99 protein-coding genes and 3 pseudogenes (1 of these 102 running past the window's edge) are annotated in these 115,343 nt (G+C 59.6%); 39 read left to right on the top strand and 63 right to left on the bottom strand.

The annotated features are described in order from the left end of the window. A protein-coding gene (locus GYN08_RS18630) for an ATP-binding protein (RefSeq protein WP_166277437.1) crosses the window boundary here: on the top strand, positions 1-705 show its 3' end. The gene continues 888 nt to the left of window position 1, outside the view; only the last 705 of its 1,593 coding nucleotides appear in the window; the start codon falls outside the window, past its left edge; its stop codon occupies positions 703-705. A gap of 95 nt (positions 706-800) precedes the next feature. Here GYN08_RS18630 and GYN08_RS18625 read toward each other — a convergent pair whose 3' ends face one another. Then, entirely contained in the window at positions 801-1,010 is a 210-nt protein-coding gene (locus GYN08_RS18625; protein ID WP_268952894.1) for an SRPBCC domain-containing protein, read from the bottom strand. 67 nt (positions 1,011-1,077) lie between these two features. Between GYN08_RS18625 and GYN08_RS18620 the strand changes: the two genes are divergently transcribed. Beyond that, positions 1,078-2,430 carry a glucoamylase family protein gene (locus tag GYN08_RS18620; RefSeq protein WP_166277436.1) on the top strand — a complete coding sequence of 451 codons (1,353 nt, stop codon included), beginning with the start codon at positions 1,078-1,080 and terminating at the stop codon, positions 2,428-2,430. Positions 2,431-2,724: 294 nt separating this feature from the next. On the opposite strand, the gene GYN08_RS18615 is transcribed toward GYN08_RS18620, so the two are convergent. Further along, positions 2,725-2,982, bottom strand: coding sequence for a DUF6953 family protein (locus GYN08_RS18615; RefSeq protein WP_166277435.1), 258 nt, complete (start codon positions 2,980-2,982; stop codon positions 2,725-2,727). A gap of 84 nt (positions 2,983-3,066) precedes the next feature. Next, entirely contained in the window at positions 3,067-3,402 is a 336-nt protein-coding gene (locus GYN08_RS18610; protein WP_166277434.1) for a DUF4870 domain-containing protein, read from the bottom strand. A 228-nt stretch (positions 3,403-3,630) separates the two neighbouring features. On the opposite strand from GYN08_RS18610, the gene GYN08_RS18605 reads away from it, so the two are divergent. From GYN08_RS18605 to GYN08_RS18595, 3 genes are read left to right on the top strand one after another with little or no spacing between them, the layout of a single operon-like run. Beyond that, positions 3,631-4,056 (top strand): MarR family winged helix-turn-helix transcriptional regulator, encoded by a 426-nt coding sequence (locus GYN08_RS18605; protein ID WP_166277433.1) that lies wholly within the window; start codon positions 3,631-3,633, stop codon positions 4,054-4,056. A 27-nt stretch (positions 4,057-4,083) separates the two neighbouring features. Then, the gene (locus GYN08_RS18600) at positions 4,084-4,722 is read left to right on the top strand and encodes a nitroreductase family protein (RefSeq protein WP_166277432.1); all 639 of its coding nucleotides are present in this window, start codon (positions 4,084-4,086) and stop codon (positions 4,720-4,722) included. 40 nt (positions 4,723-4,762) lie between these two features. Continuing rightward, the gene (locus GYN08_RS18595) at positions 4,763-5,062 is read left to right on the top strand and encodes a putative quinol monooxygenase (RefSeq protein WP_166277431.1); all 300 of its coding nucleotides are present in this window, start codon (positions 4,763-4,765) and stop codon (positions 5,060-5,062) included. Positions 5,063-5,204: 142 nt separating this feature from the next. Here the strand turns inward: GYN08_RS18595 and GYN08_RS18590 are convergent, their stop codons facing one another. From GYN08_RS18590 to melA, 3 genes are all read right to left on the bottom strand, one after another. Beyond that, the gene (locus GYN08_RS18590) at positions 5,205-5,534 is read right to left on the bottom strand and encodes a hypothetical protein (protein ID WP_166277430.1); all 330 of its coding nucleotides are present in this window, start codon (positions 5,532-5,534) and stop codon (positions 5,205-5,207) included. Positions 5,535-5,677: 143 nt separating this feature from the next. Further along, a complete protein-coding gene (locus GYN08_RS18585) occupies positions 5,678-6,715 on the bottom strand; it encodes a C40 family peptidase (protein ID WP_166277429.1) in 1,038 nt (345 codons plus the stop codon). A gap of 161 nt (positions 6,716-6,876) precedes the next feature. Next, the gene (gene melA, locus GYN08_RS18580; RefSeq protein ID WP_166277428.1) at positions 6,877-8,205 is read right to left on the bottom strand and encodes an alpha-glucosidase/alpha-galactosidase; all 1,329 of its coding nucleotides are present in this window, start codon (positions 8,203-8,205) and stop codon (positions 6,877-6,879) included. 130 nt (positions 8,206-8,335) lie between these two features. Between melA and GYN08_RS18575 the strand changes: the two genes are divergently transcribed. Beyond that, a complete protein-coding gene (locus GYN08_RS18575; RefSeq protein ID WP_166277425.1) occupies positions 8,336-9,175 on the top strand; it encodes an AraC family transcriptional regulator in 840 nt (279 codons plus the stop codon). 142 nt (positions 9,176-9,317) lie between these two features. Here GYN08_RS18575 and GYN08_RS18570 read toward each other — a convergent pair whose 3' ends face one another. Continuing rightward, complete coding sequence (locus tag GYN08_RS18570; RefSeq protein WP_166277422.1) at positions 9,318-10,103, bottom strand: helix-turn-helix domain-containing protein; 786 nt, start codon at positions 10,101-10,103, stop codon at positions 9,318-9,320. Between the two features lie 251 nt (positions 10,104-10,354). Here GYN08_RS18570 and pyk point away from each other — a divergent pair, with 251 nt between their 5' ends. Further along, positions 10,355-11,770 (top strand): pyruvate kinase, encoded by a 1,416-nt coding sequence (pyk, locus tag GYN08_RS18565; protein WP_166277419.1) that lies wholly within the window; start codon positions 10,355-10,357, stop codon positions 11,768-11,770. 193 nt (positions 11,771-11,963) lie between these two features. On the opposite strand, the gene GYN08_RS18560 is transcribed toward pyk, so the two are convergent. Next, the gene (locus tag GYN08_RS18560; protein WP_166277416.1) at positions 11,964-12,290 is read right to left on the bottom strand and encodes a hypothetical protein; all 327 of its coding nucleotides are present in this window, start codon (positions 12,288-12,290) and stop codon (positions 11,964-11,966) included. A 475-nt stretch (positions 12,291-12,765) separates the two neighbouring features. Between GYN08_RS18560 and GYN08_RS18555 the strand changes: the two genes are divergently transcribed. Beyond that, positions 12,766-14,061 (top strand): N-acetylmuramoyl-L-alanine amidase, encoded by a 1,296-nt coding sequence (locus tag GYN08_RS18555; protein WP_166277413.1) that lies wholly within the window; start codon positions 12,766-12,768, stop codon positions 14,059-14,061. A 44-nt stretch (positions 14,062-14,105) separates the two neighbouring features. Here the strand turns inward: GYN08_RS18555 and GYN08_RS18550 are convergent, their stop codons facing one another. Then, positions 14,106-15,770, bottom strand: coding sequence for an ATP-binding response regulator (locus GYN08_RS18550; RefSeq protein ID WP_166277410.1), 1,665 nt, complete (start codon positions 15,768-15,770; stop codon positions 14,106-14,108). Positions 15,771-16,464: 694 nt separating this feature from the next. Between GYN08_RS18550 and GYN08_RS18545 the strand changes: the two genes are divergently transcribed. Continuing rightward, positions 16,465-18,165: a DEAD/DEAH box helicase gene (locus GYN08_RS18545; protein WP_166277407.1), complete on the top strand. Its 1,701-nt coding sequence runs from the start codon at positions 16,465-16,467 to the stop codon at positions 18,163-18,165. Between the two features lie 181 nt (positions 18,166-18,346). On the opposite strand, the gene GYN08_RS18540 is transcribed toward GYN08_RS18545, so the two are convergent. The 8 genes from GYN08_RS18540 to nirB all read right to left on the bottom strand — a co-directional run bounded on the left by GYN08_RS18540 (position 18,347) and on the right by nirB (position 25,761). Beyond that, positions 18,347-19,327, bottom strand: a complete 981-nt coding sequence (locus tag GYN08_RS18540; RefSeq protein ID WP_166277404.1) for an SDR family NAD(P)-dependent oxidoreductase — start codon at positions 19,325-19,327, stop codon at positions 18,347-18,349. Between the two features lie 68 nt (positions 19,328-19,395). Continuing rightward, on the bottom strand, positions 19,396-19,923 hold the full coding sequence (locus GYN08_RS18535) for a TetR/AcrR family transcriptional regulator (protein WP_166277401.1): 528 nt from the start codon (positions 19,921-19,923) through the stop codon (positions 19,396-19,398). 288 nt (positions 19,924-20,211) lie between these two features. Next, a complete protein-coding gene (locus tag GYN08_RS18530; RefSeq protein WP_166277398.1) occupies positions 20,212-20,706 on the bottom strand; it encodes a DinB family protein in 495 nt (164 codons plus the stop codon). Next, a complete protein-coding gene (locus tag GYN08_RS18525) occupies positions 20,703-21,632 on the bottom strand; it encodes an ABC transporter substrate-binding protein (protein WP_166277395.1) in 930 nt (309 codons plus the stop codon). Before GYN08_RS18525 ends, GYN08_RS18530 begins: the two co-directional genes overlap by 4 nt. 238 nt (positions 21,633-21,870) lie before the next feature. After that, the gene (gene cobA, locus GYN08_RS18520; RefSeq protein WP_166277393.1) at positions 21,871-22,635 is read right to left on the bottom strand and encodes a uroporphyrinogen-III C-methyltransferase; all 765 of its coding nucleotides are present in this window, start codon (positions 22,633-22,635) and stop codon (positions 21,871-21,873) included. Continuing rightward, complete coding sequence (locus GYN08_RS18515) at positions 22,632-22,847, bottom strand: hypothetical protein (protein ID WP_166277390.1); 216 nt, start codon at positions 22,845-22,847, stop codon at positions 22,632-22,634. Before GYN08_RS18515 ends, cobA begins: the two co-directional genes overlap by 4 nt. Before the next feature lie 62 nt (positions 22,848-22,909). After that, the gene (gene nirD, locus GYN08_RS18510; RefSeq protein WP_166277387.1) at positions 22,910-23,278 is read right to left on the bottom strand and encodes a nitrite reductase small subunit NirD; all 369 of its coding nucleotides are present in this window, start codon (positions 23,276-23,278) and stop codon (positions 22,910-22,912) included. Further along, positions 23,275-25,761 carry a nitrite reductase large subunit NirB gene (nirB, locus tag GYN08_RS18505; protein WP_166277384.1) on the bottom strand — a complete coding sequence of 829 codons (2,487 nt, stop codon included), beginning with the start codon at positions 25,759-25,761 and terminating at the stop codon, positions 23,275-23,277. Before nirB ends, nirD begins: the two co-directional genes overlap by 4 nt. 326 nt (positions 25,762-26,087) lie before the next feature. On the opposite strand from nirB, the gene GYN08_RS18500 reads away from it, so the two are divergent. Together GYN08_RS18500 and GYN08_RS18495 are read left to right on the top strand one after the other, a co-directional pair. Continuing rightward, positions 26,088-26,684 carry an ANTAR domain-containing response regulator gene (locus tag GYN08_RS18500; RefSeq protein WP_166277381.1) on the top strand — a complete coding sequence of 199 codons (597 nt, stop codon included), beginning with the start codon at positions 26,088-26,090 and terminating at the stop codon, positions 26,682-26,684. A gap of 13 nt (positions 26,685-26,697) precedes the next feature. Further along, positions 26,698-27,819 (top strand): anthranilate phosphoribosyltransferase, encoded by a 1,122-nt coding sequence (locus GYN08_RS18495; RefSeq protein WP_166277378.1) that lies wholly within the window; start codon positions 26,698-26,700, stop codon positions 27,817-27,819. A gap of 628 nt (positions 27,820-28,447) precedes the next feature. On the opposite strand, the gene GYN08_RS18490 is transcribed toward GYN08_RS18495, so the two are convergent. Beyond that, positions 28,448-29,182, bottom strand: coding sequence for an SMI1/KNR4 family protein (locus GYN08_RS18490; protein WP_166277375.1), 735 nt, complete (start codon positions 29,180-29,182; stop codon positions 28,448-28,450). A 361-nt stretch (positions 29,183-29,543) separates the two neighbouring features. Between GYN08_RS18490 and GYN08_RS18485 the strand changes: the two genes are divergently transcribed. From GYN08_RS18485 to GYN08_RS18470, 4 genes are read left to right on the top strand one after another with little or no spacing between them, the layout of a single operon-like run. Next, entirely contained in the window at positions 29,544-30,614 is a 1,071-nt protein-coding gene (locus tag GYN08_RS18485) for a D-alanine--D-alanine ligase family protein (protein ID WP_166277372.1), read from the top strand. After that, positions 30,611-31,888: an alanine racemase gene (gene alr / locus GYN08_RS18480; protein WP_166277369.1), complete on the top strand. Its 1,278-nt coding sequence runs from the start codon at positions 30,611-30,613 to the stop codon at positions 31,886-31,888. The genes GYN08_RS18485 and alr overlap by 4 nt, the downstream gene beginning before the upstream one ends. Beyond that, entirely contained in the window at positions 31,855-32,700 is an 846-nt protein-coding gene (locus tag GYN08_RS18475; protein WP_166277366.1) for a D-alanyl-D-alanine carboxypeptidase family protein, read from the top strand. The genes alr and GYN08_RS18475 overlap by 34 nt, the downstream gene beginning before the upstream one ends. After that, positions 32,690-34,057, top strand: coding sequence for an acyltransferase family protein (locus tag GYN08_RS18470; protein ID WP_166277363.1), 1,368 nt, complete (start codon positions 32,690-32,692; stop codon positions 34,055-34,057). The genes GYN08_RS18475 and GYN08_RS18470 overlap by 11 nt, the downstream gene beginning before the upstream one ends. Positions 34,058-34,136: 79 nt before the next feature. On the opposite strand, the gene GYN08_RS18465 is transcribed toward GYN08_RS18470, so the two are convergent. From GYN08_RS18465 to GYN08_RS18450, 4 genes are all read right to left on the bottom strand, one after another. Continuing rightward, entirely contained in the window at positions 34,137-35,312 is a 1,176-nt protein-coding gene (locus GYN08_RS18465) for an AbrB family transcriptional regulator (protein WP_235946378.1), read from the bottom strand. 177 nt (positions 35,313-35,489) lie between these two features. Continuing rightward, on the bottom strand, positions 35,490-35,912 hold the full coding sequence (locus GYN08_RS18460) for a MerR family transcriptional regulator (protein ID WP_166277360.1): 423 nt from the start codon (positions 35,910-35,912) through the stop codon (positions 35,490-35,492). Between the two features lie 62 nt (positions 35,913-35,974). Next, on the bottom strand, positions 35,975-36,697 hold the full coding sequence (locus GYN08_RS18455; RefSeq protein WP_166277358.1) for an SDR family NAD(P)-dependent oxidoreductase: 723 nt from the start codon (positions 36,695-36,697) through the stop codon (positions 35,975-35,977). 132 nt (positions 36,698-36,829) lie between these two features. Further along, positions 36,830-37,279, bottom strand: coding sequence for an SRPBCC family protein (locus GYN08_RS18450; protein WP_166277355.1), 450 nt, complete (start codon positions 37,277-37,279; stop codon positions 36,830-36,832). A gap of 187 nt (positions 37,280-37,466) precedes the next feature. Here GYN08_RS18450 and GYN08_RS18445 point away from each other — a divergent pair, with 187 nt between their 5' ends. After that, positions 37,467-38,357 (top strand): AraC family transcriptional regulator, encoded by an 891-nt coding sequence (locus tag GYN08_RS18445; protein ID WP_166277351.1) that lies wholly within the window; start codon positions 37,467-37,469, stop codon positions 38,355-38,357. An 88-nt stretch (positions 38,358-38,445) separates the two neighbouring features. Here GYN08_RS18445 and GYN08_RS18440 read toward each other — a convergent pair whose 3' ends face one another. Together GYN08_RS18440 and GYN08_RS18435 are read right to left on the bottom strand one after the other, a co-directional pair. Further along, a complete protein-coding gene (locus GYN08_RS18440) occupies positions 38,446-39,159 on the bottom strand; it encodes a hypothetical protein (protein WP_166277348.1) in 714 nt (237 codons plus the stop codon). Positions 39,160-39,627: 468 nt separating this feature from the next. After that, the gene (locus GYN08_RS18435) at positions 39,628-40,341 is read right to left on the bottom strand and encodes a hypothetical protein (RefSeq protein ID WP_166277345.1); all 714 of its coding nucleotides are present in this window, start codon (positions 40,339-40,341) and stop codon (positions 39,628-39,630) included. A 254-nt stretch (positions 40,342-40,595) separates the two neighbouring features. Here GYN08_RS18435 and GYN08_RS18430 point away from each other — a divergent pair, with 254 nt between their 5' ends. Next, on the top strand, positions 40,596-41,195 hold the full coding sequence (locus GYN08_RS18430) for a matrixin family metalloprotease (protein ID WP_166277342.1): 600 nt from the start codon (positions 40,596-40,598) through the stop codon (positions 41,193-41,195). Then, complete coding sequence (locus GYN08_RS18425; RefSeq protein WP_166277339.1) at positions 41,192-41,842, top strand: hypothetical protein; 651 nt, start codon at positions 41,192-41,194, stop codon at positions 41,840-41,842. The genes GYN08_RS18430 and GYN08_RS18425 overlap by 4 nt, the downstream gene beginning before the upstream one ends. A gap of 338 nt (positions 41,843-42,180) precedes the next feature. Here GYN08_RS18425 and GYN08_RS18420 read toward each other — a convergent pair whose 3' ends face one another. Beyond that, positions 42,181-43,173, bottom strand: coding sequence for a two pore domain potassium channel family protein (locus tag GYN08_RS18420; RefSeq protein ID WP_166277336.1), 993 nt, complete (start codon positions 43,171-43,173; stop codon positions 42,181-42,183). A 56-nt stretch (positions 43,174-43,229) separates the two neighbouring features. Beyond that, positions 43,230-43,415 (bottom strand): annotated as a pseudogene (locus tag GYN08_RS18415) (hypothetical protein); the annotation flags it as partial. Between the two features lie 152 nt (positions 43,416-43,567). Between GYN08_RS18415 and GYN08_RS18410 the strand changes: the two are divergent. Further along, entirely contained in the window at positions 43,568-44,056 is a 489-nt protein-coding gene (locus GYN08_RS18410) for a hypothetical protein (protein WP_166277330.1), read from the top strand. Between the two features lie 62 nt (positions 44,057-44,118). Here GYN08_RS18410 and GYN08_RS18405 read toward each other — a convergent pair whose 3' ends face one another. The 4 genes from GYN08_RS18405 to GYN08_RS18390 form a co-directional block, all read right to left on the bottom strand. Further along, a complete protein-coding gene (locus GYN08_RS18405) occupies positions 44,119-46,608 on the bottom strand; it encodes an MMPL family transporter (RefSeq protein ID WP_166277327.1) in 2,490 nt (829 codons plus the stop codon). A gap of 41 nt (positions 46,609-46,649) precedes the next feature. Beyond that, positions 46,650-47,279 (bottom strand): TetR/AcrR family transcriptional regulator, encoded by a 630-nt coding sequence (locus GYN08_RS18400; protein WP_166277325.1) that lies wholly within the window; start codon positions 47,277-47,279, stop codon positions 46,650-46,652. A gap of 241 nt (positions 47,280-47,520) precedes the next feature. Further along, the gene (gene brnQ, locus GYN08_RS18395) at positions 47,521-48,924 is read right to left on the bottom strand and encodes a branched-chain amino acid transport system II carrier protein (protein ID WP_166277322.1); all 1,404 of its coding nucleotides are present in this window, start codon (positions 48,922-48,924) and stop codon (positions 47,521-47,523) included. Positions 48,925-48,996: 72 nt separating this feature from the next. Next, entirely contained in the window at positions 48,997-49,668 is a 672-nt protein-coding gene (locus tag GYN08_RS18390; protein ID WP_166277319.1) for a GntR family transcriptional regulator, read from the bottom strand. A gap of 264 nt (positions 49,669-49,932) precedes the next feature. Here GYN08_RS18390 and GYN08_RS18385 point away from each other — a divergent pair, with 264 nt between their 5' ends. The 3 genes from GYN08_RS18385 (at position 49,933) to GYN08_RS18375 (ending at position 55,651) form a co-directional block, all read left to right on the top strand. Beyond that, a complete protein-coding gene (locus tag GYN08_RS18385) occupies positions 49,933-51,711 on the top strand; it encodes a hypothetical protein (RefSeq protein WP_166277316.1) in 1,779 nt (592 codons plus the stop codon). After that, positions 51,708-54,986: a DEAD/DEAH box helicase gene (locus GYN08_RS18380; RefSeq protein ID WP_166277313.1), complete on the top strand. Its 3,279-nt coding sequence runs from the start codon at positions 51,708-51,710 to the stop codon at positions 54,984-54,986. Before GYN08_RS18385 ends, GYN08_RS18380 begins: the two co-directional genes overlap by 4 nt. A 239-nt stretch (positions 54,987-55,225) precedes the next feature. Next, on the top strand, positions 55,226-55,651 hold the full coding sequence (locus tag GYN08_RS18375) for a GNAT family N-acetyltransferase (protein ID WP_166277310.1): 426 nt from the start codon (positions 55,226-55,228) through the stop codon (positions 55,649-55,651). A 156-nt stretch (positions 55,652-55,807) separates the two neighbouring features. On the opposite strand, the gene GYN08_RS18370 is transcribed toward GYN08_RS18375, so the two are convergent. The 4 genes from GYN08_RS18370 to GYN08_RS18355 form a co-directional block, all read right to left on the bottom strand. Beyond that, positions 55,808-56,653 (bottom strand): endonuclease/exonuclease/phosphatase family protein, encoded by an 846-nt coding sequence (locus tag GYN08_RS18370; RefSeq protein ID WP_166277307.1) that lies wholly within the window; start codon positions 56,651-56,653, stop codon positions 55,808-55,810. A 271-nt stretch (positions 56,654-56,924) separates the two neighbouring features. Continuing rightward, entirely contained in the window at positions 56,925-57,374 is a 450-nt protein-coding gene (locus GYN08_RS18365) for an Lrp/AsnC family transcriptional regulator (protein WP_166277304.1), read from the bottom strand. A 59-nt stretch (positions 57,375-57,433) separates the two neighbouring features. Continuing rightward, a complete protein-coding gene (locus GYN08_RS18360; RefSeq protein WP_166277301.1) occupies positions 57,434-58,138 on the bottom strand; it encodes a response regulator in 705 nt (234 codons plus the stop codon). Then, complete coding sequence (locus GYN08_RS18355) at positions 58,128-60,824, bottom strand: DUF4118 domain-containing protein (RefSeq protein ID WP_166277298.1); 2,697 nt, start codon at positions 60,822-60,824, stop codon at positions 58,128-58,130. The genes GYN08_RS18360 and GYN08_RS18355 overlap by 11 nt, the downstream gene beginning before the upstream one ends. A gap of 574 nt (positions 60,825-61,398) precedes the next feature. Here GYN08_RS18355 and GYN08_RS18350 point away from each other — a divergent pair. The 7 genes from GYN08_RS18350 to GYN08_RS18320 all read left to right on the top strand — a co-directional run bounded on the left by GYN08_RS18350 (position 61,399) and on the right by GYN08_RS18320 (position 69,703). After that, positions 61,399-61,857 carry a hypothetical protein gene (locus GYN08_RS18350; RefSeq protein WP_166277295.1) on the top strand — a complete coding sequence of 153 codons (459 nt, stop codon included), beginning with the start codon at positions 61,399-61,401 and terminating at the stop codon, positions 61,855-61,857. A gap of 109 nt (positions 61,858-61,966) precedes the next feature. Further along, positions 61,967-62,047, top strand: a complete 81-nt coding sequence (gene kdpF / locus GYN08_RS24145) for a K(+)-transporting ATPase subunit F (RefSeq protein WP_166277489.1) — start codon at positions 61,967-61,969, stop codon at positions 62,045-62,047. A 27-nt stretch (positions 62,048-62,074) separates the two neighbouring features. Continuing rightward, positions 62,075-63,736, top strand: coding sequence for a potassium-transporting ATPase subunit KdpA (gene kdpA / locus GYN08_RS18340; RefSeq protein WP_166277486.1), 1,662 nt, complete (start codon positions 62,075-62,077; stop codon positions 63,734-63,736). 29 nt (positions 63,737-63,765) lie between these two features. Next, positions 63,766-65,796: a potassium-transporting ATPase subunit KdpB gene (gene kdpB / locus GYN08_RS18335; protein WP_166277292.1), complete on the top strand. Its 2,031-nt coding sequence runs from the start codon at positions 63,766-63,768 to the stop codon at positions 65,794-65,796. 129 nt (positions 65,797-65,925) lie between these two features. After that, positions 65,926-66,492 carry a potassium-transporting ATPase subunit KdpC gene (kdpC, locus tag GYN08_RS18330; protein WP_166277289.1) on the top strand — a complete coding sequence of 189 codons (567 nt, stop codon included), beginning with the start codon at positions 65,926-65,928 and terminating at the stop codon, positions 66,490-66,492. An 86-nt stretch (positions 66,493-66,578) separates the two neighbouring features. Next, on the top strand, positions 66,579-68,924 hold the full coding sequence (locus GYN08_RS18325; protein WP_166277286.1) for a universal stress protein: 2,346 nt from the start codon (positions 66,579-66,581) through the stop codon (positions 68,922-68,924). A 65-nt stretch (positions 68,925-68,989) separates the two neighbouring features. After that, positions 68,990-69,703, top strand: coding sequence for a hypothetical protein (locus GYN08_RS18320; RefSeq protein WP_166277283.1), 714 nt, complete (start codon positions 68,990-68,992; stop codon positions 69,701-69,703). A 194-nt stretch (positions 69,704-69,897) separates the two neighbouring features. Here GYN08_RS18320 and GYN08_RS18315 read toward each other — a convergent pair whose 3' ends face one another. The 3 genes from GYN08_RS18315 to GYN08_RS18305 all read right to left on the bottom strand — a co-directional run bounded on the left by GYN08_RS18315 (position 69,898) and on the right by GYN08_RS18305 (position 73,611). Next, positions 69,898-71,163: an outer membrane protein assembly factor BamB family protein gene (locus GYN08_RS18315; RefSeq protein ID WP_166277280.1), complete on the bottom strand. Its 1,266-nt coding sequence runs from the start codon at positions 71,161-71,163 to the stop codon at positions 69,898-69,900. Positions 71,164-71,300: 137 nt separating this feature from the next. Continuing rightward, positions 71,301-72,566 carry a hypothetical protein gene (locus tag GYN08_RS18310; RefSeq protein WP_166277277.1) on the bottom strand — a complete coding sequence of 422 codons (1,266 nt, stop codon included), beginning with the start codon at positions 72,564-72,566 and terminating at the stop codon, positions 71,301-71,303. A 202-nt stretch (positions 72,567-72,768) separates the two neighbouring features. Continuing rightward, the gene (locus tag GYN08_RS18305) at positions 72,769-73,611 is read right to left on the bottom strand and encodes an AraC family transcriptional regulator (RefSeq protein ID WP_166277274.1); all 843 of its coding nucleotides are present in this window, start codon (positions 73,609-73,611) and stop codon (positions 72,769-72,771) included. 161 nt (positions 73,612-73,772) lie between these two features. Between GYN08_RS18305 and GYN08_RS18300 the strand changes: the two genes are divergently transcribed. Further along, positions 73,773-74,432: a ThuA domain-containing protein gene (locus GYN08_RS18300; protein ID WP_166277272.1), complete on the top strand. Its 660-nt coding sequence runs from the start codon at positions 73,773-73,775 to the stop codon at positions 74,430-74,432. Positions 74,433-74,460: 28 nt separating this feature from the next. Continuing rightward, positions 74,461-75,564 carry a Gfo/Idh/MocA family protein gene (locus tag GYN08_RS18295; protein ID WP_166277269.1) on the top strand — a complete coding sequence of 368 codons (1,104 nt, stop codon included), beginning with the start codon at positions 74,461-74,463 and terminating at the stop codon, positions 75,562-75,564. A gap of 95 nt (positions 75,565-75,659) precedes the next feature. Here GYN08_RS18295 and GYN08_RS18290 read toward each other — a convergent pair whose 3' ends face one another. From GYN08_RS18290 to msrA, 3 genes are all read right to left on the bottom strand, one after another. After that, on the bottom strand, positions 75,660-76,160 hold the full coding sequence (locus GYN08_RS18290; protein WP_235946377.1) for a GNAT family N-acetyltransferase: 501 nt from the start codon (positions 76,158-76,160) through the stop codon (positions 75,660-75,662). Between the two features lie 69 nt (positions 76,161-76,229). Further along, positions 76,230-76,991: a tetratricopeptide repeat protein gene (locus GYN08_RS18285; RefSeq protein ID WP_166277266.1), complete on the bottom strand. Its 762-nt coding sequence runs from the start codon at positions 76,989-76,991 to the stop codon at positions 76,230-76,232. A 56-nt stretch (positions 76,992-77,047) separates the two neighbouring features. Beyond that, positions 77,048-77,530: a peptide-methionine (S)-S-oxide reductase MsrA gene (msrA, locus tag GYN08_RS18280; RefSeq protein ID WP_166277263.1), complete on the bottom strand. Its 483-nt coding sequence runs from the start codon at positions 77,528-77,530 to the stop codon at positions 77,048-77,050. Between the two features lie 189 nt (positions 77,531-77,719). On the opposite strand from msrA, the gene GYN08_RS18275 reads away from it, so the two are divergent. Beyond that, complete coding sequence (locus GYN08_RS18275) at positions 77,720-78,595, top strand: aldose 1-epimerase family protein (protein WP_166277260.1); 876 nt, start codon at positions 77,720-77,722, stop codon at positions 78,593-78,595. Positions 78,596-78,691: 96 nt separating this feature from the next. On the opposite strand, the gene GYN08_RS24095 is transcribed toward GYN08_RS18275, so the two are convergent. Further along, entirely contained in the window at positions 78,692-79,546 is an 855-nt protein-coding gene (locus GYN08_RS24095) for a CPBP family intramembrane glutamic endopeptidase (RefSeq protein ID WP_166277257.1), read from the bottom strand. 133 nt (positions 79,547-79,679) lie between these two features. Then, on the bottom strand, positions 79,680-80,771 hold the full coding sequence (locus tag GYN08_RS18265; protein WP_166277254.1) for a threonine aldolase family protein: 1,092 nt from the start codon (positions 80,769-80,771) through the stop codon (positions 79,680-79,682). Positions 80,772-80,939: 168 nt separating this feature from the next. Here GYN08_RS18265 and nudC point away from each other — a divergent pair, with 168 nt between their 5' ends. The 3 genes from nudC (at position 80,940) to GYN08_RS18250 (ending at position 84,961) form a co-directional block, all read left to right on the top strand. Next, a complete protein-coding gene (nudC, locus tag GYN08_RS18260) occupies positions 80,940-81,830 on the top strand; it encodes an NAD(+) diphosphatase (RefSeq protein ID WP_166277252.1) in 891 nt (296 codons plus the stop codon). A gap of 127 nt (positions 81,831-81,957) precedes the next feature. Then, complete coding sequence (locus tag GYN08_RS18255; RefSeq protein ID WP_166277250.1) at positions 81,958-82,977, top strand: cation diffusion facilitator family transporter; 1,020 nt, start codon at positions 81,958-81,960, stop codon at positions 82,975-82,977. Positions 82,978-83,209: 232 nt separating this feature from the next. Next, the gene (locus GYN08_RS18250; RefSeq protein WP_166277247.1) at positions 83,210-84,961 is read left to right on the top strand and encodes an S-layer homology domain-containing protein; all 1,752 of its coding nucleotides are present in this window, start codon (positions 83,210-83,212) and stop codon (positions 84,959-84,961) included. A 141-nt stretch (positions 84,962-85,102) separates the two neighbouring features. Here the strand turns inward: GYN08_RS18250 and ribD are convergent, their stop codons facing one another. The 3 genes from ribD to GYN08_RS18235 all read right to left on the bottom strand — a co-directional run bounded on the left by ribD (position 85,103) and on the right by GYN08_RS18235 (position 88,346). Continuing rightward, the gene (gene ribD / locus GYN08_RS18245; protein WP_206023820.1) at positions 85,103-86,203 is read right to left on the bottom strand and encodes a bifunctional diaminohydroxyphosphoribosylaminopyrimidine deaminase/5-amino-6-(5-phosphoribosylamino)uracil reductase RibD; all 1,101 of its coding nucleotides are present in this window, start codon (positions 86,201-86,203) and stop codon (positions 85,103-85,105) included. Positions 86,204-86,209: 6 nt separating this feature from the next. Further along, entirely contained in the window at positions 86,210-86,998 is a 789-nt protein-coding gene (locus GYN08_RS18240; protein WP_166277244.1) for a GTP cyclohydrolase II, read from the bottom strand. 253 nt (positions 86,999-87,251) lie between these two features. Then, complete coding sequence (locus GYN08_RS18235; RefSeq protein ID WP_166277241.1) at positions 87,252-88,346, bottom strand: FAD-dependent monooxygenase; 1,095 nt, start codon at positions 88,344-88,346, stop codon at positions 87,252-87,254. A gap of 326 nt (positions 88,347-88,672) precedes the next feature. Between GYN08_RS18235 and GYN08_RS18230 the strand changes: the two genes are divergently transcribed. Then, positions 88,673-89,011, top strand: a complete 339-nt coding sequence (locus GYN08_RS18230; protein ID WP_206023819.1) for a winged helix-turn-helix transcriptional regulator — start codon at positions 88,673-88,675, stop codon at positions 89,009-89,011. A 108-nt stretch (positions 89,012-89,119) separates the two neighbouring features. Here the strand turns inward: GYN08_RS18230 and GYN08_RS18225 are convergent, their stop codons facing one another. Continuing rightward, positions 89,120-89,803 carry a thermonuclease family protein gene (locus tag GYN08_RS18225; RefSeq protein ID WP_166277238.1) on the bottom strand — a complete coding sequence of 228 codons (684 nt, stop codon included), beginning with the start codon at positions 89,801-89,803 and terminating at the stop codon, positions 89,120-89,122. A gap of 242 nt (positions 89,804-90,045) precedes the next feature. On the opposite strand from GYN08_RS18225, the gene GYN08_RS18220 reads away from it, so the two are divergent. Next, the gene (locus GYN08_RS18220; protein ID WP_166277234.1) at positions 90,046-90,618 is read left to right on the top strand and encodes a 5' nucleotidase, NT5C type; all 573 of its coding nucleotides are present in this window, start codon (positions 90,046-90,048) and stop codon (positions 90,616-90,618) included. A 193-nt stretch (positions 90,619-90,811) separates the two neighbouring features. Here the strand turns inward: GYN08_RS18220 and GYN08_RS18215 are convergent, their stop codons facing one another. From GYN08_RS18215 to GYN08_RS18160, 12 genes and pseudogenes are all read right to left on the bottom strand, one after another. Beyond that, positions 90,812-91,633 carry a methyl-accepting chemotaxis protein gene (locus GYN08_RS18215; RefSeq protein ID WP_166277231.1) on the bottom strand — a complete coding sequence of 274 codons (822 nt, stop codon included), beginning with the start codon at positions 91,631-91,633 and terminating at the stop codon, positions 90,812-90,814. A gap of 822 nt (positions 91,634-92,455) precedes the next feature. Continuing rightward, the gene (locus tag GYN08_RS18210; protein ID WP_166277228.1) at positions 92,456-94,396 is read right to left on the bottom strand and encodes a sensor histidine kinase; all 1,941 of its coding nucleotides are present in this window, start codon (positions 94,394-94,396) and stop codon (positions 92,456-92,458) included. 256 nt (positions 94,397-94,652) lie between these two features. Continuing rightward, positions 94,653-95,654, bottom strand: a complete 1,002-nt coding sequence (locus GYN08_RS18205; RefSeq protein WP_166277225.1) for a 5-oxoprolinase subunit C family protein — start codon at positions 95,652-95,654, stop codon at positions 94,653-94,655. After that, positions 95,651-96,427 (bottom strand): 5-oxoprolinase subunit PxpB, encoded by a 777-nt coding sequence (pxpB, locus tag GYN08_RS18200; protein ID WP_166277222.1) that lies wholly within the window; start codon positions 96,425-96,427, stop codon positions 95,651-95,653. The genes GYN08_RS18205 and pxpB overlap by 4 nt, the downstream gene beginning before the upstream one ends. A gap of 43 nt (positions 96,428-96,470) precedes the next feature. Beyond that, a pseudogene (locus GYN08_RS18195) lies at positions 96,471-97,699 on the bottom strand (NRAMP family divalent metal transporter). Between the two features lie 42 nt (positions 97,700-97,741). Further along, positions 97,742-98,590 carry a LamB/YcsF family protein gene (locus tag GYN08_RS18190; RefSeq protein WP_166277219.1) on the bottom strand — a complete coding sequence of 283 codons (849 nt, stop codon included), beginning with the start codon at positions 98,588-98,590 and terminating at the stop codon, positions 97,742-97,744. 314 nt (positions 98,591-98,904) lie between these two features. Then, complete coding sequence (locus tag GYN08_RS18185) at positions 98,905-100,551, bottom strand: type 2 periplasmic-binding domain-containing protein (protein WP_166277216.1); 1,647 nt, start codon at positions 100,549-100,551, stop codon at positions 98,905-98,907. 146 nt (positions 100,552-100,697) lie between these two features. Then, complete coding sequence (locus GYN08_RS18180; RefSeq protein WP_166277213.1) at positions 100,698-101,594, bottom strand: carbohydrate ABC transporter permease; 897 nt, start codon at positions 101,592-101,594, stop codon at positions 100,698-100,700. 15 nt (positions 101,595-101,609) lie between these two features. Continuing rightward, positions 101,610-102,494: an ABC transporter permease gene (locus tag GYN08_RS18175; RefSeq protein WP_206023818.1), complete on the bottom strand. Its 885-nt coding sequence runs from the start codon at positions 102,492-102,494 to the stop codon at positions 101,610-101,612. An 85-nt stretch (positions 102,495-102,579) separates the two neighbouring features. After that, on the bottom strand, positions 102,580-102,732 hold the full coding sequence (locus GYN08_RS18170) for a hypothetical protein (protein WP_166277208.1): 153 nt from the start codon (positions 102,730-102,732) through the stop codon (positions 102,580-102,582). Between the two features lie 76 nt (positions 102,733-102,808). After that, positions 102,809-105,076, bottom strand: a complete 2,268-nt coding sequence (locus GYN08_RS18165) for a helix-turn-helix domain-containing protein (RefSeq protein ID WP_166277205.1) — start codon at positions 105,074-105,076, stop codon at positions 102,809-102,811. Between the two features lie 310 nt (positions 105,077-105,386). Continuing rightward, positions 105,387-106,886 carry a potassium/proton antiporter gene (locus GYN08_RS18160; protein ID WP_166277202.1) on the bottom strand — a complete coding sequence of 500 codons (1,500 nt, stop codon included), beginning with the start codon at positions 106,884-106,886 and terminating at the stop codon, positions 105,387-105,389. A 218-nt stretch (positions 106,887-107,104) separates the two neighbouring features. Here GYN08_RS18160 and GYN08_RS18155 point away from each other — a divergent pair, with 218 nt between their 5' ends. After that, positions 107,105-107,935 (top strand): hypothetical protein, encoded by an 831-nt coding sequence (locus tag GYN08_RS18155; RefSeq protein WP_166277199.1) that lies wholly within the window; start codon positions 107,105-107,107, stop codon positions 107,933-107,935. Between the two features lie 70 nt (positions 107,936-108,005). Here GYN08_RS18155 and GYN08_RS18150 read toward each other — a convergent pair whose 3' ends face one another. After that, positions 108,006-108,326 (bottom strand): iron-sulfur cluster biosynthesis family protein, encoded by a 321-nt coding sequence (locus GYN08_RS18150; protein ID WP_166277196.1) that lies wholly within the window; start codon positions 108,324-108,326, stop codon positions 108,006-108,008. An 18-nt stretch (positions 108,327-108,344) separates the two neighbouring features. Further along, positions 108,345-109,235 (bottom strand): AraC family transcriptional regulator, encoded by an 891-nt coding sequence (locus tag GYN08_RS18145; RefSeq protein WP_166277193.1) that lies wholly within the window; start codon positions 109,233-109,235, stop codon positions 108,345-108,347. Positions 109,236-109,425: 190 nt separating this feature from the next. Between GYN08_RS18145 and GYN08_RS18140 the strand changes: the two are divergent. Continuing rightward, a pseudogene (locus tag GYN08_RS18140) lies at positions 109,426-110,451 on the top strand (glycoside hydrolase family 88/105 protein); the annotation flags it as partial. 380 nt (positions 110,452-110,831) lie between these two features. On the opposite strand, the gene GYN08_RS18135 reads toward GYN08_RS18140, so the two are convergent. The 3 genes from GYN08_RS18135 to GYN08_RS18125 form a co-directional block, all read right to left on the bottom strand. After that, entirely contained in the window at positions 110,832-113,006 is a 2,175-nt protein-coding gene (locus GYN08_RS18135) for an MMPL family transporter (protein WP_166277190.1), read from the bottom strand. A gap of 222 nt (positions 113,007-113,228) precedes the next feature. Beyond that, positions 113,229-113,873, bottom strand: coding sequence for a response regulator (locus GYN08_RS18130; RefSeq protein ID WP_166277187.1), 645 nt, complete (start codon positions 113,871-113,873; stop codon positions 113,229-113,231). After that, a complete protein-coding gene (locus GYN08_RS18125; protein ID WP_166277185.1) occupies positions 113,866-115,101 on the bottom strand; it encodes a sensor histidine kinase in 1,236 nt (411 codons plus the stop codon). The genes GYN08_RS18130 and GYN08_RS18125 overlap by 8 nt, the downstream gene beginning before the upstream one ends. Positions 115,102-115,343: the final 242 nt, after the last annotated feature.

Raw genomic sequence — 115,343 nt, 5'->3', positions numbered from 1 at the left:
ACGATGATCAGCGACCTGACCGAGCATAAGCAGTACGAACACGAACTGCAGCGCCTGTCCCAGCTTCATCTGGTCGGCGAAGTGGCGGCCGGGATCGGGCATGAAGTCCGCAATCCGATGACGACCGTGCGCGGCTTCCTGCAGTTGATGCTGATGCAGGGCAAGAACACGCTCGAGCCCGCTTATCTGCAGGTCATGATCGAGGAGCTGGACCGCGCCAACCAGATCATCACGGAGTTTCTCTCGCTCGCCAAAGACCATATGGTGCAGCTCAAGCGGGAAAATCTGAACGACCTGATCCGCAAAATCATGCCGCTGATCGAAGCCGACGCTTCCGTGACGGGCAAGATGATCACCACCCATCTGACCCCGATCGAACCGATCGAAATGGACAGCAAGCAGATCACGCAGCTGATCCTGAACTTCGTCCGCAACGCTCTGGAGGCGACCGGCGAAAGCGGCTGGATCCAGTTGAAAACGTATATGCAGGACGATCGGGCCGTGCTGGTGATCGAAGACAACGGCCCGGGCATCGCGACGGACGTCGTCGAGCAGATCTGGAAGCCGTTCTACACCACCAAGGAAAACGGCTCCGGCCTCGGCCTCGCCATCTGCTTCAGCATCGCCAACAAACACGGCGCCTCCATCGACCTGTCGACCGGCAAGGAAGGCACCGCGTTTTATGTCCGCTTCCGGACGAATTGATTCGATTCCCGCCCGTTCACAGCTTCCGGCCGACGCAAAAAAGCGCTCGGACGGAAGCTTTTTCCGTTCGAACGCTTGCATGCAAAAGAAAGGCCTTACCGCAGCGCTTGTTCGAATTTCCCGAACCAGCCGCTCCATCCGTATCTCGCTCCCTCGAGCCCGTGCACATTCGTGAAGCCCGTCTGATCGAGATGCAGGTTTACCGTCCCGTCGCCTTGATCCTCCAAGGTCCACGTCACCGTATGCCTCTCGTCTCCCGCCGCCCAGGAATAAGACACGCGATTCGGCAGAGTTTTGATTTCCAAATAGGAGGGTACTTATGGTATCATCAGTAGCGAAACGTTTCGAATCCATTTTGGAAGGAGAAAAGCCATGAAAAAAAGTTCGATGTTCAGCTTTGTTCTCGCTTTTTGCCTGCTCGCCCATTTGGCGCTGCCGCCTGCCGCTTCCGCACAGTCTTCGAACAAACCCGCCGGATTCAGCTCTGAATTGAAAGCGCTCTCCAAAAAGACTTATAAGTACTTCAAAGACTTCACCGATGCCGAAACGGGCTTGACGTCCGACGAGGTCAGAATGACCGATAAGGGTGCGGAGGAAGCCAAACGCACCTCGCCTACCAACATTGCCATGTATATGATGAGTACCGTTTCCGCCGAGCAGATGCGCCTTATTCCGAAAAAAGAGGCCGTCTCGCGCTTGAAAACGACGTTGAATTCGCTGGAGAAGATGGATAAATGGAACGGCCTGTTCTACAACTGGTACAACACGGAAGACGCTTCCGTCAAAAAAGATTGGGGGCAGTTCATCTCCCAGGTCGACAACGGTTGGTTGTCCGCCGGTCTGATCGTGGTCGGCCAAGCGTATCCGGAACTGAACGGGCAGACGGGCAAGCTTGTCGAAGAGATGGATTACGCGAAGCTGTACGATTCCGAAGTCGGCCAATTCCGCGGCGGTTACGACGTCGCCAAAGGCGCGCTGACGGATCATCATTACGGGACGTTCTATACCGAACCCCGAGTCGCCAGCTACATTGCCATCGGCAAAGGCGACGTTCCCCGGGAACACTGGTGGAAAATGTATCGCACGATGCCCCGGGAATGGGATTGGCAGTCGCAAATTCCCGAGGGCCAAACCGTCAATTACGACGGCGTGGACGTCTTCGAAGGAAGCTACGCCTATAAAGGCCGAAAATTCGTCCCGAGCTGGGGCGGCAGCATGCTCGAAGCCCTGATGCCGGGTATGGTGATCAAAGAAAAAGATTTGGGCACCCGGGCTCTGGGATTGAACAACCAGCGTCATGCCGAGCTGCAGATCGCTTACGCCAAAGAAAAAGGCTACCCGGCCTGGGGATTCTCGCCTTCCGCCACGCCGACCGGATACAGCGAGTTCGCCGCGACGCCGCTCGGCATCTCGGGTTATAAAGACAGCTCGACGGTGACGGCGCATGCCACTTTCCTGGCCTTGGATTATGTGCCGAAAGAGGCCCGCGAGAACATCAAAGCGTTAAAAAAATTAAAGATGATGGGCAAATACGGCTTATACGATTCCGTCAACCTGGAGACGAAAGAAGTCGCCAAAGCTTACCTGGCCCTGGATCAAGGCATGATCATGGTCTCCGTCGCCAATTATGTGAAAGACGGCGTGATCCGGGATTATTTCCACAACGACCCCATCGGCCAGAAGCCCGAAGAGTTATTGAAAAAAGAAGTGTTCTCGATTCAATGATCCAGCGGCTCGTCTACTCTTGTCCTTCCCTCTTCAAAAAGCAACAGAAAGCCGCCGGGGATCCCGGCGGCTTTTTTGTTGAAGGGACCTATACTTTAGGGCATGAGGCAGAGGAATGATTTTAGTGCAGGAGCGATAGCGTTCGCCTTTGCAATGGGAAAGCCTCTTCTTGAGTCTAATCAAGCTTCCCCATTGCAACACGCGACCGAAACAAAATCATTCCGAGCCCCCTGCCCTTCTTCACGTATAGGACTTTGCAGCAAAAAAGCCGCCGGAAACCCCGGCGGCCTTCTTTTACCCGATCCATCCCCACATAAATCCGTCCCGATCCCAGGCGATCCGCCCTTTGTTGAGCTTGCGGAACTCCTTCTTCACTTCCTTTTCGAGCGACGCGTTGCCGTTCTCGTTGACGAAAATGAACGCCTCGCCGAAATGCTCGCGAACGTGGGCGATCGCTTCTTCCTGCCTCAGAATGCCGCGGAACCGAATCTCCTCGACCATCCATTCCGCGACCTGCTTGGCGGTCTTCCCCGCCGATTGTTCTTCGCTCATGTGAATCCTCCCGCTTCCGTCCGACATCCCGTCATGCCGCGGAACGCGGACGGCCTTTTCCCCTACTATACCCGATCTCCGCGATTATTTCAGGATTTCGATGGCCGGCATGAACGGCAGAGGCTGCATTTTGCCGTTGACCGCGTTCATGATGCCGATGACCAGGTACACCAGGCCCGCCACGTAAAACAGCGGGAACAGCATCCAGCCGATGAAAGGAATGAAGCCTAACACAAGATTGCCGGCGATCAGCACGAGCAGCAGAAGCAGTCCCTGATTGGCGTGGTACATCGCGAAACGCGAGCTGCGCGCAGCCAGCAGCGGCAGGAAGAACAGAATGTAGGCCAGCGCGGCGATGGTCTTGTTGTCTTCCACGTCCCTCGATTCGCGGCTCGGGTCGTACGGGTTTTGATTTTGCATGGTTTGAACTCCTCTCTTTTTTTGAAATACTCGGATCTGCGGAAGGCCCGGACGCATTTTTCAATCGTCGCCTGTTGTCTAAGCGGATATACGCCGGGAAAAAGGCGCGGTTTCATTTTCTTTTCATAAATTTTTTATTAGGTACTTGCTTTTTCTCAGCGTTCGTTTTATATTATTTGATGTGTCAATCATTGAGGGATCAAACATAAAGGAAAGGGGCGGCTGCATATGTGCCCGGTCACGCCAGAATCGTGCATTCTCGAAAAGCTTCAACTGCTTAACAACCGTGTAGGGACCGCGTTTTCCGGCTGTGTCGGTACCAGCGCTTCCCGCTTCCGGCTCCTTCAGGAGCTGTTCGCCGCCGAAGAAATCGGCCAGACCGCGCTGCAGAAGTCGCTGGGGATCGACGGCGCCGCCGTTACCCGCCACTTGAAGCAGCTCGAGACGCAGGGCCTCGTCAGCAGACGCAGCTGTCCGAACGACAACCGGATTACGCTCGTCCGTCTCACCGATCTCGGCCGAAGCCATATCGAAGGTTTCGTGCAGGAGAAGGCGCGCCTGATCGCAGGCCTGCTGGACGGATTCGACGCGGAAGAACGCCGGACGCTGGCGAGCATGCTCGACCGGATGCACCGAAACGCCGATTCCCTTTAAAAATAACTATCCAAAGGAGCTGTCCCTATGAGCAGTGTACAAAAAGTTCAAGATTTCATGGAAGTCATCAAAAGCCGCCGGTCCGTGCGTTATTACGACCCGTCCGTCAAGATCAGCCGCGAGGAAATGACGCAAATGCTCGAAGAGTCCGTGCTGGCACCTTCGTCGGTCAATATGCAGCCTTGGCGTTTTGTCGTGATCGAAAGCGAAGAAGCCAAAGCGAAACTGCTGCCGCTGGCGAAATTCAACGGACACCAAGTCGAAACTTCTTCGGCCGTCGTAGCCGTGTTCGGCGATCTGAAGTTCACGGACTTCGCCGAAGAAATTTTCGGCAAAGCCGTCGAATTGGGCTACATGCCGCAGGACGTCAAAGAGCAGCAGCTTGCCGCCTACCTGCCGCTGTTCGACGCGATGCCGGTCGAAATGAAGCGGGATTCCGTTCTGATCGACGCCGGTCTCGTCTCGATGCAGTTTATGCTGGTGGCTCGCGCTCACGGATACGACACGAACCCGATCGGCGGTTACGAAAAAGACAAAGTCGCCGAAGCGTTCGGCATCGACCCGGAACGTCACGTGCCGGTTATGCTGATCTCGATCGGCAAAGCCGCGAAGCCGGGCCATTCTTCCGCTCGTCTCGACATCGCCCGCACGACGGAATGGCGTTAAGCCGTATCCGCATTCGACCCATTACGAGGAGGCATTCAAAATGATTATCATTCATGCGACTTTCCAAGTTAACCCGGCCAAGGAAGAGACTTTCCTGAACGCGATGAAACCGCTCGTCGAGGCTTCGCAGGCCGAAGAAGGCAACATCGCGTACGATCTGCACAAAGCCGTAGGACGCGACAACGTGTATACGATGGTCGAAGTATGGCGCGATCAGGAAGCGACCGCGATCCATAACAAGAGCGAACACTTCACGAAGTTCGCCGCTTCTGCATCCGAATACCTGACGGCTCCGCTGGAGATCAAAGCGTTCGCCGGCGAAGAACTGCCGCTGTCTTAAGAAGGCCAGGGGGCGCGTGTTTGCAAAGCCCCTTTCGTCCTTAGCTCTAAACTTATGAAAAAAGCCCCGCTGCCGGATCTTCCGGAGCGGGGCTTTTTTCATTCGGTTGCGTGACGACGTTCTGTCCGCGCTTACCCGGCGCTTAATAGTAGCGGCGCTGCTCGTCCGCGCGGCGCGCCGCCGCGCTCGGTCCGTGCAAAGCGTTGACCGCCAGAGCGATGCCGCTCACCATGTGAAGCGCCCAGCCGAGGAACGGAATCCAAGCCAGCGCCGACGTGATCAAGCCGAGGACCGGGCCGTAGAACGGAACGCGGTCGCGTGCCGCGAATACCAGCGTGACCAAATGCAGAAGGAACATGAATCCGAGCGCCGTATATCCCGTGCCCAGCACGAACCATCCTCCCAAAATCGGGATCGCGAGCAGCAGCTCGCACGCGGCGGCCACCAGCAGCAAAACTCTCGATGTTCTCATTTTATTCTCTCCTATTCGATATGGAATGAACGAAATTATCCGTCGTTGTCATGCTTTCCATTACGGGAGGACGAGAGGAAAGTTTCTTTTTTCGCCAATATTTTAAAGAGACGGCGTTCTCGGCCGTATCGCTGCCGCCGCGCTTAATCGTTCAAGTAACGTCTCGCGCCGGCAAACTCGTTGGCGTAGCCGGGCGTGGAAATCGGAAGGATCTCCACCGTCTTGCCCGCTTTCGGCGAATGCATCATCTTCCCGTCCCCGATATACATCGCAACGTGGTGAACGCTGCCCCTGCCGTTATTGTGGGCGAAAAACATAAGGTCTCCCGGCTTCAGGTTCGCCTTTGCTACGGCTTTACCCGCTCGCGCCTGTTCCGACGCGTCGCGCGGCAGCAAAATGCCGGAATAGCGGTAGATCGCCCCCGTGAAGCCGGAGCAGTCGAAGCCGTACGCGGACGTGCCCGCCCACAGATAAGGAAGCCCGAGGAAAGCTTTGCCGGTCTCGACCAGCTGCGCGCCGCTCGGCTGCCGCTCCGGGCTGCCGGCTTCGACGATCTTGACGTCCTCGGCCCGCAGCAGCGAATTCCCGTATTGAGCCGTCCGCACTTCCACCCATTTGCCCTTCTCGGCCACCACCGGCAGCCGGGTGCCGAAGCTCAGCTCCAGCCGCTTCGTCCTGCCGTCCGTTTTATACAGGTTCGCGGTCTTCGCGCTGACGACCGCCGCGGAACCCGACTGCGCCGTCCAATCTTCGGCGGGTACCGTTCTCAGCTGCACCGTAGGCAGCCAGCCGGGATACCCTTGAACGTTCTTCGCCGTCGCCTGGTCCGTCACGGCGACCCGCGACCAATTCCCTTTGGTCTGCAGAACTTTCACTTCCTGGCCGTACAGCGCCTGCGTCTCGGTTCTGCCGGTCAGCCATCTGCGCTTTTCCGTCGTATTCATCGCTTTCGTCCAGGAAGCCATATCGACCGGCGAAGTCAGCGACGGAGCGTCGATGGCGCGGGTCTGCCCGGGCAGCTTCCAGAGCGTGGCGACGGATACCCCGATCACCGTTTTGGCGTTGTCGCCGTTTCCGGCGGACGAAGCGGCTTCCGCGCCGCGGAAGCCGGAGAAAGAAAGCATCGGCAGCAGCAGAAGCAGCGCGAGCAGAGACAGCGATAACTTTTTACCGACATTCATGAATGCAAAACCCTCGTTTCTGCGATGATTTGGACACTGACCGTCTAGTTTTCCACCAGTTTACCAGAAGAACGGCTCGAAATCAGCGAAAACGGCAAATAAGCCCGCAGAGAAATTCCGCGAGCTTACCGGCATGCCCCTGGTTACCGAAAGGCCCTTCGTTACGACACCGGCTGTCCCGCCCTGCGCCGGCCGCCAAACTGCGGCAGCCAGTCCCCGTGCGCTTCGATCAGGTCGTCGCACAGCGATACGATATCGTCGATCGACAGTTCGGCCGCCGTATGCGGATCGAGCATCGCCGCATGGTAGACATGCTCCCTTTTTCCCGTCAAGGCCGCTTCGATCGTCAGCCGCTGCGTATTGATATTGGTCTGATTGAGCGCCGCGAGCTGCGGAGGCAGATCGCCGACGTGCGTCGGACTGACGCCCGAAGCGTCGACCAGGCACGGCACCTCGACGCACGCATCCTGCGGCAGATTCGTAATCAGGCCCGTGTTCATCACGTTGCCCGCGATCTTGAACGGTACGTCCGTCTCCATGGCCTCGAGAATGCGCGACGCGTATTCCAAGCTGCGCGTATGCTCCAGCGCCTCGCCGGTCATCAGGCCGTCGCGCATCTCTTCCCATTCCCGGATCTGGTTCACGCAGCGCCGCGGATACTCGTCGAGCGGAATATTGAAGCGTTCGATCAGCTCCGGGTAGCTCTTTTTGATAAAGTAAGGATGGTACTCCGCGTTGTGCTCCGACGACTCCGTCACGTAATAGCCGAACCGGTGCATCAGTTCGAAGCGCACCATGTCGTGATGCTTCTCCTTCTGCTTCTCGGCCGCGCGGCGCTTGATCTCCGGATAAAGATCTTCCCCGTCCCGCGTCACTTCGAGCAGCCAGGCCATATGGTTGATGCCCGCGATGTTCGCCCGCACGCCCGCGGTATCCATGCCCAGATTGGCGAACAGGTCCGGAATGCAGTGCTGCACGCTGTGGCACAGGCCGACCGTCTTGATGCCGCCCGCCGTGTTCATCACATTCGTCAGCACCGCCATCGGATTCGTATAGTTCAGGAACCAGGCGTCCGGGCAAAGCTCCCCCATATCGGCGGCGATGTCCAGCATGACCGGAACGGTGCGCAGGTTGCGGAAAATGCCTCCGATCCCCAGCGTGTCCGCGATCGTCTGGCGCAGTCCGTATTTCTTCGGCACTTCGAAGTCCGTGATCGTGCACGGATCGTAGCCACCGACCTGGATCGCGTTGATGACGTACTTCGCTCCCCGAAGCGCTTCCTTTCGATCCGTGTAGGACTTGATCCGGCAGCGGCTGCCCACCGTCTTTTTCATGGCATGAAGCAAGGTCTCCGATTCGTTCAATCGCTTCGGGTCGATGTCGAACAGCGCCAGCTCGAAGTCCTGCAGCGCCGGCGTCAGCATAATGTCTCCCAAAACGTTGCGTACAAAAACGGTGCTTCCTGCGCCGATAAACGTGATTTTGTGCATGCCTGTCAGCCTCCCTGTTTGTTATTCGTCTCTGGTTACACTATAGCGAGAACGCTTACAGGAAGACATGGAGTAATGGCAGATGTTTTTGTTATAATGTATGAATTAGGATCGAGAGGAGAACGACGTTTTGCCAGACGAATACTTCACTCATGCCCGCGATGACTCCCGCATGCCGGACGACGTCTCGCTGCTCTTTTACGGCCGCGAGGAATGCTCGCCGGACCATTTTTGGGGGCCCGGGCTGCGGGACGCCTTCATCCTGCATTATATCCGCGGCGGCCGGGGCACCTTCCGTTCGGAAGGCCGGGAATACCGGCTCGAAGCCGGGCAAGGCTTTCTGATCATGCCCGATACGCTCGTGCATTACGAAGCCGACCCCGGCGACCCGTGGGACTATGCCTGGATCGGACTGCGCGGTCTCCGTGTCCGCGCGCTGCTGGAGCGGGCCGGACTGTCGGCCGGCTCGCCCGTCTACACGGCGGCGGACCGGCCGCCGTTCGAGCGCTTCTACGCCGGGCTGCTCGAGGCGCGCGAGCGGCCCGGCGGCGACCTGCTGGCGCAGGCGGAAGTGTACCGCCTGCTGGCCGCGCTGGTCGCGGGCGCGCCGCAGCCTTCGGCGCGCGCGAATACGCCTCCCCGCGCAAGGGAGGCGCATCTGTCCAGGGCTGCGGCCGTCATCGAGAACGGCTACAGCCGCAAGCTGGGCGCGGAAGATATCGCCCGCGCCGTGGGGCTCGACCGGACGTATCTGTCGAGCCTGTTCAAAGACGCCTACGGCGTCCCGCTGCAGACGTTCCTGCTGCAGTACCGCATGCGGCGCGCGCGGGATCTGCTGCGCAATCCGTCGCTCTCGGTCAGCGACGTGGCCCGGTCGGTCGGCTACCCGGACCCGTTCCTGTTCTCCAAAATGTTCAAGCGCGTCTGCGGCGTCTCGCCGAGCGCCTACCGCGAGCAGCCGGAGCCTTGACCCGCCCGGGAGCTTCGGCTGCAGGAAGGCCGCGGGCTTCCGCCTCCGGGGAACGCGGCAGGCGCGAGGAACCGGTTCGTGCCGGCTCTTCCCGTCAGCTGCGCTGCACGCCTTTTCTCTGAGCGCTCCGCCGTTTGCGGGGTCAGCCTTCCGTCCGCCGCCCCTTCAGCAGCTCCGAAGGCGAGCCGCCGGTAATCTTTTTGAATATCCGGTAGAAATACGACACATCTTTGTATCCGAGAAACTCCGCGATTTCCGCCGCATTCAATCGCGACTCGTTCAGCATGTACACGGCCCGCTTCATCCGCTGCCGGTGCACGCATTCGCTGATCGTCCTTCCGCTCACTTCCTTGAACAGCGAAGCGGCGTAGTTCGGGGTACGGCCGATTACCTCGCCCAACACTTCCTTGGTAATCTTCTCCCGGTAATTGCGCTCGATGTACCGCTTCATATGTTCCACGTGCCGCTGCTTCTCGCTCTGGATCATTCCCCGGTCGAATTCCCGGCTGATGTCGATCAGCAGCTCCGTCAGAATGGACTGCGCCATCAGCTCGTAATACGAGGGACGCTCCGTCCACTGCTCGCGCAGCACGCGGATACGGTCGTGAATCGACTCGTACCGGCCCAGGCGCCGCTTGTACGGACGTCCGTGCCGAAGCAGCGGCAGGGCGCTCGCATCCTCGGAAGACACCGTAAATCCGACGACCGTTTTCGTATGGGTCAAAGTCGGCACGCTTTTTCCGTAATAAGGCGTATGGGCCGGGATCAGCAGCACGTCGCCGCGCTCCATAATATTCCGCTGCCCGTCCACCCAATAGATGCATTTCCCGTAAGTTTCCAGCGCCAGCACGTAACAATCCCGCCCCGCTTCGGCTTGTTCGTACCATTCCGCTCCGTTATCCTGATGCACGTCTTCCACCTTCGGCATAAGCGCTTCCTTTCTTTCGTTTCTTTTAGCGTACTATATTTCCTACATTGTACTATATGTCATTTCATCCTGCTTGCCGCAGCGTTACAATAAATGCGAAAGGTTGTTGAAAGCGCCAATCAATTTGCCCGCAGCGGGTATAAGATAAAGAATGGACCGTAATCTTCCCGACGCCGAACCGGTGACTATTCCACGCTTCGGGAGGAACAACAACCCCCAAGCTGAAGAAAACGAGGAGGCTTTTACCGAACATGAAAACCAAGATTGTATGTACGATGGGACCTGCCTGCGACTCCGTTGAAATGCTGAAAGAAATGATCCAATCCGGCATGACCGTGGCCCGCCTGAACATGGCGCACGGCGAACCGGCCGACCACAGCGAGCGCATCCGCAAAGTTCGCCAGGCGGCGTCCGAATTGAATACGTTCGTGCCGATCATGATGGACATCAAGGGACCGGAAGTGCGCATCGGCAAGCTGCAGGAAGAATACGTTCAGCTCGAAGCCGGCAGCGAACTGATCCTGACGACCGAGCCGGAAGTGCTGGGCACGGCGGAGCGTATCGGCGTCAACTATCCGGGCCTGAACCAGGACGTCAAGGCGGGCGACCGCATCCTGATCGACGACGGCCTGATCGCCCTCGACGTATTGAGCGTGGAAGGCACGGAAATCTACTGCAAAATTCTGAACGGCGGCCGCCTCAAACCCCGCAAGGGCGTCAACCTGCCGGGCGTCAAGACGAGCCTGCCGGGCGTAACCGAGCGCGACGTCATGCATATCAACTACGGACTTAGCGAAAATGTCGAGATCATCGCCGCTTCCTTCGTGCGCAAAGGCGAAGACATTCAAGAAATCCGCCGCATCCTGAACGAAAAAGGCGCGGAACACGTGCAGATTATCTCCAAGATCGAAAACCAGGAAGGCATGGACAATCTCGACGCCATCATCGAAGCTTCCGACGGCATCATGGTCGCCCGCGGCGACCTGGGCGTCGAAGTGCCGGTGCAGGACGTTCCGGCCGCGCAGAAGCTCATGATCGACAAGTGCAACCTGGCCGGCAAGCCGGTCATCGTGGCGACGCACATGCTGGAGTCGATGCAGGTCAACCCGCGTCCGACCCGTTCCGAAGTCAGCGACGTGGCCAATGCCGTCCTGCAGGGCGCGGACTGCGTCATGCTGTCCGGCGAATCCGCGGCGGGCAAATACCCGCTGGAGTCCGTCCGTACGATGGCGGCCGTAGCGGCCAAAGCCGAAACGATGATCGATTACGACGCGCAGTTCAACAACAAACGCGCGCTGCACCTGAACGATATCACCGAAGTCGTCAGCCAGAGCTCGGTTAACGCATCGCTGGTGCTCGACGCTGCCGCGCTGATCATTTCGACGGAATCCGGCTTCACGGCCCGGATGATTTCCAAATACCGTCCGAAAGCTCCGATCATCGCCGTATCGCAGCACGAGACGACGCTGCCGAAGATGAGCCTGCTGTACGGCGTCGTGCCGGTCAAAGGCGAATCGGTCAGCAGCACGGACGCCATGTTCGAAGACGCGACGAAAAACGCGCTCGAAGCCGGCTACATCAAATCCGGCGACACGGTCGTACTCTGCGCGGGCATCCCGATCGGTCAAACCGGCAATACGAACGTGATGAAAGTTCAACAGGTCTAATCCCGCATACCCTTCCTCACTTTCATAAGTGAGCACACAAAATACCCCGCTATCCGTGAACACGGATAGCGGGGTATTTTTCGGCGCCGGGAGAAGGGTTCGGCCGACCGGACAGCGGCGGCGCCGAAGTTCCGGTCAAGCGCTTCGTTTAAGGCTGAGGCCGAAGCCGACTCCCGTCGTTATCGAAAATCGGTCAGGCTTTCTTGGCGGCCTTTTTCCGGGCAGGCTTTTTGGCAGCGGCTTTCTCTTCGGCCAGCCGCACTTCCTCGTCCACGCGCTTTTGCTCTTCCACGCGCTTCTCCTCGGCCACGGTAATTTTTTTCTGCCGAACTTCTTCGCCGATGTTCTGCTGCTTCTTCGGGTCCTGCAGCTTTAAATGCTGATCGAACGCTTCGGGATATAAGAAAGCTTTCTCGCCGACTCCGTCGGCAAAACGCACGCTGATTCTTCCTTCGCCGGCACCAATCACTTTACCCGCCCCAAAGCTGGCGTGCTCTACCTGTTCATCGATCAAGTTCATCGGATTCCATCTCCTTTTGGCTTGCCCTTTTCGCAAAACGTCTCGGCCTCGTCACGCTCTTCTTTTACAAAAACAAGCTCTCTCGCTTGTCATGTGCCGTTTATCGGGGGTTCTGCCAAATGGCTACAAGAAGTCTCTTAACCTTAACCCATTGCAAGGGGATTTGAAACAGCAGAACAGCCGAAATCAAAAATATGACCCTCTATTAAAGTGAAGATTTTTCAATTAGAATGAAGTCAAGACGCTTAAGATTTAATTTTCAAGAAATTTTGCAAACTTGTTTTTGAGCATAAAGAACCTTTTTTCGCTGTAACCGCATCTTTCCGCATAGAAACGGGTACTATGAAATGAAATTGCGGGCATTTTCAATACTCTTATTCGCATATTTTTGTTTTTGAAATCAAAGACCTCTTGCGAATGACAACTTGCTGCCTTACGTCGGCACAAAGAAAAAGAACAAAGTGGAGGTACATATATGAACCAATTGAAGCGATCGGCGGACGAACAAAAAGGAAGCCGCGCAGCCGGCGAACCGATTCGGGCTTTTCGCCGCCAAGGACTCGCTTCGCTGACGCTGGCTGCCGGGATCGGCGCGGCCGTCCTGGCTGCGGCACCCGGCGAAGCGCACGCGGACAATTCTTATACAGCCAAAGTCTATACCGATTCGCTTAAAGTGCGGAGCCAAGCGGGCCCCGACACGCCGGTCGTCGGATCGCTCCGAAGCGGAGACGTCGTGACGGTTACGGACGAACTGCTCGGCTGGCTGAAAGTCGAGAACGCGTCGGCTTCCGGTTGGGTAGCGGGCTACTACTTGAAACGCCAGGACGGAAGCGCCGCTTCGGCGGTCGTGACGACTTCTTCAAGCGCGCCGGGACGTTCTTCCAAAACGGCGTCCTCCGCGCCTTCCGGCGGAGGCGCGGTCTCGACCGGCGGCAACGCGCTGGTAACGGCCAACTCCGTCATCATTCGCGGCGGCCCCGGCAGAAACCACGAGCTGCTCGGCTCGGCCAACCGCAACGATGCCGTCACCGTGCTGGATAAGCAGGACGGCTGGGCCCGGATTCAGACTTCGTACGGGGCTTACGGCTGGATCTCGACGAAATATTTGCAGGGCGGCGGACAAGCGACGGTCAAAGCCGCCGTTCAACAGCAAAAGGCGGTCCACGTCAGCACGGCGGCGGCCCAAAGTCCGAAGGCCAGCACGAGCAGCATCCAATCGGGCAGCCTGCAGGGCAAGCTGATCGTGCTCGATCCGGGTCACGGCGGCAACGATCCCGGAACGATCGGCACGACTTACGGGCTGGTCGAGCAGGAGCTGAATTTGAAGACGGCGCTCTATGTCCGGGACTACCTCGTCTCTCGCGGCGCCCGGGTCGAGATGACCCGCACCGACAACGGGCAGCGCCCTTCCCTGGCTGCGCGCGCGCAGCTGGCTCCTTCGCTGGGGGCCGACGCCTTCGTCAGCATCCATTACAATTCGGCGCTGAACGGCTCCGCCAACGGAACGCTCGTCTGCTTCTATTCCGAATCGAAGGATTTGGGGCTGGCGCGCGCTATCGAGGCGCCTTTGAAAGGCGGCACCGGTATCCGCAACAACGGATTGGCGTTCGGCAATTTCAAGGTCATCCGCGAAAACAGCGTTCCGGCCGTCCTGTTGGAAATGGGCTTCCTGTCCAATGCCGCGGACGAGGCGACGATCTCGAGCAGCGATTATCAGCGCAGCGCAGCCAAAGCGATCGCCGACGGCCTTCAGCTGTATTTCTCGAACTGACCCGAATTTCGGCAAAAAGCCCGGCTCCGAGAGGAGCCGGGCTTTTACTTGATTCCCGTGACCGCCGAAAGCGCGCTGTACAGCTGAAGCTTTCTGAGCGGCTTGAACACGGTAAAGCGTATGCCGTCCAGGCCGGGAAGATCCGGCACGGTGCCGAGAGGCGCGAGCAGGACCACCGGCGGCGCTTCCGGCAGAGCCGCGATCCGGCCGGCCAAGTCCAGAAAGTGCATATCGAGCAGAACGAGATCGAAGACGTCGGCATCCAGCAGCTCCAGCGCTTTCTCCGCCGTCGGAACGCTCGACGGACGGGCTTCCCATTCGGACAGCAGGCGGGCGAGCACTTCAAGCGCCGAGACGTTGTCGTCCACGATCAGCACGCGCATGCCGTCCAGCCGCAGCGGCGCTGCCGTCCCCCCATCGAACTCCGCATAAGGGACAAAGGGCAGTTCGACGACGAACTCCGTTCCGGCGCCCCGCTCGCTGTCCACTCCGATGTTTCCTCCCATCAACTCGATCAAGTTCCGGGTAATGGCGAGTCCGAGTCCAGTTCCGCCGTAATGCACTTTGCCGTCCGAACCGTGAACCTGATGATACGTCTGGAACAAACCGTCCAGCTTTTCGGCCGCGATTCCGATCCCGGTGTCGCGCACCTTGATTTCCAACCGGACCTGATTCTCCTCCTGCGGCGGAACCTGGCGAACCGTCACCAAAATCTGGCCCTTATGCGTGAATTTCACCGCATTGCTGAGCAAATTCAGCAGGATCTGCCGCAGCTTGACCGCGTCGCCCTGCACGAACATCGGCAGGCCGTCCTCGATGTCGAGGATCAGCTCCACCCTTTTTTCAATCGCTCTCGGCGCCATCAGCGAAGCGACATCCTCGATCGTCGAAGCGGGGTCGAACAGCGAGATGTCGATCCCCTGCTTGCCGGCCTCCAGCTTACTGAAATCCAAAATATTGTTCGCCAGCGTAAGCAGAAAGCCGTTGCTCGAACAGATCATGTCCAGATAACGCTGCTGTTCCTCCGTAAGCTCGGTCAGCGCGAGCAGTTCGGACATCGCGATGCTGCCGTTGAGCGAATTGCGAATCTCATGAGTCATAAAAGCCAGGAAGTCGGCCTTCTGCTGCGTGGACTGCCGGGCCGCCTGCGCTTCTCCGCGGTACGCTTCCGCCAGCGCTTCGACGCTCTGCTTGTCTTCGTCCAGTCGGCGCAGACGCTCGCGGTCTTCCTCGAGACGCCGTTCCAGCTCGACGATATAAGACAGAAACAGCGCCATCGAGGTGACAAGTTCCAGGTCTTCCGGCGAAAAGCGTTCCTTGGAGCCGAGCGCCGCCAGACCGCCGAACTTGCGCCCGTCGGGATACGAAATCGGGAAGCCGATCAGCGAATATTCTCCTCCGAGGCCCGCAGCCGCGCGCGCGCGATAAGCGTCGCGGGTCAGCGGATGCTGCGAAGTTCGGGAGATGACCAGCGGGAGATCCCAGTGCGAACTGCTCCAACCCGCGAAATATTCCGGATCGAACCGAATTTCCTGTCCTTCGCGAACCAGTTCCCTGCCGCGATTGAACACTTTGACAACCGTACTTACCGCTCCCTCGCTGGATACGACCATAATGGATTCGGCCGCAATCCGCCTGCTGAGCACATCCACGACATGTTCGGCCGCCTGGGCGAAGTTCTCAAAAAATATGCGCTTATCGCGAGTCAACGCCACACCTCCCAAGGACCAATATAGGACAAGCTCATTCATTCGCCCGTATCGCTTGCAGTCAATCGAAAATTCGGCGGAAAACCTGTCTGAGTCTGTTGAAACGGAGGCTTCTGCTGCGGAGCGGGGCGGCACGCCTTCTGTCCGCGTGCCAGAAATCGCTATTTTCCTTCACTATAACTGAAAAAAGCGGCAAAAAAAACGCCCCGGGACGTCTTCACGAAATTATTTCGGGCTCCTGCGCCGGCTTCGGCGAAGCCGCTCGGCGGGTTCCGCCCGAATCAAAGCCTCTAACGATAAAACGCTCCCACATATCGGTTAACGCATTGATCCGGTAAAGCGATCGAACCCGGGCGTCCCGTGCGCATCCGACAGCGTTCCGTGAGGCGGCGCCTGTCGAAAAGATTTGTTACAACCCCGCGATTCGACTAAACTTATAGAAGAAAAAAACTCTCAACCGGCGAAAAGGACATCGGCGGAACGCGGCATACCGCCTGTCCCATCCCGGCTGTCCGTTAAACTGATGCGCCTTTTCCTCAATTTGACGGAAACGACTCTGTTTAAATCCGCGGTTCTATGTTAGACTTATACGTTGCATCATCTGCAATTCAATCGCAAATCTTACCGGCAATCCCGACTGCAACCGGCGGGCAGCCGAAATCCATAGATTTTTTTCATATACAAAGGAGCCATCATGACATTTAACGATTTGAACCTGATCCCTTCGATTCTCAAAGCGCTGCAAAAAGAAAACTACACGTCTCCGACTCCGATTCAGCAGCAGGCCATTCCCGTCGCCCTGGAAGGACGGGACGTGCTGGGCTGCGCCCAGACCGGCACCGGCAAAACGGCCGCCTTCTCGCTGCCGATCATCCAGCGCCTGTCCGCCGCGCCGGCTGCGGGCGGCAAGCGTCCGATCCGCTCGCTCATTCTGACGCCGACTCGCGAGCTCGCCATCCAGATTTACGATAACATTCGCGCGTACAGCCGCTATACCGAACTGCGCAGCGTCGTGATTGTCGGCGGCGTGTCGCAAACGCCTCAAGAGCGCGAACTTCAGCGGGGCACCGATATTCTGATCGCCACGCCGGGCCGTCTGCTCGACCTGATCAACCAGAAGCACGTCAGCTTGGACGTGGTCGAAGTTCTCGTTCTGGACGAAGCCGACCGCATGCTGGACATGGGCTTCATTCGCGACGTGCAGAAGATCATCGCCAGAACGCCGGCCAAAAAGCAGACGCTGTTCTTCTCGGCCACCATGCCGCCGGAAATCGCGGATCTTGTCGATTCGCTGCTCGTCGATCCCGCCAAAGTGGAAATCACGCCGGTCTCGTCGACGGTCGATCGAATCGTCCAATCGGTGTATCTCGTCGATAAACCGAACAAGCAGAAGCTGCTGAACGATATTCTTCAGGATGCCTCGATCGAGTCCGCGCTCGTATTCACGCGCACGAAGCACGGCGCGAACCGCGTCGCGCGCCTGCTCGACCGCGCCGGCATTTCGGCGCAGGCGATTCACGGCGACAAGTCGCAGAACGCCCGCCAGGCGGCGCTGAACAACTTCAAGAGCGGCACGACTCGCGTACTGGTCGCGACCGACATCGCCGCGCGCGGCATCGATATCGACGAACTGTCCCATGTCATTAACTTCAACCTGCCGAACATTCCGGAAACGTATGTGCACCGCATCGGCCGCACCGGCCGAGCCGGACGGGACGGCATCTCCATTTCGTTCTGCGAAACCGAAGAGCTGCCTTATCTGAAAGATATTCAGAAGCTGATCGGCAAGACGATCCCGGAAGTCAAAGACCATGCTTATCCGATGACAGGCGCCGTACCGGCCGTCTTGGAATCCGCACAGCAGGGCGGCCAGGGCAAATCGGGACGCGGGCGCAAAAACGGAGCGAAGAGCGAAGCCGGAACTCCTCAAGGCGGCTCTCAGGCTCAAGGCAAAGGCGGCGCGCCGAAAAACAAAGCGCAAGCCCAAGCCAAAGGCGGCTCGCAGCAAAGCGCCGCTAAGAGCGAAGCCAAAGGCGGCTCGCAGCAAAACGGCCGCGCGCGTAAGCCTGCCGCGGACGCAGCCGCGGCGCAGAGCGCCCAGCCGGCCGCAGGCGCAGGCTCGGCCAAAGGCCGCCCGGCCGGCCAACAGAGCCGGCCGAACGGCAAAGCCGCCGGCGCTCAGGCCGGCGGCGAAGCGGGCAAAGGCCGTGCCGTGCAGAAGCCGCACGGCGGCGCCCGCCCGGGCGCGGACGGCAAGCGCGTCCGCGGCGGCCGGCCGCAGGCAGGCACGGCAGCGTCCGCCCGCGCCAATGCGAACCGTCAATGGAAAGACGGTCAATGGGCTGCCGACACGCTGTACCGGGCCAGCCACGGTCTGTCCGGCGACAAAGCTTAAAACAGGCGGATCGCCCGCCGAGCCTTTCGGCAAAAGCTTGCACGGACAGCGCGCGTTATCGGCTCTGTAGGCGTTAGCGCCGCCGGCTTTCCGTGATCACATAAGCATCCAAAAAAGCGCGGCATCCTGCCGCGCTTTTCGGTATGCCCGAATATCGGAGTCCGCCGCTTTCGCCGACTGATCAGCCGCGCGATACCTTCTCCGCCGTTCGCTTTTTCATCGCCAGAATCGTATCCCGCACTCCCGTCTCGTAAGGCGTCGCCGGGATCGGACCGATCAGCGCCTCGTATTTCGCGCCGCTGAGCAGCAGCGGTTCTTGCGTCAGATACAGCATCTCCACGATCTCTTTCATGACCGGAGCGAACCGTCCCAGCATCGTCAGAGGCAGCCGGCCGAGCGGAAGCACCGGTTTGCTGCCGCCTGCCGCTTCCCGGGCAAGCTCCACCAGGCGTCTTCCCGCAACGGGACCGGCGGAAGGAATATGCCAACTTCCCCCGTAAGCTTCTTCCCGCAGCGCCAGCTCCACGATCATGACCGCAGCATCGGGCAGGTATACGAACTCCCGCGGAATCCGCATGCTGCCGATAAAGACCGTCGGCCGGCCGGCCGCGATGTCTTCGAAGGTCTGTCCCAGGTAAGAAGCTCGGTTCATCGACGGACCGTAATAGTCGGGCAGTCTCACGATCAGCTTCGGCGTTCCGTCGTACCGGGAATCGAACAGCAGCCGCTCGAACGCCAATTTGGTGCGTCCCTTCCGCGTATGCGGATTTTTCGGGAAATCTTCGCCGATCGGCTCGGCCGACGTTCTTTTTCCGTAAGGATAAATGCCGTCGACCGCGACCACCTTGGCTCCGGCGAGGGCCGCTCCTTCCATGACGGAACGTCCCATGGGCAGCAGCTTGTCCTCCATTTCGTGATACGGAATCGAAGCCGCATGGAAAACGACGTCGGTTCCTTCCGCCGCGGCCGCCACGTCTTCGGACTTGAACACGTCGCCGGTGCGCAGCTCCAGCCGTTCCGAACCGCCCAGTTCGCGCTTCAAGCGATCCAACTTCTCCGCCGATCGCCCGAACAGCACGGCCGGAATCTCCCGCTTCACCAGTTCCTGCGCGATCGCCATGCCCGTTCCGCCCGTTGCTCCGAGTACCAATGCTTTTTTCATGTTTTTCATCTCCCTTTAATTAATTAGTGATTGATCAATTACAAGTCAAGAAAAAAAGAGTCCGCCCTTCAGACGTTCTCTTCTTCCATCAATTCCGGCAGGTCGAGCGACATGGAGATATTGCAGAGCATCCCGCGCGCCAAAAACAGCAGCGTTCTCCGCTTCGGGTCCGCGATTCCCGCGCGCCCGAAAGCTTCTTCAACCATCGTCCTTACCTCGCGGAAGCCGCTTCGCATCGTTTCGACGATTCTCGGTTCCCCGATCGTCTGGGCCTGCATCTGCAGCAGTATTTCGCTTCTATGCTTCTCCATGATGCCGACGTAAGCTTCGACCAACTCTTCTTCCAGCGTATCCGCCCCCGCCCGATCGATCACCGCGCGAAAGGCTTCCGTCATGCGCTGCCAGGATACGCTCAGCGCTTCCGTCAGCAGATCCTCCTTCGTCGCAAAAAAGCGGAATACGTAAGGCTGCGAAATGCCCGCCCTCTCGGCTACCTTCGCCGTCGTGGCCCGGTAATATCCGATTTCCGCGAAAACGTCTACCGCCGCGGACACGAGTTCTTCCTTTCGATTGACCGAAGCCGCTTTTCTGGCCATATCCCTGCTCCTCTCTATTTTTATTGATTGATCAATTACAAATCATTATATCCGCTTTTCCTCAGAACGCAACCCCTTTTAACGAAAAAACTCCGCTTCGTCATCAGAGCCGCATCGCCGGGAAAGTCCCGTTCTCCGGCACAGCTCGGAAGCGGACAAGACACGCCAAACCAATCCGGCGCTCCGCTGTGGAACGCCGGGTCTTCGGCAATCCGGGCCGCATTCGCGAAACGGAGCTTTCGATGCTTCCGTCGGTCGTCCGGGCATCGGCTTCGCGGCCGCTTGCCCTTACATGTACAGCATCGAAAAGTGAAGCTCGTGCCCCAGCTGCTTCAAATAGTTGTACAGCTGCGAGCGATGATGGAACAGATGCGTCAGCGTCTCGATCTGCCACTGGATCTGCGTATGTTCCTGTCCCGGCTCCGCGTAGAAAGCTTTGGTGGCGCGGTTCATCAGATCGTCCGGGTCGAGCGAAAGGATGTAAGCTTTATACCGATCGAAGCTCTCGCGCAGAGCGGCGGCCAGGCGCTCGGGGTCCGACTCTTCGTTCAGGCTTCCTTCGATCCCGCCTACTTCTTCGGCTCCCGCTTCCTGCATAATCGCCAGGTCGCTTCGAGGCACGAGCGCGAAATGACGCACCAGTTCCGGCAGCGAACGCATATTGCCTTGAGGCCGGTAATCCCAGTCTTCGGGCCGGATGCGGCGGATCAGCGCTTCCCCGGTGCGGACTCCCGTTTCCAATTCGTGCAGCAGATGATCGCGGATTCGCAGAACTTCGTTCATTTTTCCATCTCCTCCTTAAGGCGTTCCAGCATGGTGATGCGGCTGTAAGACTGCGTTCCGGTGAACGTGCCGTCGGCCAGCGGCTTTTCGAAGCCGTAGAGGCGCCCTTCCCGAACGGCCGACATCTCTTTCCAACCGGGCTCGTTCTTCAGCTTCTCCAGCTCCTCCCGCATATCCACCGCGTACTCCGTCCAGTAGCCGTCCATGAAAATATAATCCGGATCGAGCTCGGACAGCGCGGCTTCATCGAGCATGATTACCTGGCCCATGGCCTCCTCTTCGACCGGAAAGCGAAAGCCGAGATCTTCGTAAAGAACGGGGAGCGCGGAAGGAATCAGCGTAAGGTCATCGCGATCTTTTGCGAGATACACGTAAAGCGCCGTTTTCCCGCCGTCCGGATTCCATTTTTTCTTGAACGCCTTAATGTCCTTTTCGTACTGCCCGATCAACTTTTCTCCGTTGGCTTTCTGTCCGCTTAAGTTCGCCAACATGCGCAAGTTTTCCTTCCAGTCGGCATCGGCTTCCGACAAAATGACCGGCGCGACGGCCGACAGCTCGGCGATATGCTCGGCCTCGGAGCCTCCCGCAGCGATAATGGCATCCGGCGCGAATGCCTGAAGCGCTTCGGGACTGCCGGTGTCGACTTTTTCCAGGTTGGCGATGTACGAGTTAAGGCCGCCGAACAAGGAGAACTTAATCCCCTCGGATATGCCGGCCAGCTTCAAGTCCAGAGCCATGGCGTCTTCGATCGGATACTCCGTCCCGTCGAGCAGAATCTTCTCCGCCTTCTTCGGCACTTCGACCGCTTTTCCGCCGTAAGTCAATTCATGCGTACCGCTTAAGTCTTCGCCGCCGCAGCCGGACGCCAGCAGCCCCAGTCCCAGAACGAGCGGCAGCGCCGCGCGAGCAGCAAACCCTTTTCTCAAGCTTATGCACCCTTTCCCCGTTTGCCGGAGTCGTCACTTCCAAGATAGCCGCAGGACCGAACCGACGGCAAGACTCGGAACGAATATCCCGGCGATAACGGCAAAAAAGCGACTTTTGAAAGGGGGAGTCTTCAAAACCCCGCAGCGAATAAGGGGCCAAAGTTCCGCCCCTTTTGTCCCATCCCGTCTTCCGCGGCAGGCAGGCATGCCGGCCGCGCCTTCCATCGTAAACCCGGGCTTAAACGGCGCCGTACCGTTCCGAAACAACCGGCTGCAGCTTCTCCCTGATCCCGACCGTATCGCCGACCAGCAGCATCGCCGGGCTGCCGACCTTCATCGCGGCGGCCAGCCGGGCGATATTCCCGAGCGTGCCCGTCACGACCCGTTCCGCTTCGGTCGTCGCGTTCTCGACCAGCGCGGCCGGAGTATCGGCGCCGCGCCCGTAGCGGATCAATTCCCCGCAGATCTCCTCCAAGCGGGCCACGCCCATATAGACCGCCAGCGTGTCGGCCCCCTGCGCAAGCAAATCCCAACGCACCGGCGCGCCGTCGTCTCCGCAGCGGCTGCCGGTCACGACGGCGAACGATGCGGCCGTGCCCCGATGAGTCAGCGGGATGCCGGCCGAAGCGGATGCGCCCGCAGCCGAGGTCACCCCCGGCACCACTTCGAACGGGATGCCCGCTTTGGACGCGGCCAGCGCCTCTTCGCCTCCCCGGCCGAATACGAACGGATCGCCGCCCTTCAGCCGCACCACATGATGGCCGACCCTGGCGTAATCGACGATCAGCCGGTCGATCTCCTCCTGCGTCAGGGCGTGGCGGCCGGGCGCTTTTCCGCAGTAAATCTTGAGCGTGCCCGGCGGGCAGTGCTCCAACAGCTCGTCGCTGACGAGGCGGTCGTACAGCACCACGTCCGCTTGCTCCAGCCGTCTCAACGCCTTGACGGTAATCAGCTCCGGGTCGCCGGGTCCCGCGCCGACAATCGAAATGCGCCCCCGGCTCATACGCCGTTCTCCCGCCCGGACGGACGGCGTTCTCCGGTAGCCGCGGACGGCAGAGCGGCCCGAACCTCGCGAACGCGAATTCGGACAGCGCGGCCGGAAGCGGCATTCGCCGGCCTTACGCGGACCGACAGCCGCGCCCTCGGCTGTCCCGTCCTTCCGCCGTCTCCATCGATCATTGCCTGCGCGATTTTGCCGCATCTGACGTCAACCATGAAATCCCCTCGCTTTCGAATATGAACGCCGACCCGGCGCGCGCCCGGCGCATGGTCGCGCCTTAGGCGCTATGGCTGTCCGGCCCGGCGGCCGAACTTTGAGCGCTTCCGTCCAGCGTCAAGAAAATCGTGCCGTCCGCGGCAACTTCCGTCTCGAACGTCTCGATGCAGCCTTTGTCCGGGGCAAGCGCCTCTCCGCTGCGAAGATCGATCCGCCAATCGTGCAGCGGGCAGTGGACCACCGGTCCGCATACCATCCCTTCGGACAGAACGCCGCCTTTGTGCGGGCAGCGGTTCTCCACGGCCAGAATCTCGTCGTCCGACAAACGGAACAGCGCGATCTCCAGCCCGTTCACATTCAAGCGCCGGGATCCCTGCGGATCGATATCGTTCAAGCTTCCTACGCGCACTTTGCCCGTCAACGGTCTCATGCCGATTCCTCCTCTGTCCGCTCGCCGGATTCTTTTGCCGCCGGGACGGCCTGAGCCGCCGGCAGCTTTTCGAAATTTTTGCGCAGCTCCGGCTCGTTCACGATCTGCTTCCACGGATCGACCGTCCGGTCCAGCGTATCGCGCAGTCTGGCGTGCAGCGCTTTGCGCTCTTCCTCGTCGTCCAGCACCGATTTGATATGCGTCAGGCCGACCCGCTCCACCCATGGCGCGGTACGCTCGTTCCAGGTCGCGTTTTCCCGGTAATACTGCAGGAACGCGCTTGCCCACTCTTCCACTTCGTCGTCCGTCTTGACGACGCCCAGCAGCTCGGTCGCCCGGACGTGAACGCCGGCATTGCCGCCGACATGCAGCTCCCAGCCGCCGTCGATCGCCACGACGCCGAAGTCTTTGACCGTGGCTTCGGCGCAGTTGCGCGGGCAGCCGGAGACGGCGAGCTTGACCTTCGCCGGCGCGTTCATCCGCTCGAACGCCTTTTCCAGTCTGACCCCCATGCCCATCGCGTCCTGGGTGCCGAAGCGGCAGAAGGTGGAGCCGACGCACGTCTTGACCGTGCGGAGCGCTTTGCCGTAACCGTGCCCCGAAGGCATGTCCAGCGCCTCCCAGACGCCGGGCAGATCTTCCTTCTTCACGCCGAGCAGATCGAGCCGCTGCCCGCCGGTAAACTTGACCAGAGGCACGGCGAACTTCTCCGCGACCTCGGCGATCCGCTTCAGCTCGGTCGGCGAAGTGACGCCTCCGTAGATGCGCGGGATGACCGAATACGTGCCGTCCTTCTGAATATTCGCGTGATAGCGTTCGTTCGTGAAGCGGGATTCTTTCTCGTCCTTGTACTCCGCCGGGAACAGCATGCCCAGATAGTAGTTGAGCGACGGGCGGCATTTGGAGCAGCCTTCCTCGTTGTTCCAATCCAGCACGTTCATGACTTCTTTGACCGTCTTGAGGCCCATGCGCTTGATCTCGGCGACGATCTCGTCGCGGCTGAGGCTCGTGCATCCGCAGATGCCTTCCTTGACCGTCACGACGTCGTCTCCGGCATAGATCTGCAGCAGTCCTTCCACCAGCGGTTTGCAGCCGCCGCAGGAAGCGGAAGCCTTCGTGCAGCCTTTGACCTGTCCGAGGCTGGTGCAGCCGCCTTCGATGGCCGATACGATATCGCCTTTGGATACTCCGTTGCAGCCGCAGACGATCTCGTCTGCCGGCATGGCCTCGAGCCGCGCCGACGCGCCGCCTCCTCCGCCGCCTGACGACAAGGCATCCGCGGGCAGGCCGAGCAGCAGTTCTTTTTCCCGTCCCGCGATGCTCTCCCCGCTCTTGATCAGCGAGAACAGCGAAGCGCCTTCGCCCGTCTCCCCGAACAGCACGGCGCCGATCAGACGATCGTCCAGCACGACCAGCTTCTTGTATACGCCTTCGATCTCGTCCTGATAGCGGAGCGACCTCGCGCCTTCCGGTTCGACGAATATACCTCCGGAGAACACGTCGACGCCGGAGACTTTGAGCTTGGTCGAGGTGACGGAACCCTCGTAACCGCCGGTCTCGATGCCCGCCAGACGTTTCGCCAGCACCGCTCCTTGTTCGTACAGCGGAGCGACCAGCCCGTACGCGATGCCGCGGTGCTGCGCGCATTCGCCGACCGCGTGAATGCCGGGCAGGTTCGTCCGCATATAATCGTCGACGACGATCCCTCGTTCGACCGTAATGCCGCTGCGCTGCGCGAGAGCGGTATTCGGACGAATGCCTACCGCCATGACGACCAGGTCAGCTTCGAGCATGCTGCCGTCCTTGAACAGCAGTCCTTTGGCCCGCTGCTTGCCGAGCACGGATTCCGTTTGTTTTTTGAGCAGGAATTTCATGCCCTGAGCTTCCAGCTCCTTCTGCAGCATAATGGAGGCGGGGCGATCCAGCTGGCGTTCCATCAAATATTCGTTGATATGAATGACGGTGACGTCCATGCCCAAATTCAGCAGGCCGCGGGCCGCTTCCAACCCGAGCAGGCCGCCGCCGATAACCGCCGCTTTCTTGTGTTGGCGGGAAGCTTCCTGCATCGCCTGACAGTCTTTGATATCGCGGAAGCCGATCACGCCTTCCTTTTCCGCGCCTGGAATCGGCAGAATAAAGGCATTGGAGCCGGTAGCCATGATCAGCTCGTCATACGCCGCTTCGATCCCGCCCTCGGCATAAACTTTGCGGTTCCCGGGATCGATCTCCGTGACCGTCCGACCCAAATGCAGCGTGATGCCGTTGTCCCTGTACCAGCCCAGATCGTTGATCACGATCTCTTCCATGCTCGCGCCGCCGGCCAGCACCGACGACAGCATGATCCGATTGTAATTCGGATGCGGCTCCGCCCCGAATACGGTAATCTCGTACAGGTCCGGCGCCAGCTTGAGCAGATGTTCGATCGTGCGGACGCCGGCCATGCCGTTGCCGACCAGCACCAGTTTTTTGCGCTTGGTTGTCATATGAAGTCGCTCCTTCCAGAGGGAGAATCGGAATTTGGACAGACGGAGAAAACGCAAACAGCCCGCTTCACCCGCCGCGGAAAACGCAATCGTTTCCCGTTGCCGTATCAGGTGAAAGCAGGCGCCATTGCCGCTTCAGTCGGACACATCTTTGTATCCGCATCAATTCTTGAAACCGACTATACCGGATTTCGATTATCGCGTCAACAATTTTGACATTTAATTTTTGTGATTTTAAAATAATCGACAAATTAACGATTTTCGTGTTATATAAATTAACACATTATAAAGACGAGAAAGGATTCTGAATACAAGGAGCGTCGTTCATGCACAGTGTATTGATCGTGCACCACTCTTCCGATCCGCCGTATGATCCCGATTCGGACAATAGAGGACCGACCCGATTGCTCGGCGGCTGCGGCTATATTGCCCGGTCGGCTAGAAGCCGGGATGAAGCGTTCGACCTTGTCGGCGAGACCGACGCCGCCGTGCTCGCCCTGCCGATTACCGAAATGAACGGTTGGGCCGACCTGCTGCTGTCCCGAAAGACCGTCCCCGTCCTCTGGTGGTGTACGTCGGAGACGGCTACGCTGTCCGTATCGGCCTGCGAAGACGACGTAAGGATCGACGGCGTGCTGTCTCCGTTCATGCAGCCGGCCGAGATCCATTGGATTTTGCACTTCAGCGCCAGACGATGCTACGAACGCGCGCAGTGGGCCAAGGAACGGGAGAAACTGCTAGCCCGGCTCGAAGAACGCAAGTGGATCGACATGGCGAAAGGCATCTTGTCGAAGACGAAAAACATTTCCGAATCCGAAGCCTATGACCTGCTGCGCAAACAGGCGATGAACGAGCGAAAACGAATGGTCGACGTCGCCACCTCCATCGTCAAAGTCTATCAGCTGCTGCATGAACAATCCTGAGGAGGCCGCCCATATGATCGATTTGTTAAAAGAAGTCGCCCGCGGCAAACGCGGAGCGCGCGACTTGGATTACGGGGAATCGCTGGAAGCCGCGGAAAGCATTCTCGGCGGCCGCTCCACCCCCGCGCAGACCGGCGCGTTCCTGATCGCCCAGCGGCTGAAGCTGGAAAGCGTGGAAGAACTGGAAGCGTTCGTGTCCGTCTGTCGAAGACACGCTTACCGGGAATGCCGGAAGCCCGGCATCGACTTCGCCGGTCCCTACGACGGCCGGCAGAAGACATTTTGGGCGTCGCTGCCGACCGCATTCGTCGTCGCGGCTGCAGGCGTGCCGGTCACGCTGCACGGCTCGGCGCCTCTGCCGCCGAAATACGGCGTGGTCCTGCACGACATGCTCCGGGCGTCCGGCATCGACCCGTCGCGCCTCGGCCGCGCGGACGCGATCGCGGCGGCGGACGCAAGCGCGGCGGCGAACCCTGCGGCGGACGGGCGCGACGCGGCGGGCGGAGGCGTGCTGTTCGCCGACTCCGCCAAATGGTGTCCTCCGCTCGAGCGGCTGCACGGCATCCGCGAGGAACTCGGCATGCGCACGCTGCTGAACACGGCGGAGAAGCTCGTCGATTACGCCTGCTCGCCGTATCTCGTACTGAGCGTGTTCCACAATACGGTCATCGACCGGCTGGCCCGGCTCGTAAACCGGCTCGGCTACCGCAAAACGCTGATCGTCCAGGGCGTCGAAGGCTCGGAAGACGTGTTCATCCACCGGCCGACCCGGATTCACACGGCGGAAGACGGCCGCTGCGAGTTGGACCTGCTCGATCCGGAAATGTACGGGTTGGACACGGAGATGCCGGAGGAAGGACACTGGACCGCCCGCCGCCAGCTCGATACGCTCGAAGCCGTGCTTCAGGGCGGCGGGCATATGGCGTACTACAATCAGACGCTGCTGAACGCGGCGGTAAGGCTGCATCTGACCGGAGCCGTCGGCTCGGTCGAAGAAGGGATCTACACCGCCAAGCCGCTGCTGGACGACGGCTCGGCGTGGAAAATCTACGAAGCGTGGAGCGGCGCGCTGCGGGACGCCGCTCCCGCAGGCGGCGCTTCCGCCCCGGTCGGAGCCGAGGCGCGCCAAGGCTGACGGCGGCGGACGGAGGCCCGGGTTACTGCGGTGAGGCCGGCGGTTGGCGCAGCGGCGGCAGACAGCTAAGGGCAACGAGGGTTCCGCCGCCCCGGCTGGCCGCGAGGCGGCGATTAGCGGAGCACGGCAGACGGCGAAGAACGCTGCGGATTCCGCTGTCCCGACTGGCCGCGAGGCTGCGATTAGCGAGGCTGCGACGGCGAAAAAAAGCCGCAGCCTCGCCTTTGTCCTGCCTTTCCCCGCTAACGGAACGGGATGACTCTTAAAGCGGCTTTTTCGCTTTTTGAACATTCTAACGGAACCGAGTGACGCTTAGATCGCGAAAAATCCGATTTCAACAAGCATCGAAGCTGATTTTGAGCGCTAACGGATATACGATCCGTTAACGTTCAAAAAACGCGCCAAAAAGACGGCTAACGGACATACGATCCGTTAGCCGTCTTTTTGGCGTCGGGCAGCGCCGATTCTCACGTCAAGCAGCGCCGGATATGCGCCGAGCCGAGCCGCGCTTAAAACGGTGCTCGCGCCGCTCTCGGCATTCCCGTGCAGTCCCGCTCAGCATAAGCAAATATTCGCATATTCGCCTACTTGCGTACTCGCGCACCCCCGCACTCGCCTATTCGCCGCGTCATTCCTGTTCTTTTTCCCCGCCGAACAGCACCGCCTTCATCTCGCCGAACGAATCGGCCAGCTGCCGCATATGCGGCTCCACGTTCGCTCGGACGCCCGCGCCCTCGGGACCCAGATCGACCAGGTAATCGTGCAGCATCCAGACGACGGGGCAGTCGCCGTCTTCGCGCCGCCGCTCCAGATCGAAGCAGATCGGGCCCTGGCCGTCTTCGCCGATCGCGAACGGCAGATAGCCCGCGGCGATCAAATGTCCCCAGTCTTCCGCGGCATTCCGCTCCAGTTCGGACAGCCGCAGCTCCGTCGTCAGCGCCGGAAGCGTAAACGACATGCAGCCGCCCACGTAGCCGCCGCGTCCGTCTTCCACCCCCGCCGACGTCCAGCTCACCAAGTGATAAGCCTGAAGCGCTGCCCGGAAAGACGGCGGAAATTCCGCGCCCAGCCTCGACTCCGATTCCCCGATTTCCCGGTCCGTAATCGTCGAGGGGACGGGCTTCCAGAACTTCCACTCGCCGTCGTCCTCGTCCGCCAGCTCTTCCGGCACTTCGCGTTCCCCGTCCAGCATGTCGGCCGGAATGTTGCCCGCCACATCGTAAAACAGCATGCGAAAACGTTCGTTTCCGCAGCGTTCGTCGATTCTCCGGCGAATGTCTTCGATCTCCGCGTCCAGCCTTGCCGATTCGCGCCCCGCCGTCCCTTCGGTTCCGCCTGCGTTTTCCGCTTCACGCTCGTTCATCCCTCTTTATCCCCTTTCCTGTCCAGGCGCCCGTTCGGAGAGCTCCGCAATCCGTTCGCCTTCCGTCTTCTTTTCCAACTTTATCAGACGGGCCGCCTCAGGAAAAGGCGAACTGCAGCCTCCTTTCTCGGTCCGCGAAGAATGCGATTTTCCGCCGGCGAAGCGAGATCCCGATTTTTCGAAAAAAAATCTTATGCCACCTTATATCCGGTACGACCATCTAAATAGGCGCTTCAATTCCCCCGTACTTTCAAATTTCGCAAGGTCGAAATTCCGAAAACGCGCGATAAATTTCGACGATGCTGCGTCTTTCGTGTACTGCTGCGCAGGAATCGACCCATAAAAAAGGAGCTGAATGCCCATGATCGTTTATGTTCTGTACGGAGGCCAATCGCCGGAACACGAAGTGTCGCTGAAAACGGCGGCCACGGTGCTGAAGGCGCTGGACACGCGAAAACACGAGGTATATCCCATTTATATTTCCCGCGACGGGCGGTGGACCGGGCTTGGCCGGATGCCCGAAGAAGGTCTGACCGCGGATAAGCTGACGCCGGCTTCCCGCCATGCCGACGCGGCGTCTTCGCTCGGCGAAGTCTTGAAAAACGAATTCTCCCGTCCCGGCGAAAAAGTCGCGCTGCCGCTGCTGCACGGCGCGAACGGCGAAGACGGCACGGTGCAGGGACTGCTGGAGCTGCTCGACATCCCGTATGTCGGCAACGGCGTCCTCTCCGCGGCCATGACGCTGGACAAAGACGTGACCCACCGGCTCGCCGGTCTCGCCGGCATCCGCCAAACGGCGTACGAAGTCGTCACGCGGCGCCAATGGAACGAAGACCGTCCGGGCGTGCTGCGCCGCCTGGAGGAGCGCGACCTGCTGCCGGGCTACGTCAAGCCGGCGACGCTCGGCTCCTCGATCGGCATCAGCCGCTGCGAAGATCGCGCCGCGCTGGAAGCCGGCATCGAAGAAGCGCTGCGGTACGACGTCAAGCTCGTCGTCGAGCGCGAGGTTCCCGGCCGCGAGATCCAGGTCGCGGTCATGGGCAACGACCGCCCGCAAGCTTCGCTGCCGGGCGAATTCCTGCACGGCGTGAAGTTCTTCGACTTCCGCGCCAAATACGCCGACCCGACGCTCCGCATGTCGATTCCGGCGGAGATCCCGCCCGCGGCCGCCGAGGAGATCCGCGAATCGGCGATCCGCGCCTATGAAGCGCTCTGCTGCTCCGGGCTGGCGCGGGTCGACTTCTTCCTCGGCGAAGACGGCCTGATCTACCTGAACGAGATCAACGCGCTGCCCGGCTTCACCGGCACCAGCATGTACCCCGTCATGTGGGAGCGGACGGACGGCACGAGCTACGCGTCCCTGATCGAAAAGCTGATGGACTACGCGCTGGAGCGCAGCCGCGCTCAAGCGTCCGTCGGCGGCGTCCGATGAGCGGCGCCGTGTACCGGGACACCCGGGCGGACGTCGACACGGCGGCGATTCGGCGCAATCTGTCGAAGATCCGCCGCCGTTTCCCGGCTTCGGTCCGGCTGATGGCGGTCGTCAAAGCGGACGGCTACGGGCACGGCGCGATCGAGAGCGCCGAAGCGGCCCTGGAAGCCGGCGCCGACATGCTCGGCGTCGCGCTGCTCGAAGAAGCCGTCGAGCTGCGCGAGCACGGTATCCGGCTGCCGATTCTCGTGCTGGCGCCGGTCCCGCCGCAGTACGCGGAGCTCGCGGCCGCGCTGGATATCCGGCTGACCGTCACGGAAGCCGATTGGTTCAGGCAGCGCGAAGAGCTGCGGCGGCCGAGAGACGGAAGCGGCGAAAGGGAGGCCTCGAACCGAAGGGACGGCTGCGTCGGCACGATCGGGACGGCGGGCGGCGGGAATGCCGCAGGCGGCGCCCTTCCGCTTCGCGTGCACGTCAAGTTCGATACCGGTCTCGGCCGGATCGGGCTGCGAAGCCGGGAAGAATGGGACCGGCTCGTGCCCTGGCTCAAACGGGACGATATCGTCGCGGAAGGGCTGTTCACGCACTTCGCCACGGCGGGCTGGGCGGACACTTCGTTCGTGCGGCTGCAGTACGAGCGCTTCCTGTCCATGACGGAATGGGCGAGTGCGTCGGGGATTCGCTCGCCCCTTTTACACTGCTGCGGGAGCGCGTCGGCGCTGCGATTTCCGGAAATGACACTCGATATGATCCGGATCGGCGCGGCCGCTTACGGCTTCTATCCTTCGGCGCTGGCTCCCCAATGGGAGCTGGAGCCGGCGCTGACGCTGCGCAGCGCGCTGATCCAGGCCAAGCGGGTATCCGCCGGCGACACGATCGGCTATGACCGCGCCTATACGGCCCGGGGCGAGGAATGGATCGGCACCGTGCCGATCGGCTACGCCGACGGCTGGTCGCAGATCATGCAGGGCGGCGAAGTGCTGGTCGGCGGCAGACGCGCCAAGGTCGTCGGCCGGATCGGCATGGACCAGCTGACGGTCCGGCTGCCCGGCCCCTGCCGGGCGGGCGATGCGGTAGTTCTGATCGGCAGTCAGGACGGCGAAAGCATCTCCTGCGCGGAAGCCGCTTCGCGCGCGGGCATCGTCCCGCAGGAGATCACCGCTTCGCTGACGCGGCGGGTCCCGAGAAACTACGAAAAAGAACGGCCGGCGAACGAAGATTCGACGAAGGAGGGATACGCATGGAGACCCGTACACCATACGTTTCGAGGATAAACGGAGATCGTAAAAACACAGCCGATCAGGCAAATCCGCTTGATCGAGCGGATCAAGCAGATCAAACGAATCAAGCGGATCAAGCAATCGGGGCGGATCGGACGGATCATACGGACGGGGCAGCCCGAACGCATCTGCCGCACCCGCCGCATTCGTCTCGTTCGGGGAACGCGCCGCTCGGCCCGGACGCCGAACATGTACCGGTCCTGGTCAACCGCGACCACCCCGCGGCCGAAAGTCCAGCGGATACGGAACAGCGGCTCGCCCCGGTCGGCTCCCGTCCGGGCATCCGGGCGCTGGACGACGGCATCCGGCTCGATCGAACCTGCCTGAACCGGCTGGACGCGCTGCTGGATGCCGTGAGCGGCAAAGACGGCATCGTCGTCGTCAGCGGCTACCGCGATCTGGCCGAGCAGACGGAGATCTACTCTTCTTCGCTGCGGGAAAACGGTCCGGCCTACACGGCCAAATTCGTCGCTCTGCCCGGCTGCAGCGAACACCATACGGGGCTTGCCGTCGACGTCGGCTCGGCCGCCGGCGGACTGGACTTTATCGCGCCGGAATTCCCGGACGACGGCGTCTGCGGAGCATTCAAAGCGAGAGCCGCCGAATTCGGCTTCGTCCAGCGCTACAAAGCGCACAAAGAGCACCTGACCGGCATCTCCTGCGAACCGTGGCATTTCCGCTATGTCGGCGCGGCCCATGCCGCGATCATGGAAGAGCGCGATCTGTGCCTCGAAGAGTACGTCGAATGGCTGCGGCGGCAGGCGGACGGGAAGCACGGAAACGGAGAAGATCCTCATGGGCACTAAAACGGCATCGAGCCTCGGCGGCGGACAGGAACGCCCGCCCGGTGCCGACAGCGCCTACAGCGCCGGCGGCGACCGTATCGGCAGCACGGGCGGCGGCGGAAGCACCGTCAGTTCTGGCAGCGGCGGCGGTGCCGGCGGTACCGCAATCGGCCCGTCCCGGAACATCGGCGGCACGGACTGGCTCAAGTTCATCGCCGCGCTGCTCGTCATCGCCAACCACACGTCTCCGCTGGCCAGCGTCAGCCCGCAGGCCGACTTTTGGATTGCCGGGCTGATCTCTAGGGTCGCCGTGCCGATCTTCTTTATCGGAGCGGGATTTTTCCTCTTCCGCAAATTTTCGGACGACGTCTCCGCTGGCCGGTCCGCCGTCGTCCGCTATACGAACAAGATCGCGCTGCTGTACGGCTTGTCGATCCTGATCTATCTGCCGCTCAACGTTTACAAAGGCGATTTCAAGGGAGGCTTCGATCTTTTTGCCGTACTGCGCGATATCGTGCTGGACGGCACCTTTTATCACCTCTGGTTTTTCCCGGCGCTCTGGATCGGCATCTGGCTGATTTATGCCCTGAGCCGCCTGCCTTCGCTGTTTTGGAGCTGGGCGGCCGCCGCTATTCTGTACGCGATCGGACTGCTGGGCGACAGCTACTACGGTTTCGCCGCGGGCTCGCTGCATCTGAAACCGGCGTACGACGCGCTGTATCAATGGATGGATTACACGCGCAACGGCCTGTTCTTCGCGCCGCTGCCTATTCTGGCAGGCGCGGCGCTGGCCCGCCGGACAGGCGGAGTCGGACGCGCAGCGTTCAAGGCAGGCGGAGCGGCGGACCGGGAGCCGGCAGTCTCCGCTCCTGTCCGAGCCTCTTCCACGCCGCCTGAGCCACGCCGGAAGCGGACGCCGTCCGGGTCCGCCCGCTCCGCGAATGCCCGGATCGGCGCCGCGGCGCTTCTCGCCCTCGCGCTGCTGGTCGCCGAAGGCGAATGGGTCCGCGGCCTGGACCTGCCCCGGCACGACAGCATGTATCTGTTCTCGCTTCCGGCCGCGTTCCTGCTGTTCCTGTGGTCGACGACCTGGAACGTGCCCGGTTCCAAGCGGCTGCGCGCGTGGAGAACGTGGGTCTATATTTTGCACCCCCTGGCGATCGTCCTCGTGCGCGGCGCCGCCAAAGCCGTAAACGGCGAGCGGCTGCTGATCGAGAGCAGCCCGGTGCATTACGCCGCCGTCTGCCTGCTCTCGGTCGTCCTCGCCGCGTTCGCGGCCGCCGCCATGAACCGGTTCGGCACATGGCGCCGAGGCGCGCGCACCAAAAAGCGCGGGGAAAATTCTTCTTCCTCCGCGCCTTTGCGCCGCTTTTTCTAGGGCATGTCTTCAAATTCGCCCATGCTTCACGCCCGGCAAGAAATGCGTCTCCGGTTTTTGGTCGCATATCGAATTTGTTCTAATAACGCCGCCCTGTGCCTTCATCGACTTCGCGAACCGGGGCCTCCGTCCCTTCCGCTTCGGGAAAGACTTTCGCCGTATTCCCGGCTCTCCGGTCCGTATACCGAAACAGCAGCCGCAGCAGCGGCGGAATCGCGAAGAAGATGAAGAACGTGCGGAACAGCTGATACCCCGACACGATCGACAGATCGGCGCCGATCGAGTGGGCGATGATTCCCATCTGGTCCATGCCGCCCGGCGCCAGGCTGAGCAGCGAGGTCGCGGACGATACGGGCTCCAGACGGGTCAGCAGCGCGCTCAAGCCGATCGAACCGGCCAGCAGCAGCACGCCGCTGAGCAGCGCCAGCGAGAACGTGCGGATTTTATGTTCGATCTGCGCCGGCTTCAGCAGCATGCCGACGTACGTCCCGATCGCCAGCTGCGCGGCGTCGGTCAACCCGAGCGGCAGCGACGGCGCGTGAAAGCCGGTCGCCTGCAGCAGCGCCGTGCCGAACGCCGGACCGAGTAGGAAGGCGGTCGGAAACCGAATCTTTTTCCCCAGCACGGCCAGCCCCACGCACAGCGGCGCATACACCAGAATATTCGGAAACAGCCCGCGCCACGGCACTTTCGCCGAGACCGCGGTCTGCGCCGCCTCGCTCGCATGCTGCCCGAACAGCGGACTGTAGATCAGAAGCGGGATGCAGACGATGATCAGCAGCAGCCGCAGCACCTGGTTAACCGTCACCAGCGTCAGATCGGCACCCTTGGTCTCTTCCGCCAGAATCAGCACCTGCGACAGTCCTCCCGGCACGCTGCCGAGCAGCGACGTCTTGAAGTCGGCGCCGGACAAACGGCCGATCACGTACGCGATGCCGGCGCACAGCAGCAGAAGCAGGAACGTCATCAAGATCATATACGGCACTTGAGAACCCATGCGCCGCAGCGCTTCTCCCGTCATGGCGAGCCCGATCGTATAACCGACGACGATCATCCCTCCGTTGCGGATCTGCGAAGGCCAGGCATAGCGCCCTTTCAGCAGATTGGACCTGATCAGCGCCGCCGTCATGGGACCGAGCAGCCACGGAACGGGCAGACCCAGCAGCTTGAACAGGCCTGCGCCCGCAAGGGAGATCAGCAGGGCCAGTCCGGTTCGCGCCCATAGGTTTCCTTTTGCGGCTTGTCGATCGCTCATTGCGCATTCCTTCTTTCCGTAAAACCTGGATATTCGCCGAAAAAGCTTATCTTTTCATTATACCCCTTCCTTTCCCGCGGAGCGAAAACGCCAAAAAGCGGCAGCGCCGAGTTACCGGTCCTGCCGCTTTTTCGTTTATTCTTTTCGATGTCCGCATACGCTGTCCGTCTCTGCCGCTTACTCGTAACTCGACAGGTCGCATCCCCTATCGTCCACCGAAGGATTCAACCTCAATTCGTCGTAATGGCTCATTTTGTAGTCCAGCACTTTCCGCACGCTCCGCAGCCGTTCGATCTCTTCGTCGACTCTCCGGCGGCAGGATTCCAGAATGCTTTTCCGAATCTCGATCGTCCCGTCTCCTTGATCGACCAGCATGCGAAACTGCTTCATTTCCTCCAACGTCATCCCGATCGATTTGAGCTTCATCAGAAAAATGATGCTCTGCACCTGATTCGACGTGTAGAAACGATGCCCGTTCGGCTTGCGCTCGGCGGGCGGCAGCAGGTCGATGCGCTCGTAATACCTCAGCGTATCCTCGGTCAGGCCCGTAAGCTCCGACGTTTCGCGGATCGTCATCGGTTTGTCGGGAATCTCGATCATGGCATTCACGCTCCTTCCTGCATGCGCGCCCTTCGGCGAATCATGCGAATGTCAGCCGTATCTTACCAGGGAATCTCGCCGTTTTCGTCGAAGAATCGTCCCGACGGACCGTCCTCGCCGATCAAGGCAAGCTTCGCTACGGTGCCGGCGGAATGCGAGACGGTGCGCGTCCCGCTGTGCCCGTTCAGGTCGGTCGCGGTATAACCGGGGTCGACGGCGTTGATCTTGAGCGGGGTTCCGGCGAATTCTTTGGCGAACAGGACGGTCACGGCGTTCAGCGCCGTCTTGGAACTGTTGTAATCCAGCGGATTGGCTCCGTAATGCTCGTGGTTCGGATCGCTGTTGAACGTCAGGGAACCCAGCCCGCTGGACACGTTCACGATGCGGCCGAGCGGCGCTTTTTTCAATAAAGGCAGCAGCGCTTGAATGATCTGGATGGGACCGAACACGTTGACTTCGTATACGCGGCGGACGTCCTCGATGTTCTGCTCGCTCGGAACGTTGCCTCCCGCGCCTATTCCGGCATTGTTGATCAGCACGTCCAGCGAAGGCGTAAGGGACGCGATCTGTTCGGCCGCAGCCGCGATAGCGGACGGACTCGCGACATCGATCCGGATATGCTCGGCTTCGACGCCTTCTTCGCGCAGCCGTTCAACCGCTTCCCGGCCGCTGTCTTCGCCGCGCGCTCCCAACAAGACGAAGTAACCCTGTTTGCCGAGCTGCCTTGCCGTTTCGTAACCGATCCCTTTATTGGCACCCGTAATGAAAACCGTCTGCTTCTGCATCGTTGCTCATCTCCTCGGAATCGTATTCAGCGGCCGCTTGAGCCCAGACTACTACCTGGAGCATACTCCAAGTCAAGCGAATTCCCGAAAATAAGCAAAAAGATTTTGGAGAGAGCCGCGCCGTTTCGCTTCCTACCAGCCGAAATCCAGCGTTTTGCCCGTTTCGCACCACGTCTTGATCGAGCTGATCACCATCGGCCAGGCGCCGCTCGCATTGCCGAAGCCCGGGTGGTTCTCGGTCCATTCGTCGTTGATCAGCGTCAATTTGGTACAGCTCCCCGACGGTTCCAATTCGAAAGTCACCCGCGTGCGCAGCTCGGCGTGATTGTCGTAATACGACGGCCCCGGATGTTCGGAATAGCTGAGCCGGCGGCCCGGTTCGAACGCCAGGACGCCCCCGTAGACATGTACCGTTTCCCCGCCGTCGCTGCCGGGGCCCACATACTCGAACGGCGCGCCCACCTCGAACGAAGACTTCAGCCGCGATCCGAAAAAGACGGCTCTCGTCCCTTCCGGCGACACCAGCGCTTCCCATACTTTTTCCGGCGATGCGTCGACATAAATCACGTATTCCAGCTTCATTGCATATTCCTCCCGTTGGATCGATTCGGAAAACGTCCGCGCCGCTTTTGCGTCTCGCGCGGCCGCGCCTTCCGTGTTACAATCAGCTTAACTTGAAGAACGTACATTCGCATAGTAAAAACGCGACAGACCGGGCGGCGGGAATCCGACGCGTTACCCGGAAGCGCGCCGCAGGAGGACAATGACGATGCAAAGCCGATTATCGGTTCCGAACCGTCTGCCGCCGGGCGGCCCGGCCGCTCCGAGAACTCCCTTTTTCGACTCGTCCGAGCCGGGGCTCGGCGTGCTTCGCCCCCGCGAAGGCCGCGAGAAATTTCGGCTGCTCCGCTATGACCCGTCTCCCAAGTTGGCCGGATTCGTCCGCCATTATTGGACGGTCGAATGGGATTTGACCGACGCCGAACCATACCGCCAGGATGTCGTGCCCAATCCGTGCGTGAATCTGGTCATCGAGCCGGGCCGGACATTCGGCTTCCCGCCTTCGCCGTCGAGATTTTCGAAGCCCCTTTCCGGCCAAGGCCGCGTGTTCGGCGTCAAGTTCCGGCCCGGCGGCTTCTATCCTTTTTACCGCGAATCGCTGGCCGAACTGGACGGGCGGCCGATTCCCGTCGACCGGATCATCGCCGCTTCCGGCGCGGAACTGGAGCGGGCGCTGGCCGAGTCGGACGATTCCGGCATGGTCGCCCTGCTCGATCGGCTGCTGCTGGACGCATCGCCGGTTATGGACGCGGAAACGGCTCTGCTGCACGACATGACCCGCCGAATCGCGGAAGACCGCGAATTGACGAAGGTGGACGGACTGTGCGCCGCTTTCGACATCGAAAAAAGGACGCTGCAGCGCCTGTTCAGCCGCCGGATCGGACTCGCTCCCAAATGGGTCATCCGGCTGCACCGGCTCCAGGAAGCGGCCGACGCGCTGGAACGCGGCGGTCCGAACGGTTCGCGGCCGATTCTGCTCGACCTGTCGCACGAGCTCGGCTATCACGATCAAGCGCATTTTATCAAAGATTTCAAAGCGGTCGTCGGCGTGACGCCGGAGGCTTACGCGCAGAGAGCGAGGCTCGGAGCCGAACGATAGGAACCGAGCGTTCGGGCGCAGAAGCGGAAACGACGAAAAACCCGACCGGGTCTGCAAGCAGACCGGACCGGGCTTTCGGCATATCTGGTTATCGGGCGACCAGCTTGAGTTCGCCGTCTCTGGCATACACGTAAAATCCCTGCGAGCCGCCGGATGTCAAACGGAATAGAATCAGATAGGCTTTGAGATGCCGCGAATCGACGGCTTGGTCCGCCTTCAATTCCGCTTCGGCCTCTTCGAGCAGCGAAGCCGCCGGCCGAACGCCGAGCACCCGGCGATCCTTCCAATCGAAGATCGCATAGGTGTCGCCGTTGATCAAATAGACGACCTGCGCCTTGGTACGATCGCCGTCGACCTGCTCCGGTCCGCTGCCTTCGCCGATTCCCCCCTCAATGGTGTTCGCGCGGACGCCGGCGTCTTCGAGCGCACGAATAACCGTGACGTAATTATGTTCCGCACGCATGTAGGCGGGAAACCGCAGCAGCGTGTCGGCCTGAAACCTTTCGTAATAATGGCCCAGCACGTCCCGATACAGCGGATTGGCGGCGACCGGCCTGCTGATCGCGATGAAAAGCACCAAGGCCAGCCCGATCGACGCCAGCGTGAACGGAAGAGAGGCCTTCATCCCCCACCGATTCAATACAAACAGCACGGCTGCGATCAGCAGCACTCCTCCGGCATAATACAGAGGAACGATCTGCCGCGCGTACAGATCCCGAGAACCCAGGACGAACCAGATCGCCGTAACGATCAGCAGTGCCGCAGCGTTGATCGCGATCCTCCCTGTCATCTCGCCGCTCATTCGCCCCATCCCTTTCGCCGCATTTTGACTTCCCGCCGATCGAAGTAAAGTTGAAGATGAGGCGATTCATATTCATCCCCCCTCTTTTCAAACCTTTTGAACCATAAATTAGGCATCATCCTTTAAATAGTATCATTGCTTGATAAATAAGTAATAAGCCTTCCGTCCTTATTGCGAAAAATTATAATTTCACTTTGAAAATTGAAAACGCGTGCACAGCAGATTAACAAAAAACGAAACGCTGGCTGTCCCCGTTCTCCGCGACGGCGCACTCCTTCTTTCCGGCTTAGCATAAAACGGTACCTCTCGCGTTAAAGTTCGGAAGCATGCGCTTCAGTCATTCGGGCAGCATCCAAACCAGTGATGAAGATGGGGACGAACAGCCGTAAAAGACAGAACAAAAAAAGCTCAATTGGATCTGGTCCCAGATCCGGTTGAGCTTTTTGCGCAGACGCCTATGATTCGCTTTTAATTCATGTACTTCTCCAACACGCTTTTCCGCAGCGCCAGATACTGTTCGTCGCCGTCTCCGGCTTGTCCGGACGCCGCGCGGATTTCGCTGCTGTCGAGCGGATGCTCTCCCTGCTCCAGCGCGTTGACCCAGTACGCCTGATGCGTCTCGTCCCACACCAGGAATAAGATGTATTCTTTTCCTTCGCGCATCGGCACATACTCTTCATAATAGTACTGTACCGGATCGTTGTTGTCGTCTTTCGCTGCGTAATAAGGCTCCATAACGGCAATTTCACCGCCGATCGCCTGCTTGTCCGAGTCTTTGTAGATTTTCGACACTTTCGCTCGGGTGATGGTGCTCCCGATCGTTTCCCCCGCGTCTTCTTCCACGACCGTTTCCCGGTCTGCGGTGGCCGTGACGCGCACTACCGCATCGGACTGCTCTTCGGCGTCGTCCGCGGTCAGGAACACGGCGTGGCCTACTTCGATTTTTTCTTCGCGCAGGCTCTCCGTCTTCCCGGCAGCCCCTTCGGTCGGCTCCGCCGATTCGGCCGGCTGCGCAGGCGCGGCCGGTTTATTCGCTTCTTCCTTCGCCTGACCGCCAGAAGCGGCGGGCGTTTCCGAAGCGGCTTCCGGTGCGCCGCCGCTGTCGGGATTCGCGCAGCCGCCGAGTCCCAAACTCAGTGTCAGTACGCCGGATAAAGCCAAAATCATCGATTTTTTTTGCATGTTCGATACCTCCGTTTTGTTCGCGGACCTTCTCCGATCGGTGCGAACGGAACCCGATAATTCCGGTCCTCGCCCCGGATCGGCCGTACCGCCTGGTGCATAGACGAGGTATCTCTCCGAAAAGTATGCTTTTTAGCACATAGGAAAGCGCTATTCTAACTGCGCTTATTTTCCTTTTTTAAAAAAATTCAAAAAAAGAAACTTTCTCAAAAAATATAGGCCTATGTTGGTAAGAACTATTTTAGAAGGTCCATATGAAGAAAATTATCAAAAAAGCTTTAGTTACTATCGCCGCCGCTACGCTACTCTTCTCTGCTTCCTCTAGTACTTATGCTTACACACTGTTCGGTGGACGTTGGGTCACTAGCCTCTCCGGAAGTACAGCACCAGATCTCCACGTCTATCTTGATCCTACGGTGTCATCTTACGGGTATAGTGGTGTTTCGAAGACCGGCTACTTATCATGGAATGGAATTTCCAGCCATATGAAAACAGCCGGAACTACTACTGCTAGTGCTGCAGATGTCAAAGTATATGCTGGCGATTTGCACACTACAGACTGGGCAGATACTTATAACTACACTCACATCTCCGGAAAAAACCAGAGCTGGACAGGAGTATACGCTTACTCAAGAGTAAGAATTAACAACCCGGAACTGAAAACAGAAAACCCTGTGCTTAGAGAAAAAGTCATGATTCACGAGTTCGGTCATGTAATGGGACTTGCCCGTGTCACTGATGAATCAACAAAGGCAATAATGAGACAGGGCGATAACAAATACTATACGCTCCAAACAGACGATAAGAATGGATTAAAAGCTTATACGGAAATTAAAGGAGTGTTGTCAATATGAATAGAAAAGCGCTAAAAACAATTCTTATTCCTTCAGGCGCCTTAATTTTATCTGCTTCTCTTTTTTTCGCATTAAGTAATGAAAAAATCCCACAAAGCACGAGTCCTTCAAACCCTGCACAAGCGGGATCGGCTACTGCTGATAGCCAGAAGAAAAATGACATGAAAATCATTAAAACAAGCAGCGAAACCCAAATCTATGAAGCATCAAGCGAACTTGAAGCAGAGGCAGACCTCGTTGTTCTGGCAACAGCTTCCCCTGAAATAAAATATGTTAATGAAGAACCTGATGAGAACGGAGTGCCATTATGGTATTGGGCAGAAACCAAAGTAGAGATTAAAAATCTTCAAAAATCAAAAGAAGATTTGGGTATCGGCGAAGATATTATGATCTACGAGCCTTATACTATCTTTACAGATAGTTTAGGCCAGCAGGTTAAGATCATTAACGAGAACTATAATGAAATCAAGCCAAATGAAGAATATCTTTTATTCTTAAAAAAACATCCTGATGGTGGCTATATGCCGTTAGGTACTTATCAAGGGAAAGTCAATATTTCCGATCCCGTTGACGAATCAAACAAAGAACTCAGCAATGAAGCCAAAGCGGAACTCCAAAGCTTTATCGAAGAGACCCCAGTTGAATAATTCAACTGAAATAACTCTAGTATTAACCGCAGCAATCGTAAAAAGATGCGCCCCTTCAGGGGACGCATCTTTTTACTAGAAAACGTAAGATATATTTCCGCTTGAGAAACCGAGTTGACCAGAGAGCAGATTGTCGTATGCTCCAGCTTCCAGCTGCGCCGTGATCGGCCGTTGGGCAGCGCAGCCGACTTCCTGTAGCCGCCGCCGTGATCAAACATAATCTGCCTTTGGATTACCGGCGTTTTGCCAAGCGCTAAAGATTACCTTTCCCGCTTTAGACACCGGAACCGGCTCCGCTGTAAGAGCGATCCTCGTGTTATAAAAGAGTGCGCGACCTTTTAATTTCTTGGCCATCTCCAACTGCTCGCCCGCAAAATATTCGACAGCTTTCTTCGATGTTCGGCAGCCTGTTTCTGCTTTTCTTCGAAATCCGCTTCCGATCGCACCGGAATGCCGCGCTCCCGGAGGGCGGACAAACTCGGCGGCTCGGGCATTTCAGCCTTTTCATGCAAGCGGCGGACGTGAAGCGTACTGACGTAACTGTCGATACTGGAGCGCATTTCTTTCAAGACCAGCGTATTGACGAGATCGGCAGGCCGCATGCCGAACTGCAGCAGCGAAAGCGCGTCTTCAAGCACGGCGACGGCAGCGACCGCAGACTGCTCCGTTTTTTTGCTGCGGTAGTAATAGAGAATCGGATAGGCGTGATGCTGGGCCGTAAGCATGCTTAATTGGGAAGCGCAATCGTGCAGCAGAAGATCAATCTGATGAAAATCCTTTCCGTTCCAAGCGGACAGCACGATTTCTTCCCCGCTGCGGCCCATGCCGAATACGTTTTGGGCAAAAGCTCGCTTCTGGGCAGTCGCGCTCAGCACCGAGATCAGGTAAGTAGCCGCCAGAGTGATGGACAGCATTCCGGTTCCGGTCGCGGCCACGGTCGCCATCTCCCAGCGTGTACCGTTCGGAACAAGGCTGCCGTTACCCAATGTAAAGAGCACATAGCCGGAAAAGTAAAGCCGCTCCGCCCATGAAGCTTCCGTATTCGTTTGCGGATTGAACAGCGCGGACGGGTCCGAAGCGAAAACGAGCGTCCAACCCACCCAAAGCATGACGACCCAGGTCAATACCGTAAGCGATAGAATGACCGGTCCCGCTAAACTCAAGGCCTGAGGCCGCCTGCCGAACAACTTGTGAAAGACCTTCCATAAGCCGGTCGACAGACGCCGGGTCACCGGCCCCGCGCCGCCTTCCACCCACAGCGTGCTCCAAACGAAATCAATCAATGCGATCCCGATCAAAATCAATCCTGCCGCCCCATACCATTCGTTCATGCTAGTCCTCCGTTCGCAAATCGGGCAGATTCGAATGCCCGCTTTTCTTCGGCTTTTTACCCTTCGCGCAAAACAAAGACGCAGCTTGCGCGGTGCGCATCCGCGAAAATGCACATGCTCTCGATCCGGCACTCGCGCTCGGCAAACGGCTTATGCTCGACTCCTTTCGGCACGACGAACAGACCTCCTTGAGCAAGCTTGACTCGGACGTCGCGGAAGTCGATGAACATCTCGCTTTGCATTTCATTCTTGTGACTTTTAAAAAAATCTTTTTTTGTTTATACGGGTTTAAATGCATTTATTAAAGAATTAGATCTGCGCCACAAATCTTTCCAACATAAAGTTGTAAAATCATTCATTACGTTTAATTTCAGCAAAGGAGGAAGAAGCCGATTTGAACATAAAAAGTCTTTTCGTTATCTTGATTTTTCTGCTGGCAGGATGCTCCCGCGCGGGCGGAGAGTATGCAAACGAGTTCAAGCTGGGTAACATGTCCACCTCGACGTTTGAAAACGATAAGAACTATTTCATCGTAACGACATTTGAATGGATGGGGAAAAATCCGGCAACGATCGAATCCATGGAGTTGGTCAAAAAAGACGGGACCCCGATTACCGTAGAAAGCGATCGAATCCGTTATGCTTTTCACGGGGCCGACCCGAAAAAAGCGGTAGGCGTCTATCAACGGGAAAATCTGGGCAATCTCGAAGAGATCCAAGGCTTCGAAGTCGAAGGCGAAAGCCGGTTGGTGTTGGAAGTTTCGCTGAATCACGTGCAGCCCGCCTCTGACCGCCGAATCAAAATCACGTACACAAGCGGCGGGAAAAAGCGCGAGCAGCTGCTTGAATCGACTACGATCGAGCAATTAACAACGGAAGAATAACGGGAAGTGAATCTTTTTTCTATCAAAAAAGGACCCGGCTGTAGGCCGGGTCCTCAACTCTCTTAACGCCCTCTCGCACCCTCCGCCGCTTCCTGCGCCTTCAGTTCTTCCAGCAGCTTGTCGCCTTCCACGTCCAGGTTCGGCAGAATGCGGTCGAGCCATTTCGGCAGCGCCCAGGCTTTGTCGCCGAACAGCGACATGACGGCCGGAACGAGCGTCATGCGGATGACGAACGCGTCGATCAGGATGCCGATCGCCAGCGCGAAGCCGATCTGCTTGATCATGATGTCGTGCGTGAAGATGAAGCCCGCGAATACGGCGACCATGATGACCGCCGCCGCCACGACGACGCGGCTCGCTTGGCCGTAGCCGTGGATGACGCTCTCCGTCCCGCGATGCCCGTGCACGTAGGATTCGCGCATGGACGAGACGAGGAACACCTGATAGTCCATCGCCAGACCGTACAGGATGCCCGTGACCATGATCGGCATAAAGCTCAGGATCGGACCCGCCGTATCGAACGCGAACAGGTCATGCGCCCAGCCCCATTGGAACACGGCGGTCGTGATGCCGAACGTGGCCAGGATGCTGAGCAGGAACCCGACGGTCGCCTTGATCGGCACGACGATCGAGCGGAAGACGAGCAGCAGGATAATAAGCGACAGGACGACGATGATGCCCACATAGATCGGGAACACTTCCGCGAGCTTCGCCGACATGTCGATGTTGACCGCCGTCACGCCCGTCACGCCAAGCGTGACGCCGGTGGCGGTGGCGATTGCCAAATTTTCGTCGCGCAGCGTCGTGACCAACTTCGACGTTGCTTCGTCGTTCGGTCCGGTCTTCGGAATGACGCTGAACATCGCCAGCTTGCCGTTCTCGCTGATGCCGAGCGGCGAGACGACGGAGACATTATCGAGCAGCTGCATTCCCTGCGTCAGCGCGCCGAGCGTCTGCGGCGTGATATTTTCGCCGTTGGCGGATTCCGCGACGATCAGCAGCGTGCCGTTGAAGCCTTCGCCGAAGCTTTCCGAGATCGCGTCGTAGCTCTGGCGTTTGGCCGTATCCAGATCGGCCGAAGCCGCAGACGGAATCGCCAGGTTCATCTGCGCGGCCGGAACCGCGGCGATGCCGAGAATGACCACGATCAGCAGAATAACCGGCCAGCGGAATTTGATCACGCCGTGAATCCAGCGGGCCTTCGCCTGCTTCTGCGCGCGGGAAGCCTGCACGGCGGCGTTTTTCTCGCGCGCTTTGCGGGAGCAGATGCGCTCGCCGATCAGGCCGAGCAGCGCCGGCAGCAGCGTGAGCGCGATCAGTACATTGAGCAGCACCGTCGCCGAAGCGACCAGCGCCATCGTGCTCAGGAAGCCGATGCCGATGACCAGCAGGCCGCACAAGGCGATGATGACCGTCAGGCCCGCGAAAAAGACGGCGCTGCCCGCGGTGCCGATCGAGCGGCTGGCCGCTTCTTTCGCGCCGAGTCCCTGGTCGAAAATGAGGCGGCGCTGACGGTTGATAATGAACAGCGCGTAGTCGATACCGACCGCAAGGCCCACCATCAGGGCCAGTACCGGCGTGATGGAACTCATGTTCAGATACGTCGAGAAGGCGTACGCGCCGCCGACCCCGATACCGACGCCGAACAGCGCGACGACCAACGGCAGTCCGGCCGCGATGACGGAGCCGAGCGTCATGATCAGCACGATCGCCGCCACGACGAGGCCGTATACCTCGTTGCTTCCGATCGGAATGTCCAGCGGCAGCAGCGATTCGCTCGGCAGCGCCTCGAGACCTGTCTCGCTGGCCGCGGATTCGACCGTGTCCACGACCGAGGCTTTGATCTCGTCGGACACGGCCGACTGCTGGACCGTGAATTGGAACTGGAACAGCGCCGCGCGGCCGTCGTTTGCGATCGTCACGCCGATTACCGGCGCGCCGTCCACGATCAGCTGCGTATACGGCGGCTGATCGGCCGAGCCGGCTGCGCCCTGCCGAGCCGCGGCATCCGCGCCCGCGTCTGCTCCCTGCTGCGCGGCGCCCGCACCTTCCTGCTGCGCCATGCCCGCGCCCTGCTGGGCGTCGGCTTCTCCGCTCTGCCCCGCTCCGGCGCCCTGGCCGGCCGCGCCCGCGGCGGCATCGCCGGCTCCGGCTTCGCCGCCTGCCGCACCTTGTGCGGCCTGCGCTTGGGCCTGAGCCTGCGCCATGGCCTGCGCGGCCAGTTCCGGCGCGTTCAGCACCTGGTCGAGTCCGTACACTTCGTCGACCGCTTCCTTGATCGCCGCCAGCCTCTCCGGCGTATTCAGGCTTTCGCCTTCGGGCGCGACGAATACGACGCTGCCCTGTCCGCCGGATGCTTCCGGCTGGACTTCCGCCAGCTGATCGAGCACTTTTTGCGACTCCGTGCCTTCAAGCTTCATCTCCGAGCTGACGCTCACGCCGTTCACGCTCAGCATCGCGATCACGATCGCCAGCACGACGACCCAGCCCCCGATGAACAGCCAAGGCCTGCTGTATGCCGACTTGCCTAATTTGTATAGAAATTTGGACACCCTTTTTCGCTCCTTTTAAGTCGGCCCGTCTTAAGCGGACCTCAAAATCCTTTTTTTAAATACCCGAACGTCATTTCCAAAAAATCGTCAAACGCCATCGTACCCGCGCCTTCTCTCGGAGCTTCCCCCGGAATCTGCACGTCGATGTCCCCGTCCAGGATCGACATGACGGCTCCGAACACCGCGCCCGCCAAAATATGCGTATACCCCTGCGGACAGCGGCCGCCGCAGAGCCGGTCCAATTCGGTCTGGGCCGCGGCCTGAAGCCGGTGCAGCACGTTCAGGACGTACGGCTCCAGCGTCGGATACGCTTTGGAGAGGACGACCAATTCCCTCAGCTCCCGCAGCAGATTGGCCGTGAATTTCATTTTCATCCATTGACGGAGCGCTTCGACCGGAGACTCGTGCGGCGCGGATTCGACTTCCCGCAGGATATCTTCCCGGTGCAAATCCCCGCTTGCTCCGCTCAAAGACAAGATCCCCATCGACACCGCTTCTTCCTTGCAGGAAAAATGGTTGGCGAACGTCCGCCGCGAATAACGCGCGCGCTGCACCACGTCTTCGATCGTGAAGCCGTCCAAGCCTTTTTCCAGCGCCAGTTCGAACGAGGTTCGGGCCAGCACATGCCAGGTTTCTTCTTTTTTCATGTCGCGCAGGCTTTGTTTGACCATGTTCCTTCTCCTCTCCACCCTGCTTCCTTTTCAAGCCTGTATCCAAACACCCGAAACCGACTATATCATTTCGTTGCACAATGTGCAACTTTGCTCAACGGGAATGAATTCGACCGTACCGAAATAAGCGCACAACAAAAAACCGGGCATGCGGCGAAGGCCGATCCCGGTTTGGGCGCGATGCGGTTTTGCTTTTTTCGCGAGCGGTTGATCTCGGTCGATCACCTTCGGCCGATCTTCCTCAGTCGCCCGCCGACGTGCCTTGATCCGCTTTGGAAGAAGCTTGGGCGGAGCGCCCGGTCAGCGTTTCTCCCGCAGCCGAATTCCCTTTTCCGCCGGTAAGCGCCGCGACGATCAAGCCGCCGAGACCTCCGACGACCGCCGGCAGCAGCCAGCCCAAGCCCACGCCGTATAGCGGCAAAATCTGGGCGAACAGATTGTCTATCGACGCGATTTTGATGCCTGCCGCCTTGAATCCGTCGAACAGGCTCACGAGGAAGGTCAGCAGCATCGTGCCCTGGTAGACCGAAGCTCTGCCTTTGAACAGCGGATGCAGGAACGTCAGGATGACCAGCGCGATCACCATCGGATACAGGACCATCAGGACCGGAACCGAAACTTTGATGAGACCGCTCAGTCCGATGTTCGCGACGAGCGCGCTGAATACGGACAGCGCCACGGTGATCGTTTTATACGACATTTTCGGAAAAAGTCCGTGGAAGAACGAAGCGCAGGACGTAATCAGGCCGACGCTCGTCGTGATGCAGGCCATCGTGACGATCAGCGCCAGCAGCACGGAGCCGTAAGCGCCGAAGTAATGGGACGAGACGGCGGCGAGCACGGCGGCACCGTTGTCCTTGAGGCCCAGCCCGCCGACGCTCGAAGCGCCGATATAGGCCAGCGCCGTGTAGATGATCGCCAGCAGAACCGCCGCGATCACGGCCGCTTTGATGCAGGCCGAGACCAACTCGCCGCGCTTCTTCACGCCGCTGTCCTTCAGGGCGTTCACGACGATGATGCCGAAAATGACCGCGGCCAGCGCGTCCAGCGTCAGATAGCCTTCCTGGAAGCCTTTGAAGACGGCGTGCGCCGCATAGCTCTCGTCGGGCGCCGCGAAGTCGGCGATCGGATAGAAAGCCGCCGCCGCGATCAGCACGGCGATGAAGATAAGCATGAGCGGCGTCAGCACTTTACCGACGATATCGATGATCTTCGAAGGATTCAGCGACAGCAGGCAGGACGCCGCGAAGAATACGACGGTGAAGACGGCCAGGCCGACCGTATGCGATCCTTCCGGCAGCAGAGGCTTGACCCCGATCTCGAACGATACCGTACCCGTACGGGGCATGGCGAAGAACGGCCCGATCGCCAGGTACAGCGCCGCGGCAAAAACGAGACCGAACAGCGGATGCACGCGGCTCGACAGAGAGCGCAGATCGCGTTCGCCCGAGAAGACGAAAGCGGCGACGGCCAGCAGCGGCAGCCCTACTCCCGTCATCAGGAAGCCCGCGTTGGCGGACCAAACATGCTCTCCGGCCATCTGGCCGAGCATCGGCGGAAAGATCAGGTTGCCCGCTCCGAAGAACAGGGCGAAGAGCATGGAGCCGAGCACGATGATAAAGGATACATTGACTTTTTTCTGCATAATGATACTCCCCCAAGCAGCGAAACCTTTAAAGGTAAGGCGTTTGTATTTGATGTCTACGGATAATGAATGTCAAAGCTGACGATTCTCCCGCTTGGCCTGGTAGGCGTCGATCGCCCGAAGCCAATTGCGGCGGACCAAGCGGTTCAACTCTTCCCGGTTCCCCTGCTCGAAAGCCTGGACGATAAGCTCATGCTCCTCGACCGAACCCTCGTCCAGAATAATCGAATTGTGGAAAAACAGCCTTCGGACATGCGCCTGAAACGTGGAGATCGTATTCGCGATATACGGATTCTCCGTCAGTTCGACGACGATGCCGTGAAACTCTTCGTCAAGCTTCAGCGCGTAATGGTAATCGTCTTTGGCCAGCGCCTCGCCGAATTCGGCGTTGACGTGCCGGAGCGACTCGATCGTCCGAGCGGTCATGAGCGGCAGCGCGGTCTCGGCGGCCAGCGACTGCAGCGCGGCCAGCGGCGGCAGAATCTTGGCGATGTCTTCGCCGTTCAGCTGCGTCACCTGCGTGGACACGCCCGGATTCATCTCGACCAGCCCTTCGACGCTCAGCAGCTGCAGCGCTTCGCGTACCGGCGTCCGGCTTACGCCGAGCGCGTTGGCGAGTTCGCCGTCGTTCAGCTTCTCCCCCGGTTGAAGCGTACCGTCGATAATCCACTCCTGAAGCTGCTGGAAGGCGCGCTGCTTGGCCGACAGTCGGTTCGGCGTGGTAAAACCTGTTGGAATCGGCATAACGCCCTCCTTATATAACTGACATGGCCTTGATAGGATTGGTTCATTATATCCGTTCAATTTCCGTCATGCAATATATTGCATACGTTTTCGGAAAATTTTTTTTAATTCTTGAACGCGCTGAAGCATTTAACGGAAAAGGCCGAAGCCTCGAAGGCCGCTCTTTCCCTTATCGGAATCGGCCTCGCGGGGTACAGACGTTCGCCACTCCGTGTTATAATAGGCGGACGAAACGAACCTTACGGGATGGAGACGATAAACAGCATGAATGCGAACACGGCGTTCACCGACGAACAATGGAATACGCTCGTGCAGGGCGTGGCGGAAGCTTATGACGACCTGACGCTGAAAAGAGGCTTTCAATACGAGCGGATGGGAAGCGTGCAGCAGCTCTCGCTGTCGGAAGATCGGCGGCTGGAAGCCGAAGTCAAGGAAGGCGATACGCTGTGCCGGGTCGAGCTGGCGCTCGATCTGCCGGCCGGAGGCAGCTGCGGCTGCAAAGATCGCAAGCCGTGCCGACATCAGGCGGCGGCGCTGATGAAGCTGGCCCGGCTGCGCGGACGGCCGGTATCGGCCCTAGCGAATGCCAGCGCTTCGGGTCCGGCCGCGCGAACTTCGCGCGCGGGCGGACCCGATGCCGAGAAAGGCCCGGCCCGTGACGCCTCGCTTGAAGGCGGAAGCGCCGCGGCTCAAGGCGGGCATGCCGAAAGCGGCAGTCCGCAGGCCGCCCGAATGTCGGCGCGGACCGGAGCGGACGGAGCCGGGCATGCCGAAGGCAGCCGGCCGGACTTTCTCGCCGCCGAAGAGGCGGACGGGGACGGTACGCGCAAAGCGCCCGGCGTCGAGCAGGCCGCCCTGCTTGCCGCGTCCGGCATCTCGGCCTGGCATCGGCGCTTCGAGGAAGCCGCCGCTTCGCTGACGGGACGGACCCGCAATCCGAAGTTCGCCGAGCTGACGCTGAGCCGCATTTTCGAAGACCTGCCTCCTTTCGGGGCGGGCATCGAAGCGCTGTACCGGCTGAACGCGCATCTCTTCGTGCTGAAGACGATGATCTCGTCTTCGACCGGCTACTATGCGCATCTTGCCGTGTCCGATACGGCGGCGGGCATGGAAGCCTGCCTCGCCGCTCCCCTTCCGGAGCCCGGCGATCCGCTCGTCCGGGAACGGCTGGACGAAACGCTCGGATTCCTGCGCAGGCTGATGCTGACCGAAGACCGCGAGCAGGATGCTTTTTCCCGCGGCTATTACCGGCTGCTGACCGAATGGGCCGCTCCGGAAAGCGGCATGCCGGCCGGCGAACATTCCGACCGTTACGAATCCGAACTCCAGTATTTGATGGACGGAGAACGCGAGCTGGGACGGTCTTTGAACCGGCAGGCCTGGCTGGGCGCGAATGCCTGGAGCCGATTCTGCCTGGGACAGGACGACAGAGCGAAAGCTCTGCTGGCCGAAGCCGCGGACAAACCTTATTTTTCGCCGAAAAAACTGCCGGACTTCCTCTCCCCCGCCGCCCGAAGCGGTCAGTGGGAGCGGCTGGCCGGATGGCTCGAAACGTTCGGTCCGCTGCTGGAGCGGGCGCGGGCGAATCTGGACGATTACGGGCGGATGTGGGACGAGACGCTGGAGCATCTGCCGGACGCCGAGCCGAGAATGTGGGCGGCGCTGAGCGGGATGCTGCCGTACGCGTCGACTTTTTACGAGACCAAGCTGCTGGAGCGCGAACGCTGGGACGAGTGGATGGATTATCAGCTGTCGACGGGAGCCGAGCCTTCCCGCTTCAAAGTGACGGAACTTGCGCCGATCGAAAAAAACGCGCCGGAGCAGCTGCTCCCCTTCTATCACCAGGCGGTCGAACGGATGGTCGAGCAGCGCAGCCGCGACGGATACAAGGCCGCGGTGAAGCTGCTCAAGCGTTTGGAGAAGCTGTACAGGAAAATGAAGCGCGAGGAGCGCTGGGACTTCTTCATGGAGTCGTTCAACGCCCGGTACGGGCGGCTGCGCGCGCTGCAGGAAGAATTGAAGAAAGGAAAGCTGATGCTATGAACGCAGTGATGGAAACCGTTACGGTGCACGCCGTGCTGAGCGAATTCGGCGACGTGCTGCTCTATGGAACAAAGCCGACGTACGGCGCGGTTCCGGGTCTGTATTTCAAGCAGCTGCTGTTCGCGCGGCACGAGGAATCGTTCTACGGAACCGCTCTGGAAATGCAGAGCACGGGCGAAATGGAGCTGGTGCTGCTGCCGGCGGAGATGGTGCTGGACTTCTTCGCGGAACGGCCGCTGCTTCGGCATATCGACTGGAACTTCGAGGGAGACGCCGAACTGCTGACGCGCAGCGCGCCGGCGCTGGCGGCGAGCATCGACAAGCGGGCTTACAAGCCCGACTTCGGCGCCTACCGCTCCGGCAAGCTGCAGTGGAAATGGGACCGGCATGCGCTCAAGGAGCGTCAGCACGCTTCGGTGCTGGCCGCGCTGGACCGGGGCAGGCTTCGGGGCGCGAACGCGGCGGCCGCCGAAACGCGCGGCAGCTCGGCAAAACTCAGCGACGAGGAAGCTTACGAAGAAGCGATGTTCGGCGGCCGCAGCGAGGAAGACGACCTCGAAGAGACATTCGCGGCCGGACTGAGGGCCGCTTACTCGGCGGCCGTCTTCCAACGGCGCTACGGCACGGAGCAGGCCGCGCTGGATCTCCGACGCGAGCATCCGCTTCTGTTCGATCGCGGGGCGTCGGCGGCGGGGCTCGACGAGGATGCCTGGCTCGTCGCGGTCGGCTGGCGCGAAGACGCCGCGCCGTTCCGTCCCGTCGTCCGGTTCCTGGAGCCGGACGAGGACAGCGCGGACTGGAGGCTGCAGCTGGCCCTCCAGGACAAGAAGGACGAAGCGACGCTCGTCCCGATTACGCTGTCGGACGTCGGCATCGCGGCCGGAGACTGGCCTTCGGCCTGGGAGAAGCCTGTGCGCGAGCGGAGCGCCGAATGGCTCAAGAGCCTGCGGACCGGCCTGCCGACGCCCCGCGTGGCGCCGGGACACGACATTTTGGCCCGCGGCATGGGCGGGCCGGACGCCTGGCAGTTCCTGACGAAGGACAGCCCTCGGCTGCTGAACGCCGGATGGCGGGTGCTGCTGCCGGCCTGGTGGCAGGCGGCGAGCAAGAAGAAGCCGAAGCTGAAGGCGCGGGTCAAGGAAGAAGAAGGCGAAGGCAAGAAAGGCGGCCGTTCCGTGTTCGGCCTCGATTCCGTGCTGAACTTCGACTGGAGGATCGCCATCGGCGACGCCGAGTTCAGCGAAGAGGAATATCTCGAGCTGGCCGCGCGCAACGAGCGGCTCGTGCAGTTCCGCGGCGAGTGGGTCGCGCTCGATCCCGCCCTGCTGACGCAGATCAGCCGGGCGATGAACGGGCTCGACAAGCGAAGCGGCCTGTCGTTCCAGGATATCCTTCAGCTTCAGCTGCTGAAGAAAGAAGAAGAAAACAGCGAGGCGGAAGAACGGTCCCGGGCCGAAGAGGACGCCCGGCTGGAGATCGAAGTCCAGCTGAGCGGCCATCTGGCGGCGCTGATCGACCAGCTCGGCCAGAAGGAAGCCTGGCCGGAAATCGGGATCCCGAAGGGACTGCGCGCCGAGCTGCGCAATTACCAGCGCGAAGGCTTCGGCTGGCTCGCCTTCCTGCGCCGCCTGGGCCTCGGCGCCTGCCTGGCCGACGACATGGGCCTCGGCAAGACCGTGCAGCTGATCTCGTATCTGCTGCACGTCAAGGAGAGCCGCGCCGAAGCGGAAGCCGGCCGGGCGCCGGGCGGCGGGTACGACGCGGGCGGATCGGAAGCGTACGCCGACGCGCGCCCGCAGGCGGGCCGGCGCGCCCGTCCGGCTCGCGGCGGGGATTCGGCTTCCGCGAACGCGGAAGCTTCCGCGGCGGTACAGGCGCGCGCCGACGCGAGCGGCAGCGGCGGACCTCCCGCCTGGCTGCCGCCGGACGACGGCATCATCCGGCCGGGTTCCTATCCGCTGGAAGCTTCGCTGATCATCTGCCCGACGTCCCTGCTGGGCAACTGGCAGAAGGAGATCGCCCGCTTCGCGCCGGATTTGCGCGTCATGCTGCATTACGGTCCGAACCGGCGAACCGGCGAAGCGTTCGCCGCGGCCGCGTCGGACGCCGACGTCGTGCTGACGTCGTACGCGACCTCCGCGCTCGATCAGGAGCTGCTGCGCGGCTTCGACTGGCTGACGATCTGCCTGGACGAAGCGCAGACGATCAAGAACGCGCAGACCAAGCAGTCCACCGCGATCCGCAGCTTCAAAGCGCTGCATAAGATCGCGCTGACCGGCACGCCGATCGAGAACCGGCTGGCCGAGCTGTGGTCGATCTACGACTTCATGGTGCCCGGCTATCTCGGCGGGCCGAAGTCGTTCCAGGAGCGCTTCGCCAATCCGATCGAGAAGGAACAGGACGAAGACAAGATCGCCGAGCTGCAGAAGCTGGTCAAGCCGTTCATGCTCCGCCGCAAGAAGAAGGACCCGAACATCCAGCTCGATCTGCCGGAGAAGAACGAGATGAAGACGTACATCCATCTCACGCCGGAGCAGAGCGTGCTGTACGAGCAGGTCGTCAAGCAGCTGCTCAAGGAGATGCCGCAGCTGGAAGGCATGAAGCGCAAAGGCGCCATTCTGTCCGCGCTGACGCAGCTCAAGCGGCTGTGCGACCATCCGGCGCTGACGGCGGGCGATTCGGCGGGCACGGACCCCGAAGAAGCGCCGGATCTCGATACGCTGATCGAGCAGTCCGCCAAGCTCTCGCGCCTCGTGGCCATGGTCAAGGAGCTGCGGGCCGAAGGCGAGCGCTGCCTGATCTTTACCCAATACATCGGCATGGGCGAGATGATGCAGCGGGTGCTGAGCGAAGAGCTCGGCGAGAACGTGCTCTATCTGAACGGCAGCACGCCGAGAACGGCGCGCGAGCGCATGATCGAGAAGTTTCAGGCCAAGGAGCAGCCTCCGGGCGAGACGACGGCCGTGTTCATCCTGTCGCTCAAAGCGGGCGGCGTCGGCCTCAACCTGACGGCGGCCAACCATGTCTTCCACGTGGACCGCTGGTGGAATCCGGCCGTCGAGAACCAGGCGACCGACCGGGCGTACCGGATGGGCCAGACCAAGGATGTCCAGGTGCACAAGTTCATCTCGATCGGCACGCTGGAAGAGCGGATCGACGACATGCTGGAGAGCAAGCAGCAGCTCAGCGACAGCGTCATCGCCGGCTCGGAAGGCTGGATCACCGAATTGTCCGACAGCGCGCTGCGGGATCTGTTCACGCTGCGGAAAGGCTGAGGTCCTTCTCTCCTCCCCTTGCCGAGACGGATCGCATTTTCGTCATAAAAACGTTCATCATCGTTCGTACCGGGAAGAAAAAACCAGCTTTTTGGGGCGAAAAAGCTTTTGAAAAGCTTTTTCCCGGGAGTAAACGTTCATTTATCGGGAACAAACATTCACCGTGCAGGAGAGAACGTTCATCGCTTCCCGACGCTTCTATTTTATGGGACCAAATTCGCGAACAAGGAGATACCCGCATGGAAAACCAGGACATTCAGGTCCTTTACGAACCGCCGGGCCCGGAAGAATATATCGAACTGCGGATTGCCGCCGGCATGAGCGCCCGGACGCCCGCAGCGGCGCGCGCCGGACTGCCGAACTCGCTGTTCGTCGTGACGCTGCGCGAGCACGGAAAGCTCGTCGGCATGGGCCGCGTGATCGGCGACGGAGGCTGCGCCTACATCGTCTCCGACATCGTCGTGCATCCGTCCGTACAGCGGCGCGGACTCGGCCGCCTCATCATGGCGGACATCGAACGCTATCTCGATGCCCACGTAGAGCCCGGCTCGTTCGTCAGCCTGATCGCCGATACGCCGGCGGACGCGCTGTACCGGCATTTCGGCTTTATCGAGACGGCTCCCGCTTCGATCGGGATGTACCGGCCGAGCCGGCCGAAGAACTGATTCCGCCGACGCTCCTTCGGCCCTGTCGAACGACCGCGCTCCACGACCGAAAAGACCTCTGCAAAGCGGAAACTTCTCCGCCGCGGAGGTCTTTTTTTATGCGAAAGAGGATGAGCCTCTTCCTCTTCGTTCACCTATTCGGAGCAAACGGTCGGCTTATATTTCCGCCGCCACGCCGAAATGATCCGACACGACCGGGCCGTTGTTCCCGTCCAGCACCACTTCCGACTTCTTCGCTTCGACCGGGAGGCCGGAAAGAATATAGTCGATGCGCAGCGGGCTTTCGTTGTCCGACCAGCCGGCAATCGCCTTGAGCACCGTCGAGCCTTCGTCTTTTTCGGCAGCCGCCGTGTACAGGTCGCACCAGCCATGATCCATGACATAGTCGTAGCCTTCGCCGCGGATCTGCGCCACGTTGTTCAGATCGCCGAGCAGGAAGATCCGCTCTCCGGCATCCCGCAGCGGCTTCATCAGCGCCTCCGCCCGATCCCACTGCCCTCGGAACGGTTCCGCTTCGTCGTTCCACCAGCCGCAGTGCGCGCTGAACAGCCACAGCGGCTCCGCTTCCGAACTTCCCTCCGCGCGGCTCGACGTTTTAACCCCCAGCAGGCGGCGGGTCTTGGGATTCATATAATCCCGGATGCCCGATATGTAGTCGTATACGGCGTCTTCGATCGGCTCCCGCGTCAGCACGGCCACCCCTTCGTCGTACCGTCCCTGATAAGCGCTGTGCGTCGGCAGCCACGACCAGTAATACGGCGCGTCCAGCTGCTCCAGCAGCACCAGCGCATAATTGTCGATCCGGATCTTCACGCCCGGCTCCGCTTCGAAGTAACGCGACAAGCGGTCGGCTCCGGCCTCTTCCGCCTTCGGCGACTGATTGATCTCCTGCAGCGCGATCAGGTCAAAGCCCCGCTCGTTGATAAAATCGGCCAGCCGCGAAATTTTCTGTTCCTGTTCCTCTTCATGCCATGCGTGCGCGTTCAGCGTCAGCAGTTTCATGTCATCACCCGCATTCTTGAATTTTCGGCGTCCGTTCCCCCTCGGGCATCCGCCTCGGCCTTCCCAGTGTAACACACCCGGCAGGGCGGCGCGGACAGCGGGAGAGCAGCGCAAAAAGAACGGTCCGAGCCGCGCCGGAAGGCGCAGAACTCCAACCGCTCTCCTCGTTTAAGCCGATCCCGCGCCGCAGGCAAGACGGCAAGCATGAACAGCGCTCGAAACGCTAACCGGAGCATCTCTCCCGCGCCGAGCGAAACCGGCGGCGCCTTCCTCAGTCCGCCGGAGCGTCCGGCGGCAGAATCGAGCGGTTCGATACCGGCGAAGCCAGCACGACCGAGGTCTGCACGCTGCCGAAGTCCATCAGCCGATCGACCAGCTCGCGCAGTCCCGGCGTGCCGGCGACGGCCGCCTGAATAAAGTAACTCGCCTGGCCGGTGACCCGGTGGCATTCAATGATGTCCGTCTCGCCCTGCGCCCACTGCTCGAAATGCTGCGGCGAGACCCGAAGATCCGCGATCTGAATCACGAGCCGCGTATCCCTTCCGACCGCCTGCGGGGAGACCCGCGCGGTATACCCTTCGATCACGCCGCGCTCCTCGAGCCGGTGCAGCCGTTCGGCCACGCTCGGCCGGCTCAGCGACAGTTCGTTCGACAAACTGGTCACGTTCATGCGTCCGTTTTGCTGCAGCAACTTGAGAATCTTGATATCCAAAACGTCCAAGCCCTATCACCCTATTCCGCATTGCATTTTTAACCATCGAAACGATTGTCTTCAGTATATCATTCCTGGGTCAGGAAGCGGTATCCGACTCCCGGTTCGGTTACGATCAATCGGGGCTGCGAAGGGTCCTCCTCCAGCTTCTTGCGCAGATGCCCGATATAGATTCGCAGATAATGACTGTCTCCCTCGTCGTGCTGGCTGCCCCATACCCGCTGCAGCAGCTGGCGCTGGGTCACGACTTTGCCCGCGTTCGAGGCGAGCGCCTTCAGCAGATCGTATTCGGTGGGCGTCAGCTTCACCCGTTCTCCGCCCGATTCGACGATCCGCTGCGCCAGGTCGATCGTCAGCGCGCCGCTGCGGATCACCGGTTCTTCCACGGACTTTGCCGTATGGCGAAGCGCGACCCGGATGCGCGCGACCAGTTCGCCCATGCCGAAAGGCTTGGTCACATAGTCGTCCGCCCCGGCGTCCAGCGCGGCGATCTTGTCTTCTTCCCGGTCTTTTGCCGTTAACACGATCACGGGGACGCCCGACCATTCGCGAATGCGTTCCAACACTTCCATGCCCGTCAGATCCGGCAGTCCCAGATCCAGCACGATCAGATCGGGATGACACAGCGGAGCCTGCAGCACGCCTTCTTCGCCGGTAGCCGCCTCGTGCACGGCGTAACCGTGCGCGGCGAGCGTCACCTTGAGCAGCTTGCGGATCTGCGGCTCGTCGTCCACGATCAGGATACGCGCGCCGGCAGCCGTTTCATTCGCCATCGTTCATTCCCCTTTCTTCGTTCACCCGCTTCTCCGGCGGTTCGGGCGCGTCCGGCAGCGGCAGTCCGATCTTCACGAGCGTGCCGGTTCGCCCGTCCGTCCTCGATTCCGCCGATATGACGCCCCCGTGCAGATCGACGATCCCTTTGCAGATCGCCAGCCCCAGGCCCGTACCCGATACGTGACGGGTCGCGCCCGAACGGTAAAACTTTTCGAAAATATGCCGCTCTTCGCCTGCCGCGATACCCGGTCCTTCGTCCGAAATATGCAGCATCAGCATTCCGTTCCGCGCCTTCGCCGAAATGCCGATCTCGCTGCCGTCGGGGCTGTATTTGATCGCGTTGCCGAGCACGTTGCCGAGCACCTGCTCCAGCAGCACCTCGTCTCCCCGGATGATCGGCAGGTCGCCCGGGATGTCGACGTTCAGCCTGCGGCTGCCGCGAATGTCCCGGATCTGCGCCAACGACACGCCGACCAGATCCTGAACGTCGCACCATTCGCGGCGCAATCTCAGCATGCCGCTCTCCAGTCGAACCATGCCGAGCAGATTCTGCACCAGCCGGTTCATCCTCATCGCGCCGCTGCGAATCGTCTCCAACAGCTCCATCCGGTCTTGAGGAGAAAACAGATCGTCGTTCTCGATCAATCCCGTCGCCGAACCGACGATGGTCGCCAGCGGCGTCCGCAGTTCATGCGAGACCGAATCCAGAATCGCGGTCCGCAGGCGTTCCGATTCCGCCGTCAAATGCGCCAGTTTGGCCTCTTCGGCCAGCTTGAAGCGGGCGATCGCGGCAGCGGCCAGCCCGCACAGCGCTTCCAGCAGCCGCTGCTGTTCGGCGCTCAGCGGCGCATCGCGGCCGTCCGGGCCCAGACGCGGACGAACGGCCAGAACGCCGTAAGTCCGCTCTTCCGTGCGAAGCGGCAGATAACGCCCGGGCAGCTCCCGCAGCGTTTTCGACCCGTGACCGGCCTCTTCTCCTTCATCATATACCATCCGCACGACCACTTCCTCTTCGCGCGCGCGTTCTCCGCCCTCCCTGGCTTCCGCCGACGAGGCATGCACAAGGCGAAGCACGCCGGACTCGTCCGGCAGGTAGACCGCCGTCTCGGTTCCGATCGTCCGCGCCAGCTGGTGCGTGACCCCGTCCAGCAGCGAAGATACGTCCGAGACCGCCCCGATCTGCCGGCTGAACGCGTACAGCGAAGCGGTGTGCGCCTCGCGCTGCCTCGCCTGCCGCACCTGCTGCTTGAGCCGTTCGGCAAGGCTGGCCGTCAAGGCGGCGACCGATACGTATACGCCAAACGAGATCAGATAGCGAAGATCGGCGACCGTAAAGCTCAGCTGAGGTTCGATAAAGAAAAAGTCGAACGCCAGCATGCTTGCCCCCGCGGAAAACAGCGCCGGGCCCAGCCCTCCGTACACCGCGCTCAGCAGAACGGGAAACAGATAGATCAGCGCGATATTCACGGTCTGCAGCATTTCCGTGTATTCCCGCAGCACAACGGTCATGATCGTCGTAATCAAGGCAATCAGCGCGTATTCCGCCCAGCGCGGTATGGGTCCTTCCCGCGCCCGCGCCGCGCCGGCTCGTCTTCGGCTGAAGCTTTCCGGCGGCGGTCCCGCCGGCCCCGTATCGCCGGGTACGACCCGAATATGGATGCCCCGGCTGCCGCGAACCAACTTTTCCGCCAGCGTGCCGCGCATTCGTATGCCGAAGCGCGAACGCAGCGTCTCGCCGACGACGATCTGCCGAATATTATGCTGCTCCGCAAAATGAAGCAGTTCCCACGCGACATGCCCGCCGTCCACCACAAACACTTCCGCGCCCAGCTCTTCCGCCAGCCGCAGATTCGGTTCCGGATCGCCCTGCCGCTTCACGCCCGTAAAGGGCGCTCCTTCCGGCGTTCGGACATAGACGGCGACCCAACCCGTCTTCAGCGCCGCGGCCGTGCGGCGGCCGATGCGCAGCAGCTCGGCGGTCGAAGGTCCCGGTCCGATCGCGACCATGACCTTCTCCGCGACAGGCCAGGGTCCGCGCCTTCCGGCCGCTTCCCCGCCCTGCAGATAGTCGTCGAGCCGGCTGTCCATCCGCTCGGCCGCAAAGCGAAACAGCATTTCGCGCAGCGCGGACAGTTCCTCTTCTCCGGCGGACGAGGTCCCGCTGCGCCGCATAATCTCTTCGGGCGGCGCGTCCGCGATCCGCAGCGTGTCCGCCTGCTCGACGAACGCGTCGGGCACCGTTTCCGGCAGCGGAACGCCGAGAATGCGGCCGGCCAGCGCGTTCAGACTCTCCACATGGCCGATATTAAGCGCCGCATATACGTCGATCCCGTTCAGCAGCAGCGACTCGACGTCCATATACCGCTTGCTCCGCACGGCCCTCGGCGAATTTCGCGCTTCCAGCCGATCGACCACGACCAGTTTCGGTTTCGTTTCCAGCAGGCGCTCCACGTCCAGTTCCCCGCCCTGCTCCGGCGCGGCCGGCAGCGCCGCATCCCGCAGCAGCGCCAGCGTATCGGGATAGCGGGCTTCCGCCCCGGATACCGCGCAGCGGACGGACATGCCCGCCGCCGCTTCCCTTACGGCCGCCCGAAGCATGGCCTGCGTCTTGCCCGAACCGGGCGCCGCGCCCATGAATAAAGTCAGTTTTCCCCTGCGCAGTCCATTTTTGTCCAAGTCGCTCACTTCCGCTCTCCTGTCGGCCGAAGGCCCGCATTTCTTTCTCCTTCCAGTATAAGACACCCGATGAAACAATGGCGAAAACGGATGAAAAAAACGCATAAAAAAGGCATAAAGATCTTGCTTAAAGCCGTAAAAAAAGCGTAAAAATAAGCGAAAAAGCGAGAAAACGGGCGAAAATAGAAGTAGAAACGACCAACGTTCCTTTTTAACCGCAAGAAAGAAACCAGGCGTCATCCCAAGCCGTTTTATCGCCCATGAAGAGTTTTACAGTTCGGGCGATCGGGACTAAGATACGTGACATGAATCGCGAGTTCAACACAAGGAACGGGCGGCCTCCGGCGTGAGAGCGGAAGCCGCAAATCCTTTGTCCGCCGCGCGCAGCTCTCACCGCGCGGACACGGCAAGCCGGGAAGCCGCACGATCTCCGGCACGCCGATTCAGACCGTTTTGCACGCAGCAGAGTCAACGCCTTGCCGAAGAGCAAGAGTCGGGCCGCGCCGTACGTGAGCGGTTCCGGCCGAGAGGGCCGGGCCGCGACAGCCGTACGGGCCGCCTTTAATCCGATCGGGAGCCCGAGATGAACGCCGACAGAAACGAATCGCTTGACGACTATGCCCTGCTTACGGTGCCGGATGCCGCGGCCGAACGTTTCCGACTGGCGCTTGAGCGCAGAGGAATCCACGCCGCGGTGCTGACCGACGATCCGGCCGAACGGGAAAAATGGGAAGCGCGGGGCGTTCGCGCGATGTTCTGCCCGGCAGCGGGAGACGCCGGCTCCGCGCTGCCGGAATTTCCGGTGTGCGCCGTGTATCTGTTCGAGGATACGCTGCGCCATACCTGCGGGTATCTGCAGTATGCCGCCGACCATACCTGCGCGCCGGTCTACGTGATTACCCACAGCGCCGCTTCTTCCCGGCTTTACAGAAAACTCGGCGCTTCGTATGTCGTCTGCACGCATGCGAGCGACGTAAGCTTTCTCCTCCCGTCCGCAGACGGACTGCGCGCGCACCATCCATTCGAACCGAAAGAAGGTTGACCCTTATGACCGACATTTTGATGACCGCTATGCTCGCACTCATGACGCTGCTGATGCTGGGCCTCTCCCTATGGTCCGACAGATCCGTCCGGGAAGGACGTGACGATCGATGATTTGGCTGCTCGCGGGCGTCGTCGCCCTTCTTTTTCTCTATCTGTGCTACGCCTTGATCAATCCGGAAAAATTTTAGTTTTATGGAGGGAATCTCGTGACCACAATCGACATCCTTGCAATCGTCGTAACGCTGCTGATCGTCGTCCTGCTGGCCAAGCCGGTCGGCCTGTATCTGGCGGCGGCGTTCGATTACGGCCCGAATCGGCTGAACCGGATCTACGGGCCGTTCGAACGGCTTATTTATAAAATCGGCGGCATCCGCGAAGAGAACCAGAGCTGGAAAGCTTATGCCGCTTCCCTGGTCGTCAGCAACGCCGTCATGATCTTCGTCGTGTATCTGGTGTTCCGCTTCCAGGGCATGCTGCCGCTGAATCCGTCGGGCATCGCCGGCATGGAGCCTTCGCTGGCGTTCAACACCGCGATCAGCTTCATGACCAACACCAACCTGCAGCACTACAGCGGCGAAAGCGGCTTGTCCTACTTCTCGCAGGCCACGGGAATCCTGTTCATGATGTTCGTGTCGCCGGCAACCGGCATTGCGCTGGTCATGGCTTTTATCCGCGGACTTACGGGCAGAGCCCCTGGCAGCTTTTTCGCCGATCTGATCCGCGCCGTCACGCGGGTGCTGCTGCCCGTCGCCTTCGTCTCCGCCCTGCTGTTCGTCTTCATGGGCGTTCCGCAGACGTTCGAACCGGCCGCGACCGCGACCACGCTCGAAGGCGCCCAGCAGACGATCGCCCGGGGTCCGGTCGCTTCGTTCCTGGCCATCAAAGAACTCGGCAACAACGGAGGCGGCTTCTTCGGCGTCAACTCGGCGCATCCGTTCGAAAACCCGAACGGACTCAGCAATCTGCTCCAGCTTCTCCTGATGCTGCTGGTCACGACGTCGCTTCCGTACGCTTACGGCAAAATGGCGGGACGCATCAAACAGGGACGCATCCTTTTCGTCTCCATGCTCGTGATGTTCATCGTGATGACGGGCATCTCGCTGTCGGTCGAACAAGCCGGCAATCCGGCCTTGAACGCGCTGGGCGTCGAGCACGGCCAAGGTTCGATGGAAGGCAAGGAAGATCGCTTCGGAACGGCTCAGTCCGCTTTCTATTCCGTCGTGACGACCGCTTCCGAAACGGGCGCCGTCAATACGATGCACGATACATTGACTCCGCTCGGCGGCCTTATCCCGCTGGCCAATATGATGCTGAATACCGTGTTCGGAGGAGCGGGCGTCGGATTCCTTAATGTACTGATGTACGCGATCATTGCCGTCTTCCTGTCCGGGCTGATGGTCGGACGCACGCCGGAGTTCCTCGGACGCAAGATCGAAGGCAAAGAAATGAAACTCATCGCCGTGACGCTGCTGGTGCAGCCGTTCCTGATTCTGGTGCCGACGGCGATCGCCCTGGCGACGAATCCCGAGACGATCTCCAACCCCGGCTTTCACGGACTGACCCAGGCGCTGTACGAATTCACTTCGTCGGCGGCCAACAACGGCTCGGGCTTCGAAGGCCTCGGCGATGCCACGACGTTCTGGAACGTCTCGACCGGCATCGTCATGTTCCTCGGCCGCTACATCTCGATGGTGACGCTGCTCGCGGTGGCGGGTTCGCTGGCCGCCAAAAAGACGGTACCGGAATCGTCCGGCACGTTCCGTACCGATACGGCCATGTTCGGCGCTGTATTCGTCGGCGTCGTGCTGATCGTCGGCGCGCTGACGTTCTTCCCGGCCGTCGTGCTGGGTCCGGTCGCCGAATATTTGACGCTGTAGACCTTATATACGAATGGAGACGCTGATTTATGGATAAGAAAAAGACCATGCTGAGCGGCGAGATCGTGAGCGGCGCCCTGAAAGAATCGTTCGTCAAGCTCGATCCGCGCATCATGCTGCGCAACCCGGTCATGTTCGTCGTCGAGATCGGCTTTCTCGTCACGCTGCTGCTCTGCTTCGCGCCGAACGCGTTCGGCGGCACGGTGCCCCGCTGGTTCAATGTCGTGACCGCGCTGATCCTGCTGCTGACGCTGCTGTTCGCCAATTTCGCCGAAGCGCTGGCCGAAGGCCGCGGCAAGGCGCAGGCCGATTCGCTCAAAAAGACCAAACAGGACATTACCGCGAATAAAATATCCGGCAGCGGCGCAGTCAAAAGCGTGCCCGCTTCCGATCTGCGCAAAGGCGATTTCGTCGTCATCGCGGCCGGGGAATTGATCCCGGGCGACGGCGAAGTCGTCGAAGGACTCGCTTCCGTCGACGAGTCGGCAATCACCGGCGAATCCGCTCCGGTCATCAAGGAAGCCGGCGGCGATTTCAGTTCCGTCACCGGCGGCACCAAAGTAGTCAGCGACCGGATCAAAGTACGGATCACCGCCGATCCCGGCGAATCGTTCCTCGACCGGATGATCTCGCTCGTCGAGGGCGCCAAGCGCCAGAAGACGCCGAACGAAATCGCGCTCAACACCGTATTGGTCAGCCTGACGCTGATCTTCCTGATCGTCGTCGTCACGCTGCCGTTCCTGTCCGACTTCCTGGGCATTCAAATGGAAATTCCGATTCTGATCGCCCTGCTCGTCTGCCTGATCCCGACCACGATCGGCGGCCTGCTGTCCGCGATCGGCATCGCGGGGATGGACCGGGTCACGCAGTTCAACGTGCTGGCCATGTCCGGCAAAGCGGTCGAAGCGTCGGGCGACATCAATACGATCATTCTCGACAAGACCGGCACCATCACCTTCGGCAACCGGATGGCAAGCCAATTCGTGCCCGTTCAAGGCAGCCGGGAAGACGAGGCCGCCTACTGGGCTTCGGTCAGCTCGCTGCAGGATGAGACGCCGGAAGGCCGATCGGTGCTGGAGCTCATGAAGAAAAACGGACATACGTACGATCAGGAACTCGCCCAGGGCGGCGAATTCATCGAGTTCAAAGCCGAAACGCGCATGAGCGGCGTGGATCTGAAAGACGGCCGCAAAGTGCGCAAAGGCGCCGTCGACGCCGTCAAGCAGTGGGTGCTTTCGCAGGGCGGTTCCGTCCCTTCCGACCTCGACTCGAACAGCGCCGCGATCGCGACTGCGGGCGGAACGCCTCTGGCCGTCGCCGTCGACAGCCGGATCTACGGCTTGATCTATCTGAAAGACACCGTCAAGCCCGGCATGCGCGAGCGGTTCGAACAGATGCGCCGCATGGGCATCAAGACGATCATGTGTACCGGCGACAATCCGCTGACCGCGGCCACCATCGCACGGGAAGCGGGCGTGGACGACTTTATCGCCGAGAGCAAACCGGAAGACAAGATCGCCGTCATCCGCCGCGAACAGGCCGAAGGCAAGCTCGTCGCCATGACCGGCGACGGAACGAACGACGCGCCCGCTTTGGCTCAGGCCGACGTCGGCATCGCCATGAACAGTGGCACGGTCGCGGCGAAGGAAGCGGCCAACATGGTCGACCTCGATTCCGATCCGTCGAAGATCATCGAAGTGGTCGCGATCGGCAAGCAGCTGCTCATGACCCGCGGCGCGCTGACCACGTTCAGCATCGCCAACGACGTCGCCAAATATTTCGCCATCATTCCGGCGATGTTCATGATCGCGATTCCGCAGATGCAGACGCTGAACGTCATGCGGCTCGATTCGCCGCTGTCGGCCATCCTGTCCGCGCTGATCTTCAACGCGGTCATTATCCCGCTGCTGATTCCGCTCGCCATGAAAGGCGTCGCCTACAAGCCGATGAGTTCCGGACGGCTGCTCGGCAAAAACCTGCTGATCTACGGCTTCGGCGGCGTAATCGTGCCGTTCATCGGCATCAAGCTGATCGACATGGTCGTGCAGCTGTTCGTCTGATCCCCCAGCATACGCACCGGAAGGAATCCCTGGCGAACGGCAGTCTTCAAACCAAAATCGGCGGTCCCCGGGCTTCGGGTCTCCACTCGGAATCCGGCGGACCGCTCCTATTAAACGGAGGATAATCTTATGCGAATCATATGGGTGTCGCTGCGCACCATCTTTGCCGTGGCGATCGTCTGCTGCGTTGTCTACAATGTTGCCGTCTGGGCCGTGGCTCAAGCCGCCGCGCCGGACAAAGCAAACGGCAGCCTGATCGAAAATGCCGAAGGACAAGTCGTCGGCTCCCGCCTGATCGGTCAGGAATTTACCGAACCCGGCTACTTCCGCGGCCGCGTGTCCAGCATCGGATACGACGCCAACGGTTCCGGCTCGCCGAACTATGCGCCTTCCAATCCCGACCTGCTGTCGCGCGCCGAAGAATCGGTCGCGGCCTGGCAGGCCGAAAATCCCGACGTTCCGGTGTCCGAACTGCCGATCGACCTGATCACCAACTCCGGCTCGGGCCTCGATCCGCATATCAGCCCGGCGGCGGCCGAAGCCCAGATTCCCCGCGTGAGCGCGGCGACCGGCATCGCGGCTGACAAACTGCAAAAAATGATCGAAGCGAATACGCAGGGACGCTCCCTCGGACTGTTCGGCGCGCCGGTCGTCAACGTGCTGGAACTGAATCTGGAGGTGCAGGCGGCTCGGTAACGCTTGGACGGCCGGCTTTCATTTGCCGCACGGCAGGTCGCCCTCGGCCGCTTCATAACCGCTTCGTATCGGAAGGAAGAATCCTTATGCCGGACTTCAAACGAAAATCGCCGGAGGAAATATTGGAGTCGATCAACGCGCTCTATACCGGCCGGCTGAAGATCATCATCGGGGCCATCTCCGGCTCCGGCAAGACTTATCATATGCTGCGGGACGGCCAGACGCTGAAAAATCAAGGCGTCGACGTCGTCCTCTGCGCGGTCTCGACCATGCGCCGTCCCGAAACGATCGAGCAGCTTCAAGGGCTGGAACGCATCCCGAGCATCCATTGGAGGCACGCGGACGGCGGCGAGCGCAAAGACCTGGATCTCGACGCGATTCTGGCGCGCAATCCCGAGGTACTGCTGACCGACGGACTCGCCCATCGCAACCGTCCCGGCGCGCCGAACGCGACAAGGTTGGACGATATCCGCTTTTTGCTGGAAAAGGGCATCAGCGTCATCGCCACCGTCAACGTGTACGAGCTTCAAGGCGTAACGGAGATGGCGCGCAAGCTGATCGGCATCGAAGTCCGAGAGACGGTACCGGCCGATACCCTCGAACTCGCGGATGAAGTCCGGCTGATCGACGTCACGCCGGAGGCGCTGCTGGCGCGGATCGAAGACGGCCTGCTCAAAAACATGCCGGACAAAAACCTGTTCAGCCGCGGCAATATCGGCGTGCTGAGAGAGCTTACGCTGCGGCTGGTCGCCGAAGGCGTCAACGGAACGCTGCTCAAATACCGCGACGAACAGGGCTACGTGGGCGCTTCCGGCACCGCCGAGCATATTCTCGTGTCCGCGCAGTACCATTGGAACGGCTCGATCCATATCCGCCGCGGCCAGCAGATCGCGCAGCGGCTCGGCGGCGAGCTGTCGGTGGTCACGTTCGTCAATCCGGGCGAAAAGCTCGGACCGGAACGCGAAGAATTCCGGCGCTCGATCCGCAAGCTGTGCGAAAAAATCGGCGCGGTGCTGCACGAGATCACGATCCGTTCAAGGCGCGATATTCCGCCTACCCTGGTCCGCCTGGCGCTGGAGCAGAACGTGTCGCGCATCGTGATCGGGCATTCGAACCAGACCCGGTCGCAGGAGTTTTTCAAAGGCTCGATCGTCGCGGAAATGGTCAAATGCATGCGCAACGTGGATATGTTCGTCGTCGCGGACCGAACGTCGGGCGGCGGCGAGCGCATCCTGCCGACCAAACGCAAAGAATCGCTGCAAGATCCGGCAGGCCCGTATCGGCGGCTAAGCGAGGAGCAGGCAGGCCGCCGGATCGAGGAGATCAAACGCGGGCGTTTCAAAGTGTACATCGGAGCCGCTCCCGGCGTCGGCAAAACGTACACGATGCTGCGGGAAGGCAATATTTTGCGCAAAAAGAAGATCGACGTCGTCATCGGGCTGCTGGAAACGCACGGCCGCCAAGAAACGCAGGGGCAGGTCGGCGAGCTGGAGCTGGTGCCGCGCGCGGTGATTCCCTACAAAGGCGCGCAGCTCGAAGAAATGGATACCGACGCCATTATCGCCCGCGATCCCGAAGTGGTGCTGGTCGACGAGCTGGCACATACGAACGTGCCCGGAAGCCTGAACAAAAAGCGGTACAAGGACGTGATCCGCCTGCTAAACGCCGGCATTTCCGTAATCTCGACGCTCAACGTGCAGCATTTGGAAAGCCTGAACGACAACGTCGAGCAGCTGACCGGCGTGCGGGTGCGGGAAACGGTGCCGGATTCGCTGCTGAGCCTCGCCGACGAGGTGGAGTTGATCGACGTCACGCCCAAAGCTTTGCAGGAGCGGATGCGCGAAGGACGGATCTATGCGCGGGAAAAAGTGGATCAGGCACTCGGCAATTTTTTCAAAACGGGCAATCTGATCGCGCTCCGCGAGCTGGCGCTGCGCGAAATCGCGGACGACGTGGACGAACGGCTGGAATCGTGGGAGCGCAAAAGCTCTCTTCGGGGTCCGTGGCGGCGCGAGGAAGTCATCTTCGTCGCCATTACGCTGAGCGATAACGCGGAGCGGCTCATCCGGCGCGGCTTCCGCATCGCCTACCGGCTCAAGGCCGCCTGGTATGTCTGCTATATTCCGGACAACAGCTGCCCGGAAGCCGAAGCGCGGGAGCGGATCGAGCAGCTTCGGCGGCTGACGCGAAGACTCGGCGGCAGCTTCGATCTCGGCGAACGCGTCCCCGCACGGCGGCTGCACGAAGAGCTGCTGACGCGCGCCGACGCAAGGCGCTGCACGCAGCTGATCCTCGGCCAGACGCGGCGCTCGAAGCTGTACCGGCTGCTGTTCGGATCGCTGACCCGGCGGCTGCTGCGGACGGCTCGGCATATGGATCTGCTGGTCGTGGCGAGATTCGACCATGCGGCGCAGGTGAAGCGGGACGATTAAGCCGGCGGCAGATACCGACACGACAGGCAAAGGGAAAAGCCGAATCAAGGAGGAGAACAAGCAGGATGAGCGAAGGAAGGTTATCCGGGATTGAACTGTTTGCGTTTGACGCCGTGACCGAAGCGCGGGAACATGAACCGCGCCGCGCCGTTCGCCGATACGGCCTGCTGAAGCTGTCGTGCGGGACCGCCGCCGGATTCGGCGTCTGCCTGATCTCCGAAGGCTTCGCCCCGGTCGATCCGGTACGCTGGAGCGTCTGCTTCGGCCGGCTGCGCGGCCTGACGCCGGAAGAAGCGTCGGCCGCCGTCTCGGCCGACCGCTGGGGCGCGCGCGAGCGGCACCCGGCGCAGTACGCGCTGCTTCGCGGCGCGCTGGCCGACCTGCTGGCCGCGCTGGAAGCGCGCCGGGCCGGCGCGCGGCTGCTGCTCGGCCTCGGCGCGGCCGGCCTGCTGGGCGGCATCGTCGCCCGGGCGTCGGGGCGCCGCCCGGCTGCCCGCTCCGGCCCGGCATCCGCGGGCCGGGACGCTTCCGGCGGCTGTGCGCCGCACCGGCCGGTCCGCTGCGCGCCGGAGGCGGTGCTGCGCGCGGCGCGCGGCGCGGCGGCGATGGTCGCCGAACGCAAAAAAGCGCCGGCCTCGTCCGTCGGCGCGGGCAGCGGGTCCGGCGGCTCGTCGCGGCCGGACGACATGCTGCGGCAGCTCGGCATCGCCGCCGCGATCGAATGCCCTTCGTCGGACGCGCTCATGGACCTGGCGGATTCGTACTACGCTATTTTTTAATCGTTCACAAGCTCCGAGTAAATGCCCGCTCGTGTTCGCCGCCGGCCTGCTTCTACGGAAAAAACGCTTCGGCTTAAGCCGAAGCGTTTTTTTGGCAGCCATCCGTTTTGCATTCCGGTAATGTTTAACCTTGCGAAGCGGTATCGCAAGAACGATTCCGCGGCATGAATCCGACGCCTTCCCTATCCGATCCGTTATTTCAGCGTATACGCGGACACGCTGCTGCCGTCGGCTTCCGCATCGTGGATGTACAGCTTTCCTTCTCCCGCGTACAGGAATCCGTATTTCTTTTTCCCGTCGGCCGAAGGTTCCAGCGAGATATGATGGTTTACGCTCAGGTCTTTGGCGTTCAGCGCGTAAAAGTCGCCGCCTGCCTCGGCGGACATCACGATTTCCCCGTTCGGAGCTTTGTTCAGGAGGAAGTCTTTGGCTTCGAACGTTTTGCTCTTTTTGAGCTTATTGTCCGGGCCGTAAAGTTCCAGCTTCAGGCCGTTTTTGACCAACAGGTTTTCGCCTGCCGGAATCGCCACGGCGCCTTTCGGAAGCTTGCGTTCCCACCCTTTTTTGCCTTTACTGTCGAAAAAGACGAACGTGGTCGATCTCTTGACGTCGGCCGGGTCGAGCTCCTTGGCGCCGGGGCCTTGCTCTTTGACTTGCTCGTTCCACTCCAACCCGACGAGTTTGCCTCCGTTGAACGAATAAATGGCAGGTCTCGAAGCTTTGTCCCAAGATCTGAACTCGGTCGCCACGGTCGTTTGCTTCGGCAGCGAATACGAGAAAGCCGGCTTGCTCAGGTCGTTGATGCTCGGATACAGTTCCAACTTTTGGCCTATCGTATTCGCGACTTGACCGTTCGGCAGAACCGCCAGGTTTTTGCTTCCGCTCACCGTGCTTTTTTTCTTCAACTTGCCGTCTTTGGAGAAGTTGTATACGGTCGTCGTTTTGTAATCCAGCGACCCTGTGGTCAGCATGATATCTTCGTTAGGCTGGATTTGCAGCGCGCCGATGAATTCGACGTCGACCGGTTTGCTCCATTTCAGTTTGCCCTGCGCGCTTACCGCATACAGCTTATACGATTTTTCGTTGTCTTTTTTGGCTGCGTAATACACGTCTCCGCTGACGGGAGAAATCATCGGCTGCCCGAACATGCTGATGCTTTGCGCTTCGCCTTTGATGTTGTGGATCCAATTCTTGCTGCCGTCTTTGCGGTCGAACGATTGAACCTGCGTGCTGCCGCCTTCCGGCGTAAACAGCGTGAAGTACAAGCAGTCTTTGGTCGCATTGCCGGAGTCGAAGACCCATCCCAGGTCGTTGCCGGCCGGAACGTCGTACGTCCAGTCGGCGGTCGGCAGCTTATCCGCCTGTACCGAAGCCGCGACCGCGCTGCCCCCGTTCAAGCTTGCGCCTACGCCTACCGCCATCGCCATACCGAGCATCAAAGGTTTGAATCGAAATTTCATTTGTCACTCCTCCCGAAAGTGTAGGTTATACGCGGTTCGGAAGCGGCGCCGCACGCCGCGTTCCTTCCGCGCATTCTGTAAAAGGGACGATCAAGCTTCGAAAGGAGTTCGCAAAAAAGGGAATTAATCTCAAAATTTTATTTCAGCGTGTATTTCGACACCGTTTTTTCCCCGGCCTCCAGCGTGTAGAGTTCGCCTTTTCCGGCATAATAGAAGGAATAGCCTTTGTCGCGTTCCGCGCCGGCGTTCATGTCGACTTCGTAGTTCGCTTTAAGCGTTTTGGCGTCGAGCGCGTAGAATTTACCGTCTTTTTTGCTGCTTACGGTGACTTCTCCGCTCGGCGCGGCCATCACCCGCAGATTTTCTCCCTCGAGCGTCGCCGCTCCCGTACGTTTGTTGTTGAGATCGTACGCTTCCAACGTTTGGCCTTTTTGCAGGACGAATCCGCTGCCTACCGCCAAAGCCTTTTCGTCTTTCGCCAGGGAGCGCTCGAACGTTTGTTTACCTTTTGCGTCGAACCCGACCAGGGTACGTTTCATGTCGAGGGTAGACGGATCGTTTTCGACCACGCCGCCGCCTTTCACTTCCTCGATTTTTTGTTCATAAAATTCCAGCAGCGTTCCTCCGCCGCTCAGCGGGTATACGGCGTAAGCCGAATTCATGGTGCTAAAGTCGATGGAAAGGAAACCGTATTCGGGTAATTTGTAGGTCAGGATCGGCTTCGACAACGCATTGACGCCCGAGTACACCTGTACCTTATCTCCGCCGTTTCTCAGCACTTTGCCGTTGTCCAGCATTTTGAAAATTCCGGAATTCGTTGTTTTTTTCTCGCTTTTCAGCTTGCCGTCGTTACTGAATGTCTGGAAAGTCGTATAGCCTTTGGCTTTCTTCGTCGCCTCTACGGAGTTGGTCAGCACGATATCGCCGTTCGGCAGCACGCTCAAATCTCCGCCTACGTCAACTTTGACCGGGACGGTCCATTTCAACTTGCCCTGCGCGTTCACGGCACGGATCGTATAGCTTTTGTCTTCCGCTTTTTTGCTCAGGAAGTAGACGTCGCCGTTCGGCGCATACACCAAAGAACCGCTGATGAAGTTCTGCACATTGCCTCTGAGATCGTACGTCCAATTCTTTCGGTCTCCGTTTTTCCGATCGAAGGCTTGTACCACGAACGAACTTGCGCCCTTTTCCGTCCGGAAGTAGACATTGCTCCCGCTCGGCGTCGCCCGGTTGAACAGGCTTTCGATATCCTGTCCGGCCGGCACCTCGTAGGTCCAATCCGGATCGGCCAACGCGTTCGTCGGAGCCGCGGCTGCCGCGACTCCCGCGCTTGCCGTGCTTGCTCCGGTAATTCCCAGCGCGATCGCCATGCCGAGCATTGCGGGTTTAATAGACTTTTTCATGCTGTATTCCTCCCTGAGTTTAGGATTCCTTTTGTCCGCGGCCGTTTTTTGCGGCACGGATCAAGGGTTCTTAGATAAAGACGATTTTCGTCGCACAACTGTTCTAAAAAAATGAATATTTCTTTAAATTTTTTATGAACGCCAAAAAGAACGCCTCTTCCCGGCGGAAGCGGCGTTCTTTTGCCGAAGCTTATCCCTCTCTCTACCGCAGCTCCGACGGCGTGCATCCCCGCAGCTGACGGAATACCCGGTTGAATGTGCGCACGTTGCCGAAACCGCAGTCCAGCGCGATGTCCAGCAGCCTGTTATCCGTGCCGACGATCAGCTCTTCCGCGCGCCGTACCCGCAGTTCGTTGAGGTAGGTATTGTAGTTCATGCCCGTGACGTTTTTGAAAAATCGCGAAAAATGAAATACGCTCATACGTGCCCGATTCGCCCCGTCCTGCAGCGTCAGCGGCAGCGCGCAGTGCTGTTCGAGATACTCCAGCAGTTCCTGCATCGTTTTCAAATGGGACACGGAACGCATGCTGCGCCTCGGCTCCGCTTCTGCCGGAGAGGCGCAGCGAAGCGCCAATCCGCACAGCATGTGCAGCAGCCCGATCATGACGGTCTCCGACTGCTCCCTGCGCCCTTCCCCCTCTTTCTCGATCCGTTCAAAGACTTCCGCAAGTTCGCCCAGCGTCTCTCTCTCCAGCGAAGAAGGCGTGCCCGAACCGCGGTAAGGAATAAACGGCGACCGCGTTCCCCGCTCTTCCGGCCAGCCTGCCGGACTTCCGATCAGCCGCGGATTGAACACGACCAGCAGAATCTCCGACTCGGTCTTCCCGCTATCGTAATAATGAATGTCTCCGCTGCCGCAAAAAGCGAATTCCCCCGCCTTCAGCGTCCGCGTTTCCGAGTTGATTCCGACCTGCAAGGAGCCTTCGGTCACGTACACAAACTCCAGATCATGATGCCAATGCGCCAGGAAATTCATGCTGCGGACTTTCGATATCTGTACCGGCAGGCCGCTGTTATAGATGCGTTTTTCGTGAAAAGCTCTCATTCCGATCCCTCCGTTCTTGTGCCGCGACAGCTGTAGATTAGCAAAAATTGTCCATATTCACAACCAAAATGGCGCGCTTTATGAAAGGGCTTCCTTTACAATGTGGCTGTAACGGCGCAGAACGCCGAACAATCGACCTAACAGAATGGGAGAGAAATCGAATGAGCAAACAAGCCCTGATCGTCAGCGGAGGATGGGACGGCCATCAGCCGAAAGAAGTCGCCGACCTTTTTGCGGAGGTGCTCCGCGAGGAAGGATTCGAAGCGGAAATATCCTATACGTTGGACGCTTTTCTGGACGAAGAACGCCTGCTGAAGCTCGATCTGATCGTGCCCGTCTGGACGATGGGCGAGATCGCTGACGAACAGCTGCAGCCGGTGCTGAAGGCCGTGGAGTCCGGCGTCGGCATGGCGGGCTGCCACGGCGGGATGTGCGATTCGTTCCGCAGCAGCGTCGAATGGCAATTTTTGACCGGTTCGCAGTGGGTGGCCCACCCATTCAATGACGGCGTGGAGTATGACGTGCGTATGGTGCGCCCTTCTTCCAGTCCGCTCGTCGAAGGCATTCCGGATTTCACGGTCAAGTCGGAGCAGTATTACCTGCATGTCGACCCCGCGGTGGACGTGCTCGCCACGACGACGTTCCGCATCAGCGAAGGCCCGCATTCCGCCAACGGCGAAATCGTCATGCCTGTCGTGTATACCAAGCGCTGGGGCGCGGGCAAAGTGTTCTACAACTCTCTCGGCCACCAGGCGAATATCTTCGACATTCCGGAAGCGAAAGAACTGATGCGCCGCGGCATGCTGTGGGCGGCACGCTGATGACTTGCAGACGAAAGGCGGAATCCTTATGCGAAAAGTAAAGATCGGCATCATCGGCTGCGGCAATATCAGCGGCATTTATTTGGAGAATCTGACCCGGACTTTCGCCGATACCGAAGTGTTCGCGGTGTCCGATATCAGCGAAGAGCGGATGCAGGCCGCCGCGGAGCAGTACGGCGTGCCGAACTGTTGGACGGCCGAAGAAATTCTGGAAAGTCCCGATATCGAGCTGGTGCTCAATCTCACCACGCCGGGCGATCATTTCCGGATCTGCCGGCTGGCGCTGGAACACGGCAAGCATGTCTACGTGGAGAAGCCTCTGTCCCTGTCGCCGGAACAGGGCGGCGAACTGGCGGAGCTGGCCCGCGCAAAAGGACTGCTGCTCGGCGGCGCGCCGGATACGTTCCTCGGCGCGGGTCTGCAAACATGCCGCAAACTGATCGACGACGGCTATATCGGCCAGCCGGTCGCGGCGACCTCGTTCATGCTGGGCCACGGCCATGAGAATTGGCACCCCAACCCGGCGTTCTATTACCAGGCCGGCGGCGGTCCTATGTTCGATATGGGCCCGTATTACCTGACCGCACTCGTCTCGCTGCTCGGCCCGGCGCAGACGGTGGCCGGCATGACGTCCAAATCGTTCGAACAGCGCACGATCACGAGTCAGCCTCTGTTCGGCGAGAAAATCGACGTCGAAGTGCCAACCCATATCGCGGGTACGCTGCGTTTCCAAAGCGGTGCCGTCGCCACGATGATCACCAGCTTCGACGTCTGGAGCAGCAATCTTCCCTACATTGAAATCTACGGCACGCTGGGTACGCTGCTCGTGCCCGATCCCAACAACTTTGGCGGTCCGATCCTGCTGCGTCCCGCGGGAGCGGCCGAGTTCAAAGAGATTCCGACCGTGCACCAGTACGCCGAGAACAGCCGGGGTCTCGGCGTTGCCGATATGGCGCACTGTATCGTAAACGGCGGAACGCCGCGCGCAAACGGCGAACTGGCGAATCACGTGCTGGAAATCATGCACGCGTTCCATACCAGCTCCGACAGCGGCGTTTATGCCGAACTGAAAACGACCTGCGAACAGCCGCAGCCGCTTGCCACCGGCTTGGTAAAAGGATACGTCGAGTAGCCTCAAGCGGTATGCAGCAAAAAACCTGAACAGCCGGCGCTTTCTCCTGCCGGTCGTTCAGGTTCTTTTGTTTTGTTTTGATTCCTATTCCGCGTTCAGTCCAGCTTTTTGCGCATGACGTAATGCGGAATGCCGATCTCTTCGAAGCGTTCGCCTTCGCGGATGTAATCCAGCTTGTCGTAAAAAGGCACGGCCACCTCGCGGGCATTCAGCACGATCTCTCCGTATCCTTTTGCCGCGGCCAGCGCTTCGGCGAACTTCACCATCTCCTGCCCGACCCCTATGCCGCGCAGCGATTCGTCCACCGCTACCTGCTTCATCTGCAGCGTCCGTTCATCCTTGATTCGCAGCAGCACTGTACCGACCAGCCGCTCTCCGGCTCCAAATTCGATAAAGGCTCCGATATGCAGGGCGGAGGCGTCGCCCGACAAGTCATCGTCCGCGATATTTAGTCCGAGCGGACGCCGCAGCACCTCGTCTCGAAGCTTCAACGCCGACTTGTATTCGGCTTCGCCAAATGCGATTTGGCGTACTTTGATGTGGTCCGCGCCCTGCTCCTGCTGCTCCCTGTCCATTCCTTTTGCCTGTTCCCTCATCAAATGCACCTCCTATGGAAACAGGGACGAACTGTCCGTCGTCCCGCTTTGTTTTTATGCCGCCGGAATTTACCGGTCGGTCTTCCCACGATCCGGAGATCTTGAGCCCACGCGTCCGTCGTACGATTTGCGATCGCTCGCCCGGGCAAGGCACTGCTGCGCTTTCTCGTATTGACGATCCCTTTTGTACAGTTCCGAAAGTTCCAGGTTAGCTTCTCGATCTTCCGGATCAATCGCGAGCAGCTTTTCGAACGCGGCCTTGCTCGCGCCGTAACGGCGCAAATCTTTATAGATCAGTCCTTTGTTGAACAAAGCGTCTTTGGAATGCGGATTGATGTCCAGCGCACGATCAAGCCGCTCCAGACATTTCGAATAAGGTTCCCACAGCTGGTAGTAGACGACGGCCAGATGAACATGCGCCTCTTCAAGCAGCGGATCCAGTTCAAGCGCACGCAAATAACAGGACTTGGCTTCCTTAAGACGCATCGTCCGTTCGCATACGTAAGCCAGCGCCGACCAGCCGTCTGCGGACTCCGGGTTCAGCATAAGCGCTCGCCGCGCCATCGCTTCGGCTTCCTCGTTTTTGCCGCGGTTCGCATAGATTCTCGCTTTGCCCGCATACGGCTTTTCCCAGATCGGCCGCATTTTCATCGTTTGATCGAAAAGCTCCAGCGCGCCGCGCGAGTCGCCCAGCATCAGCCGGCAGCGTCCGAGGTAATCGAGAGTCTCGGCATCCATCCCTTTTTCCACCAGCGCTTTTTTGAAGTAAAAATCGGCATTCCGAAAATCTTTCCGGTTGTAGCACTCGATGCCTTTGTCGAAATGGTTCATGCGGATCCCCTCCCCTATGCCACGATTGTACCTGAAATCAGAAAGCAGCGGGACGTTTACGAGTGAATTTCGGTCGTACCGTTTCGTTTTCGCTTTTTCTCCTCGTACCGTTGATGCTTTTCTTCCGCCGGATAAAAAGAGCCGAGAGGACGCAGCGCGGTCGCTTCGCTGTGTCGGCCTTGATCGGCGAGCTCGTCCTGCACCCGCTCCATCGTCTCCCGCTGCAGCTCGTCCCGATAGAACAGCAGCGAGCGGTAGCGCGAATCGTCCGGCTTATAGCCTTCGATCGCCGCCGGATTATGCATGCTCCAGAACTTTTCGAGCAGCTTCTCCAGCGAAACGACTTGGGGATCGAACTCCACTTCGACCGTTTCGGAATGGCCTTCAAGGCGGCGATGAGTAGGAGCAGGCGCTTCGCCGCCCGAATAGCCGACTCTGGTCGCGGTAACGCCGGGCAGCTTGGCAAACCGGTCTTCCGGTCCCCAGAAGCAGCCCATGGCAAAGGTGAGCTTCTCTCGGATCTGACGGTCTTGGTGCATGGCGGAACACTCCTTTCGGTATATATTCTGAAAAGAACCGGTCCCTGCAGCGTGCTTTTTTCTATTATAGCCAACTCTCGCCTCGACTGCCCGCCCCCTGGAAGGCGAAGGCGTTTTTATGCGGAGGCTTTTTTTGCTACACTGTAAGCAGTTAACGCTCCATAATCCATTCACCCGGAGGGACCAACCATGAACGCAATCCTAAGCAGCGAAACCGCAACTGTCGAGATCAAGCCGCTCGGCGCGGAAATGATCAGCTTCAAACGCAAAGACACCGGAATCGAATACGTCTGGAGCGGCGACGCAGCGTTCTGGACAGGGCGTTCGCCGGTGCTGTTCCCGATCGTGGGATCGGTGTACGACGGCAAAGTGCGCGCGGAAGGAGGCACGTACGAGCTCAAAAACCACGGCTTCGCGCGCAACCGCGAGTTCCGGCTCGTCGATTCCGAAAGCCATCGCGCCGTGTTCCATCTGTCGTACGATGAAGAAACGCTGGCCATGTATCCGTACAAATTCGCGCTTACGCTCACCTACACGCTGGAAGGCTCGAGCCTGCGCATCCAGTACCGGGTAGACAACGACGACGACAAAGCGATCTACTTCCAACTTGGCACGCATCCCGCGTTCAACTGCCCAATCGGCGGCGAAGGCGACTTCGAGGATTACCGGCTGGAGTTCGAGCAGGAAGAAACGCTGGAGCGCTTCTATGTAACGGGCGGCAATATCCAAATCCCGAACAAATCGGAGATCGTGTTGGAAAAAGGATCCGTGCTGCCGCTGAAGCGGGAGCAGTTCGAAGAAGGCGCCATGATTTTCCGCGACGTGAACTCGGACAGCGTTACGCTGCGAAGCGACAGCAGCTCGCGCAGCGTGAAGGTCTCGTATGAAAACTTCCCCTACATGGGCGTCTGGCAGCCGAAAAACGCGCCGTTCGTCTGCATCGAGCCGTGGCACGGACTGGCGGACGCGGACAAATTCGACGGCGAGCTGAAAGATAAAGAGCTGGCGGTAGAACTTGAGCCGGGCGAGTATTTCGAGGCGGCGCTGGTGATTGAAGTAAAGTAAAAACAGACGTGGTCATCAAGAAATCAATGACTACCGAAAAAACGCCGTTCCGCTCCAAAGCGTATCCGGCGTTTTTTCGGTATTTTTTCGAGAAGCTTACCTTTCCATGCCGACCATCCCGCCCATAACCATCCAAAAGTTAAGCACAAAATGAAAAATAATGACTGGCATCAATCCTTTTGAACGCAGAGTCAATCCAGCCATGAAAATACTTCCGACAGCAAACCCCAAACAGGTCAGAAGTGAAATGCCCAGTCCGTAATGATAAAAGCCGAACGCAAGACTTGTAACAATTAGAGCATGAACCTGCCCCATCCCTTGAACGAAGCGGCTCAAAATAAGTCCTCTCCACATGATCTCTTCCAACACGGAATTCACCAAAGCGAAGCCGACAGCCAACCCGAGCAGCTTCCAGTCGAACGGAATTTCAATGACAAATATCCGAATGCAGACGAAGATCAAGCTTGTGACTATCGAGAAGATGGAAATAAAAAACCAGATCGGCGGATGATCGAACCCTCTCCAAATCCACGGAAATGCGATTCTTTCTCTAAAATCACCAATTCTCCAATATAAGATAGGCTTCTTTTCACCGGAAAGTGCTGCTGCCAAAAACAAGAAGGCCAGATAAAAAACCAATAATCCCCTACTTCCGATCAAAACAAATTCACGAGAAAATCCCAATAAGGTTAACCAGACAGTCAACGGCTCCACAGTAGAAAAGTATACCAAAAACCCCAAAACGAAAGCTGCTGCCGTCCAGGCTATCGATCGAAATTCAGAACTTCTCCATCCGAGCAGTATCCAAAACAAAGTGCAGCATGCCAAAAAAATTGAAGAAGGAAAAAGATTGATCAAGATAACCGTGCCTACGAATGCAAAACTGACTCCGTATTTGGCCAACGCGGCACGCGGAAATACTTTTAGTTTTTTCAAAAACGAATGTTGCACGCTGTACCTCCAATCTCTGTCTCTACTTTCTATCTTCACCTGCCGTACCCGAATCCCCTCGTTTGCCTTAAAGGGTCATCATTTTGGCGTCTTCTTCACACCCTGTCGGTCTTCAATTCATCGCTTCGTCAAATTACGCAAGCGCCAACCGTTCTCCGAGCAGACTGATCGCTTCACGCAGTTTATCCTTCGGCACGGTTTTGTAAAGATCGCCGATACTGATTTCTGTCGAACAGGACGATTCACCCGTTTTCTTCAAATAAGCGACCAGACCGATGCCTGTCTCGGTTTGAACGCCGGCAATAATCGCTTCGGCCTCCTGCTTCGATACGTCAAAGTGCAGATGGAACATGTTCGACACCGGCACTTCCGGCCGCGTGCGGATACCGGCGCAGCCGTTATACAGAGCCGCCAGCTCCCGCGCTTCCTCGTAATACCCGGCCATCTGCGGCAGGCGAAGATCAAGATAATAGTCGGAGCTGAGGATGTACGGGTACAGGCTGATCAGATCGCCTCCGTGGCGTCTTTTCCAGATTTTCGCCTGCTCCGCCAGATCGGAATCGCCTGCCAGCATCGCGCCGGCGATTCCGCCTATGCCTTTATAGAACGAGACGTAGACGCTGTCGAACAGCGCACACACCTCTTCCGCCGTTTTCCCGTAATACGGCAGGATCTCGAACAGCCTTGCGCCGTCCAGATGCAGGGCTATTTCTTTTTCCCGGCAATAAGCCGAGATAGCTTCCAGTTCCGCATAATCCGGCAGTTGGCCGCCGATCTCGCGCTGGGGCAGCTCAAGCAGCAGGCAGGCGACATTTTCCGGCATTCCCTGCACGTCTTCCAAAGTAATCAGCCGATCCTCATCCGCCAGCAGAACAGGCTCCAGACAATGCAGCTCGCGCAGTCCGTCCTGTTCGTGAATCTCCAGATGGCAGAGCGGGTGATACGCGACGACCCTGCTGCTTTTGCGGTCGCTCCAGATCCGCAGCGCGATCTGCTGGGCCATCGTGCCGCTGGGGAAAAAGACGCCGGATTCCTTGCCCAGCATCTCTGCCAGTTTTCGCTCGAATTTCTCGATCGTTTCGCCTTTGCCGTACATGTCGCTGAGAGTGTCGCCGCCTACATTCTGCAGCGCCTCCAGCAGCACCCTCACGTTTCGGGGGCCGTTGCCCGTCGTGCGATAGCGGGCCGTGCCGAACGTCTCGGCCAGAGATAACGGTTGATTCACGGTGAATGCAGCCTCCTTTTCGTACGGACAACAGGGATGGGTCCTTTTTGCCCGCTCTTATACGGCTATTGTACTCTTTCCGCAAGAAGTTTCATAATAAGGAAAGAGCCGCCCGGACGGCGCCATGCCGAAGCCGGGCCCTAATCCAATCCGAAAGGTTCTGTTCCCATGCCTCAATCGAGACCGAGCATCTACGACCGCTATATCCCCGCCTTGAGCGCCGAACCTTCGGACCTGCCCGCTTACCGGTTCGTTTTCCTTGCCGGAACCGCCAATCTGCTGCTGAACGAAGGCTCCGGGCTCGAAGCGATTCCTTCGGCGGCCGACGCGGCGGAGCTGGGCTTCGAACCTTCCCGCTCGCTGTACCTCGGCACGCTGGGCGGCGCTCCTTGCTACGCCGCGGAAGCGCCCGAAGGCGCGGTTCCGCCGGACGGCACGGCCTTTCTGCCGCTGCGTTCGCTGTACGAAGTCCTCGACGAAGACTTGTTCCATCTGGCCGGGCGCGCGCTGCAGATGTTGAACTGGGATGCGACGCACCGCTTCTGCGGACGCTGCGGCACGACGCTGACGCTGGCCGACCGCGACCGCGCGAAGGTCTGCCCGAACTGCGGGCTGAGCCAATATCCGCGCCTGTCGCCGGCCGTCATTACCGCGATTCTCAAAGACGGCAAAATTTTGCTGGCGCACGCGGCCCATTTTCAAAACGATATGTACGGGCTGATCGCCGGCTTCGCCGAACCGGGCGAGACGCTGGAAGACTGCGTGCGGCGCGAGACGATGGAGGAAGTGGGCATCGAACTGGGCGAGATCCGCTACTTCGGCAGCCAGCAGTGGCCTTTCCCCAACTCCTTGATGATCGGCTTCGTCGCGGAGTACGCGGGCGGCGAGATTGCGGTGGACGGCGAAGAGATCGCGCACGCCGCCTGGTTCGGACCGGACGAGCTGCCGAATATCCCGCCGAAAGTCAGCATCGCGCGCAAGATCATCGACTGGTACGCGGAAGAGTACGGCAGCCCGACGGACACGCCCAAGACCGTCGACCCCGATACTTTCATCTGAAGGAAGAAGAACGAATAAAAATAACCGAAAAAGGCAGCCTGCTTGTTGCGGACCGCCTTTTTCGGGTACATATAGACGAGAAAGCTTCCCCAACCCCATCACCCCTAATTCAAAGGAGGAGTCGTTCGTGGCCCAAGCACATTCGCCCGAGGTTCAGCAGAAAGAATCACTGGGCTCGTTAATCAAAAAAGGGAATACGTCTTCCGCCGTCGCCATGGCCGGCAACGCGGTGCTCGCCGCCGCCAAAGGCGCGGCCGCCTTCTTCACCGGCAGCGGCGCCATGTTCGCTTCCGCCATGCACTCGCTCGCCGACGCCGTCAACCAGGGCTTCGTCTTCGCCGGCAGCGTGCTGTCCGAACGGCGACCAAGCCGGCGCTTCCCGACCGGCTTCGGACGGGTCATCAACATCTTCTGCATGATCGCGGTCATCGTCGTGACGATCATGGCGTACGAAACGATCCACGAGGGCATTCATCTGCTGCAGCATCCGGCGGAAGCTTCGAGCGGACTGTGGATCAACGTCGGCGTCCTGCTGCTGAATATATTGATCGACGGCGCGATCTTGATCAAGGCGATGAAGGAGATTTTGAAGGAAGCCCGGGCGCCTAAGGCTTCGGGCTTCGCCCTGCTGCCGGCCGCGTTCAAAAACGTGGGACGCGCAGCGCCTCCGACCCGCCTCGTGTTCTACGAAGACATTGTTGCCGTGCTCGGCGCATTTTTCGCCCTGGTGGCCGTCGTGGTCATCGCGCTGACAAACTTCGCGCTGATAGACGGACTCGTGACGACGCTGATCGGCTTCCTAATGATCGCCGTCGCGTTCCGGGTCGGCTACGACAACATGATCGGCCTGATCGGCGTATCCGCGCCGCAGGACGTCGAGGATAAAGTCTCTTCGGCCGTGCTGAACGACGCCGACGTCGTGGACATCCGGGAAATGCGCATCATCCAGGAAGGCCGCTACTACCACGTCGATACGGTCGTGGAGCTGCGCAAAGGCTTGTCGCTCGGCGAAGCCGACGATATCATGGAACGGATCGAGCGTCACCTTGTGACCGTGCCCGATATTGCGGACGCCGCCGTCGCTATCGTGGAGGACGACGGGAAGGTCAGCTGGCACCGGAGGGAAGCGGAGATCGATCGGGGATAACGACAGTACAGAATACAGCAGGTGAGGTCCGACAAAAAGCTTCCGTAGGCCGGAATTGCGACAGGTTCGCAGTCCGGCGGCGGAAGCTTTTTTGTCGTACTCCCCCTCCCCATCTTCGAAAAATAAAATTTGCTCATCTTAATTTTACTGAAAAATGGTCGATATATCGTTTGGTAGCTGTATTTCTATCGATTGGCCGTCTCATACTTAACGCAGAGGGGATCTCACATTCATGAAAAAAAGTATTTTGGCTTCCATTCTTACGCTTCCGCTTCTGGCCGGCTTTGCGGCTCCTTCCCAGGCTGCCGTCGAATTCCGCGACATTCAGAATTCATATGCCAAAGATGCCATTAATCAGCTTGTGGAAGCAGGAATCCTGAACGGCGTCGGCAGCGGACAGTTCAATCCCACCGGAAAAATCACCCGTCAGGACTTCGCGATTATTTTGGCCAAAGCGCTTAACCTTGATACGAATTCAGCTCCGCTCACCCCGACGTTCTCGGATGTGCCGGCTTCCCATTATTCGTACAAGTTCGTGGAAGCGGCTGTGGCGGCGGAGCTTATCAAAGGGACGGGCGGAGGCGAATTCGGATTCGGCCAAGGTCTGTCGCGACAGGACATGGCTGTACTCTTTACCCGTGCACTCGGTGTAGATCCCGCAGGAAAAGGCGAGAACCTGAAGTTTGCGGACGCGGATGCCATCTCGAAGTATGCCAGAGACGCCGTCGGTTACGCGGTAGAAGCACAGCTCATGAGCAGTATGCCGGGAAACCAATTCGCTCCGACCGGACTCGCCGAGCGCCAGCAGGTAGCCCTCGTTACGCAGCGCTTCCTCAAAACCGCCGAACTCGGCAAGACGGCAGGGGAACAGCAAAAACCGGAAGTCCCTGCACCGCAGCCGCCTAAACCGGAAGCTCCCGCGACTCAGCAGCCGGCACCCGTACTGCCTGCGCCTTCGGCACCCGTGACGCAGCAGCCAGTACCCGTATCCCCTGCTCCTGCGCCTTCGGCACCCGTGACCATTCCCGATGCGCCTGTCGTCATCATACCGGTCACGCCGATTGCCGACACCGAGGCCCCTACCCTGACCTTAATTTCGCCGGGACCTTTTACCGTCGGAAATTCCGTGGTCGTACGCAGCAGCGAAACGGGAACGGTGTACCTGGTCCCTTCCGCTTCCGAAATTCCTGATCGTTCCGCGCTCGACACGCTGGTTCTCGAAGGGGTCGCAGCCAAAGCTCCCGTCGTGTCGGCGAACGAGGACAGCGAACTGTCCACGGCGAACTTGGCTCCGGGAGCCTATAAGGCTTATGCCGTCGATAACAGCGGCAATGTCTCGGCGGCGGTAACAGGAATCGAACTGCGGCAGGCGGTCACGGGGCCGTCCTTCTCGTTCTTTACACCGGGAATGCTGGGGGCTTTCTTCCCGGAAGAATTGGACCCGGAATCCGTTCCGTCCAGTGCAGATTTCAAATTTACCCGGGTTGACGAAGGATCCGGATCCTCTCTATCCATCCACCATATGGCCGTTCACGGTACAAGCATAAGCTTTTGGATGATGGGGTCTCCGGTTATGGGCGGCACTTACGAAGTCGTCTATGCTCCGAAGGAAGGCAGCGCGCCGATCAAGACGTTATCGGGCAAAACTTACGACTCGTTCACCGTACAATTCAAATACGACAATCATATCCCGACCGTATACGAGGTTCCGCAGGAACAAATTCTCGAGCTGGGCAAAGGCGCGACTTCTCTGAGTTTATCCTCCGCATTCATGGATTGGGATGAAGAACAGCTGACTTATACCGTTCTTTCGGACGCGCCCGGCGTTGTCGAAGCCTATATCGACGACCAACTTTATCTGAATCCCGCAGCCGTCGGAGCAGCCAACATTACGGTGAAAGCGAAAGACGGGCACGGCGGGGAAGCAAGTTTTACCTTTAAGGTCACGGTCGTTCAGCCTGATACCGATCTTATTATTCCTTAAGCGAAAAGCCTTTTTCCCGAGAGGCATATCCCTCGATAACACTTAAGAGCTTTAACAAAATTCATCAAAAAAGACCTCAGTCTCTTTTAACCGACGATTGAGGTCTTTTTAATTAACTGAATTTTAGGTTGTTTTTGTTCTTCAGCCCTTCGGAAAATAAGCCTCGAACTTCAAATCCGGCCCCAACGGCTCCGCACGCAGACCTGTAAGCCCGATCGCGTCGTTCATGTCGGCAATGCCCAGCCCTTCGAGGAACGTCGGGGCATCCTTGCCGCCGACCAGCTTCGGCGCCATATACAGCACCAGCTTGTCCGCAAGCCCCTGCTCCACGAACGAAGCGATGACCTGGCCGCCGCCCTCGACGAGCAGCGACGAGATCTCGCTCGATCCGAGCATATCCAGCACCTGTTCCAGATTCACGCGTTCGCTTCCGGTCGTCTCGAACACTCTCACGCCGGCCTCTTCCAGCCGCTGCCGCTTGGCCGGGTCGGCGTGGGAGCCGGTGAAGATCCAGGTCGGCGCTTCGCCGTCCGTAATGACCCGTGCGTCTTCCGGAATGCGCAGCTTGCTGTCCAGCACGACGCGAAGCGGATTGCGGCCGTCCGGCAGCCGGGTGTTCAGCTGCGAATCGTCATGCAGAATCGTCTGCACGCCGACCAGGATCGCGCCGCTCTCGTGGCGCAGCCGATGTACGTCTTCGCGCGCTTCGGCCGACGTGATCCAGCGGCTGCTGGACGTGCGCGTGGCGATCTTGCCGTCGAGCGTCGTCGCGGATTTGACCGTGACAAACGGGCGTTTGCTGACGATGTAGCGGTTGAACACCTCGTTCATCCGCTCGGACTCCTCGCGCAGCACGCCCTCGATGACTTCGATGCCGGCGTCGCGCAGGATCTTGATCCCCCGTCCCGCTACCAGCGGGTTCGGGTCCGGAGCGGCTACGACGACGCGGGCCAGACCGGCCCGCGCGACCGCCTCGGCACATGGACCGGTACGACCATGATGCGAGCAAGGCTCGAGCGTCACATAGATCGTGCCGCCTCGGGCATGCTCGCCCGCCATGCGCAGCGCATGGATCTCCGCGTGCGGCTCGCCCGGCTTCAGATGCGCGCCGATGCCGACGATCCGCCCTTCGTTCACGATGACCGAGCCGACCAGCGGGTTGGGCGCGGTCTGGCCTTTCGCGGCACGGGCGTTCTCCAGCGCGAGCCGCATATATTTTTCATGGATGGACAGATCGCTCATGCGTACTCAGTCTCCCCCTTCGACGGCCGGCAGCACGCTCAAGCCTTCGAGCGGATTTTGCGCGGCGAAGTGGCCGGACCGGTTGACCTTGGTTCGCAGATACTTCTCGTTGAATTCCGATACGTCGCCCCACAGCGGGGTACGGCCCGATACGTTCATGCCGGAAGCTTTCAGCGCTTCGAGCTTGCGCGGGTTGTTCGTGATCAGCGTGACCGGCAGCTGGCGCAAAAATTTCAGCACGCCGATCGCGCCGTCGTAGTTGCGGGTATCGTCTTCGAATCCGAGCGCCAGGTTCGCTTCGACGGTGTCCATGCCCTGCTCCTGCAGGATATAGGCCATCGCTTTGCTGAACAAGCCGATGCCGCGTCCTTCGTGGTTCGCCAGGTAAAAGAGCGCGCCGGAGCCGTGCTCCACGATCATCTTCATCGACTGGTGCAGCTGATAGCCGCAGTCGCATCTTTTGCTGCCGAAAATGTCGCCCGTGTGGCAGATGCTGTGCATGCGGATCAGAGCGTCGTGCGAGTGTTCGAAGTCGCCGTACACAAGCACGCTCGACTGCTGGCCTTCGGCCAGATTCATCGTCGGCAGGCTGCGAATCAGCGCTTCGGCGGACATCTCGCGCCCGCCTTCCGGTTCCTTGATCCAGCTGTACCAGCGGAACGTGATCGTCTCCCCGTCCAGATTGACCGGAAGCGTGATCGGGCCGACCAGGACGTAGCCTTCCTGAGGGTTCAGCACGGAAGGGACGTTGTGAATGCGATCTTTCAATATAAAAGCTGCGCTGTTGTTCAACATGATGGCACATCCTTTTTTTCGTATTGGTTAAGTCGGGTAAGCCGCCAAGCGAGCTCTTGAGCCGCGGCGGACCGTCTGCCGTTCTTCGATGTATGCCGATTCGGGGAAAAGGGCTTCACCTTCCGATCCGGAAGGTGATTCGCAGCCCGGGCGGATTTGGATCATATTTGCCTGAATTTTTTTGTACTGCCGGGCCGGTCGGCCGATTTCCTTCATTCTATCATCCGTCTGTATATTATCGTCGCTCGGATTGTTAAATGTTAAAATTTTGAGCGTACGTCGATTCCATGTTCAGCTGTTCCCGCTGCCGGCGTTCCACATCTTCGCGCCGGCGCTGTTCGAGCCGTTCCAGCGGAGGCAGGCTGTCGTCCGCGCTTCTCTCCAGGCACGTCAACAGCTCTTCGTACAGCACGTCCGCGTCGCAAAGCGCTTCGTTCAGGCCGAAAGCGCCTGTGGGCGTCATCGTGTGGGCCGCGTCGCCGATCAGCACAAGGCCCGGCTGCGCCCACCGTTCCGAACGGCTGCTGAAAATGTCGAGCAGTACGAAGTCCTGCCACGACTTGATATGCTTCCGTACGCTGGATTCCAGCTTGGGAAAGGCGGCGATCAGCGTGTCCGTCAGTTCTTCGAAAGGCCGCTTGCGCAGCTCCTTGTACGAATCTTCCTCGATGTTCCAGCCGACCTGCACGTAGCCGCGGGCCTGCGTGAACAAGTGAAGCTGCTGTCCGTCCTGGATCGTGGAGCACATCACCGGCTCCCAATCTGCCGGCGCCGGAATTCTCGCCCACAGCAGATCGTAGCCGTGTCCTTTCGTGCTCGAGGAGATTCCGGCGTATTTGCGCACCGCCGAATATCGGCCGTCCGCGCCGACGACGACGCGGCTGCGGATTTCTTCGTCGATGCCGTCCGCGCCTCGGACTTTAACGCCGGCACAGCGCCCGTTTTCGTCATGCAGCAGTCCGCGCACCGCCGTACCGGGCTTATAAGTAAAGTTCGGGTATTCCGAAGCTTCGCCGAGCAGGGCGAGCAGCAGATCGGCCTGCGGAATATGAATGCCGACGTTGCCGCCCTCCGCTTCCGGCAGGATCGTCTTCACGACGCGCCTGTTCTCCCAATATTCAATCCGGATCAGCGGAAGCACCGCTTCCGGATCGACCCGCTCCAGCAGCCCGTGCTTCTTCAGCACATACTCCCCGTCGCCGTTAAGAATTTCTCCGCGGAACGACGGTCCGGGTACCGGCTGTTTCTCGATCAGTACGACGTCCGCGCCGCGGCGGGCCAACAGGCACGCCAGCAGAGTGCCGGCCGGCCCGCCGCCCGCGATACAAATGTCCGTATGTCGTTCCATGTTTTTTCCTCCGATATTGACGGTTGAATGAGCGAGTAGTTAAACCATGACGGTTTAAACGCGCGCTTCGCTTGCGTAGTTAAACCGTCTAACTCACAACATTACTTTATGTAACCGAGTATATTTAATTGCTGTTACTTAGTCAAGCTTTAATTATTACGAATAGTAAGCTTGTTTATTTAAGTATATCGGGGTATAATAACGAGGAAAGCTTTTCCAACCTTGTTACCTTTCCTTAAGCCCGAAGATCGGGTTCATTGTATAGAAGTCCGACGGAAATTTCCGAGAAATCTTTTTACTAAATACGACAACGGAGAGTGATCCCATTGGCCGCAGAGCTGACCGAACTGTGCCCCCGATTCGAAAAAGCGATCGAGCTGCTGAGCAAGCGCTGGACGACCCTCATCATTTATCGGCTGCTGGACGGGCCGCGACGCTTCGTGGATATCGAAAGCTCGCTGTCCAATCTGAGCGGCAAGGTGCTGTCGGAGCGTCTGAAAGAACTCGAAGAGGCGGGGATCGTCCTGCGCACCGTGTACCCGGAAAAGCCCGTACGGATCGAATACTCGCTGACGGACATGGGCCGCGATCTCGCGCCTCTCATGGACGACATTCAGGGCTGGGCGACGCGTTGGATCAAGGTTGAGCAGGAGCAGACCGACTGACTTGCACGCTCCCCGAGCGAAAAGCCGCCGATCGTATGATCGGCGGCTTTTTGTCGAGTATGGCATTCGGCTCTTTTCGGCAGATTTGTGTTCCATCCGGAAGCGGCGTCATTCCGCCGCTTCCGGATGGAATCCTCGCTTATCCGCATAGCCGTCGATGCTCCACACCCCGAGCTTTTTCCGCTTGGCTTCGGCCTCGACACTCCGGAATTCGTCCGCGTATTTGTCGTTGGGCTTGTATACGACCACGCGTGCCAGTCCTTGCTCCAGCAGCTTCTCGTTGAACCTCTCGCCGTCCAAATAAACGTAAGCCAGCATCCGGTCGTACTGATCCCGCTGTTCCTCGTCGAACTCCAGCTCGACCGCCTTGCCGGTCAACCGCTTTTTCGCGTAATCGCTTGCTTCCGGGCCGAACGGCTGCACCGGCGTGCCTTCCTTCTTCGTCTCCGGCGTATCGATCAGCAGCATGCGCACCCGTTCGCGGCTTCCGTCGTCCAAAGTCGCGATAAACGTATCCCCGTCGACGGTACGCTCTACTCTTGCGGCTACTCTGCCCTCGGCGGCCGGCTCGTCGTTCGATGCCGGCGCGTCTTCCGATCCGGCTCGGCCGGAAGTCCGGTCGCTCTGCGTCTGCGCCGCTTCATCCCCGTTCAGCAAATTGCCCAACAGGCTGCGGCCCGCATCGGTAAACAGCAGCAGTCCCAGCACGATAACGGTCGCCGCGATCGACAGCAGGCTGCGCTTCGGACGGCCGCTTCCGTTTCCTCCGTCGCGATCGCCTGGCGTTTTCATAGACATTCCCCCGGTTCATGATGTTCTGTTCCTGTTGCCCGCGGCGCTGCGCCGCTCCATTGTTCTTACCCTTTTTCCGTCGAAAAAGCAACCTGCGGAGCTTGGCGCTTCCTGCCGTCTCCCCCTGCCGCCTCCTCCAAAATCCGGCAATTCTTTGCCATCGCGCATGAAGTTCGCTACAATGCAGATATCCGCGTTTTCAAGAAAGACCGCAATACTTTTTCAGACTGGAGAGGACTGTCATGAGCAAAAAAATCGTAGCCATCGACATGGACGACACGATCTGTCATCTGGTGCCGAAGGCCATTCATTACCATAACGCCGCTTATCCCGACCTCCCGCTTACGATCGATCAGGTGGTCAGCTTCGACCTCAGCGGCATCTGGCACCCGGAATGCAACGAGGAGATTTTTTTCGGGCGGCCGAAGCTCTACGAAGAACTGGAAATCTTCGACGAGCACACGATCGAGGAAGTCCGCCGGATCAGCGAGGAGCACGACGTGATTATCGTGACGGCGGCACGCCCTTCGGCGGTTCCCGAGAAATGGAACTGGCTGCAGCGGCATATGCCGTTCATTCCGTTCGAGAACTTTTTCGTCGCCAAGCGCAAATACCTGCTGGAGTTCGATCTGCTGATCGACGACGGCCCGCATAACCTGCTCGCCGCGCGAGAAGCGGGCAAACGCACGATCGGCATTCCGCGTCCGTGGAACCGCACCCTGCAGGACGATTTTCTAATGAAGGATTCGTGGGAAGGCATGGGCGACCTCGTGAACAGCGTGCTGTCGGGTCCGGGCTTCCCGGCAAAGGGATAACGAAAACGCGCAGTACGCGACGCCGAAAAAACGAACTCCCGGAAGCGGAAGCACGAAGGTGCTTTCGCTTCCGGGAGTTTTCGCATGGAAAATGCGGCTCCGACGCGAACGGGACCGCTTGCCCGCTTCGGCCCGCTCGCTGCGCGAATAAGGCCCCTGAACGCTTAGCGCCGGCAGTCCCGAACGAGTTCGCTTACAGCTGCTTCGCGAATTCGTTCAACTTGGCCGACATCTCGCGAATTTCCCGGATCATGGCCGACAGTTCTTCGGTCGACGCCGCCTGACTCTGACCGGTTTCCGCGATCCGCTCGATCGAACCGCTCATCTGCGCCGTCAGCTTTTTGAACGCGTCCAGCGTGCCGCGGATGCTGTTCGTCGAGCTGACGGTCTGGCCGGACAGCTTGCGGATCTCGGATGCCACGATGCCGAAGCCCGCGCCCGCTTCGCCGGCATGAGCCGCCTCGATCGCCGCGTTGATGCCCAGCAGATGCGTCTGGTCGGCTACTTCCTTAATCATCCGGACGACGCCGTCCGCGCCGTAAGCATTTTCTTCCGCCTGCCGGGACAAGCCCAGCAGGTCGTTCGAAGCGTCCGACAGACCGCCCGATCCTGCGGCGATGCTCGCGACCTGCTCGCCCGCCTGCGTCAGCGACTCGGCGATTCGGTCGGCAATCTCGATCAGCTCGCTGTGCCGCCGCACCTGCACGGCGATCCCGCCGATGATCCGTCCGTTCCCGTCCTTGACCGGAGTGGCCGTACCCGTGAAGGCGAATCCGTAATATTCCGCGGGTACCTCGGCACGCAGCGCCCTGCCGCTGCGCAGCGCAAGCAGCAGAGGCTCTCCTTCCTGCAGAAGCTGGCCCGGCTTGATGTTCAGATTGATTCGCTCGCCCGGCCAATAGGCCGTGAACTGCCGCATGTCGCACAAAGCGATCGAGGCTTCGACAGGTAACGCCGCCTTAAGCAGGGGAATCGCAGCCGCCAACGAATCCAGGGAATCGATGTCTTTTGTCACCGCTCCTCGCTCCTTTCTCGAATTGGATATTTATTCCTTCAAGGTATATCACCCTCATCCCCGTTTCGCTCAAGCAGTCCGGCGCCGTCAAAACGCGAAAACGGCAAAAAAGCAGCGGACAAGACCCATTTTCCGGCGCAGCTGCTCGGCATCCCAGGTTCTGCATTCCGCATGATGCCGGCAAATCTCCTTCCGTCTTCGCGCGAAAACCGGATGTAAGCGGGTTCGATAAGCACTCAGTCCGCACTCTTTTAAAAATAGCTGCGTAAGAGCACTTATTTTCTCCTTTTTCTCCTGAAATTTCGAAATAGATGCATGGAAGCAGCTATTTCATGAAAAAGGAAGGGTTTCGGCGGCGATCAAGCGAAATAACTGCTCCTGCGCATCTATTCGGTAAAAAGGCGTTCTTGCGCGACAAATAGCTGCTCTTACGCATCTACTTGTGCTCTTCATCCCAAGGAGCCATTGAACCGCGGAACTGCCGGCCGCTCATCTCCCTGCCCCGGCATGCCGAGCCCGAGCCGAACGGCAAAAAGCCGGCCTCCCGGATTTTAAGATCCGTAGGCCGGCAGCCGGCTTGGTGTCGGCACCTTGGCCGCTTGCGCTCTACCGTCTTGGCGCTTGTTGTCTCGACGTCTTGGCACCTTTGCGTCCTGGCATCTTTGCGTCTTGGCACCTTGGCGCGTCGGCGCCGACTTGCGAGCGCAAAAGGCCGAGCTTCGAAGCGGCTTCGCTTCCTGCCCGGCCTGTGTTCCGATTTCTTCGCGCGGCTCGAACCCTTCGGAATCTTTCCGCACCCCGTCTCGCTCTTTGCCGACGCGTTCAGCTCTTGGCCCCTGCCAGTTCTCCGTCCCGCTCCTCCCGGTATACCGGCATCGGCACGGTGAAGGAGAACACCGATCCGGCGCCTTCGACCGACTCCACTCCGATCCGGCCCCCCATCAGTTCGACGAGGTTTTTGCAGATCGCAAGCCCGAGGCCCGTGCCGTTCTGCATCCGATTCGCGGCCGAAGAGGTCTGGTAAAACGGTTGGAACAGCTTGTCCCGTTCCTCGGGCCGAATGCCGATCCCGCTGTCCCGCACGGAAAAGCGCATCAGAACGACGCTTCCGGGTCTCGGAAATTTCCGCCCTTCCGGCGTTCCGCTCCGCAGTTCTTCCACGTCGGCGCGTAACTCGATCCCGCCTTCGGACGTGAACTTGAGCGCGTTGCTCAGCAAATTCATCAGCACTTGGCGAATCCGGTGTTCGTCGCCGAGCAGAATTTCCGGGATTCCCGGCCCGATCGCGCTGGCGAACGACACCCCTTTCTGTTCCGCCTGCACGGCATAGAGCCCGGCCACGTCGCCCAACAGCGTCTTCAGCGCCAGAGGCTCGCTGACCGTCTTCAACTTGCCCGCCTCGAGCTTCGAGAAGTCGAGCACGTCGTTGATCACGTACAGCAGCGCCGAGCCGCTCCGATGAATCAGCCTTACGTATTCCTTCTGCTCGTCGCTCAGCGGCGTATCCAGCAGAATGTCGCTGATGCCCAGCACTCCGTTCAGCGGGGTTCGCAGTTCATGACTCATGACGGCAAGAAAATCTCCTTTGATCCGCAGCGCTTCCTCGGCTTCCGCTTTCGCCGCGCGCAGTTCCCGTTCCGCCCGCTTTCGGTCCGTAATGTCCCGGGAAATCGTGTAGACGTCACGGATGCCGGCTTCGTTTTCAAGCGGAACCATCGTCAAGCTGAGCCAGATCTCGACGCGGTGCTTGCCGCGGATGCGCAGCTCGGTCGTATCGGATTCGCCCGACAGAGCCGCGTCGTAACAGGCTTTGAGCCGTTCGCGATCTTCTTCGAACAGCAGCTCGTCGAACGTGGTGCCGCGAAGCTCCTCGAAGGCATATCCCGTAATCCGCTCCAGCGCCGGATTGGCTCTCGCCAGCCTTCCGTTTTCGTACAGGCAGACGGCGTCCGGATTATGCTCGAAGATGGAATCGTAACGACGGCGGTTCGAATCCGCCAAGCGCAGCGCGACTTTCCGGTCGATCGCCTGGCTGATCAGCACGACCACCAGGATCAGCAGCGTCGCGGCGCCGATCAAGATCGCCAGCATCGACTCGTCGGCATAACTCGCGCCCGTCGGCCGGATATGGTGAGACATCTCGCTCTCCATGCCGTGAAAACGAACCGCCGCCATCGCCGTATAGTGCATCCCCGCCACCGCTCCCCCGAGCAGCAGCGCGACGGCCAGCCGGAACGGCAGCCTGAGCCGGGCGCAGCGATGCTTCCGGTGCACGGCCGACAGCTTAAGCGCGGCGAACGAAGCGCCGAACGCGATCAGCACGGACAGCGTCACATAACGCCAGTCATGCTGCATCCGGAGCGGCATGCTCATCGCGGCCATTCCGCTGTAATGCATGGCCAGTATGGCTCCGCCCATAAACGCCGACCCGGCCAGCAGGCTGCCCGTGCGGGTTACGTCGCTGGCGATCATACGAAAGGCTCCCCATACCGCAAGCACGGGAAGCACAATGGAAAGCAGCAGCCAGCCTGGCGTGTAATCGACCTGCACCGGCAGTCGGTAGGCCAGCATGCCGATAAAATGCATGGACCAGATGCCGAGCCCCATCGTGACCGAGCCGAGCAGCATCCATAAGCGCCGCGTCGGTCCGCTCAGCACCAGCACGCGCTCGTAGACGTACAGCGCGCTGCAGGAGGCGAAGAACGAAATGAAAAGCGAAAAAAGAACGAAATGAAGCTCGTACGTTCCGTGAAATTCAGTCATGTCATCCGTTCCTTTCTCCCCTATCTATAAAAAAACGTCGAACGACGATTCTATTCGGGCGACAACCGCTGCGGCGGCCGATTTGGCCGCCTCGCATCCGGCCTTCTTATTTTATCATGTGACAATTTTGTGAAAATAGCCGTTTCCTCCTCTTTTGCGCCAGCGCGCGTCAGATTTTTTATATCCTGCTCCTATTGCGGCGCGCAGCGGCAAAAAAAAGCGTTCCGTCTCCCGGAACGCCTGCATGATTCGGTTCTTATATCGGCTGCAGCTCTATAAACCGCCGCATAAGCCGGATCTTCTCTTCCCTGTCTCGATACAATTTCTCGGCTTCTTCCGCCGTAATTTCGTAAAAAGAGATCCGCTGCCCGGGCCGCAGCTGCGCCGCGACGGGCAGGTCGACCGCCGCGATCTGAGCGATGCGCGGATAGCCTCCGGCCGTCTGCCGATCCGCCAGCAGCAGAATCGGGTTGCCGTCGGGCGGCACCTGCACCGTTCCCGGCGCCACCGCTTCGGACAGCATCTCGAGCGGCCGCTCCGGAGCGAGCGGCGGTCCGGTCAGGCGGCAGCCCATCCGGTCGCACTGCGGCGTCGCTTCGAATGCCCTCGAGAACCAGGCCTGCCGGCTTCCGGCCGAGAACGCGTCGAATTCCGGGCCGCGCACCGCCCTTACGGCAAGTGCTGTGCGGCCTGGCGGAATGTACCGGTTGTCCGCGTACCAAGACGTCGCCGCGAACGTCTCCCCTTCGGCACCCGAGAGCCGCCGGGCCAGCCTCAGCGACGCCTCGCCGGGTTCTCCCGGCGCCAGAACGTCGCCCGCGCGCAGCTCGCGGCCTTCGAAACCGCCGATCCCGGCCCGCAGGTACGTGCCGCGGCTGCCCATGACCGGCGGCACGTCGAAGCCGCCGGCGATCGCGAGATAAGCGCGGCAGCCGCTCTTTGCCGCGCCGAAGCGGAGTTCGGCGCCTGCCGGCAGCAGCGCCGGCCGCCACATCGGCAGCGGCGCGCCGTTCACGCTCGGCGACAGATCGCCGCCGGTTACGGCGACCAGCGTGTCGCGGCCGAAGCGAAGCGTCGGCCCGCTTAACGTGATTTCGAGTCCGGCGGCTCCCTCGTCGCTGCCGACGAGCAGGTTCGCGACCCGCAGCGCGTACGGGTCCGCGGCTCCTCCGGCCACGACGCCGTATTTCTGGTATCCGGCTCGGCCCAGATCCTGCACGGTCGTCTGCATGCCCGGCATCAGCACGGTGATGGTCATGGCCGCCCCTCCCCGTGCGCGGCTTCCAGCCGCAGAAATTCTTCCGGCCCGATCGGCCGGAAACGAACCCGGTCGCCGGCGCGCAGCAGGCTCGGCGGATCTTCCGCCGGACGGAACAGCGCCAGCGGCGTCCGGCCGATCAACTGCCAGCCGCCGGGCGTCGACAGCGGATAGACGCCGGTCTGCTTCCCGGCGATGCCGACCGCTCCCGCCGGGATAGCGGATCGCGGCGTCTGCCGCCGCGGCGCCGCGATCGATTCGGGCATACCGCCGAGGTACGGGAAGCCCGGCGCAAAGCCGATCATATACACCAGATAGTCGCCTCCGGCATGAATCTCCACGACCTTCTCCGGCGTCAAACCCGCATGGCCCGCCACTTCTTCCAGGTCGGGACCGTGCTCGCCGCCGTAGCAGACGGGAATGTCGACGACTCTCGGCTCCGCTTCGGCCGACAGGTTCAAGCTGCCCGCCATCCGTCCGAGCAGGTCGCACACGGTCCGATAGACCGGTTCTTCCCCGTTTCGCCGTTCGTCTCCGAATTCTCCTCGCCTGCGGGCGTTTCCCGTCTCGAACGGATCGTAGAACACGGTAACGGCCGCATACGAAGGCACGCATTCGACCATGCCCGGAAAAGGACGACCCTCCAGCGCTTCGCTCAGCGCCTTGACCCGGCGGTGGATGTCCGGCCGGATCTCGGCTTCCCAGGCGACGCGCACGGCGCATTCGCCGTACGGAGAAATTTTCGGTTCGGGCGAAGCTGCAGTGCGGTTCATGACCCGATTCCTCCCTTCGTTTCGATAAGTGACTCGCCTTTATTTATTGGAACAGCTTCGGAATTTCGTTGATCAGCGTATACCCGCTCATATAGGCCATGACCAGCACGATCAGGCCGCCGAAGACGGTCAGCCAGAGCGGATGCCGGTAATCGCCGACGATGTTTCGCCGGTAAGCCGCGATCAGCAGCACGCACAGGCCGATCGGCAGAATCATGCCGTTCAGCGCGCCGGCCAGCACCAGCATACCCACCGGTCTGCCGACGAGGACGAAGATCAGCGTCGAAACGGCGATGAATCCGATGATATAAAACTTGTAATTCCGGTCGATTTTCGGGCTGAAGCTGCGGACGAACGACACGGACGTGTAAGCCGAGCCGATCACCGACGTGATCGCCGCTCCCCACATCACGATCCCGAACAGCTTATATCCGACATTGCCCGCCGCAAGCCGGAATACCGAAGCCGGCGGATTTCCCGGATCGACGGCCAGTCCCTGGGCGACGACCCCAGCGCGGCCAGGAAGAGCAGCACCCGCATGACCGAAGTGACCAGAATGCCGTAGACCGACGTTTTCGTAACCTGCGGCAGCACCGCCCGTCCTTTGATGCCGGCATCGAGCAGACGGTGTCCGCCCGCAAACGTAATATACCCGCCGACCGTGCCGCCGACCAGCGTGACGATGGCCAGCATGTCGATCCGGTCGGGCGCGAACGTCTTCACGACCGCTTCGCCGACCGGCGGAGCCGACGTGATCACGACGTACAGCGTCAGCAGGATCATCGCGGCGCCCGCGATCTGGGTGAAGCGGTCCATGGCCTTGCCCGCGTCGCGAATCAGGAAAACGGCGATCGCGATCACCGCGCTGCAGATCGCGCCGACTTCCGCGGACGTGCCGAACAGCACGTTCAGGCCGAGGCCCGCTCCCGCGATATTGCCGATGTTAAAGGCGATGCCTCCGAACACGATCAGAAAAGCGAGTCCGTAGCTGAGGCCGGGCAGCACCATATTGGCGATGTCCTGCCCCCTTTTCCCGGACACGGCGATGATCCGCCAAATATTCATCTGCGCGCCGATGTCCAAAATGATGGAGATCAGAATAACGAAGCCGAAGCTCGCGGCGAGCTGTTGGGTGAACACGGTCGTCTGGGTGAGAAAGCCCGGACCGATCGCCGACGTCGCCATCAGGAAAACGGCGCCGAGCATGACGCTCCAATTCGATTTCGGCGGTTCGGCTAGCGAAGTGCCTTGTTTGTTTTTGCCGGGTTGCATAGGTAGCCTCCTTGTTCTGCGGCGCTTCGCCGTTTGATGATTCTAATCCGCCTGCTGCTGCCGGGCGTTCATGGCCGCGACCCGAATGCCGGCCTCTTCGCAGGCCTGACGGATCCGGCGGGCAAAATCCGCCGCGTGCGGTCCGTCGCCGTGAATGCAGACGGTATCCGCGGCGATCTCCACGTCCGCGCCGTCCGCGCTTCGCACCCTGCCTTCGGCAATCATGCGAAGCACTTGGGCGATCGCCTCGTCGTCGCTCCCGATCAGCGCGCCGGGACGGCTTCTCGGCGTCAGCGAGCCGTCCGGTAAATACGTCCGGTCCGCGAATACTTCGCTGGCCGTCCTCAAGCCGGCCTCCCGCCCCGCCCGGATCAGTTCGCTGCCCGACAATCCGAACAGGATCAGCCCGGCATCGACCCGGGCTGCCGCGCGGGCGATCGCATCCGCCAGCGCGGCGTCGCGGGCGGCCATGTTGTACAGCGCGCCGTGGGGCTTCACATGGCGCAGCACGCCGCCTTCGGCGCGCGCGATCGCCTCCAGCGCGCCGATCTGGTACAGCGTCATGGCGTAGACTTCGTCCGCCGAGACGTCCATGTTCCGCCGGCCGAAGCCGACCAGGTCCGGCAGCCCCGGATGGGCGCCGATCGATACGCCCGCTTCCAGCGCCAGCCGAACCGTCCGCCGCATCACGGACGGATCGCCCGCATGGAAGCCGCAGGCGATGTTCGCCGACGTTACGTGCGGGAGAATCTCGGCGTCCCGCCCCAGCGTATAAGCGCCGAAGCTTTCGCCGAGATCGCAGTTCAGGTCAATACGCGCGTTCCTCTTCCGCGCAGTGTCCTTGCCGTTTTCCCCTACAGGTTCTTCATATTCTTTTTCTCCTTCGCCCATCCTCGCACTTCCTTTCTTCGATCGCCTCGCGGCCGCTGAATCGCCGCCGCAGCGGATCCATACGCAGGTAAATACCGTTATTATACAGGCTCGCCCGGCGGGGAGCCGCATTTTCAATATATAAACAGCCGAAAGTCGAGCATAAACTCGAATTTCCGGCTGCGTGCATGTTCCGGGCACCTGCTTGCCGCGCCTCGGCAGCCCCCGCTATCCGCCTCTTTTTTGCGTTTCTCCGGACGGCAAAAAGGGAGGAGCGCGACATTCCGCGCTTCCTCCCGGCTTTCTTTTCCGTTCTTTTGTTCTTGAGTCCGAACTTACTTATATTTCCCTTCGTCGATCGCTTCCTGCTTCTCGTCCAGAATTTCTTGATAGCCCGCGTCGAGATACTGCTGCTTGGCTTCTTCGTAAAGCTTGTCGAACTGGTCTTCCGGAGCGAGCGCGACTTTGAGATACAGCTCCTGGAACAGCACGTTCAGGTCGGCTTTGTAATCGTTCACGCTGTCGAGCACGACGGTGTACAGAGCGTCCGGCGTCCGGAATTCCGACGTTTCGTTATAATATTTGACCAGGTCGTCGACCAGGTATTCGTGGCCCGGAGGCGCCCAGTTGCGTTTGTTGGCTTCCAGCGTTTTTTCGGCATCCGGGTACTGCGCCGTTTCCGTTACGAGCGCCCAGTAGTCTTTGTTGTTGTTCTGCGCCAGGACGGATTCGCCTTTGTAGTCCACGTTGCGGACCGCGATGCCTTGATCGTCGAGCTTGTAGTTCTCGCCTTCCACCCCGTTTTGCAGGAAGAACAGATTCTCCGGCTGGCTCATCCATTCGAGGTACATCCACACGGCGGCGCGTTCCATGTCGGTCGATTCGTAGTTGATGCCCATGATGAATCCGAACGGCCAGTATGCCCGTCCCTGCGGCTTGCGGCCTTCCGGCACGCCGGCGTACGGAGGCAGAATGGCGAATTCGGCATCCGGGTTGTTTTTCAGCGCTGCCGCGAACACGTCCGTGTTGTTCGTCAGGTACGTACCGTACGTGCCCGTTTTGCCCGCCACGAATTCCGCTTTGATCTTGGAGTCGTCGTCGCGCAGGTAGAATTCCTTATCGATCAGACCGTTGTTGTACTGGTAGTTCAGGTTGCGCAGGTACCGCTCCGTATCCGCCGTCGTGAAATCGGCTACGGACAGGTCGGAGTAAAGCGCGCGGTATTTCGGGTCGAACGGCCAATCGCGGAAAGCATAGTTGTAGTTGAAAGAGTTCTGGATCAGGCTGCCGCCCGTCACGCCCAGTCCGGCTTCCTTCCATTTTTGCAGCATTTCGTTGTATTTCTCGAGCGACGTCAGGTCTTCGACCTTCATGCCGACCTTCTCGACCCAGTCTTTGCGGATGATCGTCGTGAAGTTGTCGGCGTTCGGACGGGAAGCGAAAACGAAAGTCGGCTTATCGTCGATCACGCCGTACTGCTCGACGATCTCGCCCGTGTTCTTCCAGTAGGTCGGCGCATAATGCTTGACTTCGTCGTAATTCAGCTCCTGCAGCACGTCTTCGCCGTAATAAGCCAGCGCCTGCGGCATATCGTAGTGGAAAATGATATCCGGCGCTTTGTGCGAAGCCAGCAGCTGCTCGAAGTCGGTCACTTCGCTGCTGCGGGTGATCGGCACGAAGTTAACGCTTACATTATACTTGTCGCCGAATTCCTTCTGAATCCACCGGGTATAGTAATTGTCGGTAACGTTCCAGCCTTCGAAAGCGCGTTCATATACGGGAATGTCGAGATTGACCTTCTCCGGGAATCCGGCCGAGTAATCCGGGAACCCTTCGGCCGAAGCCGCCGGCGTACCGCCGGAATCGGAACTTTTCGACCCGCCCGCCTCGTTGCCCGATCCGCCGCCGCTGCAGCCCGCGAGCATGGCGACTACCGCCAGACCGGTCAGACATTTGAATCCCCATCTTTTCTTCTTGATCATATGAATCCCCCTCCGTTTTTTCGTAGCGAAGCGAAGAAAATAACGTACATCCAGTAACTCTTTTTACGTTTTTTCGTAGCGAAGCGAAGAAAATAACGTTCATCCAGTAACTCTTTTCTTAACGTTTTTTTCATGTACCCCGACCGTTATTCCTTCACCGCGCCCAGCATCGTGCCTTGAACGAAATACTTTTGCACGAACGGGTAAATGCAGATGATCGGAATGGTCGCGAAGACGACGACGGATGCTTTCAACACTTCGGGATTGCTCAGCGTGACTTCGGTCGCTTCAAGCTGGAAGCTTTCGCTTGCCTGCACGACCAGATAATACAGTTTGAGCTGAAGCGGACGCAGATCGACGTTATGTTTGATGTAGAATAAGGCGTCCTGGTAAGCGTTCCAGCGGCCGACCGCGTAGAACAGCGACAGTGTAGCGATAATCGGCTTGGACAGCGGCAGAACGATGCTGGTCAGGATCCGGAAATGCCCGGCTCCGTCGATGCGCGCCGATTCTTCCAGGCTGACGGGGACGCTGTGCGTGAACGTCGTCTTGAGAATCAGCAGATTGTAGGCGCTGAACGCGAGCGGAAGAATAAGCGCCCAGAGCGTATCCAGCATGCCCAGACTGTTGATCAGCATGTATTCCGGAATGATCCCGCCGCTGAAGTACATCGTGAACAGGAAGATGAACGTCAGCGTCGAGCGGCCCTTCAATTGCCTTCTGGACAGCGGGTACGCGGCGCAGATCGTCACGACCATGCCCAGGACGGTGAACAGCACCGTCACGATGACCGATACGTACAGCGATTTCAGAATGCTGGCGTCGGCAAAAATCTTGGCGTAAGCTTCGAGGCTGAAGCCTCTCGGCCAAAGAAAGACTTTATTCGCGATGACATAGGCGTCTTCGCTGAACGACTTGGCCACCACGTGAAGATAAGGCAGAAAACAGATCAGCGAAATGATGACCAAGGCGACATGAATCAGGAATCCCCAGATATCGAAGCGCCGACGGCTTCCGACCGGAGCTTTGTGCACGGCTTTCATGGCCGTCCTCCTCTCTTATAACAATCCGTCTTCGCCCAACTTCTTGGCGACCCGGTCGGTCGTCAAGACAAGAATCAGTCCGATCAGCGCCTGGAACAATCCGAGCGCGGTCGCCCGGCTGATGTCCCCGCCTTCGATCCCCCAGCGGTATACGAGTACCGGAATGGTCGTCGTGTACTCCGTGGTGGCGCGGTTCAGCAGCGCGTAGATCCGTTCGAACGAACCGCCCATCACGCCGCCCAGGCTCATGATCAGCAGGGTCACGATCGTCGGACGGATGGAAGGCAGCGTGACATTCCACATCTTGCGCCAGCGTCCCGCGCCGTCCACGGTCGCCGCTTCGTACAGATCCGGGTTGATGCTGCTCATCGAAGCCAGATAAATGATCGTACCCCAACCCATGCTGGCCCAAATCCCGATCAGCAGATAGCTGATAAGCCAGTTCATGTCTTCCTGGAGGAACGGTATTCGCGTTCCGCCCAGCTGCGCGATCAGGTTGTTGATCATCCCGCTGCCTTCGCCGAGCAGCTGATAGGCGATTGCCCCGATGATGACCCAGGACAGGAAGTGCGGCAGATACAGCAGCGTTTGATTGATGCGTTTGAACAGCACGTTTTTGACCTCATGCAGCAGCAGCGCCAGGAAGATCGGCACCGTGAAGCTGAGCAGCAGGTCCATCACGTTAAGAAGAAGCGTGTTGCGGACGGCTCTGGAAAAGTCTTTTTTGGCGAACAGTTCCTGAAAGACCTCCATGCCGACCCATTCGCTGCCCCAGAACCCTCTCGCGATCTTATAGTCCTTGAACGCGAGCACCAGGCCCGCCAGCGGCGAATATTTGAAGACCAGCACGAGAGCCAGCGGAAGGAGCAGAAGAGTGTACAGCTGCCAATCGCGGCGCAAGTAATAGAGAACTCCGTAGCTGCGTCCCGATCGTAATGAAGCGGTTTCATTTTTTCTTTTAGCGACGCTTGCTCCCTTCACGTTTTCACCTCCCCTTTCGTTTTTTCCATCCGTCGCCGGAAGTTGTGCCCATCATAGCCCGTGCTTCGGCAGGAGGTAAACGACGAGTGTTGATGCCGGCATCCATTTTTGATTCAACCCGCGCCGCTGCGCGTTTTTCCAGCATCAGGAAGATCATTTTCGACCGTCCGAATCAGAAATGGCGCTTCCTTCCGGAGGGAATCGGACAATAGAAAAAAGGATCGAAAACCCGCTTAAGAGGTACGCTGTTTGGTCTTGTAAGCGCTCGGAGCCATGCCTTCGTATTTGTGGAAAAAGCGATTGAAGCTGCGCGCGTTCTCGTAGCCGACTTCGGCCGCGATCTCCGTGATCGTCCGTCCCCCCGCCAGCAGCAGCCGCTTCGCTTCTTCGACCCGCAGCTTGTTCAAGTAGTCGATCAGGCTGCATCCGAGCGTCTCGTACGCGATCTTGCGCATATAGGAATAGCTGATGCCGAGCTCGCTCGCCATGTCTTCGAATACGACTTCCTCGCGGTAATGCTCGCGCAGATAGGCCGCGATGCGTTCGCCGTGCGAAGCCGCTTCGCTTGAGGCCGGTTTGGCCGACGCCGACACCACTTCCGCGTAAAATTCGTGCAGATAGGCCTGAAGGTCGTTCAGCGTGTCGAGGGAAGAGATCACCGAGTAGACGCTGCCGCGTCCGGCGACGATCCGCGCGGCATGATTGTCGTTTTCTCGCAGATGCTTGATCGTCACGCCCACCAACTGATTGTAGATAAACAGAATGTTGTCGTACGAGACCGAGTCGGCGGACCGGATGTCGCAGACGATCTTGTCCAGCTCCCGATCGATGCCGGCCAGATCCCCGGCGTCGAGAAAGTTCAGAATGCGCCGTTCGCTGTGCGCCGGATAAATGTATTTGCCGCTGCCGTCGTCTTCGCGGGGCCCGCAGTGGATGCCGCCGCTGCCGGCGATCATGCGGCGCTTGACGGCTTCCGACGCTTCCGCGGCCAGATCGCGGATGTACTGGGCGTCGTCTTTTTCCCCGCTCAGCCCGATCGTCACCGTATGGCCGAGCACTTCCTCCGCGCGGGACGCAAGCTGCTGCATCAGACCGCGTATGCCGCCGCGCTCGCCTTCTTCCCGTCCGTCGTTGATCACCAGCGTGAAATAACCGTCGCCGCGGTAAAGGAAGTGGCTGGTTATTCCTTCTTCGAACAAGCTGTCGCAGTAGCCGCTCAGCAGATAGCGGTGATAGCTGCGCGTCTCGGAATTATGCTTGCTGACGTACTGCCGGTAGCCGTCGATCGAGATCGCGGCCACCCGAAAATGCTCGTACGGGAAAATCTCTTCCACCGGACGGGTCACTTCGCCGCGCAGCAGATGCTGGACGGCCAGGCTTCGCGCATCCCGTTCCCTTTGCTGAAGCAGCGTATGCAGCCTGGATTCCTCGTCTCTCATGCTCAGGAAAGCGTCCTCGAGAAAAGCGAACTCGTTGCGGCGGGGAAGCTTGGCGCCGGATTCTTCGTTCAAGCGGCGAACCAGCTGGCGGGCGGGGCGGGACAGCCAGGTCGCCAGCAGCAGCGTGACGAACGCGCCGACGAAGATGATGATCGCCGTCATCAGCACGAGTCCGCTCTGCCGGGCGTGCGTCTGCGTGAGCAGCTCCTGCACGGAAAAGACGCCGACATGGGTCCATCCGAGCAGCTGCGAATCCGACCAGGCGTACAGCAGCCGGTCGCCGTTCACTTCCCGGAACGCATAGCCTTCGCTCGGAGAGTTCTTCAGCAGCTCGCCGTATACCGGCAGATCGGCGATATTCTTGAGCAGCAGGCTCTTATCCGGCGAGGATACCATCGTTCCGTCCCCGTCGATCAGGGCGTAGCCCGCGCTCGCTTCGTTCGCGGAATACATGTATTGGCCGAGCTGGCTTTCGCGCACGTTGATCACGATCGTGCCTTTGGTCGTCGTGGACAGCCGGTTCAGCGGCAGCACGTACGACACGACCTTCACGCCGGAATCCAGCTTACGCGGCACCCAAATTCCCGCGATGCCTCCGGAACGTCGCTCCAACGCCTCGTCGATCCACCCGAGATCTTCGTACCGTTCCAGCCTCGTGATGCTGCGGTCGGTGGAGACGACGTAATCGGAATCCTGCATATAAAAAAACGAAGAATATATGCCGTCCGCCCGGTGGTTGAGGTTGGTCAACTCGCGCATCACGGTCATCGCCCTGCTGATCCGTCCGTAATCCGCGCTGATCTCGTCGTACGTCGGAAAAGGGCGAAGCCGATCGAACGTGCCGATCGCGGACAGCCTGACCACGTCCTGAGCCAGATTGTTCAGCGCGTTCTCGTTCAGCCTGCGGCCGGCGACCAGCTCGGCAAGCGAAGATTCGGCGATCTGCCGCTCCGAGTCGCGAAAGCTCTGTTCGCCGCTGTACCAGGTCAGGATGCTCGCCGGGATGACCATGACGATAAACAGGATGAGCGCCAGCTGCAGCGTCATCGGGAAACGTTTCATACGGGATTCCTCCGATCGGATGGATTTCGTGGCCGAAAAACGCGTTCTCGCAGTCCGCTAATCCCTGCCGAAAAACCGAATGGTAAAGCAAAAAAGCACAAAACGATCATTTATACGATTTAATAAATCAAAATGTTAACGCTTACAAAAAAATCTTCCGTCAATAACTCTCTCTTATATTAAGGATTTCCAGTTGGTCTGTCCACGAATAATTCTTTTATGTTGTACGGTTTTCATGTTTTTGTTTGCTTTTCGCGAATTTTCGCTCAAAAAAGGGACCTGCCGAAGCAGGCCCCTTTTTAAGTATCCGTTATTTGTTCGGCGCCCGCTTTTTCGGTTCCGGAGGAGCCGGAGGTTCGGGCGTTTCTTCCGGCTTGTCGAACATCGCCTGCACCTGCTTGCGCATCGACTTGGGCAGCAGGACGTACAGAATGTCGCCGGCCTTGATCCGTGTCGCGCCCTTGGGCGTAATGATCTTCTCGTCGCGCACGATCGCCGTGACGAGCGCTTCTACGGGAAGCTTGGCGTGCTGGATCTGTTTGCCTTCCACGACCGAATTTTCTTCCACGTCGATCTCGATGATTTCCGAGTTCGTTTTGCCGATCGACACCAGCTCCAGACTGTGGGGGGCCGTCGCCTTTTTTCCGCCCAGCAGTCCCAGTTTATCCGCCAGGAACGAAATGGTAGAGCCCTGGATCAGAGCCGAGGTCAAGACGACGAAAAAGACGACGTTGAAAATCAGCTGACTATGCTCGATGCCCGCGATCATGGGGTATGTGGCCAGCACGATCGGAACCGCCCCGCGCAGCCCCGCCCATGAGATGAACGTGATTTCTTTGAGATCGAATTTCATGAAGATCATGCTTACGAAAACGCCCAGCGGCCTTGCCACGAACATAAGCAGGATCGACAATCCGAGTCCCTGCCAGGTGACGGAAGGCAGCTGATGCGGGAAGACCAGCAGACCCAGCAGGATAAACATCAGAATTTGCATCATCCACGCGAAGCCTTCGTTGAAGCGGAAGATGGAATGACGATAGGTCAGGTCCGAGTTGCCGACCAGCACCGCCATGACGTATACGGCCAGCAATCCGCTTCCATGGAGCATCGCCGTGCCGCTGTACGTCAGTACGGCAAGCGCCATGGACAGAACCGGGTACAGCCCGGAAGAATCGAGGTTGATCTTGTTGATGATCGCCACCGAGACTTTCCCGAGCAGCAGCCCCATCACCAGGCCCAGTCCCATCTGCCATACGAAGCCGAGGATCAGCGTCAGAAAGCTCGATTCCGGATTTTGGATAAGCTGAATCAACGATACGGTCAAAAAGATCGCCATCGGATCGTTCGTGCCCGACTCGGCTTCGAGCGTCGCCGTCAGCTTCGGCCGGATGTTTTTGCTGCCCAGCACCGCGAATATGGCCGCCGCGTCGGTCGAACCGACGATCGCGCCGAACAGCATGCCTTCGAGCCAGGTCAGGCCCAAAATGTATTTGGCCAGCGCGCCGATCGTAACCGTCGTGATCAGCACGCCGACGGTCGCCAGGGTGGCGGAAGGCACGATCACCTTTTTCATGCTGGTCCATTTCGTCTGAAGCCCGCCTTCGAACAAAATGACGATAAGCGCCACGATGCCGAACAGCTGCGTCAAATACGCATTGTCGAAATAAATGAATCGGCTCAATACCATTCCGACTACGATAAAGAACACGAGCGAGGGTACGCCCAGACGAGAAGAAAACTTCGTGGTCAATACGCCGACGATCAATAAAGCGGAAAAAAGCAGGATCGAGTTATCTACCGTGAACTGCAACCATTCCCCTCCTTTATCTGGTTAAGGCGTGTACACAAACCGCAAACGGTCTGATCAAGCCCGGGGCGTTTCGCTCCGCGGGCCGATTCGCGTTTCGTGTACGCGTCATAAACGATATACTTTCATTATAAGGCATAAATGAAGAAGAACGTAATCCGGCACCGAATGCTCGGCCGGTACGCATTGCGTCATATATTCAGAAAAAGGATGATGTCGATATGATCGCGGAACATGATTTCGATCCGGAACGGGCACAGGATACGTCCGATCCTTCCGGTTGGCCGGATGCGTTGATTCCCTTCGTGTTGTCTCCGGTACAGGCCGAAGAACATTTCCTGCTGTGGAGAAGAAAGCGGCGCTTCGTATCCCGTTTCTTCAGGCACGGCGCGCTGCCCGTTTCGATCGAACCGCTCTACCTGCCTTTCTGGTCGTTCGGCGCGGATACGAACTCCTTCTACACGGCGAGAAGAGGCCTTGACAGAAGGTTCGAGAATACTTACACCCGAACGGATTCCAACGGCAACAGCGAAACTTATACGGAGACTTCGACAACGACCGACTATACGCCGGTAAGCGGCGAGCACGGACAGACTTTCGAACATCTGAATGTCTCCGCCTCCGACGTTTACGATACCCGCCTGCTCGAAAAAATCAGCGACTTCGATCATGCGGCGCTCGAACCTTGGCTGCCGGAGCGTACTCGCGGTTACAGGCTGACCGGTTCCGCGCTTTCTTTCCCCCAAGGATGGGCAATCGGCCGGAAAAAGATCGATCAAGCGCTCGCAAAAAAGGTGACGCGCAGAATCGGCGGAGATTCGGTAGCCGACCTGAAGCTGACGATCGAATTTCGCCGTCTCCGTTTCCGGCGCGTGCTGCTGCCTTTTTACCGCATCGATTATGAATACCGCGGCCGCAGAATGTTCAGTTTGTTGAACGGACAGACCGGCACGGCCGCCGGCGACGTTCCGCGCAGCAGCATGAAGATCGTCTTGACGATCGTCGCGATTCTGGCTGTCGTCGCGTCGGTCGTATACGGACTATCGCGCTGAAGATTCGCCGTGTCCGCATACGACGAAAAAAACCGCCAACCGCCCTTGCCCGAGCGATTGACGGTCTTTTTTATCCCCGCAGGTCCGCAACCCGCAAATTCCGCGTAAATACGGCTCCGTCGCTGGACAGCGTGAACGACGGGTAATTCCGGTCCGCTTCCAGCTTCATCACCGGATCGAACTGCTGCTCCTGCTGGCGGTCGGTCCAGACCTCGAAGACGTCCGATTCCACCGGCACGTCCGTCTCCCACGGCTTGTCCGCGATCTGAAGCGTGACGACGCCGTTGCAGCCGCAGTTGATCGTATCGTAGACCAGCCGCAGGCTGCCCGGACGATCGCCGATCTGCTCCTTGATCTTGCTCTCCGTATATTCGTCCATCTGAATGCGCATGATTGATCCCTCCTGTTTTTATTTTACCCGTTTTGCGGCGCTCCGCCGGGTGTCGGCGCTCACTTCTTCACGGACTTGACTCTCTTTCCGGTAAAAAAGCGGCGCATGTCCCGTCACTTCCCGGAAAACGCGTCCGAAGTGCGTCACGCTGCCGAAGCCGACTTTGCGCGCGATGACGTTCACTTTTAAAGTCGTGCCCAGCAGCAGCGTGATCGCTTCCTTGACCCGCACGCTGTTCACGTATTCCACGAACGTGAAGCCCGTCGCTTCCTTAAAAGAACGGCTGATCGAATAAGGGCTGACGTACAGCTTCCCTCCCAATTTTTGCAGCGTCAGCTCTTCCGCGTAATGCCCGTTGATGTAGCGCACCACCTCGAAGATCCGTTCGTGCATGGGATTGTGGGCCGGCGGCTGCTCCTCTTCTTCGGGCAGCAGGCGGCAGCAGGCGATCAGGAGTTGGGTCGTCAGCGCCTGCGCGTAGGCCTCGAAGCCCGGCTTCCCGCTCCTCACCTCGCGAATCATCTCGCCGGCCAGCGCGTCGACGCCCGACGACTCGTAGGCGCCGCGGCGCAGCAGCACATAATCCCGCTCGTACAGCGGACGCAGCACTTCCGACCGCGAACCCCCGCCTTCGGGCAGGTAGCTCTCGTGCACATTGACGACGAGGCGTTCGTATTCCGGCGTCTCGGCGCTGGTCGTCCGGTGCAGCACGTTCGGCGCCACCACGACGATGTCGCCTCCTTCGATGATCAGCGTCCTGTCCTTGATGAAAAATTTGCGCTGCCCGTCCATCATATAGAAAAATTCGTACGTCGTATGAAAATGACTGGTCGTCATCTGATAGCTCGGCCCTTTGCGGTAGTGCACCAGAAATGTCTCTTTGCCGTTGTCGTGATACAGCTCGTCCATGCGCTCAGCCTTCCTTTCGCCCGCAAGCTGCCCCCATTATAACCCATATCGGCAAGAGCGCAAGATCCGAGAAGAACCGGTCAAAAAACGCAAAATATGTACAAGTTGTTGTGCTACCATAAAACCGAATAAGAACGCTTACAAGCAGAAAACCGGCGGTACAAAATTCGAGAAAACGGAGCGAAAATCCATGAAACTGCATACGGAAAAGCTTGATCTGAAGTCTCTCATCGACCGGGTCGCCGACTACACCCTCGATATGGATCTGACCTGGGATTGGCCGTGCGGCGTCGCTTATTACGGCGTGAGCCGCGCTTACGAAGCGACGGGAAACCGTAAATATCTGGATCGCATGATCGCCTGGGTCGACGAATACGTCGAAGCCGGCCTGCCGCCGGTGTGGACGGTCAACGCCTGCGCGATGGGCCATATGCTGCTGACGCTGTACGCCGAAACGAAAGAGCAGAAGTATCTGGACCTTATCTTGAGCAAGATCGATTATTTGGAAAAAAACGCGCTGCGCTTCGGGGACCGCGTGCTCCAGCATACGGTGTCGGCCAACAACGATTTCCCCGAGCAGGCCTGGGCGGACACGCTGTTCATGGCGGCATATTTCCTGCTGCGAGCGGGCGTCATGCTGGACCGCAAAGAACTGATCCACGACGCGCTGCATCAGTATTTCTGGCATATCAATTACCTGCAGGACGAGGATAACGGGCTGTGGTACCACGGCTACAACAACATCAAGCGGGATCATATGTCCGGTATTCACTGGGCGCGCGCCAACGCCTGGGGCGCCTACACGATGGCCCGCGCGGCGCGCGGCCTGCCGGAAGCCTATCTCTATCCGCCGATGATGCATATCTGGAGCTCGCTGCGCGACCAACTGGCCGCGATCAAGAAGCTGCAGCAAGGCGACGGTCTCTGGGGCACGGTGCTCGACTATCCGGAAGCGTACGGCGAAGTCTCGGCCACGGCCGGCATTGCCGCCGCGATGATCATCCAGGGCAACCCGCTGCACGGCAAATACGTGCGCAAAGCGCTGGAAGGCGTGATTGCCAACATCACAGGCAGCGGCCGCGTGCTGAACGTCTCCGGGGGCACCGCCGTCATGAACGATATCGACGGCTACTTGGGCATCGACCGCAAATGGGCGCAGGGATGGGGCCAAGGTCTCGCGCTGGCGCTGCTGACGGCGGCGCTGGAAGATCAGGAGCAGGAGAAGCGGATCGCCGAGAGCCGGCAGGCCGCCGGCGGTCCGGCGGACGGCGAAGCCGGCGGGACCTCGGGAGCCGACGCGAAGAAGCCGGGGCCGGACGGAGGCCCGAACGCCGAAAGCGGAAGCGGCTCCGCTGCCTCGAAAGGACGCAAAAACGCCCGCGCCGCGTCGAAGAACGCTGCCGAGAGCGTGCCGGGTATCGATTAAATGGTTCCGGTCTCCTTCGGGAGATCCGCTTCAACCTACGCTTTGCCGCGCGCGCGGGATGCGCCGCCGGAACAGAGAAAGGCTGCCGATCAGAATCGGCAGCCTTTTCTTTTGCGGTTTAAGCACTCTTCATATCGATACCGGCCTCGCATTGTCCTCGCGGCCGCTCCTCAGCTTGCTTTGGCTTGTTTTTCTTCCACGACTTTCATGACTTCCTCGCCTTCCACATCCAGGTTCGGCAGCAGGCGGTCGAGCCATTTCGGCAGATACCAGGCGGATTTGCCGAGCAGCGACATTACGCCGGGAACGATGAACAACCGGACGACGAAGGCGTCGAAGAAGATGCCGAACGTAAGAGCGAAGCCCATTACCTTAATCATCGGATCTTCGGCCAGCATGAAGCCGGTGAAGACCGATACCATGATCAGCCCGGCAGCCGTGACGACTCCTCCGCTGTCCCGCATGCCGATCCGCACGGATTTCTTGGCGTCTCCGGTCTGTTTGAACGCTTCCCGCATGCGGCTGACCAAGAATACTTCATAGTCCATGGCCAGTCCGAACAGGATCCCGACCAGGATGATCGGCAGGAAGTTCAGAATCGGCGACTGGGCATGGAATCCGAACAGGTTCTGGAAATGCCCCTGCTGAATAACGAAGGTGGCGAAGCCCAGCGTCGCGCCGAGCGACAAGATGAACCCGAGTACCGCTTTGATCGGCACAAGCAGGGAACGGAACACAACCATCAGTAGAACGAAAGCCAGGCCGACGATGATAAGGCAGAACTGCGGCAGCGCTTTGTTCAGCTTCTGCGTGATGTCGATGTTGACGGCCGTACTGCCGGTCACCGAGAAGCTCACATGGTCCTGCTGCTCGATGGCGGAAGCCTGGTCTCGGATATAGTTGACCAGATCGATCGTCGCCGGATCGTTCGGACCGGTACCCGGCGTGACGGTGAACAGATACGCTTTACCGGACGCGCCCGGCATCGGCGGCGAAACGCTGACGACGTTCGGATAACTTTCCAGATCTTTCGCGGCTTTGGCCAGGTCCGCCTTTCCCTGCTCGCCTCCTCGCGTATCCGCCAGAATGACCAGCGGACCGTGGGAACCGGCCCCGTACCCTTCCGTCATCAGGTCGTACGCCCGCCGTTCGGTCTTCTCCGTCGACTGCTGGCTGTCGTCCGGAAGCCCGGTCTGCATATCGGCGAAAGGAAGCGCGATCGCGCCCAGCAGCACGACGCCGGCCAGTACGGTCAGCCAAGGACGTCCGGTAACCAGCTTGCCCCACAGATTCCCGCTTTCTTCTCCCCGCGCCGATCGTCTGCGGCTGATTTTTTTCGGCTTGATCGTGCCGCCCATGACTTGAAGCAGGGCCGGTACGACGATGACGGCCGTCAGAATGGCGAGCAGGACACATACGGCACCCGCGATGCCCATCATAGCGAGGAACGGCACGCCGACCGCCGACAATCCGAGCAGAGCGATGATGACCGTCACGCCGGCGAATACGACCGAACTGCCCGCCGTGCCGTTGGCGATGGCGATCGCTTCTTTTCGCTCGAACCCTTTGCCGAGCTCCTGCCGATATCTCGAAATGATCAGCAGCGCGTAGTCGATGCCGACCGCCAGACCGACCATCGAAGACTGGCTGATCGCGAACGTCGGGACGTCCAGGTAATTCGAACCGTACATGATGAGCATGACGCCGACTCCAAGACCTGCCGCGGCCGTCACGATCGGCAGCATGCCGGTCAGGAAGGAGCCGAACGCGAACGTCAGGATAACCAGAGCGATGATGACGCCGACGCCCTCCGTGGCTCCGCCGATCTCCATGGCCGGCTTATAGCCGCTTCCTGTCAGCTCGGCTTGAATGCCTTCGCTTCGCAGCGCCTCCGCCGCCTGATCGGCCAAATCTTTCGACGACTGCGGCACATCAGCGCCGGCTGCTTTGTAAGCGATGGTCGCGTAGCCGATGCTGCCGTTTTCGGTCAGCGAGTGATTGTCGTACGGGCTCGCTACCGACTCGACCAGCGGATCTTTGCTCAAGCTCTGCAGCTGGCTTTCGATCTGCTTTTTCACCGCCTCGTCGTTCAAGCCTTTGGCGCCGTTCGCTTTAAGAACGATCTGGGTCTTCCCGCCGCCTTCCTGCATTCCCGGGAATTCCTCGTTCATTCGTTCCAGCGTCTTTTGCGATTGCAGCCCGGGGATCGTGGTCTCCTGGTTAAAGTTCGCACCCGCGGAAATCGCCAGACCGGATACGGCCAGCAGAAGGATCAGCGAGCCGAGCAGCACCTTGATCCGGTTCTTCGCCGACCAGTATCCGATCCGGTATAATAGTTTGGCCATTTTGTTTCTCTCCTCTTTGTTTGGTTTGTTGGATTTGTTTCTATCTTAGAGTTTTCTCCGCATTCCCGAACCGTCCTAACGGGCGCGGTCGCGCTGCCCCTTCGGGAAGCCCGGCGCTTCCCGATCAGAACAAGCAGATGACGGAAGCGGCAAAAAGGCATGCGGAATATTCTCCGCATGCCTTTCGGTTCGTGTTCGATCCTTTTCTGTCGGTTCGGCCCGCTAAATTTGAATCAGTCCCCGCTCCAACGCGACGGCTACCGCCTGGGATCGGGAATCGACGCCCAGCTTATTGTAAACGTTCGTCAGATGGGATTTGATCGTCCGCTCGGATACCGCCATGTCCAGCGCGATCCTTTTGCTCGTATATCCCTGCGCCACGCTTTCCAGAATGAACGCTTCTTTGTCGGTCAGCATAATCTTCGACTCTTGAGGAGGAGGATCGCTCGGCTTGGATTGAAGGGCAATCATGCGTTCCATGACGGAGCCGGACAGCAGCATCTCGCCCCGCGCCGCGGATTCGATGCTGCGGAACAGGTTTTCGCTGTTGGTATCCTTCAGCAGATAGCCTTTGGCCCCGAGAGCGAGTCCTTGCATCATCAGCTCGTCCTCGTTGTACGTGGTCAGAATGATGACGGGAATTCGGCACTCCCGCTCCTTAAGCCGCTTCATCGCTTCGAGCCCGCTCATTACCGGCATATTGAGGTCCATCAAGATCACGTCGGGAGCCGTTTCTTCGATCAAGCGCAGCGCTTCTTCCCCGTTCGACGCTTCTCCGGCCACCTCGAACCGTTCTCCCGTTTCCAACACCAGCTTCAGCCCTTCGCGCACCACGAAGTGATCGTCGACGATCAGCACTTTATACATGGATTCCAGATCCTCCTTTTTCGAGCGGCACGTCCAATTTGAGCACGGTACCTTCGCCGCCGCTGAACACCTTCAATTCCCCGCCGATCAATCTTGCCCGTTCCTGCAGCCCGATCAGCCCGTAATGCCCCGTCATTTTGCCGATTGTTCCGCTGTTGAATCCGACCCCGTTGTCCCTGATCTCGATCGTCATGTACTCCGACTCTTTATCGACGTTCAGCCAGACCTTGTCCGCTTTCGCGTGGCGAGCGACATTGGTCAGCGCTTCCTTGACGATATGCAGCGTATGCTCCATCACCCATCTGGGCAAAAAAGGAACCGGATTCACATCCGTAAATGCCGCGATCCCGGTCGCTTCCTTGAAATGCCGCACCTCGTCTTCGATCGCTTCCTTAAAATCGATCTCGGACGAAGCTTTGGCTCGGAGGTCGTCGATCGCCCTTCGCGCCTCGGCCAGCGTGTTTCGCGCCTGCTGCATCGACTGCCGGGTGATCTCCTGCGCACGTTCCGTGTTTCCTTTGGCCAGATGGGTATTCGTCGCTTCGAGGCGCATAATCAAGCCGGCCAGCCCCTGCGCCAGAGTATCGTGCAGGTCGCGGGCCATGCGCTGCCTTTCGTTTTGCAGCGTCAGCTCCTCTACCTTCTTATGGGCTTCCGTCAATTCGCGCAAAAAGCGCTGCAGGCGAACCCTTTCTTCCACCTGACGGTTGAGCAGGACGCCGTAAGCGAATACGATGACCATCATCAGCAGCAGGAAAGGGAGATAGTCCCACACTTCGTTCAATCTGCCGATCGTCAGCGCCACGTCGAAGTAGATGAACATGCTGATCAAGGTGACCCACACGGCTCTTTTGATCGGAGAAGCCAGCGTCACGCACTGCGTCACCAGCACGGGCAGCAGTCCGATCAGCACGCCCTGATGCCCGCCCGGAAGCAGGATGGCGCACAAGTAAATGAGGCAGCCCTGCAGCAGGAAGTAGAGCCAGAACTGCCGGGTCGTCACCTGGTAAGGCGCCCAATAAAGGAGGACGTGAACGGTGAATAATGCGGTGAATACAAGGCTTTGAAGCAGCAGCGGCTCGCTTATCAGTTGGAGCACCATAGAGCCGATATACACCAAGGTAACCCAGATCAGCACCGGCAGCCTGGCTACCGACAGCTGATTAACGACTCCCTGCCGGCGCTGCCGCCTCTCGCCCGCCTCTTGGTGCACCGCATCAATATCCATTCCGATCACGCCCCTCAATCTTTTCTGCTTCCAGCATAGGACAAACGAAGGCGCCGGGCAACGTACATAGAGGCACCTTGAACTTCCCTTTTGGGCAAAAAGCCCGCAGCGAAATGCGGGCTTCAACGTGTCGAAAAAGTCTAACGCAGCTAGAAGCGAGACGGCGGAGAGAGAAATTCAGTGAAGTACAGGCTTTCGTAGAAAGCCGCTTCGGAAGCATACGCTGATAGTGTTCGCCTTTG

Origin of the sequence: Saccharibacillus alkalitolerans (genome assembly GCF_011090185.1) — a bacterium.
GTDB lineage: Bacteria > Bacillota > Bacilli > Paenibacillales > Paenibacillaceae > Saccharibacillus > Saccharibacillus alkalitolerans.
Note: the sequence above shows the minus strand (reverse complement) of the source record. Positions and strands in the feature narration are given on the sequence as shown.

Excerpts from the sequence above, each read along its gene's own strand:
- GYN08_RS18235 (WP_166277241.1), bottom strand. The coding sequence starts at position 88,346 with ATGGAACGACATACGGACATTTGTATCGCGGGCGGCGGGCCGGCCGGC.
- GYN08_RS18445 (WP_166277351.1), top strand. The coding sequence starts at position 37,467 with ATGCAAAGCCGATTATCGGTTCCGAACCGTCTGCCGCCGGGCGGCCCG.
- GYN08_RS18540 (WP_166277404.1), bottom strand. The coding sequence starts at position 19,327 with ATGAAAAAAGCATTGGTACTCGGAGCAACGGGCGGAACGGGCATGGCG.
- GYN08_RS18490 (WP_166277375.1), bottom strand. The coding sequence starts at position 29,182 with ATGAACGAGCGTGAAGCGGAAAACGCAGGCGGAACCGAAGGGACGGCG.
- GYN08_RS18435 (WP_166277345.1), bottom strand. The coding sequence starts at position 40,341 with ATGCAAAAAAAATCGATGATTTTGGCTTTATCCGGCGTACTGACACTG.
- GYN08_RS18560 (WP_166277416.1), bottom strand. The coding sequence starts at position 12,290 with ATGAACTTGATCGATGAACAGGTAGAGCACGCCAGCTTTGGGGCGGGT.
- GYN08_RS18210 (WP_166277228.1), bottom strand. The coding sequence starts at position 94,396 with ATGACTGAATTTCACGGAACGTACGAGCTTCATTTCGTTCTTTTTTCG.
- GYN08_RS18180 (WP_166277213.1), bottom strand. The coding sequence starts at position 101,594 with ATGAAAGCCGTGCACAAAGCTCCGGTCGGAAGCCGTCGGCGCTTCGAT.
- GYN08_RS18370 (WP_166277307.1), bottom strand. The coding sequence starts at position 56,653 with ATGAAACTGCTGACGCTGAACGCGCACGCATGGCATGAAGAGGAACAG.
- GYN08_RS18470 (WP_166277363.1), top strand. The coding sequence starts at position 32,690 with ATGGGCACTAAAACGGCATCGAGCCTCGGCGGCGGACAGGAACGCCCG.
- GYN08_RS18155 (WP_166277199.1), top strand. The coding sequence starts at position 107,105 with ATGATCGCGGAACATGATTTCGATCCGGAACGGGCACAGGATACGTCC.
- GYN08_RS18150 (WP_166277196.1), bottom strand. The coding sequence starts at position 108,326 with ATGCGCATTCAGATGGACGAATATACGGAGAGCAAGATCAAGGAGCAG.
- GYN08_RS18615 (WP_166277435.1), bottom strand. The coding sequence starts at position 2,982 with ATGAGCGAAGAACAATCGGCGGGGAAGACCGCCAAGCAGGTCGCGGAA.
- GYN08_RS18350 (WP_166277295.1), top strand. The coding sequence starts at position 61,399 with ATGAACGCCGACAGAAACGAATCGCTTGACGACTATGCCCTGCTTACG.
- GYN08_RS18430 (WP_166277342.1), top strand. The coding sequence starts at position 40,596 with ATGAAGAAAATTATCAAAAAAGCTTTAGTTACTATCGCCGCCGCTACG.
- cobA (WP_166277393.1), bottom strand. The coding sequence starts at position 22,635 with ATGAGCCGGGGGCGCATTTCGATTGTCGGCGCGGGACCCGGCGACCCG.
- kdpF (WP_166277489.1), top strand. The coding sequence starts at position 61,967 with ATGATTTGGCTGCTCGCGGGCGTCGTCGCCCTTCTTTTTCTCTATCTG.
- msrA (WP_166277263.1), bottom strand. The coding sequence starts at position 77,530 with ATGCACCAAGACCGTCAGATCCGAGAGAAGCTCACCTTTGCCATGGGC.
- GYN08_RS18485 (WP_166277372.1), top strand. The coding sequence starts at position 29,544 with ATGATCGTTTATGTTCTGTACGGAGGCCAATCGCCGGAACACGAAGTG.
- GYN08_RS18125 (WP_166277185.1), bottom strand. The coding sequence starts at position 115,101 with ATGGATATTGATGCGGTGCACCAAGAGGCGGGCGAGAGGCGGCAGCGC.
- GYN08_RS18570 (WP_166277422.1), bottom strand. The coding sequence starts at position 10,103 with ATGCCGAAGGTGGAAGACGTGCATCAGGATAACGGAGCGGAATGGTAC.
- GYN08_RS18455 (WP_166277358.1), bottom strand. The coding sequence starts at position 36,697 with ATGCAGAAGCAGACGGTTTTCATTACGGGTGCCAATAAAGGGATCGGT.
- kdpC (WP_166277289.1), top strand. The coding sequence starts at position 65,926 with ATGCGAATCATATGGGTGTCGCTGCGCACCATCTTTGCCGTGGCGATC.
- GYN08_RS18400 (WP_166277325.1), bottom strand. The coding sequence starts at position 47,279 with ATGGTCAAACAAAGCCTGCGCGACATGAAAAAAGAAGAAACCTGGCAT.
- GYN08_RS18220 (WP_166277234.1), top strand. The coding sequence starts at position 90,046 with ATGAGCAAAAAAATCGTAGCCATCGACATGGACGACACGATCTGTCAT.
- GYN08_RS18610 (WP_166277434.1), bottom strand. The coding sequence starts at position 3,402 with ATGCAAAATCAAAACCCGTACGACCCGAGCCGCGAATCGAGGGACGTG.
- GYN08_RS18530 (WP_166277398.1), bottom strand. The coding sequence starts at position 20,706 with ATGAACGAAGTTCTGCGAATCCGCGATCATCTGCTGCACGAATTGGAA.
- brnQ (WP_166277322.1), bottom strand. The coding sequence starts at position 48,924 with ATGCAGAAAAAAGTCAATGTATCCTTTATCATCGTGCTCGGCTCCATG.
- GYN08_RS18300 (WP_166277272.1), top strand. The coding sequence starts at position 73,773 with ATGAGCAAACAAGCCCTGATCGTCAGCGGAGGATGGGACGGCCATCAG.
- GYN08_RS18225 (WP_166277238.1), bottom strand. The coding sequence starts at position 89,803 with ATGAAAACGCCAGGCGATCGCGACGGAGGAAACGGAAGCGGCCGTCCG.
- ribD (WP_206023820.1), bottom strand. The coding sequence starts at position 86,203 with ATGAGCGATCTGTCCATCCATGAAAAATATATGCGGCTCGCGCTGGAG.
- GYN08_RS18315 (WP_166277280.1), bottom strand. The coding sequence starts at position 71,163 with ATGAAATTTCGATTCAAACCTTTGATGCTCGGTATGGCGATGGCGGTA.
- GYN08_RS18380 (WP_166277313.1), top strand. The coding sequence starts at position 51,708 with ATGAACGCAGTGATGGAAACCGTTACGGTGCACGCCGTGCTGAGCGAA.
- GYN08_RS18390 (WP_166277319.1), bottom strand. The coding sequence starts at position 49,668 with ATGCCGATTCCAACAGGTTTTACCACGCCGAACCGACTGTCGGCCAAG.
- GYN08_RS18285 (WP_166277266.1), bottom strand. The coding sequence starts at position 76,991 with ATGAACCATTTCGACAAAGGCATCGAGTGCTACAACCGGAAAGATTTT.
- GYN08_RS18170 (WP_166277208.1), bottom strand. The coding sequence starts at position 102,732 with ATGATCTTCCTGATGCTGGAAAAACGCGCAGCGGCGCGGGTTGAATCA.
- GYN08_RS18360 (WP_166277301.1), bottom strand. The coding sequence starts at position 58,138 with ATGGCGAATGAAACGGCTGCCGGCGCGCGTATCCTGATCGTGGACGAC.
- GYN08_RS18620 (WP_166277436.1), top strand. The coding sequence starts at position 1,078 with ATGAAAAAAAGTTCGATGTTCAGCTTTGTTCTCGCTTTTTGCCTGCTC.
- GYN08_RS18325 (WP_166277286.1), top strand. The coding sequence starts at position 66,579 with ATGCCGGACTTCAAACGAAAATCGCCGGAGGAAATATTGGAGTCGATC.
- GYN08_RS18375 (WP_166277310.1), top strand. The coding sequence starts at position 55,226 with ATGGAAAACCAGGACATTCAGGTCCTTTACGAACCGCCGGGCCCGGAA.
- kdpB (WP_166277292.1), top strand. The coding sequence starts at position 63,766 with ATGGATAAGAAAAAGACCATGCTGAGCGGCGAGATCGTGAGCGGCGCC.
- GYN08_RS18475 (WP_166277366.1), top strand. The coding sequence starts at position 31,855 with ATGGAGACCCGTACACCATACGTTTCGAGGATAAACGGAGATCGTAAA.
- GYN08_RS18605 (WP_166277433.1), top strand. The coding sequence starts at position 3,631 with ATGTGCCCGGTCACGCCAGAATCGTGCATTCTCGAAAAGCTTCAACTG.
- GYN08_RS18275 (WP_166277260.1), top strand. The coding sequence starts at position 77,720 with ATGAACGCAATCCTAAGCAGCGAAACCGCAACTGTCGAGATCAAGCCG.
- GYN08_RS18590 (WP_166277430.1), bottom strand. The coding sequence starts at position 5,534 with ATGAGAACATCGAGAGTTTTGCTGCTGGTGGCCGCCGCGTGCGAGCTG.
- GYN08_RS18290 (WP_235946377.1), bottom strand. The coding sequence starts at position 76,160 with ATGAGGGAACAGGCAAAAGGAATGGACAGGGAGCAGCAGGAGCAGGGC.
- GYN08_RS18535 (WP_166277401.1), bottom strand. The coding sequence starts at position 19,923 with ATGGCCAGAAAAGCGGCTTCGGTCAATCGAAAGGAAGAACTCGTGTCC.
- GYN08_RS18295 (WP_166277269.1), top strand. The coding sequence starts at position 74,461 with ATGCGAAAAGTAAAGATCGGCATCATCGGCTGCGGCAATATCAGCGGC.
- GYN08_RS18310 (WP_166277277.1), bottom strand. The coding sequence starts at position 72,566 with ATGAAAAAGTCTATTAAACCCGCAATGCTCGGCATGGCGATCGCGCTG.
- nirB (WP_166277384.1), bottom strand. The coding sequence starts at position 25,761 with ATGACAACCAAGCGCAAAAAACTGGTGCTGGTCGGCAACGGCATGGCC.
- GYN08_RS18465 (WP_235946378.1), bottom strand. The coding sequence starts at position 35,312 with ATGAGCGATCGACAAGCCGCAAAAGGAAACCTATGGGCGCGAACCGGA.
- pxpB (WP_166277222.1), bottom strand. The coding sequence starts at position 96,427 with ATGAACCGCACTGCAGCTTCGCCCGAACCGAAAATTTCTCCGTACGGC.
- GYN08_RS18130 (WP_166277187.1), bottom strand. The coding sequence starts at position 113,873 with ATGTATAAAGTGCTGATCGTCGACGATCACTTCGTGGTGCGCGAAGGG.
- GYN08_RS18145 (WP_166277193.1), bottom strand. The coding sequence starts at position 109,235 with ATGGACGAGCTGTATCACGACAACGGCAAAGAGACATTTCTGGTGCAC.
- GYN08_RS18190 (WP_166277219.1), bottom strand. The coding sequence starts at position 98,590 with ATGGGCGAAGGAGAAAAAGAATATGAAGAACCTGTAGGGGAAAACGGC.
- nudC (WP_166277252.1), top strand. The coding sequence starts at position 80,940 with ATGCCTCAATCGAGACCGAGCATCTACGACCGCTATATCCCCGCCTTG.
- GYN08_RS18425 (WP_166277339.1), top strand. The coding sequence starts at position 41,192 with ATGAATAGAAAAGCGCTAAAAACAATTCTTATTCCTTCAGGCGCCTTA.
- GYN08_RS18495 (WP_166277378.1), top strand. The coding sequence starts at position 26,698 with ATGATCGATTTGTTAAAAGAAGTCGCCCGCGGCAAACGCGGAGCGCGC.
- GYN08_RS18385 (WP_166277316.1), top strand. The coding sequence starts at position 49,933 with ATGAATGCGAACACGGCGTTCACCGACGAACAATGGAATACGCTCGTG.
- GYN08_RS18250 (WP_166277247.1), top strand. The coding sequence starts at position 83,210 with ATGAAAAAAAGTATTTTGGCTTCCATTCTTACGCTTCCGCTTCTGGCC.
- melA (WP_166277428.1), bottom strand. The coding sequence starts at position 8,205 with ATGCACAAAATCACGTTTATCGGCGCAGGAAGCACCGTTTTTGTACGC.
- GYN08_RS18205 (WP_166277225.1), bottom strand. The coding sequence starts at position 95,654 with ATGACCATCACCGTGCTGATGCCGGGCATGCAGACGACCGTGCAGGAT.
- GYN08_RS18500 (WP_166277381.1), top strand. The coding sequence starts at position 26,088 with ATGCACAGTGTATTGATCGTGCACCACTCTTCCGATCCGCCGTATGAT.
- GYN08_RS18440 (WP_166277348.1), bottom strand. The coding sequence starts at position 39,159 with ATGAGCGGCGAGATGACAGGGAGGATCGCGATCAACGCTGCGGCACTG.
- GYN08_RS18515 (WP_166277390.1), bottom strand. The coding sequence starts at position 22,847 with ATGGTTGACGTCAGATGCGGCAAAATCGCGCAGGCAATGATCGATGGA.
- GYN08_RS18585 (WP_166277429.1), bottom strand. The coding sequence starts at position 6,715 with ATGAATGTCGGTAAAAAGTTATCGCTGTCTCTGCTCGCGCTGCTTCTG.
- GYN08_RS18600 (WP_166277432.1), top strand. The coding sequence starts at position 4,084 with ATGAGCAGTGTACAAAAAGTTCAAGATTTCATGGAAGTCATCAAAAGC.
- GYN08_RS18555 (WP_166277413.1), top strand. The coding sequence starts at position 12,766 with ATGAACCAATTGAAGCGATCGGCGGACGAACAAAAAGGAAGCCGCGCA.
- GYN08_RS18165 (WP_166277205.1), bottom strand. The coding sequence starts at position 105,076 with ATGAAACGTTTCCCGATGACGCTGCAGCTGGCGCTCATCCTGTTTATC.
- pyk (WP_166277419.1), top strand. The coding sequence starts at position 10,355 with ATGAAAACCAAGATTGTATGTACGATGGGACCTGCCTGCGACTCCGTT.
- GYN08_RS18450 (WP_166277355.1), bottom strand. The coding sequence starts at position 37,279 with ATGAAGCTGGAATACGTGATTTATGTCGACGCATCGCCGGAAAAAGTA.
- GYN08_RS18595 (WP_166277431.1), top strand. The coding sequence starts at position 4,763 with ATGATTATCATTCATGCGACTTTCCAAGTTAACCCGGCCAAGGAAGAG.
- GYN08_RS18135 (WP_166277190.1), bottom strand. The coding sequence starts at position 113,006 with ATGGCCAAACTATTATACCGGATCGGATACTGGTCGGCGAAGAACCGG.
- GYN08_RS18420 (WP_166277336.1), bottom strand. The coding sequence starts at position 43,173 with ATGAACGAATGGTATGGGGCGGCAGGATTGATTTTGATCGGGATCGCA.
- GYN08_RS18305 (WP_166277274.1), bottom strand. The coding sequence starts at position 73,611 with ATGAGAGCTTTTCACGAAAAACGCATCTATAACAGCGGCCTGCCGGTA.
- GYN08_RS18545 (WP_166277407.1), top strand. The coding sequence starts at position 16,465 with ATGACATTTAACGATTTGAACCTGATCCCTTCGATTCTCAAAGCGCTG.
- GYN08_RS18320 (WP_166277283.1), top strand. The coding sequence starts at position 68,990 with ATGAGCGAAGGAAGGTTATCCGGGATTGAACTGTTTGCGTTTGACGCC.
- GYN08_RS18460 (WP_166277360.1), bottom strand. The coding sequence starts at position 35,912 with ATGATCGAGATTCCCGACAAACCGATGACGATCCGCGAAACGTCGGAG.
- nirD (WP_166277387.1), bottom strand. The coding sequence starts at position 23,278 with ATGAGACCGTTGACGGGCAAAGTGCGCGTAGGAAGCTTGAACGATATC.
- alr (WP_166277369.1), top strand. The coding sequence starts at position 30,611 with ATGAGCGGCGCCGTGTACCGGGACACCCGGGCGGACGTCGACACGGCG.
- GYN08_RS18240 (WP_166277244.1), bottom strand. The coding sequence starts at position 86,998 with ATGTTGAACAACAGCGCAGCTTTTATATTGAAAGATCGCATTCACAAC.
- GYN08_RS18185 (WP_166277216.1), bottom strand. The coding sequence starts at position 100,551 with ATGATCAAGAAGAAAAGATGGGGATTCAAATGTCTGACCGGTCTGGCG.